General features: G+C 60.8%; 102 protein-coding genes (1 of these 102 running past the window's edge). 43 read left to right on the top strand and 59 right to left on the bottom strand.

Annotated features, from left to right (window positions below):
- From SOP95_RS14955 to SOP95_RS14940, 4 genes are all read left to right on the top strand, one after another.
- Positions 1-2,099, top strand: partial view of a YgiQ family radical SAM protein gene (locus SOP95_RS14955; RefSeq protein ID WP_274076807.1) — the 3' portion only. It extends 205 nt beyond the left edge of the window; only the last 2,099 of its 2,304 coding nucleotides appear in the window; its start codon lies off the left edge, out of view; its stop codon occupies positions 2,097-2,099.
- Between the two features lie 381 nt (positions 2,100-2,480).
- Positions 2,481-5,756 (top strand): transglutaminase family protein, encoded by a 3,276-nt coding sequence (locus tag SOP95_RS14950; RefSeq protein ID WP_323607457.1) that lies wholly within the window; start codon positions 2,481-2,483, stop codon positions 5,754-5,756.
- Positions 5,757-5,844: 88 nt separating this feature from the next.
- Positions 5,845-8,331: a circularly permuted type 2 ATP-grasp protein gene (locus SOP95_RS14945; protein ID WP_323607456.1), complete on the top strand. Its 2,487-nt coding sequence runs from the start codon at positions 5,845-5,847 to the stop codon at positions 8,329-8,331.
- Positions 8,331-9,218: a transglutaminase family protein gene (locus tag SOP95_RS14940; protein ID WP_323607455.1), complete on the top strand. Its 888-nt coding sequence runs from the start codon at positions 8,331-8,333 to the stop codon at positions 9,216-9,218. The genes SOP95_RS14945 and SOP95_RS14940 overlap by 1 nt, the downstream gene beginning before the upstream one ends.
- A 78-nt stretch (positions 9,219-9,296) precedes the next feature.
- Here the strand turns inward: SOP95_RS14940 and SOP95_RS14935 are convergent, their stop codons facing one another.
- Both SOP95_RS14935 and SOP95_RS14930 read right to left on the bottom strand, forming a co-directional pair.
- Entirely contained in the window at positions 9,297-9,476 is a 180-nt protein-coding gene (locus SOP95_RS14935) for a hypothetical protein (RefSeq protein ID WP_046819824.1), read from the bottom strand.
- Between the two features lie 69 nt (positions 9,477-9,545).
- Entirely contained in the window at positions 9,546-10,133 is a 588-nt protein-coding gene (locus SOP95_RS14930; RefSeq protein ID WP_274076811.1) for a TIGR00730 family Rossman fold protein, read from the bottom strand.
- 344 nt (positions 10,134-10,477) lie between these two features.
- On the opposite strand from SOP95_RS14930, the gene azu reads away from it, so the two are divergent.
- Positions 10,478-10,924, top strand: coding sequence for an azurin (gene azu, locus SOP95_RS14925; RefSeq protein WP_274076812.1), 447 nt, complete (start codon positions 10,478-10,480; stop codon positions 10,922-10,924).
- A gap of 151 nt (positions 10,925-11,075) precedes the next feature.
- Here azu and nadE read toward each other — a convergent pair whose 3' ends face one another.
- From nadE to SOP95_RS14910, 3 genes are all read right to left on the bottom strand, one after another.
- Positions 11,076-11,903, bottom strand: a complete 828-nt coding sequence (gene nadE, locus SOP95_RS14920; protein WP_323607454.1) for an ammonia-dependent NAD(+) synthetase — start codon at positions 11,901-11,903, stop codon at positions 11,076-11,078.
- Positions 11,904-11,907: 4 nt separating this feature from the next.
- Positions 11,908-13,122 carry a nicotinate phosphoribosyltransferase gene (pncB, locus tag SOP95_RS14915; protein WP_323607451.1) on the bottom strand — a complete coding sequence of 405 codons (1,215 nt, stop codon included), beginning with the start codon at positions 13,120-13,122 and terminating at the stop codon, positions 11,908-11,910.
- A gap of 193 nt (positions 13,123-13,315) precedes the next feature.
- Positions 13,316-14,218 (bottom strand): LysR family transcriptional regulator, encoded by a 903-nt coding sequence (locus SOP95_RS14910; protein WP_274076815.1) that lies wholly within the window; start codon positions 14,216-14,218, stop codon positions 13,316-13,318.
- 175 nt (positions 14,219-14,393) lie between these two features.
- On the opposite strand from SOP95_RS14910, the gene amaB reads away from it, so the two are divergent.
- The 9 genes from amaB to SOP95_RS14865 all read left to right on the top strand — a co-directional run bounded on the left by amaB (position 14,394) and on the right by SOP95_RS14865 (position 25,539).
- Entirely contained in the window at positions 14,394-15,884 is a 1,491-nt protein-coding gene (gene amaB / locus SOP95_RS14905; RefSeq protein ID WP_274076816.1) for an L-piperidine-6-carboxylate dehydrogenase, read from the top strand.
- A gap of 154 nt (positions 15,885-16,038) precedes the next feature.
- Positions 16,039-17,322, top strand: a complete 1,284-nt coding sequence (gene amaA, locus SOP95_RS14900; RefSeq protein WP_274076817.1) for an L-pipecolate oxidase — start codon at positions 16,039-16,041, stop codon at positions 17,320-17,322.
- 362 nt (positions 17,323-17,684) lie between these two features.
- The gene (locus SOP95_RS14895; protein ID WP_323607449.1) at positions 17,685-18,818 is read left to right on the top strand and encodes a branched-chain amino acid ABC transporter substrate-binding protein; all 1,134 of its coding nucleotides are present in this window, start codon (positions 17,685-17,687) and stop codon (positions 18,816-18,818) included.
- Between the two features lie 255 nt (positions 18,819-19,073).
- Entirely contained in the window at positions 19,074-19,988 is a 915-nt protein-coding gene (locus tag SOP95_RS14890) for an ABC transporter permease subunit (protein ID WP_046819754.1), read from the top strand.
- A gap of 3 nt (positions 19,989-19,991) precedes the next feature.
- The gene (livM, locus tag SOP95_RS14885) at positions 19,992-21,275 is read left to right on the top strand and encodes a high-affinity branched-chain amino acid ABC transporter permease LivM (protein WP_274076819.1); all 1,284 of its coding nucleotides are present in this window, start codon (positions 19,992-19,994) and stop codon (positions 21,273-21,275) included.
- Positions 21,272-22,144 (top strand): ABC transporter ATP-binding protein, encoded by an 873-nt coding sequence (locus tag SOP95_RS14880; RefSeq protein ID WP_323607448.1) that lies wholly within the window; start codon positions 21,272-21,274, stop codon positions 22,142-22,144. The genes livM and SOP95_RS14880 overlap by 4 nt, the downstream gene beginning before the upstream one ends.
- Positions 22,141-22,857 carry an ABC transporter ATP-binding protein gene (locus SOP95_RS14875; RefSeq protein WP_274076821.1) on the top strand — a complete coding sequence of 239 codons (717 nt, stop codon included), beginning with the start codon at positions 22,141-22,143 and terminating at the stop codon, positions 22,855-22,857. The genes SOP95_RS14880 and SOP95_RS14875 overlap by 4 nt, the downstream gene beginning before the upstream one ends.
- Positions 22,858-23,692: 835 nt before the next feature.
- A complete protein-coding gene (locus SOP95_RS14870; protein ID WP_274076822.1) occupies positions 23,693-24,463 on the top strand; it encodes an SDR family oxidoreductase in 771 nt (256 codons plus the stop codon).
- 170 nt (positions 24,464-24,633) lie between these two features.
- Positions 24,634-25,539, top strand: a complete 906-nt coding sequence (locus SOP95_RS14865; RefSeq protein WP_274076823.1) for a cation diffusion facilitator family transporter — start codon at positions 24,634-24,636, stop codon at positions 25,537-25,539.
- A gap of 39 nt (positions 25,540-25,578) precedes the next feature.
- Here SOP95_RS14865 and SOP95_RS14860 read toward each other — a convergent pair whose 3' ends face one another.
- The 7 genes from SOP95_RS14860 to SOP95_RS14830 all read right to left on the bottom strand — a co-directional run bounded on the left by SOP95_RS14860 (position 25,579) and on the right by SOP95_RS14830 (position 30,595).
- Positions 25,579-26,712, bottom strand: a complete 1,134-nt coding sequence (locus SOP95_RS14860) for an AGE family epimerase/isomerase (protein ID WP_323607447.1) — start codon at positions 26,710-26,712, stop codon at positions 25,579-25,581.
- A 101-nt stretch (positions 26,713-26,813) separates the two neighbouring features.
- Entirely contained in the window at positions 26,814-27,386 is a 573-nt protein-coding gene (locus SOP95_RS14855) for a HupE/UreJ family protein (RefSeq protein WP_323607446.1), read from the bottom strand.
- A 29-nt stretch (positions 27,387-27,415) separates the two neighbouring features.
- On the bottom strand, positions 27,416-28,030 hold the full coding sequence (gene ureG / locus SOP95_RS14850; RefSeq protein WP_274076826.1) for an urease accessory protein UreG: 615 nt from the start codon (positions 28,028-28,030) through the stop codon (positions 27,416-27,418).
- 23 nt (positions 28,031-28,053) lie between these two features.
- A complete protein-coding gene (locus SOP95_RS14845; RefSeq protein ID WP_274076827.1) occupies positions 28,054-28,728 on the bottom strand; it encodes an urease accessory protein UreF in 675 nt (224 codons plus the stop codon).
- Complete coding sequence (gene ureE / locus SOP95_RS14840; RefSeq protein ID WP_323607445.1) at positions 28,725-29,225, bottom strand: urease accessory protein UreE; 501 nt, start codon at positions 29,223-29,225, stop codon at positions 28,725-28,727. Before ureE ends, SOP95_RS14845 begins: the two co-directional genes overlap by 4 nt.
- A gap of 187 nt (positions 29,226-29,412) precedes the next feature.
- Entirely contained in the window at positions 29,413-30,045 is a 633-nt protein-coding gene (locus SOP95_RS14835) for a TetR family transcriptional regulator (RefSeq protein ID WP_274076829.1), read from the bottom strand.
- 169 nt (positions 30,046-30,214) lie between these two features.
- Entirely contained in the window at positions 30,215-30,595 is a 381-nt protein-coding gene (locus tag SOP95_RS14830) for a hypothetical protein (RefSeq protein ID WP_274076830.1), read from the bottom strand.
- A gap of 378 nt (positions 30,596-30,973) precedes the next feature.
- Here SOP95_RS14830 and SOP95_RS14825 point away from each other — a divergent pair, with 378 nt between their 5' ends.
- Positions 30,974-33,043, top strand: a complete 2,070-nt coding sequence (locus SOP95_RS14825) for an AsmA family protein (RefSeq protein WP_323607444.1) — start codon at positions 30,974-30,976, stop codon at positions 33,041-33,043.
- Between the two features lie 72 nt (positions 33,044-33,115).
- On the opposite strand, the gene SOP95_RS14820 is transcribed toward SOP95_RS14825, so the two are convergent.
- From SOP95_RS14820 to SOP95_RS14810, 3 genes are all read right to left on the bottom strand, one after another.
- On the bottom strand, positions 33,116-33,796 hold the full coding sequence (locus SOP95_RS14820) for a hypothetical protein (RefSeq protein WP_274076832.1): 681 nt from the start codon (positions 33,794-33,796) through the stop codon (positions 33,116-33,118).
- 70 nt (positions 33,797-33,866) lie between these two features.
- On the bottom strand, positions 33,867-34,628 hold the full coding sequence (locus SOP95_RS14815) for a hypothetical protein (RefSeq protein ID WP_323607443.1): 762 nt from the start codon (positions 34,626-34,628) through the stop codon (positions 33,867-33,869).
- A gap of 216 nt (positions 34,629-34,844) precedes the next feature.
- Complete coding sequence (locus SOP95_RS14810; RefSeq protein ID WP_323607442.1) at positions 34,845-35,792, bottom strand: LysR substrate-binding domain-containing protein; 948 nt, start codon at positions 35,790-35,792, stop codon at positions 34,845-34,847.
- A gap of 119 nt (positions 35,793-35,911) precedes the next feature.
- On the opposite strand from SOP95_RS14810, the gene SOP95_RS14805 reads away from it, so the two are divergent.
- The 3 genes from SOP95_RS14805 to SOP95_RS14795 all read left to right on the top strand — a co-directional run bounded on the left by SOP95_RS14805 (position 35,912) and on the right by SOP95_RS14795 (position 37,854).
- A complete protein-coding gene (locus tag SOP95_RS14805) occupies positions 35,912-36,550 on the top strand; it encodes an FMN-dependent NADH-azoreductase (RefSeq protein WP_323607441.1) in 639 nt (212 codons plus the stop codon).
- A complete protein-coding gene (locus SOP95_RS14800; protein ID WP_046819737.1) occupies positions 36,551-36,856 on the top strand; it encodes a DMT family transporter in 306 nt (101 codons plus the stop codon).
- 107 nt (positions 36,857-36,963) lie between these two features.
- The gene (locus SOP95_RS14795; protein WP_323607440.1) at positions 36,964-37,854 is read left to right on the top strand and encodes an esterase/lipase family protein; all 891 of its coding nucleotides are present in this window, start codon (positions 36,964-36,966) and stop codon (positions 37,852-37,854) included.
- A 77-nt stretch (positions 37,855-37,931) separates the two neighbouring features.
- Here SOP95_RS14795 and SOP95_RS14790 read toward each other — a convergent pair whose 3' ends face one another.
- A complete protein-coding gene (locus SOP95_RS14790) occupies positions 37,932-38,819 on the bottom strand; it encodes a DMT family transporter (RefSeq protein ID WP_323607439.1) in 888 nt (295 codons plus the stop codon).
- 95 nt (positions 38,820-38,914) lie between these two features.
- On the opposite strand from SOP95_RS14790, the gene SOP95_RS14785 reads away from it, so the two are divergent.
- The 3 genes from SOP95_RS14785 to SOP95_RS14775 all read left to right on the top strand — a co-directional run bounded on the left by SOP95_RS14785 (position 38,915) and on the right by SOP95_RS14775 (position 41,247).
- Positions 38,915-39,703: an AraC family transcriptional regulator gene (locus tag SOP95_RS14785; protein WP_274076838.1), complete on the top strand. Its 789-nt coding sequence runs from the start codon at positions 38,915-38,917 to the stop codon at positions 39,701-39,703.
- A gap of 73 nt (positions 39,704-39,776) precedes the next feature.
- Positions 39,777-40,085 (top strand): PsiF family protein, encoded by a 309-nt coding sequence (locus SOP95_RS14780; protein ID WP_323607438.1) that lies wholly within the window; start codon positions 39,777-39,779, stop codon positions 40,083-40,085.
- Positions 40,086-40,233: 148 nt separating this feature from the next.
- On the top strand, positions 40,234-41,247 hold the full coding sequence (locus SOP95_RS14775) for an AI-2E family transporter (protein WP_274076840.1): 1,014 nt from the start codon (positions 40,234-40,236) through the stop codon (positions 41,245-41,247).
- 114 nt (positions 41,248-41,361) lie between these two features.
- Here the strand turns inward: SOP95_RS14775 and SOP95_RS14770 are convergent, their stop codons facing one another.
- On the bottom strand, positions 41,362-42,636 hold the full coding sequence (locus SOP95_RS14770) for an Hsp70 family protein (RefSeq protein ID WP_323607437.1): 1,275 nt from the start codon (positions 42,634-42,636) through the stop codon (positions 41,362-41,364).
- A gap of 296 nt (positions 42,637-42,932) precedes the next feature.
- On the opposite strand from SOP95_RS14770, the gene SOP95_RS14765 reads away from it, so the two are divergent.
- Positions 42,933-43,877: a DnaJ C-terminal domain-containing protein gene (locus SOP95_RS14765; protein ID WP_274076842.1), complete on the top strand. Its 945-nt coding sequence runs from the start codon at positions 42,933-42,935 to the stop codon at positions 43,875-43,877.
- A gap of 23 nt (positions 43,878-43,900) precedes the next feature.
- Entirely contained in the window at positions 43,901-44,206 is a 306-nt protein-coding gene (locus tag SOP95_RS14760; RefSeq protein ID WP_274076843.1) for a chaperone modulator CbpM, read from the top strand.
- Between the two features lie 29 nt (positions 44,207-44,235).
- Here SOP95_RS14760 and SOP95_RS14755 read toward each other — a convergent pair whose 3' ends face one another.
- Both SOP95_RS14755 and SOP95_RS14750 read right to left on the bottom strand, forming a co-directional pair.
- Positions 44,236-45,030, bottom strand: a complete 795-nt coding sequence (locus tag SOP95_RS14755; RefSeq protein WP_274076844.1) for an RHS repeat-associated core domain-containing protein — start codon at positions 45,028-45,030, stop codon at positions 44,236-44,238.
- 197 nt (positions 45,031-45,227) lie between these two features.
- A complete protein-coding gene (locus SOP95_RS14750) occupies positions 45,228-46,358 on the bottom strand; it encodes a sensor histidine kinase (RefSeq protein ID WP_274076845.1) in 1,131 nt (376 codons plus the stop codon).
- Between the two features lie 239 nt (positions 46,359-46,597).
- Between SOP95_RS14750 and SOP95_RS14745 the strand changes: the two genes are divergently transcribed.
- Positions 46,598-51,817, top strand: a complete 5,220-nt coding sequence (locus tag SOP95_RS14745) for an NEL-type E3 ubiquitin ligase domain-containing protein (RefSeq protein ID WP_323607436.1) — start codon at positions 46,598-46,600, stop codon at positions 51,815-51,817.
- Positions 51,818-51,879: 62 nt separating this feature from the next.
- The gene (locus SOP95_RS14740) at positions 51,880-52,242 is read left to right on the top strand and encodes a hypothetical protein (protein WP_323607434.1); all 363 of its coding nucleotides are present in this window, start codon (positions 51,880-51,882) and stop codon (positions 52,240-52,242) included.
- A gap of 81 nt (positions 52,243-52,323) precedes the next feature.
- On the opposite strand, the gene ureC is transcribed toward SOP95_RS14740, so the two are convergent.
- From ureC to SOP95_RS14630, 22 genes are all read right to left on the bottom strand, one after another.
- Positions 52,324-54,024, bottom strand: a complete 1,701-nt coding sequence (gene ureC, locus SOP95_RS14735; RefSeq protein WP_323607433.1) for an urease subunit alpha — start codon at positions 54,022-54,024, stop codon at positions 52,324-52,326.
- Positions 54,025-54,189: 165 nt separating this feature from the next.
- Positions 54,190-54,495, bottom strand: a complete 306-nt coding sequence (locus tag SOP95_RS14730) for an urease subunit beta (protein ID WP_323607432.1) — start codon at positions 54,493-54,495, stop codon at positions 54,190-54,192.
- Positions 54,495-55,028 (bottom strand): GNAT family N-acetyltransferase, encoded by a 534-nt coding sequence (locus tag SOP95_RS14725; protein WP_274077512.1) that lies wholly within the window; start codon positions 55,026-55,028, stop codon positions 54,495-54,497. The genes SOP95_RS14730 and SOP95_RS14725 overlap by 1 nt, the downstream gene beginning before the upstream one ends.
- A 4-nt stretch (positions 55,029-55,032) precedes the next feature.
- Complete coding sequence (locus SOP95_RS14720) at positions 55,033-55,566, bottom strand: GNAT family N-acetyltransferase (RefSeq protein ID WP_274077511.1); 534 nt, start codon at positions 55,564-55,566, stop codon at positions 55,033-55,035.
- A gap of 9 nt (positions 55,567-55,575) precedes the next feature.
- A complete protein-coding gene (gene ureA, locus SOP95_RS14715; protein WP_007907366.1) occupies positions 55,576-55,878 on the bottom strand; it encodes an urease subunit gamma in 303 nt (100 codons plus the stop codon).
- A 137-nt stretch (positions 55,879-56,015) separates the two neighbouring features.
- Complete coding sequence (locus SOP95_RS14710) at positions 56,016-56,855, bottom strand: urease accessory protein UreD (protein ID WP_323607431.1); 840 nt, start codon at positions 56,853-56,855, stop codon at positions 56,016-56,018.
- A 30-nt stretch (positions 56,856-56,885) separates the two neighbouring features.
- The gene (gene urtE, locus SOP95_RS14705) at positions 56,886-57,584 is read right to left on the bottom strand and encodes an urea ABC transporter ATP-binding subunit UrtE (RefSeq protein ID WP_274077509.1); all 699 of its coding nucleotides are present in this window, start codon (positions 57,582-57,584) and stop codon (positions 56,886-56,888) included.
- 113 nt (positions 57,585-57,697) lie between these two features.
- Complete coding sequence (gene urtD, locus SOP95_RS14700; RefSeq protein ID WP_274077508.1) at positions 57,698-58,567, bottom strand: urea ABC transporter ATP-binding protein UrtD; 870 nt, start codon at positions 58,565-58,567, stop codon at positions 57,698-57,700.
- On the bottom strand, positions 58,564-59,643 hold the full coding sequence (urtC, locus tag SOP95_RS14695) for an urea ABC transporter permease subunit UrtC (protein ID WP_274077507.1): 1,080 nt from the start codon (positions 59,641-59,643) through the stop codon (positions 58,564-58,566). Before urtC ends, urtD begins: the two co-directional genes overlap by 4 nt.
- A complete protein-coding gene (urtB, locus tag SOP95_RS14690; RefSeq protein WP_323607430.1) occupies positions 59,643-61,145 on the bottom strand; it encodes an urea ABC transporter permease subunit UrtB in 1,503 nt (500 codons plus the stop codon). Before urtB ends, urtC begins: the two co-directional genes overlap by 1 nt.
- 156 nt (positions 61,146-61,301) lie before the next feature.
- Positions 61,302-62,567 (bottom strand): urea ABC transporter substrate-binding protein, encoded by a 1,266-nt coding sequence (gene urtA, locus SOP95_RS14685; RefSeq protein ID WP_046819717.1) that lies wholly within the window; start codon positions 62,565-62,567, stop codon positions 61,302-61,304.
- A 243-nt stretch (positions 62,568-62,810) separates the two neighbouring features.
- Positions 62,811-64,187 (bottom strand): PepSY-associated TM helix domain-containing protein, encoded by a 1,377-nt coding sequence (locus tag SOP95_RS14680; RefSeq protein WP_274077505.1) that lies wholly within the window; start codon positions 64,185-64,187, stop codon positions 62,811-62,813.
- A 110-nt stretch (positions 64,188-64,297) separates the two neighbouring features.
- Positions 64,298-66,415 (bottom strand): TonB-dependent copper receptor, encoded by a 2,118-nt coding sequence (locus SOP95_RS14675; RefSeq protein ID WP_323607429.1) that lies wholly within the window; start codon positions 66,413-66,415, stop codon positions 64,298-64,300.
- An 84-nt stretch (positions 66,416-66,499) separates the two neighbouring features.
- Positions 66,500-66,946, bottom strand: coding sequence for a DUF2946 domain-containing protein (locus SOP95_RS14670; protein WP_274077503.1), 447 nt, complete (start codon positions 66,944-66,946; stop codon positions 66,500-66,502).
- 21 nt (positions 66,947-66,967) lie between these two features.
- Complete coding sequence (locus SOP95_RS14665) at positions 66,968-67,447, bottom strand: copper chaperone PCu(A)C (RefSeq protein WP_274077502.1); 480 nt, start codon at positions 67,445-67,447, stop codon at positions 66,968-66,970.
- Positions 67,448-67,494: 47 nt separating this feature from the next.
- Complete coding sequence (locus SOP95_RS14660) at positions 67,495-67,893, bottom strand: DUF2946 domain-containing protein (protein ID WP_323607428.1); 399 nt, start codon at positions 67,891-67,893, stop codon at positions 67,495-67,497.
- Between the two features lie 97 nt (positions 67,894-67,990).
- The gene (locus SOP95_RS14655) at positions 67,991-68,281 is read right to left on the bottom strand and encodes an addiction module antidote protein (protein WP_274077500.1); all 291 of its coding nucleotides are present in this window, start codon (positions 68,279-68,281) and stop codon (positions 67,991-67,993) included.
- Positions 68,282-68,284: 3 nt separating this feature from the next.
- Positions 68,285-68,587, bottom strand: a complete 303-nt coding sequence (locus SOP95_RS14650; protein ID WP_274077499.1) for a type II toxin-antitoxin system RelE/ParE family toxin — start codon at positions 68,585-68,587, stop codon at positions 68,285-68,287.
- Positions 68,588-68,776: 189 nt separating this feature from the next.
- The gene (locus SOP95_RS14645; RefSeq protein WP_323607427.1) at positions 68,777-69,505 is read right to left on the bottom strand and encodes a cobalt-precorrin-6A reductase; all 729 of its coding nucleotides are present in this window, start codon (positions 69,503-69,505) and stop codon (positions 68,777-68,779) included.
- On the bottom strand, positions 69,502-70,599 hold the full coding sequence (locus tag SOP95_RS14640; protein ID WP_274077497.1) for a cobalt-precorrin-5B (C(1))-methyltransferase: 1,098 nt from the start codon (positions 70,597-70,599) through the stop codon (positions 69,502-69,504). Before SOP95_RS14640 ends, SOP95_RS14645 begins: the two co-directional genes overlap by 4 nt.
- Entirely contained in the window at positions 70,592-71,803 is a 1,212-nt protein-coding gene (cbiE, locus tag SOP95_RS14635; protein ID WP_323607426.1) for a precorrin-6y C5,15-methyltransferase (decarboxylating) subunit CbiE, read from the bottom strand. Before cbiE ends, SOP95_RS14640 begins: the two co-directional genes overlap by 8 nt.
- A gap of 132 nt (positions 71,804-71,935) precedes the next feature.
- Positions 71,936-72,586 (bottom strand): hypothetical protein, encoded by a 651-nt coding sequence (locus tag SOP95_RS14630; RefSeq protein WP_274077495.1) that lies wholly within the window; start codon positions 72,584-72,586, stop codon positions 71,936-71,938.
- A 191-nt stretch (positions 72,587-72,777) separates the two neighbouring features.
- On the opposite strand from SOP95_RS14630, the gene cobG reads away from it, so the two are divergent.
- The 5 genes from cobG (at position 72,778) to SOP95_RS14605 (ending at position 78,149) form a co-directional block, all read left to right on the top strand.
- Entirely contained in the window at positions 72,778-74,100 is a 1,323-nt protein-coding gene (cobG, locus tag SOP95_RS14625; protein WP_323607425.1) for a precorrin-3B synthase, read from the top strand.
- On the top strand, positions 74,093-74,719 hold the full coding sequence (locus SOP95_RS14620; RefSeq protein WP_274077493.1) for a precorrin-8X methylmutase: 627 nt from the start codon (positions 74,093-74,095) through the stop codon (positions 74,717-74,719). Before cobG ends, SOP95_RS14620 begins: the two co-directional genes overlap by 8 nt.
- Positions 74,719-75,450 (top strand): precorrin-2 C(20)-methyltransferase, encoded by a 732-nt coding sequence (locus tag SOP95_RS14615; RefSeq protein ID WP_274077514.1) that lies wholly within the window; start codon positions 74,719-74,721, stop codon positions 75,448-75,450. Before SOP95_RS14620 ends, SOP95_RS14615 begins: the two co-directional genes overlap by 1 nt.
- Positions 75,450-77,144, top strand: coding sequence for a precorrin-3B C(17)-methyltransferase (gene cobJ / locus SOP95_RS14610; protein ID WP_323607424.1), 1,695 nt, complete (start codon positions 75,450-75,452; stop codon positions 77,142-77,144). The genes SOP95_RS14615 and cobJ overlap by 1 nt, the downstream gene beginning before the upstream one ends.
- Before the next feature lie 180 nt (positions 77,145-77,324).
- On the top strand, positions 77,325-78,149 hold the full coding sequence (locus tag SOP95_RS14605) for a hypothetical protein (protein WP_274077491.1): 825 nt from the start codon (positions 77,325-77,327) through the stop codon (positions 78,147-78,149).
- Positions 78,150-78,193: 44 nt separating this feature from the next.
- Here SOP95_RS14605 and SOP95_RS14600 read toward each other — a convergent pair whose 3' ends face one another.
- The 14 genes from SOP95_RS14600 to SOP95_RS14535 form a co-directional block, all read right to left on the bottom strand.
- A complete protein-coding gene (locus SOP95_RS14600) occupies positions 78,194-78,790 on the bottom strand; it encodes a MarC family protein (protein ID WP_008058841.1) in 597 nt (198 codons plus the stop codon).
- 64 nt (positions 78,791-78,854) lie between these two features.
- Positions 78,855-81,629: a hybrid sensor histidine kinase/response regulator gene (locus tag SOP95_RS14595; protein ID WP_274077490.1), complete on the bottom strand. Its 2,775-nt coding sequence runs from the start codon at positions 81,627-81,629 to the stop codon at positions 78,855-78,857.
- A 97-nt stretch (positions 81,630-81,726) separates the two neighbouring features.
- Positions 81,727-83,019 (bottom strand): phosphoribosylamine--glycine ligase, encoded by a 1,293-nt coding sequence (gene purD, locus SOP95_RS14590; protein WP_274077489.1) that lies wholly within the window; start codon positions 83,017-83,019, stop codon positions 81,727-81,729.
- 153 nt (positions 83,020-83,172) lie between these two features.
- Complete coding sequence (gene purH, locus SOP95_RS14585; protein WP_034149712.1) at positions 83,173-84,780, bottom strand: bifunctional phosphoribosylaminoimidazolecarboxamide formyltransferase/IMP cyclohydrolase; 1,608 nt, start codon at positions 84,778-84,780, stop codon at positions 83,173-83,175.
- An 82-nt stretch (positions 84,781-84,862) separates the two neighbouring features.
- Positions 84,863-85,183, bottom strand: a complete 321-nt coding sequence (gene fis, locus SOP95_RS14580) for a DNA-binding transcriptional regulator Fis (RefSeq protein ID WP_046819701.1) — start codon at positions 85,181-85,183, stop codon at positions 84,863-84,865.
- Positions 85,180-86,190 carry a tRNA dihydrouridine synthase DusB gene (gene dusB, locus SOP95_RS14575; RefSeq protein ID WP_046819700.1) on the bottom strand — a complete coding sequence of 337 codons (1,011 nt, stop codon included), beginning with the start codon at positions 86,188-86,190 and terminating at the stop codon, positions 85,180-85,182. The genes fis and dusB overlap by 4 nt, the downstream gene beginning before the upstream one ends.
- 185 nt (positions 86,191-86,375) lie before the next feature.
- Positions 86,376-87,626 carry a DUF3426 domain-containing protein gene (locus tag SOP95_RS14570; RefSeq protein WP_323607422.1) on the bottom strand — a complete coding sequence of 417 codons (1,251 nt, stop codon included), beginning with the start codon at positions 87,624-87,626 and terminating at the stop codon, positions 86,376-86,378.
- Between the two features lie 30 nt (positions 87,627-87,656).
- Positions 87,657-88,535 carry a 50S ribosomal protein L11 methyltransferase gene (gene prmA, locus SOP95_RS14565; RefSeq protein ID WP_274077486.1) on the bottom strand — a complete coding sequence of 293 codons (879 nt, stop codon included), beginning with the start codon at positions 88,533-88,535 and terminating at the stop codon, positions 87,657-87,659.
- 263 nt (positions 88,536-88,798) lie between these two features.
- Positions 88,799-90,157, bottom strand: coding sequence for an acetyl-CoA carboxylase biotin carboxylase subunit (gene accC, locus SOP95_RS14560; RefSeq protein ID WP_034149716.1), 1,359 nt, complete (start codon positions 90,155-90,157; stop codon positions 88,799-88,801).
- A gap of 17 nt (positions 90,158-90,174) precedes the next feature.
- On the bottom strand, positions 90,175-90,639 hold the full coding sequence (gene accB, locus SOP95_RS14555) for an acetyl-CoA carboxylase biotin carboxyl carrier protein (protein WP_323607421.1): 465 nt from the start codon (positions 90,637-90,639) through the stop codon (positions 90,175-90,177).
- A gap of 48 nt (positions 90,640-90,687) precedes the next feature.
- The gene (gene aroQ, locus SOP95_RS14550) at positions 90,688-91,140 is read right to left on the bottom strand and encodes a type II 3-dehydroquinate dehydratase (protein WP_274077485.1); all 453 of its coding nucleotides are present in this window, start codon (positions 91,138-91,140) and stop codon (positions 90,688-90,690) included.
- Positions 91,141-91,272: 132 nt separating this feature from the next.
- On the bottom strand, positions 91,273-93,015 hold the full coding sequence (locus tag SOP95_RS14545; protein WP_323607420.1) for a protein-disulfide reductase DsbD: 1,743 nt from the start codon (positions 93,013-93,015) through the stop codon (positions 91,273-91,275).
- Positions 93,016-93,208: 193 nt separating this feature from the next.
- Positions 93,209-93,937: a methyl-accepting chemotaxis protein gene (locus tag SOP95_RS32160; RefSeq protein ID WP_406591829.1), complete on the bottom strand. Its 729-nt coding sequence runs from the start codon at positions 93,935-93,937 to the stop codon at positions 93,209-93,211.
- Positions 93,938-95,206: 1,269 nt separating this feature from the next.
- Positions 95,207-96,877, bottom strand: coding sequence for a PleD family two-component system response regulator (locus tag SOP95_RS14535; RefSeq protein WP_323607418.1), 1,671 nt, complete (start codon positions 96,875-96,877; stop codon positions 95,207-95,209).
- A 402-nt stretch (positions 96,878-97,279) separates the two neighbouring features.
- On the opposite strand from SOP95_RS14535, the gene SOP95_RS14530 reads away from it, so the two are divergent.
- The 6 genes from SOP95_RS14530 (at position 97,280) to SOP95_RS14505 (ending at position 104,106) form a co-directional block, all read left to right on the top strand.
- Entirely contained in the window at positions 97,280-98,347 is a 1,068-nt protein-coding gene (locus SOP95_RS14530; protein WP_274077481.1) for a DUF2333 family protein, read from the top strand.
- Positions 98,348-98,350: 3 nt separating this feature from the next.
- Positions 98,351-98,920 carry an NUDIX hydrolase gene (locus SOP95_RS14525; protein WP_323607417.1) on the top strand — a complete coding sequence of 190 codons (570 nt, stop codon included), beginning with the start codon at positions 98,351-98,353 and terminating at the stop codon, positions 98,918-98,920.
- A gap of 333 nt (positions 98,921-99,253) precedes the next feature.
- Positions 99,254-99,625 (top strand): translation initiation factor Sui1, encoded by a 372-nt coding sequence (locus SOP95_RS14520; protein WP_063341676.1) that lies wholly within the window; start codon positions 99,254-99,256, stop codon positions 99,623-99,625.
- A gap of 219 nt (positions 99,626-99,844) precedes the next feature.
- Positions 99,845-101,758 carry an arginine decarboxylase gene (gene speA, locus SOP95_RS14515; protein ID WP_274077479.1) on the top strand — a complete coding sequence of 638 codons (1,914 nt, stop codon included), beginning with the start codon at positions 99,845-99,847 and terminating at the stop codon, positions 101,756-101,758.
- Positions 101,759-101,989: 231 nt separating this feature from the next.
- Positions 101,990-103,312, top strand: a complete 1,323-nt coding sequence (locus SOP95_RS14510) for a contractile injection system protein, VgrG/Pvc8 family (protein WP_323607416.1) — start codon at positions 101,990-101,992, stop codon at positions 103,310-103,312.
- Positions 103,309-104,106, top strand: a complete 798-nt coding sequence (locus tag SOP95_RS14505) for a DUF4123 domain-containing protein (RefSeq protein ID WP_323607415.1) — start codon at positions 103,309-103,311, stop codon at positions 104,104-104,106. Before SOP95_RS14510 ends, SOP95_RS14505 begins: the two co-directional genes overlap by 4 nt.
- A 24-nt stretch (positions 104,107-104,130) precedes the next feature.
- Here SOP95_RS14505 and SOP95_RS14500 read toward each other — a convergent pair whose 3' ends face one another.
- Complete coding sequence (locus tag SOP95_RS14500) at positions 104,131-105,477, bottom strand: MATE family efflux transporter (protein ID WP_323607414.1); 1,347 nt, start codon at positions 105,475-105,477, stop codon at positions 104,131-104,133.
- Positions 105,478-105,543: 66 nt separating this feature from the next.
- Positions 105,544-105,837: a hypothetical protein gene (locus SOP95_RS14495; protein WP_274077475.1), complete on the bottom strand. Its 294-nt coding sequence runs from the start codon at positions 105,835-105,837 to the stop codon at positions 105,544-105,546.
- Positions 105,838-106,001: 164 nt separating this feature from the next.
- Here SOP95_RS14495 and SOP95_RS14490 point away from each other — a divergent pair, with 164 nt between their 5' ends.
- The 5 genes from SOP95_RS14490 to SOP95_RS14470 all read left to right on the top strand — a co-directional run bounded on the left by SOP95_RS14490 (position 106,002) and on the right by SOP95_RS14470 (position 110,486).
- Positions 106,002-106,304 (top strand): MazG-like family protein, encoded by a 303-nt coding sequence (locus SOP95_RS14490; protein WP_030128233.1) that lies wholly within the window; start codon positions 106,002-106,004, stop codon positions 106,302-106,304.
- The gene (locus SOP95_RS14485; RefSeq protein ID WP_274077474.1) at positions 106,304-107,053 is read left to right on the top strand and encodes a methyltransferase domain-containing protein; all 750 of its coding nucleotides are present in this window, start codon (positions 106,304-106,306) and stop codon (positions 107,051-107,053) included. The genes SOP95_RS14490 and SOP95_RS14485 overlap by 1 nt, the downstream gene beginning before the upstream one ends.
- A gap of 12 nt (positions 107,054-107,065) precedes the next feature.
- Positions 107,066-107,683: a DUF4136 domain-containing protein gene (locus SOP95_RS14480; protein WP_274077473.1), complete on the top strand. Its 618-nt coding sequence runs from the start codon at positions 107,066-107,068 to the stop codon at positions 107,681-107,683.
- Positions 107,684-107,738: 55 nt separating this feature from the next.
- Positions 107,739-108,299, top strand: a complete 561-nt coding sequence (locus tag SOP95_RS14475; RefSeq protein ID WP_323607413.1) for a DUF4136 domain-containing protein — start codon at positions 107,739-107,741, stop codon at positions 108,297-108,299.
- 219 nt (positions 108,300-108,518) lie between these two features.
- Positions 108,519-110,486 carry a pilus assembly protein TadG-related protein gene (locus SOP95_RS14470; protein ID WP_323607412.1) on the top strand — a complete coding sequence of 656 codons (1,968 nt, stop codon included), beginning with the start codon at positions 108,519-108,521 and terminating at the stop codon, positions 110,484-110,486.
- On the opposite strand, the gene SOP95_RS14465 is transcribed toward SOP95_RS14470, so the two are convergent.
- Together SOP95_RS14465 and SOP95_RS14460 are read right to left on the bottom strand one after the other, a co-directional pair.
- A complete protein-coding gene (locus SOP95_RS14465; RefSeq protein WP_323607411.1) occupies positions 110,456-113,230 on the bottom strand; it encodes an ATP-binding protein in 2,775 nt (924 codons plus the stop codon). The genes SOP95_RS14470 and SOP95_RS14465 overlap by 31 nt on opposite strands.
- Complete coding sequence (locus tag SOP95_RS14460; RefSeq protein ID WP_274077469.1) at positions 113,227-113,667, bottom strand: TadE/TadG family type IV pilus assembly protein; 441 nt, start codon at positions 113,665-113,667, stop codon at positions 113,227-113,229. The genes SOP95_RS14465 and SOP95_RS14460 overlap by 4 nt, the downstream gene beginning before the upstream one ends.
- A gap of 74 nt (positions 113,668-113,741) precedes the next feature.
- On the opposite strand from SOP95_RS14460, the gene SOP95_RS14455 reads away from it, so the two are divergent.
- Positions 113,742-114,212, top strand: coding sequence for a prepilin peptidase (locus tag SOP95_RS14455; protein ID WP_323607410.1), 471 nt, complete (start codon positions 113,742-113,744; stop codon positions 114,210-114,212).
- A gap of 111 nt (positions 114,213-114,323) precedes the next feature.
- Positions 114,324-115,106 (top strand): response regulator transcription factor, encoded by a 783-nt coding sequence (locus tag SOP95_RS14450; RefSeq protein ID WP_323607409.1) that lies wholly within the window; start codon positions 114,324-114,326, stop codon positions 115,104-115,106.
- Positions 115,107-115,343: the final 237 nt, after the last annotated feature.

The following is a 115,343-nucleotide window of genomic DNA, read 5'->3' as shown; positions in this document are numbered from 1 at the left end:
TCCGCGTCGGCATCATTGCCCAGCCGAACTGGCAGTCCAAAGACGACTTCATGAAGCTCGGCGAGCCGAACCTGTTCTTCGGTGTCGCGGCCGGCAACATGGACTCGATGATCAACCGCTACACCGCCGACAAGAAAATCCGTTCCGATGACGCCTACACCCCGGGCGGCATGGCGGGCAAACGTCCGGACCGCGCGAGCCTGGTGTACAGCCAGCGCTGCAAGGAAGCTTACAAAAACGTGCCGATCGTTCTTGGCGGCATCGAAGCGTCCCTGCGCCGCATCGCCCACTACGATTACTGGCAGGACCGGGTACGCAACTCGATCCTGATCGACGCCTGCGCCGACATCCTGCTCTACGGCAACGCCGAGCGTGCGATCGTCGAAGTCGCCCAGCGCTTGTCCTACGGTCACAAGATCGAAGACATCACCGACGTGCGCGGCACCGCGTTCATCCGTCGTGACACACCAAAAGACTGGTACGAAGTCGACTCCACGCGCATCGACCGTCCGGGCAAGATCGACAAGATCATCAACCCGTACGTCAACACCCAGGACACCCAGGCCTGCGCCATCGAGCAGGAAAAGGGTCCGGTTGAAGACCCGCAGGAAGCCAAGGTCGTGCAGATCCTGGCAAGCCCGAAGATGACCCGCGACAAGACGGTGATCCGCCTGCCTTCGGTAGAAAAGGTCCGCAACGACGCGGTGCTCTACGCCCACGCCAACCGCGTGCTGCACCTGGAAACCAACCCGGGTAACGCCCGTGCCCTGGTCCAGAAGCACGGCGAAGTCGATGTCTGGTTCAACCCGCCACCGATTCCGATGACCACTGAAGAAATGGACTACGTGTTCGGCATGCCTTACGCCCGTATTCCGCACCCGGCGTACGGCAAGGAGAAAATCCCGGCCTACGACATGATCCGTTTCTCGGTGAACATCATGCGTGGCTGCTTCGGTGGCTGCACATTCTGCTCGATCACCGAGCACGAAGGCCGGATCATCCAGAACCGTTCCCACGAATCGATCATTCGCGAGATCGAAGAAATTCGCGACAAGGTCCCCGGTTTTACCGGCGTGATTTCCGACCTGGGTGGCCCTACCGCGAACATGTATCGCATCGCCTGCAAGACCCCGGAAATCGAATCCGCGTGCCGCAAGCCATCGTGCGTGTTCCCTGGCATCTGCCCGAACCTGAACACCGACCACTCTGCCCTGATCAAGCTGTACCGCAGCGCCCGTGAATTGCCGGGTGTGAAGAAGATCCTGATTGCCTCCGGCCTGCGCTATGACCTCGCGGTCGAGTCGCCGGAATACGTTAAAGAGCTGGTGACCCACCACGTCGGTGGTTACCTGAAGATCGCCCCGGAACACACCGAGGAAGGTCCGCTCAACCAGATGATGAAACCGGGCATCGGCAGCTATGACAAGTTCAAGCGCATGTTCGAGAAGTACTCCAAGGAAGCAGGCAAGGAGCAGTACCTGATTCCGTACTTCATCGCTGCCCACCCGGGCACCACCGACGAAGACATGATGAACCTGGCGCTGTGGCTCAAGGGCAACGGTTTCCGTGCCGACCAGGTACAGGCGTTCTACCCGTCGCCGATGGCTACCGCCACCGCGATGTACCACTCGGGCAAGAACCCGCTGCGCAAGGTCACCTACAAGAGTGACGCGGTGACCATCGTCAAGAGCGAAGAGCAGCGCCGTCTGCACAAGGCGTTCCTGCGTTATCACGACCCGAAGGGCTGGCCGATGCTGCGTGAAGCATTGACCCGCATGGGCCGCGCCGACCTGATCGGGCCGGGCAAGAACCAGCTTATCCCGCTGCACCAGCCGTCCACCGACAGCTACCAGAGCGCCCGTCGCAAGAACTCGACGCCGGCCGGCAGCCACAAGGTTGCAGGGGAAAAGACCACCAAGATCCTGACCCAGCACACCGGCCTGCCACCACGCGCCAGCGATGGCGGCAACCCGTGGGACAAGCGTGAGCAAGCCAAGGCGGCGGCATTCGCCCGCAACCAGCAGGCGGCCAAGGAGCGCAAGGAAGCGGCCAAAGGCAAAGGGCCCAAGCCTGCGCGCAAGCCGGTTGTGCCGCGCTAAGCTGCGCTTGAGCTGAACAGAACGCCAACCTTCGGGTTGGCGTTTTGCATTGCGTACTGCACTGATCCCTGAAATGTGTCGGGCGACTGGCCTCTTCGCGAGCAAGCCCGCTCCCACAGGTTCTGTCGCGAACACATAATCGCAGGCAAGCTCAACCACTGTGGGAGCGGGCTTGCTCGCGAAGAGGCCGGTACAGCCAACGCTGAAGCAGGGTGACTACCCCGATCGCCACATTTACGTGCAACTCTCTCAAACCAATTTCCCGCATCGCCCGATTTTGGTGCTGTACTGCCTCCTGTAACGGGAGAAAGCGCCAGCACTGCGCGATGGCATAAGTCTTGCGCGCTTTCCAATACGCTTAGGGCTCGCAGGAGGCACGCCGTGTCGATTCATGTCGCATTGCATCACGTCACACATTATCGCTATGACCGCGCTGTCGAGCTGGGTCCGCAGATTGTTCGCCTGCGTCCGGCCGCCCACAGTCGCACGCGGATACTCTCCTATGCGCTGAAAGTCTCGCCCGAACAGCATTTCATCAACTGGCAGCAGGACCCCCAGGGTAATTACCTGGCGCGGTTGGTGTTCCCTGAGAAAACCGACGAGCTGCGCATCGAAGTCGATCTGCTGGCGGAAATGGCGGTGTTCAATCCGTTCGACTTTTTCCTCGAGCCCTACGCCGAAAAGATCCCATTCGCCTACGCAAGCGACGAGCGCAAGGAATTGGCCCCGTACCTGGAAACCCTGCCCCTGACGCCAAAGTTCCAGGCTTATCTGGACGGCATCGACCGCACACCATTGCCGGCCGTGGATTTCCTCGTCGCGCTCAACCAGCGCCTGAGCGAAGACATCAACTACCTGATCCGCATGGAGCCGGGGGTGCAAACGCCCGAGCACACCCTGGAGCAGGCTTCCGGCTCCTGCCGCGATTCGGCATGGCTGCTGGTACAGCTGCTGCGCAACCTGGGGCTGGCCGCGCGTTTTGTGTCGGGTTACCTCATTCAACTGACCGCTGACCTGAAAAGCCTCGATGGCCCTTCCGGGACCGAAGTGGATTTCACCGACCTGCACGCCTGGTGCGAGGTGTATCTGCCCGGTGCCGGCTGGATCGGCCTGGATGCGACCTCGGGGCTGTTTGCCGGTGAAGGACACATACCATTGGCCTGTAGTCCCGATCCGTCCTCTGCGGCACCGATCAGCGGCTTGGTGGAACCGTGCGAGTGCGAATTCAGCCACGAAATGTCGGTGGAACGGATCTGGGAAGCTCCGCGGGTCACCAAGCCTTACACCGAAGAGCAGTGGCAGGCGATCCAGGCCCTTGGCCGGCAGATCGACGCCGACCTGTTGGCGGGCGATGTGCGCCTGACCATGGGCGGTGAGCCGACGTTCGTGTCCATCGATGACCCGGACGGCGCCGAGTGGAACACCGCGGCACTGGGGCCGACCAAGCGCCAGCTGTCCGCCGAACTGTTCCAGCGCATGCGTAAACGTTATGCCCCGCAAGGCCTGGTGCATTTCGGCCAGGGCAAATGGTACCCCGGCGAGCAACTGCCACGCTGGTCGCTCAATTGCTATTGGCGCCGCGACGGTGTGCCGATCTGGCACAACAGCGCGCTGATCGCCGACGAGCAGCAGGATTACGGCGCCAATGGCGAAGTGGCCGGGCGTTTCCTGGCGAGTGTCGCCGAGCGGTTGAAAATTCCGACACGTTTTGTGTTCCCTGCGTACGAAGACAATTTCTATTACCTCTGGCGCGAAGGCACTTTGCCGCAGAACGTCAGCGCCGAAGACTCGCGACTCGAGGAGCCCCTGGAGCGCGCGCGGTTGCGCAAAGTCTTCAGCCAGGGCCTGGACAAGGTGATTGGCCAGGTCCTGCCGCTCGCGCGCACCGCCAAGGGCGATCAATGGCAAAGCGGGCGCTGGTATCTGCGTGACGAGCACTGCCGCCTGGTGCCGGGCGACTCGCCGCTGGGGTATCGCCTGCCACTGGGCTCACAACCGTGGGTGAAGGCGGCGGAGTATCCGTTCATTCACCCCAACGATCCGAACCAGGATTTCCCGCCGCTGCCTGACACCGGGCAACTGCAGCGCCAGGGCACGGCGGCGCTGATTGAAGATCGGCCACCGAAGATCGATGAGTCCGCCGACTGGCTGACCCGCACCGCGTTCTGCGCCGAAGCGCGGGAAGGCCGGTTGTACCTGTTCCTGCCGCCGCTGGAGCGGGTCGAAGACTATCTGGAACTCGTCGCAGCCATCGAAGCCACCGCCGAGGAGCTGCATTGCCCGGTGTTGCTGGAAGGTTACGAGCCGCCGAGCGATCCGCGCCTGAGCAACTTTCGCATCACCCCTGATCCGGGCGTGATCGAAGTCAACGTGCAGCCTTCGGCGACCTGGGACGAACTGGTTGAACGCACCGAGTTTCTATATGAGGAAGCGCGCCAGACCCGACTCACCACCGAGAAATTCATGATCGACGGCCGGCATACCGGCACCGGTGGGGGCAACCACTTCGTACTGGGTGGCGCGACTCCGGCTGACTCACCGTTTTTGCGGCGTCCGGATTTGCTGCGCAGCCTGATCAGCTACTGGCATAACCATCCGTCGCTGTCCTACCTGTTTTCCGGGCTGTTCATCGGGCCCACCTCCCAGGCCCCGCGTATCGACGAAGCACGCAACGACGCCTTGTATGAACTGGAAATTGCCTTCGCCCAGATGCCCGAGGTGGGCGAGGAGTGCGCGCCCTGGCTGGTGGATCGATTGCTGCGCAACCTGTTGATCGACGTGACCGGCAATACCCATCGCGCCGAGTTCTGCATCGACAAACTTTATTCGCCGGATGGCGCGACCGGTCGCCTGGGCTTGCTGGAGTTGCGGGCCTTTGAAATGCCGCCCCATGCACGCATGAGCCTGGCCCAGCAGCTATTGCTGCGGGCGTTGGTCGCACGGTTCTGGCGCGAGCCTTATGCGCCGCCGAAACTGGCGCGCTGGGGCACGGAGCTGCACGACCGATTCCTGTTGCCGCACTTTATCGAACAGGATTTCGCCGATGTTATCGTCGACCTCAATGCCGCCGGTTATCCGGTGCGGGCAGAGTGGTTTGCGGCGCACCTGCAATTCCGCTTTCCCAAGGTCGGCGACTACGCCGTCAATGGCATCGAGCTGGAACTGCGCCAGGCCCTTGAGCCGTGGCATGTGCTGGGCGAGGAGGGCGCGGTCGGTGGCACGGTGCGTTACGTGGACTCGTCCCTGGAGCGCCTGCAGGTCAAGCTCAGCGGACTGCCGCCGCAACGCTACCTGCTGACCTGCAACGGCATACCTGTGCCGTTGCAGCCCACCGGGCGGGTTGGCGAGTTCGTCGCCGGGGTGCGCTTTCGTGCCTGGCAACCGGCCAACTGTCTGCAGCCGACCATCCCGGTCCATGCGCCGCTGGTGTTCGACCTGCTCGACACCTGGATGGGCCGTTCGCTGGGCGGTTGCCAGTACCACGTCGCCCATCCGGGCGGGCGCAATTACGAGACCTTGCCCGTCAACGCCAATGAAGCCGAGAGTCGGCGAATGGCGCGTTTTTTCCGTATCGGACACACGCCGGGGAAACTTCCGATACCGAATATGGAAATTAACGACGAGCTGCCGATGACACTCGATTTGCGACGTTTCTAATTCGTACGCGACGCCCGGATTTTTCGTCTATCCGGGTGTCATGAGCGTGCGTTAGTCTGACCGTTCATTGCTGTCTGCCGAGCTTTCCATGCCTGACCTGCTAGACCGCTACCCGCTGACGGCGGGCACCTATCACGAATTGCTCGACGACAGCGGGGCCGTACGGCCGCACTGGCGTCGGCTGTTCGACCAGTTGCAGCGCAGCACGCCCGCGCAGTTGGTGCAGCGTCAGGCGCTGCTGGCCCGGCAGATCCAGGAAAACGGCGTCACCTATAATGTCTATGCCGATCCCAAGGGCGCCGATCGACCCTGGGAGCTGGACTTGCTGCCCCATGTGATTGCCGCCGATGAGTGGGAGCAATTGTCCGCCGGCATCGCCCAGCGTGCGCGCCTGCTCAATGCCGTGCTGGCCGATCTCTATGGCCCGCAACGCTTGATCGCCGAGGGTCTGCTGCCGGCCGAGCTGGTCTTTGGCCACAACAATTTCCTCTGGCCCTGTCAGGGCATCCAGCCGCCTGACGGCGCCTTTTTACATCTGTACGCCGTGGATCTGGCGCGTACGCCCGATGGCCGCTGGTGGGTAACGGCGGACCGCACTCAGGCGCCGTCCGGAGCTGGCTACGCCCTGGAAAACCGCACTATCGTGTCCCGGGCCTTCCCCGAGTTGTACCGTGACCTGAAGGTGCAGCACCTGGCCGGATTTTTCCGCACCCTTCAGGAGACCCTGGCCCGCCAGGCGCCCAGCGATGAAGAGGCGCCCCTGGTGGTCCTGCTGACGCCGGGGCGTTTCAACGAAAGCTATTTCGAACACCTGTACCTGGCGCGGCAGCTCGGCTATCCGCTGGTGGAGGGCGGCGACCTGACGGTGCGTGATGCCACGGTCTACCTGAAGACCCTGAGCGGCCTGCGTCGGGTTCACGCGATCATGCGTCGGCTCGACGACGACTTCTGCGACCCGCTGGAATTGCGCACCGACTCCGCCCTGGGCGTACCAGGGCTGCTTGAGGCCGTGCGGCAGGGGCGGGTGCTGGTGGCCAACGCCCTCGGCAGCGGGGTGCTGGAATCGCCGGGCTTGCTGGGTTTCCTGCCGAAGATCAATCAATTCCTGTTTGGCGAAGAGCTGATCCTGCCGTCCATCGCCACCTGGTGGTGCGGTGAAGCGCCTGTGCTGGCCCAGGCCCTGGAAAAACTGCCGGAACTGCTGATAAAGCCAGCATTTCCGTCCCAGAGCTTTGCACCGGTGTTTGGTAGGGATTTGAGTGAATTACAGCGCGATGAGCTCGCCGAGCGCATGCAGGCGCGCCCTTATGCCTATGTTGCGCAAGAACTTGCCCAGCTGTCCCAGGCGCCTGTCTGGCAGGCCGAGGATGGGCAATTGCAACCCCGGGCCATCGGCATGCGTGTGTATGCGGTGGCCAGTCACGAAGGTTATCGGGTGTTGCCAGGTGGTTTAACCCGTGTGGCCGCCGAGGCGGATGCCGAAGTGGTGTCGATGCAGCGGGGCGGTGCAAGCAAAGACACCTGGGTGCTGGGGAATCGCCCACCCAGCGGCGAACAGTGGAAAACCCAACGCAACATCGGCGTGCATGATCTGGTGCGTCGCGATCCGTATCTGCCCTCACGGGTCGTGGAAAACCTGTTCTGGTTCGGCCGCTACTGCGAACGCTGCGATGACAGTGCACGGTTGCTGCGCATCATGCTGGCGCGGTATGTCGACGGCGATGACCCACAGGCCCTGGACGCCGCGGTTGATCTTGGCGAGCGACTGAACCTGCTACCCGATGAAGGTGAACTGCCCGAACGGTTGCTGGCCGCGATACTCGGCGCTGACTGGCCGTTCAGCCTGCGTTCCAACCTGCAGCGTTTGCAATGGGCGGCCTCGCAGGTGCGGGGCAAGCTCTCGCGGGAAAACTGGCAGGCGCTGGTGGAGTTGCAACGCGAAGCGATGGAACTCGAGACCGAGGAGCCGGACTTCGGTGAGCTGCTGGACTTCCTCAACCGGCTGGTGATGTCCCTGGCGGCACTGTCCGGTTTTGCCCTGGACGACATGACCCGGGACGAGGGCTGGCGATTCCTGATGATCGGCCGGCGCATCGAGCGCCTGCAGTTTCTCAGTGGCAGCCTGGCGGCGTTCCTGCGAGGCGCCGGGGCTTTCGATCAGGCGGGGCTGGAATGGTTGCTGGAGCTGGGCAACAGCAGCATCACCTATCGTTCGAGGTACCTCGCGGTGGCGCAATTGATCCCGGTGCTCGACCTGTTGTTGCTCGATGAGCAAAACCCGCATGCGGTACTGTTCCAGTTGAAATTGGTGACCCGCACGCTCAAGCACCTGTGCGACGATTTTGGTACCCCTCGCGAGGCGGGCCTGGCGCAGTTGGTGGAGCGTCTGGCGCGTTTCGACCTGGCCTGCCTGGAGAACCCGTTGTTTGGCGCCACCAGCGTGCGCGCCGCCATCGAAGGGCTGGCCGATCTGCTGCAAGAAATCGCCGATGCCAGCGGGCAGGTTTCGGATCGCCTGGCCTTGCGTCACTTTGCCCACGTTGATGATGTCAGCCAGCGCACGGTGTCCGTCTGATGAGCGCTCGCTACCAGATTTTCCACGATACCCATTATCACTACGACAGCCCGGTGTCCCTGGCCCAGCAGCTGGCGCATCTGTGGCCCAGGCCTTGTGCGTGGCAGCATTGCTCCGATCAGCAACTGCAGATCAGCCCGGACCCGACGTCGCGCCGCGATGAACTGGATGTGTTCGGCAATCCGCTGACCCGCCTGGCGTTCGAACGTCCCCATGATGAACTGCTGGTCAACGCCAGCCTGACGATCGAAGTGCTGCCCCGCCCCGTGGTCGACTTCAATCGGTCTCCAGCGTGGGAAGCCACCCGCAGCGCGCTGACCTACAGCAGCCAGCCGCTTGCGCCCGAAATGCTCGAAGCCTGCCGTTACCGGTTCGAATCCCCTTATGTGCATCTGAAGCGCAACTTCGTCGAGTTTTCCGAGAGCTGCTTTCCGGCAGGAAGGCCGCTGTTGCTCGGCGTCCAGGCCTTGATGGAGAAAATCTTCAGCGAGTTTACTTTCGATGCCGAAGCGACGCAGGTCGCGACACCTTTGGTGGAAGTGCTGGAACGCCGGCGTGGGGTGTGCCAGGACTTCGCGCACCTGATGCTCGCTTGCGTGCGCTCCCGTGGATTGGCCGCGCGTTATATCAGCGGCTACCTGCTGACCCAGCCACCACCCGGCCAACCGCGATTGATCGGTGCCGATGCTTCCCATGCCTGGGTGTCGGTGTATTGCCCGGTGTCGGGATGGGTGGATTTCGATCCGACCAACAATGTACAACCGGCGCTGGAGCACATCACCCTGGCCTGGGGCCGGGATTTCTCCGATGTGTCGCCGTTGCGTGGGGTCATTCTGGGGGGCGGCAACCATGATCCGGAAGTCCGCGTCACAGTGATGCCATTGTAGGAGCGGGGGTCAGCAGCAAAGCTGCCAACCCCGGTCACAGATCCGTGGGCCTGATCAGATCATCCGGCCCGGAGGGACTCAGGCGTCTGGCGCCTGATCTTTCGGTGCGTCAACATCGTCATCTGCCGCAACTTCACCGTCAGGGTTCAGTGCCGCTTCGTCAGCCATTGCTTTCTTGCGCTGAAGTTTTTCCTCTTTCTTCTGTTCCTTGGCCAGGTCTCTCTGACGTTTGGCGAAGGAGTAATTGGGTTTGGCCATGGGCGATCCTCTGGGGTCGAAGGTGAGGTTTGAGCGGCGCGTATTCTGCCCTGTATCGGTGCCAAGTCGTTAGTCGGGTTTTTGCTCGACCCACTTGGGCGGTACAGTCGGCTGCCAGCGATCGAGGGCGTCGAGCAGCGTCTGCGGCGATTCGCTCACCTGCAGCATGTCACGGTGTGCTGCGCGAACGAAGCCTTCGCCGACGATGTGATCGAGAAAACCGGTGAGTTTGCTGTAGAAACCATTCACTTCCAGCAAACCCAGCGGTTTGCCGTGGTAGCCCAATTGGCCCCAGGTCCAGACTTCGAACAATTCTTCCAGGGTGCCCAGGCCGCCGGGCAGAGCGATGAAGGCATCGCTGAGTTCGGCCATCCGCGCCTTGCGCGCATGCATACCGTCGACCACTTCCAGGCGGGTCAGGCCGCTGTGGCCGATTTCCTTGTCCTTGAGACTCTGCGGGATGATGCCGATCACTTCGCCGCCGGCCGCCAATGCCGCGTCGGCAACAATGCCCATCAGCCCCACGGCGCCACCGCCGTAGACCAGGGTCAGCTTGCGTTCGGCCAGTGCCTGGCCGAGGGCCACGGCTGCTTCACGATAAGCCGGGTTGGTGCCAGTGCTGGCGCCGCAGAAAACACAAACGGATGCTAGAGACATGCTTTACTCCAGGGTCGATCAGGGCCACAGAGTAAAGGCAGGCGCGCTGCGCTCCAAGGGCTAAACTTCGCGCCTGGGCGTTTCGCAGGTTCCGCTGGCACCGCAGGCATAGGCGGCGAGCAAGCTGCACAACAGGCTGTTGATGGACATGACAGACGCTCCGAAAAATGAGGACGGTCTGATGATAGGGCCGGGGCAGACGCCTGGCTGGTAGATTGTCTCGATCGGTCTCATAGCCCGAAAGTTGTATACAATTTTTGCTTCAGGTCATAGGAACTTGCGAAGTTTTCAGGCAGTCTTCTGTTCATTCGCATTTTTCATTCACCCTGCCTTGGAGATTCACCATGTTTGCCAAACTTGTTGCGGTATCCCTGCTGACACTGGCCAGCAGCCAATTGATGGCTGCCGAGTGCGAGACCACCATTGATTCCACCGATCAAATGTCCTTCAGCACCAAGGCCATGGAAATCGACAAGAGCTGCAAGACCTTTACCGTCAAGCTGACTCACTCCGGCAACCTGCCGAAGAACGTCATGGGCCATAACTGGGTGTTGAGCAAAGAAGCCGACATGCAGCCGATCGCCACCGACGGCCTGAGCGCGGGCATCGACAAGAACTACCTGAAGGAAGGTGACGCGCGCGTTATCGCCCACACCAAGGTCATCGGCGCCAAGGAAACCGATTCTGTGACCTTCGATGTGTCGAAGCTCGATGCCAATGAAAAATACGGTTTCTTCTGCTCGTTCCCAGGCCACATCTCGATGATGAAAGGTACGGTTACCCTGAAGTAATCGAAATGCGTACAAAAAAAGCGTCCACCTGGGACGCTTTTTTTGTACTTGTAGGAGCTGCCGAAGGCTGCGATCTTTTGATCTTGCTCTTGAACAAAGTCAAAAGATCGCAGCCTCGTTTCACTCGACAGCTCCTACAGGTGTCGGCAGCTTACGGCGCAAACGGCATCACCCGCTTGTGATGGGTCTTGTTGTACGTATTGACGATGATCTTGAACGCTTCCTCACGCACCGGCTCACCGTGCAGGAAGGCGTCAATCTCGGCATAGGTCACGCCATGGGACGCTTCATCTGGTTTGCCCGGTGACAGGTCTTCGAGGTCGGCCGTCGGGATTTTCTCCACCAGCGATTCCGGCGCACCGAAGCTGCGGGCGATGGCGCGGACCTGGTTTTTCACCAGGCCGCTCAAAGGTGCCAGGTCGCAGGCACCGTCACCGAATTTGGTGAAGAAACCCATCACCGCTTCCGCCGCGTGGTCGGTGCCGATCACCAGGCCATGGGCTGCGCCAGCGATGGTGTACTGGGCGACCATGCGCATGCGCGCCTTGGTGTTGCCGAGCACGAAATCCACCGACACCGCGTGCTTGCCTTCGAACGCCGCGACTTCGTTGGCCAGGGATTTGACTGCCGGGCCGATGTTCACCGTGTGGCGCTCGTCCGGTTTGATGAAGTCCACCGAGGCCTGGGCGTCATGTTCATCGAACTGGGTTTCGTACGGCAGGCGCACGGCGATGAACTTGTAACTGTCGTCACCGCTACGCTCGCGCAGTTCACGCATGGCGCGCTGGGCCAACAGGCCGGCGGTCAGGGAGTCGACACCGCCACTGATGCCCAGCACCAGGGTCTTGAGCCCGGAATTGACCAGGCAATCCTGGATGAAGGTAATCCGCCTTGCGACTTCCGCTTCGAGGGCGGCTTCGTCGGCGAACGGCGGTTGTACCTTGAGCTGTTCAGCAATCTCACGCTGTACGGCTTGCATGAATTCACTCCTTGCTAGAGGGGGCAGGAACTTGGAAAACGTGTCGCAAATAGGCGACGAAATTCGGGTCTTTGCAGTGAGTCTTGCCGGGCTCGTCGGAGATTTTTGCCACCGGCGCGCCGTTGCAGGCGGTCATTTTAAGCACGATGCTCATGGGTTCGACACCTGGAATGTCACAGGTCAGGTTGGTGCCGATGCCGAAGCTGACATTGATACGACCCCGCAGCGCGCGGAATATTTCCAGTGCCCTGGGCAGCGTCAGGCTGTCGGAGAAGGTCAGGGTCTTGCTCATCGGGTCGATGCCGAGCCTGTGGTAGTGCGCAATGGCCTTTTCCGCCCAGAGCACCGGATCACCGGAATCGTGGCGCAAACCGTCGAAGAGCTTGGCGAAAAACAGGTCGAAGTCGCCGAGGAAGGCATCGAGGGTAATGCAGTCGGTCAGGGCGATCCCCAGCAGGCCGCGGTATTCGCGGACCCAGCAATCGAGGGCGGCAATCTGGCTGTCGATCAGCCGCGGGCCGAGTTGCTGGTGGGCCATGATCCATTCGTGGGCCATTGTGCCCAGCGGCTTCATGTCCAGCTCCCGGGACAGGTGCACGTTGCTGGTGCCGACGAAACGCCCGGGGAAGTCGTGCTTGAGCACGTTCACAACCTCTTCCTGCACCCGGTACGAAAAGCGCCGGCGCGTGCCGAAGTCGGCTACCTGAAACTCGGACAATTCGTCGCCGCTGGCGTTGGCGGTCAGCCAGTCGAACTTGCGATAGAGCTGCTCGCGGGCCTGCTCCAGGACGATTTCCCGATAGCGATAGCGGTTACGCACTTCGCTGACGATCGCCAATATCGGCACTTCGAAGAGGATCACATGCAACCACGGACCACGCAGGCGGATGAACAGTTCACCGTTTTCGATACCGGTGTGGAGGTAGCGCAGGTTGAAGCGAAACAGCCCGAGAAAACGCAGGAAATCCGGCTTGAGGAAGCTGATGCGCTCCAGAAAACCCAATTGGTCGGCGCTCAGGCTCAGTTCGGCCAGCCGTTCGATCTGGAAACGGATCTCCGCCAGATAGGGGCGCAAATCCTCGCTGTTACGGCAACGAAACTCCCATTCGACTTCTACGTTCGGGTAGTTGTGCAGCACCGCCTGCATCATCGTCAGTTTGTAGAAGTCGGTGTCGAGCAGGTTCTGCACGATGCGATCGGCAAACACACTCTCGCTCATAACGGGGGGTTCTCCACATGGAATAAGGCTAGTGGCGCATAACGATGATAGGGATTGCCAGTAATTTTTTAGTCTGCATCGGATCCCAGTGGGAGCGAGCTTGCTCGCGATAGCGGACTGACAGTCAATTAAAGTGTTGAATGTAATGACGTCATCGCGAGCGAGCTCGCTCCCACAGGGATGGCGTGCAACGCTAAATTTCCGGGCTATCAACCTGCTCCAGCATCCACTTCACGAAATCGCGCACCTTGGGCACTTCCGCCGAGTGTTCCGGGTACGCCAGGTAATAGGCGTCGGTGCTGGGCATTGCATGCTGCCAGGGAATGACCAGTTTGCCGTCGGCCAGTTCCTCTTCCACCAGGAACCTTGGCAGCAGCGCCACCCCGCAGCCGACCTGCGCCGCGCGGATGCACATGTAGAAAGTTTCAAAACGCGGGCCGTGGTAGCTGTGTTCAGTGTGGTAGCCCTGGCTGTCGAACCAGTCGTGCCAGGCCTGGGGGCGGGAGGCGTTTTGCAGCAGGACCAGGTCGGTGAGTTGCGTCGGGTCGGTGAACGGCGTGTCGGGCAGGCTGCCTGGCGCACACACGGGCACCAGCTCTTCGCTGAACAGTTTCAGGCATTCTGTACCGGGGCGTGAACCCTGGCCGAAGTAGAACGCCAGGTCGCTGCGCCCTTGCAGCAGATCGTCGGCTTCCTGTTCGTTGCACAGGTCCAGGTGGATCGACGGATGACGCAGGCGCCAACCCTTGAGGCGAGGCACCAGCCAGCGAGCGCCGAAGGTCGAGGGTGTGGAGACGCGCAGGACTTCGGTTTCACCGCCGTAGGAACGCAGGTAATGGGTCGACATCTCAACCTGGGTGAGGATTTTTCGTACTTCCACCAGGTACAGATCACCGGCTGGCGTCATTTGCAGGCGTCGGCGAACCCGGCGAAACAGCAGGTGCTGCAACAGCTCTTCCAGTTGCGCCACCTGTTTACTGACGGCGCTCTGGGTCAGGTTCAGCTCTTCCGCGGCCCGGGTGAAGCTCAGGTGGCGGGTCACGGCCTCGAAACACTGCAGCGCAGCGATCGAGGGCAAATAGCGTTTGTTCAGCATGGGCGATCCTTTTTGCTTGTCTCTTTATTGCCAGCAATGCACAGCATGAATAAACGGAATGATATCTCTCTTAATGGTCGTTTGTTGAGTAACCTCGGGAGCGCTAAAACTACAGGTCTGATCAGTCGTGATTCGGCGGCTGCACACGTTCCGTTTTTTGCTTGAGGAGTGACCCATGGTTGCCGCATTGCTTGATCGTCTTGGTGTAAATCCGGCCCTGTACCAGAACGGCAAGGTGCCGGTGCATTCACCGATCGATGGCAGCACCCTTGCCACCGTCAACTGGGAAGGTGCCGCTGAAGTCGAGCAGCACATCAGTCGTGCAGATCATGCATTCGAACTGTGGCGCAAGGTGCCGGCACCGCGTCGCGGCGAGCTGGTGCGTCAACTGGGTGACATCCTGCGCGAATACAAGGCCGATCTCGGCGAGCTGGTGTCCTGGGAAGCGGGCAAGATCACCCAGGAAGGCCTGGGTGAAGTTCAGGAAATGATCGACATCTGCGACTTCGCCGTCGGCCTGTCCCGTCAACTGTACGGCTTGACCATCGCCTCCGAGCGTCCTGGCCACCACATGCGTGAAACCTGGCACCCGCTGGGCGTCGTCGGCGTGATCAGCGCCTTCAACTTCCCGGTTGCGGTCTGGGCTTGGAACGCTGCCCTGGCGCTGGTTTGCGGCAACCCGGTGATCTGGAAACCGTCGGAAAAGACTCCGCTGACCGCACTGGCCTGCCAGGCGCTGTTCGACCGCGTGCTGAAGAACTTCAGCGATGCGCCGGCGGGTCTGAGCCAGGTCATCATTGGCGGCCGCGATGCCGGCGAAGCCCTGGTCGATGACCCGCGTGTCGCACTGGTCAGCGCCACCGGCAGCACCCGCATGGGCCGTGAAGTGGCGCCGAAAATCGCTGCGCGTTTCGCTCGCAGCATCCTCGAATTGGGCGGCAACAACGCGATGATCCTCGGCCCAAGCGCCGATCTGGACATGGCCGTACGTGCGATTCTGTTCAGCGCCGTCGGCACTGCCGGCCAGCGCTGCACCACGCTGCGTCGCCTGATCGCTCACGAGTCGGTGAAAGAAGAAATCGTCACCCGCCTCAAGGCCGCCTACTCCAAGGTGCGCATCGGCCATCCGCTGGAAGGCAACCTGATCGGTCCGCTGATCGACAAGCAAAGCTTCGACAACATGCAGGACGCGCTGGAGCAGGCCCTGAGCGAAGGCGGCCGGGTGTTCGGCGGCAAGCGTCAGCTGGAAGACAAATTCCCCAATGCCTACTACGTTTCGCCGGCCATCGTCGAAATGCCGGAGCAGAGCGATGTGGTCTGCCATGAAACCTTCGCACCGATCCTGTACGTGGTCGGCTACAGCGATTTCAACGAAGCCCTTCGCTTGAACAACGCCGTGCCGCAAGGCCTGTCGTCGTGCATCTTCACCACCGACGTGCGTGAAGCCGAGCAGTTCATGTCGGCAGTGGGCAGTGACTGCGGCATCGCCAACGTCAACATCGGCCCGAGCGGGGCGGAAATCGGTGGTGCCTTTGGTGGCGAGAAAGAGACCGGTGGTGGTCGTGAGTCCGGTTCGGATGCATGGCGCGGGTACATGCGCCGTCAGACCAATACCGTGAACTACTCGCTGGAGTTGCCGTTGGCGCAGGGTATTACGTTTGACTGAATCTCGAGTCAAACAATGATCCCCTGTGGGAGCGGGCTTGCTCGCGAATGCAATCTGTCAGTCGACATTATTGGTGGCTGACATACCGCTTTCGCGAGCAAGCCCGCTCCCACACTGATTTGTGTGTTGGTTAGGTTTCTGTTGGAGTCTGGCAATGCCGTTACGCGAAGAGTGTCTGTGGGAAAAATTGACGCCACAAAGGCCCGACAATACGGCGCTCAAGGGTGAAGTGAAAGTCGATGTCTGCGTCATAGGCGCCGGTTTTACCGGGCTGTCGGCGGCGGTGCATCTGCTGGAACAGGGCAAGACAGTGTGTGTGCTCGAAGCCCATCGCGCCGGGCATGGCGGCTCGGGGCGCAACGTCGGGCTGGTCAATGCCGGCATGTGGATTCCACCGGACGAGATCGAAGCCGGGTTTGGCGAGGCGGTGGGCAGCCAGCTCAACCGCATGCTCGGTGCAGCACCGTCCCTGGTGTTCAGCCTTGTGGACAAATACAACATCGATTGCCAATTGCGCCGCGAAGGCACGCTGCACATGGCGCACAACGCCCGTGGCGAAGCTGACTTGCGCAGTCGTGAAGAACAATGGAAACGCCGTGGCGCGCCCGTCGAGCTGCTGACGGGGCAAGCTTGCGAGCAAGCGACGGGCACCAAAAAAATTGCCGCGGCATTGCTCGATCGCCGTGCCGGCACGCTTAACCCAATGGCCTACACAACGGGATTGGCCAAGGCGGCCATCGGCCTGGGCGGTCAGTTGTTCGATCATTCCCCGGTCACCCGCCTCGAACGCCAGGGACAGCGCTGGTCGGTGCAAACCGCGCAGGGTTCCGTCCTGGCCGAACAGGTGGTGATCGCTTCCAACGCCTACACCGAAGGCGACTGGACCGAGTTGCGGCGCAATTTCTTCCCCGGTTATTACTATCAGGTGGCCTCGGTGCCTCTGACCGAAGACGCCGCGCAACAAATCCTGCCCGGTGGCCAGGGGTCCTGGGACACCCGCCAGGTGCTCAGCAGTATCCGCCGGGACAAAGACGGGCGCCTGCTGCTCGGCAGTCTCGGCAATGGCAACCAGAAGCCGGCCTGGTTTCTCAAGGCCTGGGCCGATCGGGTGCAGCAGCATTACTTCCCCTACCTCAAACCGGTGGAATGGGAGTGCACCTGGACCGGTTGCATCGCCTTCACCCCCGATCATCTGATGCGCCTGTTCGAACCGGCGCCCGGTTTAGTGGCAGTCACCGGTTACAACGGCAGGGGTGTGACCACGGGGACGGTGGTCGGCAAGGCCTTTGCCGATTACTTGTGTAACGGAAATCCTCAAGCGCTACCGATTCCCTTCGCGCCCATGCAGCCATTGGCCGGGGTGGGGTTGCGCAGCTGTCTGTACGAGGCGGGATTTTCGCTGTATCACGCGGGCCAGTGCTTGCGGATCGTGATCTGAATGTTGATTTTTGTAGTCGAAAGCGGCGCTTTTTCGATCAGCAGCTAGCCTGTAATGGTGCGGGTTGTAGCAGTCCCGCACCGGTAGTGTGCACTTCGGTGACGCACGTTGTTACAGGCTGGTTGCACGTCGTTTAGTGCCGCGGTTGCAATGATGGCGCAGGCGGGTTGCGCCTCAAAAAAATAATGGTTTTACCTTCCGCGGTTTAGACGGTTGCACGCCCAATGAAAATGGGCCCGAGACAGTCGAAATAATAATAAAGCAGCGACTTTTTTCAGAATAAAAAACCGATGGCACGGCCCTTGCTCTGAGCAGTCAGTGAAGTCGCAGTGCCAATTAAAAAAACCATGGAGCACCACCTCATGTCCCAGACGTTTTACAAGAAAGGTTTTCTGGCCCTCGCAGTGGCAGCTGCGTTGGGTGTTTCTGCGTTTGCTCAGGCCGACATCAAGATCGGCGTAGCGGGACCCATGACGGGCGCCAACGCGGCATTTGGCGAGCAGTACATGAAGGGTGCACAGGCAGCAGCCGATGCGGTGAACGCAGCGGGCGGCGTCAACGGGGAAAAAATCGTACTGGTCAAGGGCGATGACGCCTGCGAACCGAAACAGGCTGTGACGGTCGCCAAAGACCTGACCAACCAGAAAGTCGCCGGCGTGGTCGGTCACTTCTGCTCCTCCTCGACCATCCCGGCTTCCGAGATCTACGACGAAGCAGGCATCATCGCAATCACTCCAGGTTCCACCAACCCACAGGTAACCGAACGCGGCCTGAGCTCCATGTTCCGCATGTGCGGTCGTGACGACCAGCAAGGCATCGTGGCCGGCGACTACATCGTCGACGTGCTCAAGGGCAAGAAGGTTGTCGTGCTGCACGACAAGGACACCTACGGCCAAGGCCTGGCTGATGCCACCAAGGCCCAGCTGGTCAAGCGCGGTGTAACGCCAGTGCTGTACGAAGGCCTGACCCGTGGCGAGAAAGACTTCAGCACCATCGTGACCAAGATCCGCGGTGCCGGCGCCGACGTCGTCTACTTCGGTGGCCTGCACCCGGAAGCCGGTCCTCTGGTTCGCCAACTGCGTGAACAAGGCCTGAAAGACGTCAAGTTCATGTCCGACGACGGCATCGTGACCGACGAGCTGGTGACCACCGCTGGCGGTCCGCAATTCGTCGACGGCGTGCTGATGACCTTCGGTGCCGACCCACGCCTGCTGCCAGACAGCAAGACCGTGGTAGACGCCTTCCGCAAGGCCGGTACCGAGCCTGAAGGCTACACCCTGTACGCCTACGCTTCGGTCCAGACCCTCGCGGCGGCCTTCAACGGCGCCAAGTCCAACAAGGGCGAAGAAGCGGCTGCGTGGCTGAAGAAGAACACGGTCAAGACCGTCATGGGCGATAAGACCTGGGACAGCAAGGGCGACCTGAAAGTCTCCGACTACGTGGTTTACCAGTGGGACAAGGATGGCAAATACCACCAGCTGGAAAAACAGAAGTAAGGGCTGACCCGATCAGCTGAACCCCACTGATCCTTTGTAGGAGCGGGCTTGCCCGCGAATGCGCCCGTTCAGTCGACATCAATGTTGGCTGGAACACCGCTTTCGCTGCGATGCGGCGACCCGACAAGCCAGCTCCTACAGGGGGACGTGGTGTCCAGCCTGATCGTGATTGACATTGCTCCGACGTAAATCTGTATTTTCCTTAGAAGAACCGCACAGCCACATGTGCAGGTTCTCATTGCGTGAGATTGCGTTATGGATGGTATTTTCCTGCAGCAACTGGTCAACGGCCTCACCCTCGGGTCGGTCTATGGCCTGATCGCCATCGGCTACACAATGGTCTATGGCATCATCGGCATGATCAACTTCGCCCACGGCGAGGTTTACATGATTTCCGCTTACCTCGCGGCAATCAGTCTGGCTCTGCTGGCATACTTCGGGATTGAATCCTTCCCTCTGCTGATGCTCGGCACACTGATCTTCACCATCGTCGTCACGGCGGTGTATGGCTGGGTCATCGAGCGCGTCGCCTACAAACCCCTGCGTAACTCCACCCGACTGGCACCGCTGATCAGCGCCATCGGTATCTCGCTGATCCTGCAAAACTATGCGCAGATCGCCCAGGGCGCCAAGCAACAGGGCGTTCCCACGTTGCTCACGGGGGCCTGGCGTGTCGAGGTCGGCACAGGTTTTGTGCAGTTGACCTACACCAAGGTGTTCATTCTGGTCGCCGCGTTTGTCGGGATGGCCGCGCTGACCTACATCATCAAGTACACCAAGCTCGGCCGCATGTGCCGTGCAACCCAGCAAGACCGCAAGATGGCTTCGATCCTGGGGATCAACACCGACCGGGTGATTTCCTATGTGTTCATCATCGGTGCAGCGATGGCGGCCCTGGCCGGCGTGCTGATCACCATGAACTACGGCACGTTCGACTTCTATGCCGGCTTCATCATCGGCATCAAGGCGTTCACCGCCGCGGTGCTCGGCGGCATCGGCTCACTGCCAGGCGCCATGTTGGGCGGGATCATCCTCGGGATTTCCGAGTCGCTGTTCTCGGGCCTGGTGAACTCGGACTACAAAGACGTTTTCAGTTTCTCGCTGCTGGTTCTCGTTCTGGTCTTTCGGCCCCAAGGCCTGCTCGGCCGTCCTCTTGTGTCGAAGGTGTAAGCGATGTCCTCAACCACTAAAAAAACCATTGATCTCAAAAAAAGTCTGGTTGACGCGATTCTTGCCGGCCTGATCGCCCTGATCGTGTTCGGGCCGATTGTCGGGGTTGTCCTCGATGGCTATGGCTTCAATCTGGAAACCAGCCGCGTGGCGTGGATTGTCGCCATCGTCATGGCCGGTCGTTTTGCCTTGAGCATGTTCCTGCAAACCCCCAAGGGCTTGAGCATCCTCGAAGGTTTTGAAAGCACCGGCTCTGGGGTGCATGTACTGGCACCCGACTACAAGTCGCGGTTGCGCTGGATCATCCCGCTGATGATCGTCCTCGCCGTGGTGTTCCCGTTTTTCTCCAACTCCTACCTGCTGGGCGTGGTCATCCTCGGGCTGATCTACGTGCTGCTGGGCCTGGGGCTGAACATCGTAGTCGGCCTGGCCGGCCTGCTCGACCTGGGTTACGTGGCGTTCTACGCCATCGGTGCCTACGGCCTGGCGCTCGGTTATCAGTACCTGGGGTTGGGCTTCTGGACGGTGCTGCCGCTGGCGGCGATCGCCGCCGGGCTGGCTGGTTGCATCCTCGGTTTCCCGGTACTGCGCCTGCACGGTGACTACCTGGCGATCGTGACCCTGGGTTTTGGTGAAATCATCCGGTTGATCCTCAACAACTGGCTGTCCCTGACCGGCGGCCCGAACGGCATGCCGGCACCCCTGCCGACCTTCTTCGGCCTGGAATTCGGCAAGCGCGCGAAGGATGGCGGCGTGCCGTTCCATGAGTTCTTCGGCATCGCCTACAACCCGGACGTGAAGTACTACTTCATCTACGCAGTGTTGTTCCTGGTGGTTCTGGCCGTGCTGTACATCAAGCATCGCCTGGTCAAGATGCCGGTTGGTCGCGCCTGGGAAGCCCTGCGTGAAGACGAAATCGCCTGCCGCTCCATGGGCCTGAACCACGTGCTGGTCAAGCTCTCGGCCTTCACCATCGGCGCATCGACGGCGGGCCTGGCCGGCGTGTTCTTCGCCACCTACCAGGGCTTCGTCAACCCGACCTCGTTCACCTTCTTCGAATCGGCCCTGATCCTCGCCATCGTGGTCCTCGGCGGCATGGGTTCGACCATAGGCGTGGTCATTGCGGCCTTCGTCCTGACCGTGGCTCCGGAACTGCTGCGTGGCTTCGCCGAATACCGCGTGCTGCTGTTCGGCATCCTGATGGTGTTGATGATGATCTGGAGACCGCGTGGCCTGATTCGGATCAGCCGTACCGGTGTGACCCCGCGTAAAGGAGTAGCGCCATGAGCGAAGTCGTACTCTCCGTAGAGAAGCTGATGATGCACTTCGGCGGCATCAAGGCGTTGAATGATGTGAGCCTGAAGGTCAAGCGCAACTCGATCTTCGCCCTGATCGGCCCCAACGGTGCCGGCAAGACCACGGTGTTCAACTGTCTGACCGGGTTCTACAAGGCCTCGGGCGGCAAGATCGAACTCAATGTGCGCGGGCAGCAGACCAACGTCATCAAGTTGCTCGGCGAATCGTTCAAGCCGACCGATTTCGTCTCGCCAAAAAACTTCATCACCCGGCTGCGCTACAAAATGTTCGGCGGCACCCACCTGGTGAACCGGGCGGGCCTGGCGCGGACGTTCCAGAACATTCGCCTGTTCAAGGAAATGTCGGTGCTGGAAAACCTGCTGGTGGCCCAGCACATGTGGGTCAACCGCAACATGCTGGCCGGCATCCTCAATACCAAGGGCTACCGCAAGGCCGAAAGCGATGCGCTGGACCACGCCTTCTACTGGCTGGAAGTGGTAGACCTGGTGGACTGCGCCAACCGCCTGGCCGGTGAACTGTCCTACGGCCAGCAACGCCGCCTGGAAATCGCCCGGGCCATGTGCACCCGTCCGCAGATCATCTGCCTCGACGAACCGGCCGCCGGCCTCAACCCTCAGGAAACCGAAGCGCTGAGCGCGATGATCCGGCTGCTGCGCGACGAGCACGATCTGACCGTGGTGCTGATCGAACACGACATGGGCATGGTAATGAGTATTTCCGACCACATCGTGGTACTGGACCACGGCGTCGTCATCGCCGAGGGCGGCCCCGACGACATCCGCAACGACCCGAAAGTGATTGCCGCCTACCTGGGCGCCGATGAAGAGGAAGTGGTATGAGCCAACCCATCCTCGAACTCAAGGACCTGGATGTGTTCTACGGGCCGATCCAGGCCCTGAAGAACGTTTCGCTGCACATCAACGAAGGGGAAACCGTCAGCCTGATCGGCTCCAACGGTGCCGGCAAGTCGACCCTGCTGATGTCGATCTTCGGTCAGCCGCGGGCGGCGGACGGGCAGATCCTCTACCAGGGCGTGGACATCACCCACAAATCATCGCACTACATCGCCTCCAACGGCATCGCACAGTCGCCGGAAGGGCGGCGGGTGTTCCCCGACATGACCGTCGAGGAAAACCTGCTGATGGGCACCATCCCTATCGGTGACAAGTACGCCAAGGAAGACATGCAGCGCATGTTCCAGCTGTTCCCGCGGCTCGAAGAGCGGCGCACCCAGCGTGCGATGACCATGTCCGGTGGCGAGCAGCAGATGCTGGCCATCGCCCGGGCCCTGATGAGCCGGCCGAAATTGCTCTTGCTCGATGAGCCGAGCCTCGGGCTGGCACCCATCGTGGTCAAGCAGATCTTCGCGACCCTGCGGGAACTGGCCAAGACCGGCATGACCATTTTCCTGGTCGAGCAGAACGCCAACCATGCGCTGCGGCTGTCGGACCGGGCCTATGTGATGGTCAATGGCGAGATTCGCATGACCGGTACCGGCAAGGAGCTGTTGGTCAATGAGGATGTGCGTAACGCGTATCTCGGCGGGCACTAGGCCTTAGCGTCCAATAAAAACGCCCTGACGAAACCAGGGCGTTTTTTTTCGCCCGCGCAAATTCTGTAGGAGCTGTCTCGTGCAACGAGGCTGCGATCTTTTGATCTTGTTTTTAAAGATCAAGATCAAAAGATCGCAGCCTTCGGCAGCTCCTACAAGAGCGGCGGTGTGAGGTAAAGGGAAATTGTGGAAAACAAAATTGAGGACCTCCGAAAGCGCGACATAAAGCCGCTGCAAATAGTTGTTTTGTCACGGTTTTGACTTGTCCCCGTTTGCTGTGGAACTGGCTGTGAATAACGTGGGAGTAGCTGTCTGAACGCCTTTGAATACGTGGCCTGCAGCGCTATGGTTGTTTTTTGACCAGGCATTTTTTCTGGCCTTCAAGGCGGCTTTGTCAACCTTTTTCTTGGTGAGGAAAGTGTGGTCCAATCCAGTGAGCAAGCCTGTGGATAAGTCTGTGGTTAAACTCTGGAAAGACTCGGCTGAGGGCCGTGGTTACTGGCTTGGAGCCACCGCGGGCTTGACCGCCCGGTCGGGAAATTGACCCCTGGCTGCACAGCAGGCCAATGTGGGTCAAGCAAAAAAGTTTCAAATCAGCCCGCAAAGCCTTGTGGATAGCGGCTTTCAGCTTTTCCACTTGCCCCCAGAGACTGTGGACCGGCTTGTGGATAACGTGCGCGCACATGTCTGCAGGCCACGGCCGGCAAGGCGTTGCAAGCTTTGCTCGTTTTTTGTACAGATAGCACGCAGGTTGCCGCTGTGCGCAAGGCCGGGCATGCTGCCTGCTGATTTTCTATTCCAATGGCTGCCGATCAGCCGTAGCAAGGAGAACACCATGTCCAACACCCTGTTTATCACCGGCGCGACTTCCGGTTTTGGTGAAGCCTGTGCCCGACGTTTTGCCGAAGCCGGCTGGAAACTGGTGCTGACGGGGCGTCGTGAAGAGCGCCTCAACGCCCTGTGCGCCGAGTTGTCGAAGCAGACCGAGGTGCATGGCCTGGTGCTCGATGTGCGCGACCGCAAGGCCATGGAGGAAGCCATTGCCAACCTGCCGCCGTCCTTCGCCAAGCTGCGCGGACTTATCAACAACGCAGGCCTGGCCCTGGGTGTCGACCCGGCGCCCAAGTGCGACCTGGACGATTGGGACACCATGGTCGATACCAACATCAAAGGCCTGATGTACAGCACGCGTCTGCTGCTGCCGCGCCTGATCGCCCATGGCCGTGGCGCCGGCATCGTCAACCTGGGATCCATCGCCGGCAACTACCCTTACCCGGGCAGCCATGTGTATGGCGCGAGCAAGGCGTTCGTCAAACAGTTCTCCCTGAACCTGCGCTGCGACCTTCAGGGAACCGGCGTGCGGGTCAGCAACATCGAACCGGGGCTGTGTGAGAGCGAGTTCTCCCTGGTGCGTTTCGCCGGTGACCAGGAGCGTTATAACGCCACCTACGCCGGTGCCGAGCCGATCCAGCCGCAAGACATTGCCGACACCATTTTCTGGGTCCTCAATGCCCCGGCGCATATCAACATCAACAGCCTGGAGCTGATGCCGGTGAGCCAGACCTGGGCCGGGTTTGCGATTGATCGCAGTGGTGGCAAGGCGTAAGACCGCGTTATGGCCAATCGCGAGCAAGCTCGCTCCCACAGGTATTGCGCCTAACCCTGTGGGAGCGGGCTTGCTCGCGAAGGGGGCGGAACAGACAGCGCCGGACATCAGCTAGACTCCTCATCCAACACCCCGCCGCACCCTGCGGCTCAAAGGTTCGAGGAGACCATGTGAGCAACCGAGGCGAGCAGGCGCTGCTCAAGCAATCGACCTTCCTGATGCTGGCCGTGGCGATCGCCGGTATCGTCACCGGCGTTGTCTCAGGCGCCCAATCCATCCTGTTCGATGGCTTCTTCTCGCTGATCGCGACCTTTATCAAGGTGCTGATGCTGATCACCGCAAAATTGATCGCCAAGGAAAGCAACCAGCGTTTCCAGTTTGGTTTCTGGCATCTGGAACCCATGGTGCTGCTGATCGAAGGCAGCTTCCTGTTGCTGATCGCCATCTACGCGTTTCTCAACGGTGTGTTCGGCATCATCAATGGTGGCCGCGAGATTGAGCTTGGGCTGGTGATCGTCTACGCGGCGGTGTTTACCGTCGTTGAGTTCGCCTATTTCTTCTACGTGCGCCATCGCAATCGAAAACTGAAATCAACGCTGCTGCAATTCGACAACATCAGCTGGCTGGTAGACGCGATGCTGTCGGCAGGCTTGCTGGTGAGCTTTCTCGCCGCACTGTTGCTCAAAACCCAGGGTTACGCCGAGTGGGCGGTTTATGTCGATCCGCTGATCCTGATCCTGCTGGCCCTGAGCATGCTCGCGCCGGCTTTCAGGATTCTTGGCCCGGCATTGCGTGATGTGCTGGGAATCGCCCCGGATCAGCTGGACGACAAGGTGAATCAGGTGCTGGCGGAGGCGAAGATCGAGCATGGTTTCGACGACTACGTTTCCTACGTGCAGAAACACGGCCGGGCCTGTTTTATCGAGATTCACATCGTGTTGCCGACGGATTACCGGCTGCACAGCGTGGTGCAGCTGGATGCGCTGCGAGAGGAAATTTCCGCGAAGCTCGGCAAGCCTGATGCGGCGAGGTGGCTGACCATCAGCTTTACCGGGGACAAGAAGTGGATCGCGTAAATCCTGTAGGAGCTGCCGCAGGCTGCGATCTTTTAGCTGTCAGTCGAGATACTCAGCCAACCCACGGTAACAAGTCGCCAAGTGATAAGGCGTAGTCGACGGCATGTCCCGACGGCTCACTTCACCCTGCTCGTCCCGGCATTCATACCAGCCACCCGCGTGCAGCGAGCGCTGTTGCAACGCCTGCAACTGGCGAAGTACCGCAGCCTCGCTGCCCGGCCGCAGGGTCAATGCACGCAGGTACTCGGCCTGGGCCCAGATTCGCTGCGTCGCGTCCCGAGAACAGCCGTCCGGCCCCAGGTCGAGCATGGCCCGCACGGCACCGGTCTGTGGATCGACGCCCAATTGCTCGGTGAAGGCAAAGGCGCGCTCCAGCGAAGCGTGCAAGGGTGAACCGCGCAGCAACTCGGACGACTCCAGCAGGAAATACCACTCGAACTGATGCCCCGGTTCGAACCAGTTATCCACAGCACCCAAGGGTTTTTCCATCAACACGCCGTGCTGCGGATCGATAAAACGCTGCTGCATCCCTGTGCATAAGTCGACAAGCGCCTGCTGCACGGCGAGGTCTTCACGCACTGCCAGCGTGGCGAGGAAGGCTTCAGCCAGGTGCATCAGCGGATTCTGCAGCGGTCCGCTGTTCAGCGATGACCAGTCACGATCCAGGCTCGCTTCGTAGAGGCCGTCGCCGCTGGCGAAACGTTGCGCGATCACTTCCAGGGCGGCGTTGAGCACCGATTCCACCAGCGGCTCGCGGACTTTGTCCCAGTAATGGGCGCAGGCGAACAGAATGAAGGCGTGGGTGTAGAGGTCTTTACGCTGATCCAGCGGCGCGCCCTGGGGGTCGATGCTGTAGAACCAGCCCCCGTGCTCGGCATCGTGGAAGTGCCGCTGCAAGGAACGGAACAGCGCCGCCGCGCGTTCCTGCGCGCCGGGCACCTGGTCGATCAGGCTGGCGAACAGGTACAACTGCCGCGCGCAGGCCATGGCCCGGTAGCGTTGCGGGGGCAGCGGCGTGTGCTCGGCGTCCAGCGCCTCATAGGGCAGCGCCATGTCGGCATTCCAGCCGGGGCCTTGCCAAAGCGGCACGATCACGTCCTGGAAGTGCTGTTGCACCGAGGCAAACAGGGCGGTCAGTTCAGGCTGGGAGGCGGAGCGGGAAACAGGCGGCATTGGCTGGCGTCGTCACGGCAGGGTTGATTGCGCGACATGTTAGCAGGCCTGAGGGATGTGGTGTCTGTCCGGCCGCCTTCGCGAGCACAATCGATAGAGAGCTAGCCGGCCAACAACCAGACTCCGGTCGCCGCCGAAGCCGCACCCGCCAGTCGAACCAGCGGCGCCGCCACCTGAGGCAACACCCGCACCATCACATAACCGGCGGTATGCAGCGCTGCGGTCGCCGCCACAAACCCTGCCGCATACGCCCAAGGACTCGACATGTCCGGCAATTCCAGGCCATGGGCCACGCCATGGAACAATGCGAACAGTGCAGTGGCACCCATCGCCAGACTCAAAGGCGGACGCACCGCCAAGGCAACCGCCAGGCCCAACGCCAGCACAGACGCAGCAATCCCGCCTTCCATTACCGGCAGTTCCAACCCTTCAAACCCCAGCATCCCGCCAATCAGCATGGTGCCAACGAACGTGCACGGCAGCACCCAGCGCGCAGCACCTTGCTGCTGCGCCGCCCACAAGCCAACCGCGAGCATCGCCAACAGATGATCGAGGCCACCGATCGGGTGGCCAATACCGGCGATCAAGCCATTGTCACCGTGCCCCGGGTGGGCCAGCGCAATGGCCGGTGTCAACAGCAGGGCCATGGCGCCCAGAATGCGTTTGAGTGTCATGCAGAAGCTTCCTTGTTGATAAGTCATGGTCAGGCTGCCGTCAGCAGGCCCTGGCGTTCGATGAAGGCGATGATCTCTTCCAGGCCCTGGCCGGTCTTCTGGTTGCTGAACACGAACGGCTTGCCGTTGCGCATGCGCGTGGTGTCGCTGTCCATCAGGGTCAGCGACGCACCCACCAGCGGCGCCAGGTCGATTTTATTGATCACCAGCAGATCGGATTTGCAGATCCCCGGTCCGCCTTTGCGTGGCAGCTTGTCGCCCGCGGAAACGTCAATCACGTAGATGGTCAGGTCGGACAGCTCCGGGCTGAAGGTGGCCGAGAGATTGTCGCCACCGGATTCCACCAGGATCAGGTCGAGCCCCGGGAAGCGGCGGTTCAACTGATCCACGGCTTCGAGGTTGATCGAAGCGTCTTCGCGGATCGCCGTGTGTGGGCAGCCGCCGGTTTCCACGCCGATGATGCGTTCCGGCGCCAACGCTTCGTTGCGCACCAGGAAATCCGCGTCTTCGCGGGTGTAGATGTCGTTGGTCACCACGGCCAGGTTGTAGCGTTCGCGCAGGGCCAGGCACAGGGCCAGGGTCAGGGCGGTTTTGCCGGAACCGACCGGGCCGCCGATGCCGACGCGCAAAGGTTGGGTGTTCATGTGATTCTCCAAAATGAAAGGCCCTAGGAACGGAACAGGCGGCTGTACTGGCGCTCGTGGGCCATACACGCCAGGGACAGGCCAAACGCGGCGCTGCCATAGTGTTCGGGGTTGATTCGGGTAGCGTCCTGCTGGGCTTGTTGCAGCAGCGGCAGCAGTTCACTGGTCAGGCGCTGCGCGGCCTGCTGGCCCAATGGCAGGGTTTTCATCAGTACCGCCAGTTGGTTTTCCAGCCAGCTCCAAAGCCACGCGGCCAGCGCATCCTGCGGGCTGATCTGCCAGGCGCGAGCGGCCAGCGCCCAGCCCAGGGCCAGGTGGGGTTCGGGTCGTTGCTGGAGAAAGGCGCGCGCTGCTGAATCAAGCTCAGGCAGGCCGTTGAGCAACTGCTGCAAGGAGTAGCCCATTTGCCGGCTTTCCTGATGCAGCTCGCGGGTTTCCCGGCTGGCGCGGTGTTCTTCGCAGCGCTGCAGCAGTTCGCTCCAGTTTTCCTCGGCCGCCGCCACGCAATGGGCGAGTAGCAGCGGCGCCTCGAAACGGGCGAGATTGAGCAACAGCTGATCACTGATCCAGCGGCGCGCGCTGTCGGGATCGTGCACACGGCCGTTGTCCACGGCCATTTCCAGGCCCTGGGAATAGCTGTAGCCGCCAATCGGCAACTGCGGACTGGCCAGGCGCAGCAATGCCCATGCAGGGTTCATGGGCGCACGCCGAACTGGTGCAGTTTTGGCGGGTAGTTGAAGTCTTCATCACCGTGACGCGAATGATGATGGCCGCCGCCGTAGGCGCCGTGTTCAGGTTGAAACGCAGCTTCGATGGGCTCGGCCTCGGCGCCGAGTTGTTCGAGCATGGCCTTGAGCACGTAGTCGTCGAGCAGGCGCAACCAGCCGTCGCCCACTTGCAAGGCCACATGGCGATTGCCCAGGTGATAGGCGGCACGGGTCAGTTCGAAGGCATTGGCGCAGGTGACGTGCAGCAATTGCTCGGGACGGGCACAGACACGGACAACGCGGCCATCCTCGGCTTGCAGACATTCGCCGTCATACAAGGGCGATTGACCCCGCTCCAAAAACAACCCGACGTCTTCGCCCTGGGCACTGAAACAGCGCAAACGGCTTTTGCTCCGGGCTTCGAAGGTCAAGTGAAGTTCGGCGGCCCAGTCGGGTTGAGGGTCGATTCTGCGATGAATCACCAGCATCGGAAAGCTTCCAGCAATGGACAATGCTCAGGCTAGAGCAAGGGGCTTGCCAATCCGGGGATGCGTAGGAAATACCTGTAGGAGGCGTAGGAAAAGTTTCTGGGTGTCGAGGGTTTTGGCTGAAATTGGTGCACGGTTTTTTCCATGTGCACCAGGTTGAAGCCAGTCAGGTGTTCTTTCGCGGTGCTTACTCGGTACTGCCGAGCCCCTGCCAATGCTTGAGGCCGATAAAGATGAACCGCAGCTGTTGGGTAATCTTTGCCTGGGGCGTCAAGTGCTCGGGCAGCGCCTCGACCGGCGGATCGATAATGTCCGGCAAGGTGGCGAACACGCTTTTGACGATCAGGTCGGCCATGACGCTCAGGCCGGCCATGTCCAGGTGTTGCAGTTTCGGCATCAGGGACAGGTCGGCGGCCAGGTCCGAACTGATGTTTTCGCGCAGTCGACCGATGGCCAGGCGTACCGGTAACGAGCCACCATACTGTTCCCTGGCCAGGAACAGGAATTGCGAACGGTTGGCTGACACCACATCGAGAAAAATCCGCACGGACGCGTCGATGATGCCGCCCATGACGAACTCGTTGTGGCGCACCAGGCGAATGGTTTCACGGAAGGTCTGGCCGACCTCGCTCACCAGCACCAGGCCGAGCTCATCCATGTCGGTAAAATGCCGGTAGAAACCGGTGGGGACGATTCCGGCGGTTTTCGCCACTTCGCGCAGGCTCAGGCTGCCGAATCCTCGGCCGCCCTCCATCAAATGGCGGGCCGCGTCCATCAAGGCGTTACGGGTTTGTTGTTTCTGTTCGGCGCGGGGCAGCATCGCAAGGGCGTTTTCTGAAAAGGACTGCGGCGCACTCTAGCAAATCGGCTTTGCCGGCGTCGAATGACAGAGGGAATCAGGCGGGGAGGTACGGCTTCGATAAACGGAACAGCCAGAAAGTCAAAAGCCCAATCCGGTGATTGGGCTTTTTTTCGGGGCCGCCATGGGCTCAGCTCATAGCGCTGTTGCGTTCGATGACACGGTCACCACCGCCTTCGGCAACGGTTTGACCTGGGGTACGGTCGGAACCATCAGCGGCAACGGTTTGACCTTGTGGAGTCTGGTCGTAGCCGTCCTCTGCAACAGTTTGACCTTGTGGGGTTTGATCGTAGCCGTCTTCAGTGATCAGGCCTTTTTCTTTCAGGCGATCGTTACCACCTTCGGCAATAGTTTGACCTGGAGTGCGGTCGGAGCCATCAGCGGCGACGGTTTGGCTGAACACCGAGTGAGTGTCTTTGACTTGCGGGGTAGCCTGGTCGGCGGCTGGCAGTGCAAAAGCGGTGCTGGCCAGCATTGAAAGTGTAAGGCTAAGCAGAAGTTGGCGTTTCATGATGGGGTGCTCCGTAGGAGTGCGATAAATTGGGTACGAGGGCAATGCTACTCTCGATAAGTCGATATAAAAGTTCATAAACGCAATGTTAATAATCAACGGAATTGATTGTTCTCTACAGCCCTTGTAAACCGGGCCTTTGCGACGCACTGCGGTGGGTATTTTCGACTCGCCCGCGCCACGCAAAAGTGCGTCGCCGGTAACGTCGGACGGGAGGAGGGGGCCGCGTTGAACACCGTCAATTGCGGCTAAATCGGCTTTTCCATTAAACCTGCGGGCCATTTTCCAGTCGTAGATTGCATGATGGGCCGGTTCTGGCCCTGCGTTTCTCCTGAGCATCGCGATCGTGGCGCTCAGCCGTATCAGGAGCTCTGTGCAATGACGCGCACCCGTAAGATTCTCGCCTGGACCCTGGCCAGCTTCGTTGTGTTGTTGGCCGTGCTGGTGCTGATCATCGTGTTCTTCGACTGGAACCGGATCAAACCGCCCCTCAATGCCAAGGTGTCCGAAGAACTGCACCGCCCCTTCGCCATCAACGGCAATCTGGCGGTAGTCTGGCAGCGCGAGCCCGACGAGGGCGGCTGGCGGGCCTGGGTGCCCTGGCCGCACGTGGTGGCGGAAGACCTGAGCCTGGGCAACCCGGACTGGTCGAAGGCACCGCAGATGGCCAGCCTCAAGCGCGTCGAGCTGCGCATATCGCCCCTGGCCTTGTTGGCGCAGCGCGTGGTGATCCCCCGCATCGACCTCACCGAACCCAATGCCGAGTTGCAACGCCTGGCCGACGGTCGTGCCAACTGGACCTTCAAGTTCGACCCGAAAGACCCGAACGCCGAGCCCTCACCCTGGGTGTTGGATATCGGCGCGATCGGCTTCGACAAGGGACATGTCACCCTCGACGACCAGAGCCTGAAAACCCAACTGGACCTGCTGATCGACCCCCTGGGCAAGCCGATTCCCTTCAGCGAAATCGTCGGCGACAAAGCGGCGAAAACCGTGTCCGAGCAAGGCGCTGCGCCCCAGGATTACGCGTTTGCCCTGAAGGTCAAAGGCCAGTATCACGGCCAGAAACTCACGGGTCAGGGCAAGATCGGCGGCTTGCTGGCGCTGCAGGACGCGGCCCGGCCGTTTCCGCTGCAGGCGCAAGCGAAGATTGCCGATACCAGCGTCGAGCTGGCCGGCACGCTGACCGATCCACTGAATCTGGGCGCCCTGGATCTGCGCCTGAAACTGGCCGGCGCCAGCCTGGGCAACCTCTATCCCCTGACCGGCGTGACCCTGCCGGATACGCCGCCCTATGCCACCGACGGCCATCTGATCGCAAAGCTGCATGAGCCGGGCGGTGCGGTATTTCGTTATGAGGAATTCAACGGCACGATCGGCGCGAGCGACATCCATGGCAGCCTGACCTACGTCGCTGGCAAGCCACGGCCCAAACTCAGCGGTTCGCTGCTATCCAATCAATTGTTGTTTGCCGACCTGGCACCGTTGATCGGCGCCGACTCCAATGCCAAGCAGAAAGCCCGCGGCGGCGAGAGCAAACAGCCGGCGGACAAAGTACTGCCGGTCGAGGAGTTCAAGACGGATCGCTGGCGCGACATGGACGCGGATGTAGAATTCACCGGCAAGCGCATCGTCCATAGCGAAAAGTTGCCATTCAACGACCTCTACACGCACCTGGTGCTCACCGATGGCGTACTCAGTCTGGAACCGCTGCGATTCGGCGTGGCCGGTGGCAAGCTGGATGCGCAGATTCGCCTGAACGGGCACACCGAACCGCTGGAAGGCCAGGCAAAACTGACCGCCCGGGGCTTCAAGCTCAAGCAGTTGTTCCCGACCTTCGAGCCAATGAAAACCAGCTTCGGCGAACTCAATGGCGATGCCGACATTACCGGGCGCGGCAACTCGGTGGCCAAGTTGCTGGGCAGTGCCAATGGCAAGCTGAAAATGCTGATCAATGACGGCGCCATCAGTCGTGAGTTGATGGAGTTGGCCGGGTTGAACGTAGGCAACTATGTGGTTGGCAAGATCTTTGGCGACAAAGAAGTGAAGATCAACTGCGCCGCTGCCGATTTCGATATCAAGAGTGGTCTGGCCACTACGCGGTTGTTCGTCTTCGATACCGAGAACGCGATCATTTACATCGATGGCACGGCGAACATGGCCACCGAGCAGCTGGACTTGACCATCACGCCGGAATCCAAGGGCTGGCGGCTGATCTCACTGCGTTCGCCGCTGTATGTGCGAGGCAAGTTCATCAAGCCCGACGCTGGCGTGAAAGCCGTACCCTTGATGTTGCGTGGGGCCGGGATGGTTGCACTGGGTGTGATTGCCGCGCCGGCGGCGGGGTTGTTGGCGTTGGTTGCACCAAGTGGCGGAGAACCGAATCAGTGCGCGCCGTTGCTGGAGCAGATGAAGGCGGGTAAAGCACCGAAGTCCGTCGAAAGATAGAAGCCTGTTTAGGAGCGCACGCTAATGGTGTCGAGTTTGCCAATAGCGTGCGGGTCGTATGGCACATAAGTGCTAGTTTGACGAGGAGGCAGCATCAAGGTGAAATAGTCTTGTTTTAATTTTGCTGCCGAGCTTTTCAATTACGGTATTTCGAATGTTGGCATAGTTTTCTTCGCCCAGAAAAGTAATCCACTGGTTGATTTTCGGTGTGCCATTTATTTTACTCGATGGCAGTTCTTCGTCGAAAATGGAAACGTCAATGCGGCCACTAGTCTCGAAGCGAATCAGCGATGATATGACCATTCCGCCATCGCAAACAATGGTCAGAAGAGGGCAGATTGTCGTGGTTGTCTGTTTGACGCTGTTATCTGTTGTTTGGAGTCTTTTTTGTATTGCAGACAGGATTTCGGAATCATTTGGTAAGTGTTTTATTTCAGAGAGACATTCGGTCATCTTATCCAGCTGAGTGGCTGATAGATAACGGGATAAAGCAAGTTTTGCAAGGCTTGAGATGCTCGCTGATTGCACTTTGGGGTTTTGAGTGCCGTCGCTTTTAAGTAGCCATGATAGTGATCCCAAGAGTTTTTTGTACGAGTGGAACCAGTCATCTGTAGCAATGCCCTTCGGATTTGAAACCAGATGCGCTAGCAAGCTGGAATTCAAAATGTCACTTTTGAAAGAGTTTGAATGCTCTCCAAAAAACAAAGTGACGTTTCCATCGACAATATAGATGTCCAATGTAGTGTCGGTCATAGAGTTTTTCGCTTTCATTATAATTGAAATAGCTCGTGAGGACTCGCGAGCTACTATTCGAGAATATTTATCAGTCCATGTTCGGAATGTCGGCAAGTGCGTTTTTGGCGGTAGCGCCGATTTTATCAAGAACAGCTTGACGTATCCCCGCATAAACGTCCACGTTGAGGTATACGGCCTGTGCGGCTGTTTTTATTCTTGTTTCCTGGGTTGTTGACTTCCACCAAAGAATACCTCGACTGCTTTCACGTACGTTCAGGGTATTGCAGTTAAGAATCATCATTGGGTAGCCTTCCTTGGTCTCCCAAATCGGTGACATGTCAAATTTTGCGTCAGATCCGACATTGGCTGTACCGTTATAAATATCAACCAGGCCGTCACTTTGTTTGATTTTTGCCAAGCCTTTACCAGCCAGTTCCGCTAGTTTTGAAATGTTAGCGCCTACAAAGCCTTGCATCACATACAGAGCCACGGTGTCCATTGTCAAACCGCTACGTTTAATTGTCTGCTCTTTTAATTGTGAGGCTTGGGTAATCCAGCCGAGCTTTTGCAAAGTGTCGACGTAATACTTGTACCACTGGTATAGCTCTTTTTGCGGGTCGTAAAGTTTAGTGGCTGCATGTTGTACTAATTGCTTGCAGCTATTGACGTCTCTACGATTTTGTTCGCCAGTGCCCGCCATGAATAGGTTGACCATTTCATTTCCAACGGTTCCGCTTGGCTTGTTTGGATCAATCGGAACTTCAGGTGCGAAAGCTCGAATGGTTGGCATGCTGGCTGCGGGCAGAGGAGGCAGAGAGTCCAGAAGTTCAAGTCTTTGTTCGATGTGCATGTCTATAGTCCTTTATAGTTTTTGAACAGAGTGTTTGTCTGTTGGTTCAATATAAAGAACTACGTGTTGATGTCTAGCGAGTCTTTGTAACTCTATGCTGTTAGTTTTTTTATGCGGGTGCAGCAGGTGGTGAAGTAAACTTTGTGGAGGGTTTAAGCAAGCTGTCTAGTTGTTGAAGGTTTTTTAATTTTCGTTGTATTCGGTCTGCAGGTTGCACTACGAGTGTGATATTTTATGTCCAGGGGACTCAAAGTCCAAGTTGCCGCCAGGCAATAGTCCGGACATTCGAGCTTCCTCCCGCAACCACGCAAAAAAATCACGCACCGGTGGATGTCGCTCACGTCCCGGTACACACAGTGCGCTGTAACCGGCACCATCAACCTGGATTTCCCCCCGATAAGCCATCAGCAACCCACTGGCCACGCTTTCTGAAATCAGGATATTACTCGCCAGCACCAGGCCCTGACCGGCAATCGCCGCTTGCAAGGCGTAATGTTCTTCATCGTATTCGCGCACGGTGGGCTGACCCGCCAACCAATCCTCGCCGGACTGTGCGCACCAGGCTTCCCAGCCATGGGCGTAGAGCTTGGAATTGTGCCAGCGCACGCTGATCAGCGTAGGCGTGTGATGGGTAGCCAAGGCCACTTGTTCCGGCGAGCCGTAAACTCCGAAAGACTCGTCGAACAGGCAAAGGCCATACAGGTTCGGATAGTCATCGAGGCTGTAGCGCACCACCAGGTCGACACTGGCGTCCTGATGCAGATCGATCACTTCGCAATGGGTGTCCAGGCGCAGGCTGATGTTGGGGTGTCGAGCATAGAATCGGCCCAGGCGCGGCACCAGCCACAGGGCGGCGAAGGCGGCGGTGGTGGAGATCGTCAGGTTCGTGCCGCTGCGGTGCGGACGCAGGGTGTCGACGCTTTGCGCCACTTCCAGCAAGGCGCCGTGCAGGCTGTGGAACAGCCGTTCGCCACCTTCGGTCAGGCGCACCTGGCGTGGCAAGCGTTCGAATAGCGCCACACCTAGCCAACTCTCGAGCGAGCGGATCTGGTGAGACACCGCCGTCGGTGTCACTGAAAGCTCCTCGGCGGCGGCCTTGAAACTCAGCAGGCGCGAGGCGGATTCGAAAGCGCGCAGGGCGGTCAATGGCAATGAGGCAAACATGATATCTCCATGGATGAAATAGATTCATCCGGACTGACTTTTGTTCAGTTGTAGTGGGCAGCAGTGAGTTACAAGCTGCAAGCCACCCGCAATTTGAGTTTAGTCCCAAGGAGAGTCAGATGAGCACAGTTCTTGCGATTCATGCCAGTCCACGAGGGGATCGTTCGCACTCCCGGCGTTTGGCGGAAGTGTTTCTGTCGGCTTGGCAGGCCCGTCACCCGCAATCGAAGCTGACCCGCCGCGAAGTCGGCCGAGCGTTGATCCCACCGGTCAACGAAGCGTTCGTGGCCGCCGCGTTCTATCCCGAACCCGACGCGCGGCCCCTGTCGATGCAAGCGGATCTGGCATTCAGCGACACGCTGGTCGGCGAGTTGCTCGGACATGACGTGCTGGTGATTTCCACGCCGATGCACAATTTCAGCGTGCCCAGCGGCTTGAAAGCCTGGATCGACCAGATCGTGCGGCTCGGGCTGACCTTCAATCACACCCTGGATAACGGCATCGCGCAGTACGAGCCACTGGTGCAGGGTAAAAAGGCCTTGATCGTGACCAGTCGCGGCGGTTTCGGCTTCGGTCCGGGCGGCGAGCTGGAGGCAATGAACCATGCCGATACGCTGCTGCGCACGGCGCTGGGATTCATCGGCATCACCGATGTCACGGTGGTCGCCGCCGAAGGCGAAGAGTCCGAGGCGCGCACGTTCCAGGTCTCCGCCGCCGAAGCAGAGCAGCGCTTGCTGGCGCTGGCCAGGGAGTTCTAGATGGCCTGGCTGTTTTTGCTGATCGCCGCCGGGTTCGAAGTGACCTTCGCCATGGGCATGAAGTACGCCGAGGGCTTTACCCGGCTCTGGCCCTCGCTGATGACCATCGTGGCCGCGGTGGGCGGGATTTATTTTTTGACCCTGGCCATGCGCGAGTTGCCGGTGAGCATCGCCTACCCGATCTGGACCGCCATCGGTTCCCTGGGCACGGTGTTTCTCGGCTTTGCCTTGCTCGGTGAGAGCCTGACCGCGGTCAAGCTGCTGTCGGTCGGGCTGATCGTGGCAGGTGTGGTGGGACTGAAGTAGGGCAGATGTCCTAGACTGGTCGTCGGTTTGTCATGTTCGCTGGCGAAGCTTGGCGGATGTCTTGCATCCGCTATGCATCACCTCACGATCACAAGGATGTCTCGCCCATGTCGCAAGGTTTGGCCACGCGTTACCCATTGGTGCTGGTCCCGGGAATGCTCGGGTTCATCCGTTTGGTGCTTTATCCGTACTGGTACGGGATCGCCGAGGCATTGCGCCGTGGTGGTGCGGTGGTGTTTGCGGTGCAGGTTTCGCCGCTCAACTCCGATGATGTGCGCGGTGAGCAACTGCTGGCGCGGATCGAGGAGATTCTGCGCGAGACCGGTGCCGGGAAGGTCAACCTGATTGGCCACAGCCAGGGGTCGCTGACCGCCCGCTACGCAGCAGCCAAACGCCCGGACCTGATCGCCTCGGTGACCTCGGTGGCGGGGCCCAATCATGGTTCGGAACTGGCGGACTATCTGCACAAGCACTATCCGCATGACAGTGCCATGGGGCGGCTGGTGAGCTTTTTCATACGGTGCGTCGCGGCGCTGATGTGCCTGCTGGAAACCGGCTATCGCGGACCGAAGTTGCCTGTGGATATCCACGCTTCCCATCATTCGCTCACCACTGAGGGCGTGGCGCTGTTCAATCAACGTTATCCACAGGGGCTGCCTGAAACCTGGGGCGGGCAGGGGCCGGAACAGGTGAACGGCGTGCGTTACTATTCCTGGTCCGGGACCTTGCAGCCGGGCAAGACCGATCGCGGGCGCAACCTGTTGGACGGTACCAACCGCAGTTGTCGTTTGTTTGCCAGAACCTTCGTTCGCGAGGCCGGGCATTGCGACGGGATGGTCGGGCGGTATTCCTCGCACCTGGGGACGGTGATTGGCGACGAGTATCCGTTGGACCATTTCGACATCGTCAATCAGTCGTTGGGGCTGGTGGGGAAGGGGGCGGAGCCGATCCGATTGTTTGTCGAGCATGCGGCTCGGTTAAAGGCTGCCGGTTTATAAGATCAAAATCAAAAGATCGCAGCCTGCGGCAGCTCCTACAGGGGGAATGCGTTCCCGCAGGCTGCGACCTTTTTGGCTCAGGCAACGCTGACCTTGCGGCCCAATACGGTGGTCCAGCGCTCGGAAAGAATCACCCCGCCCAACGTCAACATCCCGCCCACCAGGTGATAAAGCGCCAACTGCTCATGCAGCACCACCGCCGCAATCAGCGCGGTAATCAACGGCAGTAAATTGAAGAACAGCGTGGTCCGGCTCGGCCCCAAACGTACCACGGCCTGCATCCACGCCAGCGGTGCGACCATCGAGGCCAGCAGGCAGGCGTAAAGCACCAAGGGGATGTTCTGCAAGGTCAGGCCGGTTTTCGGTGAGGCGAGAAACAGCGGAAACAACACCACCACCGCGACCAGCACCTGCAAGTACAGCAGCACCAATGGCGGCAAGCGCAGCTGCCATTTTTTCAGCAAGGTGCTGTAGATCGCGTAGGCCAGGGTGGCGATCAGCATCATCGCGTCGCCCAGGTTCACCCCGTGTTCCAGCAGCACGCCCAGGCTACCGGACGAGACCACCACCAATACCCCGGCAAACGACAGCACCGCACCGGCCAATGCGCCGATGGTCAGGCGTTGGCCGAGGCTGATGATCGCCATGGCCAGCGACATCAAAGGCATCAACGACAGGATGATGCCCATGTTGGTGGCGGAGGTCAGGCTCGCGGCGAAGTACGCCAGGCTTTGGTAAACCGCCATGCCGAGCACGCCGAGGACAAAGATCTTGCCCAGGTTCGGGCGAATAGCCGGCCAGTGGGCAATCACCGATTTGAGCATGAAGGGCGTGAACAACAAGCCGGCCAGCAGCCAGCGGTAGAATCCGATCTCGGCGGGGAAGATCGCCCCGGCCGACATTTTGGTGATGACGGTGTTGCCGGCCCAGATGAAAATGGCCAGCAGGGGATAAGCGTATTGCATGGGGAAAACCAGAACGTTGATAAGGGGTAATTATCCCTTGTCTGGTTACAGGCCTATACTTCAATACAGACAACCGACCGCCAATTCCGGACAGCATGACCAGTAAACACATCGACCTGCTGGATTTCAGCGAGTTACCCGCCCCGGTGTACTTCCGCTACGCCGATTTCGATGCCCATCGCTTTGCCTCGGCCCATCGGCACCCGTGGGGCACGCTGGAGTATTCGGCCCATGGCGTACTGCACATGGAAATCGGCGGCAGTCGCTTCATGTCACCACCGCAATACGCCGTGTGGGTGCCCCCCGAGACCGAGCACAGCTTCTACAGCAACCAGCCGATCAATTATCGCGCAGTCTGCCTGGCGCCCACCCTTTGCGCTGATCTGCCACAAGAGGCTTGCACACTGGCCATCAGCGACATCCTCAAGGCAATTCTCAAGGACTTTGCCGCCCGGGACGTGAAGATCCCCAAGCAGGCCGCGGACCAGCGCCTGGCCCAGGTGTTGGTGGATCAACTGCAGCAAGCACCGGTGCATGAGTGTTATCTGCCCTATGCCAGCAGTAGCCGATTGCTTGGAGTCCTTGAGGCACTGCAAGCCGAGCCTGGGGATAACCGGCCCTTGGCAGACTGGGCCGCACAGATTCATGTCAGCGAACGCACGCTGGCGCGGCAGTTTGTCCGCGAGTTGGGCATGAGTTTCGGTGAGTGGCGCCAACGCCTGCGCTTTCTGACGGCGATCGAGGCGCTGGACAGTCACCGCAGCATTCAGGACGTCGCCTTCGACCTGGGCTACAGCACCGGCTCGGCGTTCATCGCCATGTTCCAGCGCCAGGCCGGGTGTACGCCGGAGCAGTATCGACGCAGCCACCTGGAGACAGGATGAAGGTGTTACAGGTGTTGTCTACACTCCAGTGCAAGACCGTTCCCCCTCGGTGCGGTGACAAGGAGAACACTCCATGACGATGTTGCGCGCCCCTTTGCTGCTGATCGGTTTGCTCCTGTGTTCCCAAGGTTTTGCCGCCACTGACCAACAGAACAAGATGACCACCTGCAACGCCGACGCCACGGCCAAAAGCCTCAAGGGCGATGAGCGCAAACTCTTCATGAGCAATTGCCTCAAAGCGACACCGGCGGCCACTGAAGCCGTCCCTGCCTTGACGCCACAGCAGGAGAAAATGAAAACCTGCAATGCCGATGCCACGACCAAGGCCCTCAAAGGCGATGAGCGCAAGGCGTTCATGAGTGATTGCCTGAAGAAAAAATAAACACTGGGCCGGGAATGAGAATGCACCTTCGCGAGCAGCGCATATAACCAATCACCCTCCGACAAAGGTCGACCCACACATTCCCTAGTGCTGCCATCGGATCGCTGGCAGACTGCCAATCCTTTTACGCCGTTCGTTTTGAGGCTGTATGCCAACGTTTTCTCAACGTCATGTGTTGCTGGTCATTAGCTGGGTCATCATCTTTGGCGGGCTGCTGCTGGTGATCCCGCTGCGGTTGTTGCCCAGCCTGCTGGCCGGGTTGCTGGTGTTCGAACTGGTCAACATGCTCACCCCGCAATTGCAGCGGCTGATCGAAGGCCGGCGTGCGCGGTGGCTGGCGGTGGCGTTGCTGGGCACATTGGTGGTCAGCGCGTTGACGCTGATTTTCGCCGGTGCCATCAGCTTTCTGTTGCACGAAGCGGAAAACCCCGGGGCTTCCCTCGACAAGTTCATGGGCGTGGTCGATCGCGCGCGCGGGCAATTGCCGCCGTTCATCGATGCCTATCTGCCCGCCAGTGCAGCGGAGTTTCGCGTGGCGATCGGCGAGTGGGTGAGCAAGCACCTCAGTGACTTGCAGTTGGTGGGCAAGGATGCGGCGCACATGTTCGTGACGTTGCTGATCGGCATGGTGCTCGGGGCGATCATTGCCCTGCAACGCATCCCGGACCTGACCAAACGCAAACCGCTGGCCGCGGCCCTGTTCGACCGCCTGCACCTGCTGGTGCAGGCGTTTCGCAACATCGTGTTCGCGCAGATCAAGATTTCCCTGCTCAACACCTTCTTTACCGGGATTTTCCTCGCGGTGGTGCTGCCGATGTTCGGCATCAAGCTGCCCCTGACCAAGACCCTGATCGTGCTGACCTTCCTGCTCGGCCTGTTGCCGGTGATCGGCAACCTGATGTCCAACACGCTGATCACGATCGTCGGCCTGTCGCTGTCGATCTGGGTGGCGCTGGCCGCGCTGGGCTACCTGATTGTCATCCACAAGCTCGAGTATTTTCTCAACGCGCGGATCGTCGGTGGGCAGATCAGTGCCAAGTCCTGGGAGTTGCTCCTGGCAATGCTGGTGTTCGAAGCCGCGTTCGGCCTGCCGGGGGTGGTGGCAGGGCCGATTTATTATGCGTACCTGAAGAGCGAGTTGAAGCAGGTCGGGATGGTTTGATCCGAGAGATGTAGCGCCTGATCTGACGCCATCGCCAGCAGGCTAGCTCCCACATTGGAATGCATTTCACTGTGGGAGCTAGCCTGCTGGCGATGGGGGCGACTCGGTTTCGGATCAGCCCATCGAACCGTAACGCTTGGCCGCCTCAATCGCCAGGCCACTGCCGATGCTGCCAAAGATATTCCCTTCCACATGCCGTGCATTCGGCAACATCTCCGAGACGCTGTTGCGCAGCGCCGGAATACCACTCGAACCCCCAGTGAAGAACACCGTGTCCACCTGATCGACCCGCACATCGGCGTCGGTCAGCAGCTGGGTGACGCTATTGCGCACGCGTTCGAGCAGGTTATCGATGGCCGATTCGAAAAGGGCACGGCTGAGCTCCACACTCAAGCCGGCTTCGATGCGATCCAGCGGTACGTGGCGGTGGTCTGCATGGGTCAGCTGGATCTTGGTCTCTTCGACTTCCATGGCCAGCCAGTGCCCGGCGCGCTGTTCGATCAGCTTGAACAGGCGGTCGATGCCACCGGTGTCTTCGATGTCGTAGCGCATGCTGCCCAGGGCCAGCTGGGACTTCTGCGAATACACCGAGTTGATGGTGTGCCAGGTCGCCAGGTTCATGTGGTGGCTGGTGGGCATGTAGGCGCCGCTCTTCATCCGGCTGCCGTAGCCGAACAGCGGCATCAGGCCCTGCAGGCTCAATTGCTTGTCGAAATCGGTCCCGCCGATGTGCACGCCGCCGGTGGCGAGGATGTCATCCTGGCGGTTATCCATGCCCCGACGCTGCGGCGACAGACGCACCAGCGAGAAGTCGGAAGTACCACCGCCGATGTCGACGATCAGTACCAGCTCTTCCTTCTCGATGGTCGACTCATAGTCGAACGCGGCGGCAATCGGTTCGTACTGGAAGGAGACTTCCTTGAAGCCGATCTTGCGCGCGACGTCCACCAGGGTGTCTTCGGCCTCTTTGTCGGCCATCGGGTCATCGTCGACAAAAAACACCGGACGGCCCAGCACCACTTCTTCGAATTCCCGACCGGCGGCGGTTTCGGCTCGGCTCTTGAGCTGGCCGATGAACAGGCCGAGCAGGTCCTTGAACGGCATCGCCGTGCCCAGGACGCTGGTGTCGTGCTTGATCAGCTTGGAGCCCAGCAGGCTCTTGAGCGAGCGCATCAACCGCCCTTCATAACCTTCCAGGTACTCGTGCAGCGCCAGCCGGCCGTACACCGGGCGGCGTTCTTCGATGTTGAAGAAGACCACCGAAGGCAGGGTGATCTTGTCGTCCTCCAGCGCGATCAGCGTTTCCATGCCGGGGCGCAGCCAGCCGACGGTGGAGTTTGACGTGCCAAAGTCGATGCCCACGGCACGGGCTGGAGATGCGTTGTTCATGTCTTTGCGGTTCCGGTTAAAAAACGGCCGCGCAGTGTATGTCAGTGCGCGACAGATTCGAAGGCCGACTATCTGCTAATTCCGGGAAACAATGTCTTGAAAGATGGCTCAACACCCCCAAACTACCCTGCATCAAGCTGGTAGCCGCGGAGCACCCGTAAGTCGCACCGCCCGCTGCCGATAAACTTCTTACGCGCCGCCCGGTCACAACCTTGAGATCGGTCTAACCTTGTGCTGCAAACACGTGCATGCTGGGGCAGGTGGCGCGATTTCGATAACGGATGGTGATTCCCGCGATGGACTTCAAAGACTATTACAAGATTCTCGGCGTGGAGCCGACAGCAGACGACAAGGCGATCAAGGCGGCCTATCGCAAGCTGGCGCGTAAATACCACCCCGATGTCAGCAAGGAAAAGGACGCCGAAGCCAAGTTCAAGGACGCCTCTGAAGCCTATGAGGCGTTGAAAAGCGCTGACAAACGCGCCGAATACGATGAATTGCGCCGCTATGGTCAGCATGGTCAACCGTTCCAGGGACCACCGGGCTGGCAGAGCCGTGGCGGTTTTGGCGGCGGTGGCCAGGACACCGGTGACTTCTCGGATTTCTTCAGCTCGATCTTTGGTAATCGTGGCCCTGGCTTCGGCGGGGCGGAATCACGTCGCAGCACCGGACGCCGAGGGCAAGACGTGGAGATGGAACTGGGCGTTTTTCTCGAAGAAACCCTGTCGACCGAGTCGAAGAAGGTCACCTTCCAGGTGCCGCAGTACAACCCGGCCGGCCAGCATGTGAGCAACACCAGCAAAAGCCTGAACGTGAAGATCCCGGCGGGTGTGACCGATGGTGAACGCATTCGCCTCAAGGGCCAGGGCGCTCCGGGAGTCGGCGGTGGTGCCAATGGCGACCTGTACCTGACCATTCGCTTTGCGCCACACCCGAAATTCGACGTCGAAGGCGAGAACCTGATCATCACCTTGCCCTTGGCACCGTGGGAACTGGCGCTGGGCACCGAAGTCGCCGTGCCCACCCTGACCGGCAAGATCAACCTCAAGGTCCCGGCGGGCAGCCAGAACGGCCAACGCATGCGCGCCAAGGGCCACGGTCTGATGAACAAGGCCGGCGAACGCGGTTACCTGTTCATCCAGTTCAAGGCCGTGATGCCCAAGGCCGCAGACGATGACGTCAAGGCGTTGTGGCAGGAACTGGCCAAGAAAGCCGCTTTCAACCCGCGAGAAAACTTCTGAACCCAGCGACGGAGTAGCCCATCATGAGCAGCCCCCTGATCGTTCAACTGGACCTGGCAGAATTCTGTGAGGCGACCGACCTGTCGGACGTCTACGTGATCGAAATCGTCGAACACGGCATCCTCGAACCTCAGGGCGGTCAGCCCAAGGATTGGCGCTTCACCGATTACGAACTGACCCTGGCCAGACGCGCCGCCAAACTGCGGCGCGATCTGGAACTGGAATGGGAAGGGGTTGCGCTGGCGCTGGATTTGCTCGAGGAGGTCCAGCAATTGCGGGCGGAGAACCGGATGTTGAGGCAGCGGTTGGGGCGGTTGGTGGTGGAGTAGTTTGCCTTCGGGGTCTTCGTTGTTTGCTCCTAATTCTGGCTTCTAAAATATTTGCTGAGTTTTTGCAGGCTCACTGGTTGCTGCCGGCGTTTCAAATGCTTACTAAGGTCCGCTAGCTCCACTAGCTCCACACCATCACGACCTATATCAACTCCTTTTTCAATTTGATCTGGAGGAGTAGGAAGAGGGCGGGTGACAGGGTTAAAATACGTGTTTAGTGGTCCTTGATGATCAATTGGAACATTCCGTGTTGCAGGGTTCGTCGGCTTAAGAGATCTATTTAAGGGGGGACCAGGCAAGGCGGGAGGGACTGAGGGCAGCGGCAAGCTAAATTCAGTGAGGACTTGAGGCGATTTACCTATAGGAATCAGCTCGACCGTAGAAGACGTACGTCTTGGAGGTGTTAAAACCAGTCGGTTGGTTGATCCCGCGAAAAAGTTTGTTATATTTCCCCACCACTTCGAGGGGTTAAAATGCCCCGTCGGATCCGACCCCATCACCGGTTCCCCTTCACAATACGTATACGCATTCAACCCACCCGCCCCAAACGGGCTCCAACTGTCCGGGCTATGAAAGCGCATCAACCGAGGGTTATAGACCCGATAACCATTGCCCAGAAAGTACCAACGGGATGCCTCGCGCAATTCACCATTAAACCCCAGGCCCGATACAACCTCATGTTCGGCTGACTGATGCCCATAAGCGGAATACGCCATGGGATTGTTTCTGCCACTGATAATTTCGCTGAGCACCGAGTTTTGCTGATCGGTGGCTAACAGGACGGTACGTTGCTGTTTGGGGGTATCGAGATTTGAGCGGCTCATGAAGAAACCTTCCCTGGTTGCGCTTGAGGGATATTCGTCTTCTTTCTACTCGCTATGACCGGGATGGGGAACTAGCAGATCTGATAGTGCCCCGCTCCCGTAGGAGCTGCCGCAGGCTGCGATCTTTTGATTTTGCCGCTGCATTTTGGCGGCTGATAGAACGTTGAAGATCAAAAGATCGCAGCCTGCGGCAGCTCCTACAGGGGATTGCGTGGCAGCACTACAGTGAATAACGTGCCATCGGCCTCGTTGGAACTGACTTCTATCGTTCCGTGATGCGCATCCACCACTTCCTTGACGATAAATAACCCCAGGCCCAGGCTGGTCGACGGCTGCCCAAGCTCTTCGTCGGCGCTGCGCACCAGTGGATCGAAGATCGTGCCGATGGCGTTCGCGGGAATCGGCGCTCCGTAGTTATGGACCGTTATGCGAACCGCGGCGGGCTCGCCGTTGAGCGTGACCGTCACATCACGTTTGTTCGCACCGTGCTGCAACGCATTGCCAATCAGGTTTTGCAGCAACTGACCCAGCCTCCCGGCATCCCAGACCCCTCGAGTATCTCCCTCTACCCTGACCGTTGGATCGCACTCCGGGTTACCGGCGCAGGCTTCGGCAATCGCCGCGTGTGCGGCATCGGCAAGGTCCATGGGCTTGGGATCGATTGGCAGGCTCTTGCCCAGTCGACTGCGTACCAGCTCCAGTAGATCGCTGACCATCACCGCCATGTGCCGGGCACTGCGCGTAATGTTGTTCGCGCAGGCCAGCGCATCGCCTTCCAGCGATGTTTTACGCATCAGCAATTCAGTGGACATGCTCAGCGCCTGCAACGGCGCGCGCAGGTCGTGGCCGAGTATCGCCAGGAAGATATCCCGCGAGCGGTTCACCTGTTCGGCATAGGCGGCCGTGGATTCGGCGAGTGCTTCATCGATGGCTTCGTTGAAGCGGATCATGTCCTGGAAATAGGTCAGGTCCGGTGATTCCAGGCTGTCGACCCACAGGCGAATCACACAGGCCCGCAGGTGGCGGAATTCGCTGGTCATCTGCACCAGGTCGAAACCCACGGTATGCCGCAGCTCGCCATGGCTGGCACCGGCTTCGTCCAGGCTCGGGGTTTTCTCGGGGCCTTCACCCTTGGCCTTGGCCAGCTGTTCGCTGGCGGTTTGCGCGGTGGTCATGTCACGCGCGGCGGCCAACAGAATCGCCTTGGCATGGTCGCGCAAGGCTGCACTGTCCATGTTTTCGGCCGCCGGCGTGATGGTACTGGCGAACTGTTCCCATTCATCAACGATACGGTCCACGTGTTGCCTGATGAAGTCGGGGAGGCGCATGACCGGTTTCCTGCTGGGAATGTAGGGGGGATCTTAGCCTCTTTACCGCCGGGCAAAAACTACCGCTGAGGGATGGATCAGGTCCGGGGGCGATAGGGTGGTATCTATTTACTTTTCCGGTTCTCGAATTCGATCTTGCCCTGGGTCTTTTCTGGGTTGTTCCAGCAGGATTTTAATCTTTTGTTTTAGAGGCGGTTGAATAAGCTGGGGCACTACTCATCGCATAAGGATTTGCGAAAATGACTGTACTTCATTCGGATTATTTCGCTGAGAAAGTGCCAGCCCTGATAAAAATTGCTTCGGCTTCAAGGTTGGCATCGGTTACGCAACTGACGCCCGGTTTTCCGGACTGGTACATCAAGGCATCGGCGATTGATCGTCAATACTTGCAACAACTCATACAGGAGCGCTGGCGTTTACAAGATGTTGTTTCTGATGCGGTCGGTAATCTGCAAACCGACATCAATGAGTTTGCCAAGCCCTTACTGACCCAAGCCCTCAGCGACGAGCTGAACGTCGAACTGGATGTCAGCACGACTTCATTGCGCCTCTATGTTCCCGCCCCGCTCGGCATTGGCCTCGACACCCAGGCCAGCCGGCTCAGGCAATCGTCGTTGCTGGAAGCCGCCCTGCATAACTTTGAGTCGTCTGAAACCCTCGAAGGCGCCTTTCGCGACGGTTCAGGCATTTTCATCAAAGACTCTGAGGGGGAACTTCAGCGTCATGAGTGCAGTGTCGAAAAGTTCACCGCGTTGTGTCGCAAACTCGATATCGGCGCGCAGTATCAGCAACACATCAAGTCTCTGCTCAAGCCAGCTGTCACTGCCGATCGACAACTACTTGAACAACGGTTCATGGCCCATGAAAGGGCTGCTTTCAGTGAGTCCATGCTCATTGCGCTATTAAAAAACGATATCGACTCCTATACCTTCGGAAAACTGATCGAGCTGCGGGATGACCAGGACAGCATCCTGTACGAGGGCCGTCCATTGCAATGTCACCGGCTCTCATTGATGGGCACGCGGCTGACGGGCATTGTGCTGTTCAGTGCGCTGGCCGATCCCACGCTAATAAAACAGGCTCTCGAGGAGCTGGTTCCGGAGCAGCTGCAACACCTGATCGACTGGTCTCGTCGCCTGAAAATTTTGCCGGGGTATGAATATGACCAGTTCAAGACACTCCAGGCCTTTTTTGCCAATGGCCCGACCGGGGTGGTCGAGGAAATGGTTCGCCGTAACGATATCCATGAACAAAGTCGGCTGGACGGGACATTGATCGCCTACATCCCCGGCGACCCGGATCATCCGCTCAGGCAATACGACTCTTTCACCGACTTCATGAAGGAACTGACGAGCCAGTTGCGCTCGGCTCAGTACCAGGAGTTCTTCAGCCGGTTCGTGCCGCACAAGGACAAAGGGCGCTTCTTTGCACGGGTCAACGAGCGCTTCAGCACCTTTACCTGGACACAGCGCGAGCCGCTGGACATGGGCCCGTGGTGGCGCGAGACCGCCGTCGAGAACCCGGATGCCGAACCCATCACCAACCTGATCGAAGGCGATTTCTGGGGGCATTTCTGTGCCTGGCGCAGAGACAAGGCGATTGCCGATGCGCGACAGATCGCCGTACCCACGGGCGATGAAGACGCCACCGCGCGCTGGAAACGCCTGACCAGTTACCTGGACATCGGTTGGAACCTGTTCAACTTCGGCGCCATGTTGGTGCCGGGATTAGGCGAAGCCGTGTTGGCGGTAATGGTTGGGCAAATGATGCTTGAGACCCTGGAGGGAATCGAAGACTGGAGCAAAGGCGACAAGGACGAGGCCGCGTCTCATCTCACCGCGGTTCTGATCAATTTCGCCCAACTGGCACTCATGGGCGCCGGGCATGTGTTACCAGGCGGCACGCCGGTGGCGGTCAAAGTGTCGCCTTTTATCGACCAACTGAAAAAGGTCGAGCTGCCTGATGGCAAAACCCGTCTGTGGAACCCTGATCTGAGTCCCTACGATCACAAAGTGTCGTTGCCCAACGACTCCAAACCCAACGAACGAGGACTGCATCGACACAACGGCCAGGACATCCTGGCACTGGGTGGCAGGCATCTTGAGGTCAAGGAAGATCCGCAGACCGGTCAACCGCGACTCAGGCACCCGAACCGGCCGACAGCCTATCAGCCAAGAGTGGAACATAACGGTGCCGGTGCCTGGCACACCGAGCTCGATCGCCCGGTCGAGTGGGACAAGACCGAACTGATGCGGCGTCTGGGCCCTTCTGTCGATGCATTTTCCGATCAGACGCTGGAACAGATCCGTATCGCCAGCGGTGTCCAGGAAGATGTGCTGCGCAAGCTGCAAGTAGAGACACAGCCGCCACCGGCGGTGTTGGCCGACACCCTCAAGCGCTTCAAGGCGTATGCCGATGTGCGCACGCTGGTGGATCAAATACGGCTCAATCAGGTCGCGCCGCAATGGGCGGATCACCTGCCACCCTTGATGACAGAATTGCCGCGATGGCCCGAGTACAAAGCCATCGAGCTGTTCCGCGGGCCGGAGTTGTGGGGCGATTCCATCGTGCACGGCAACCAGGAAACTGTGCCTGCACACCGCGTGAAGCTGACTTTTGCGCAATTGAAGGCCGGCGAATTATCTGATCGCGTGCTGGACGCTTTCAGCGAAGAGGAGATCCAGCAGGTACTCGGTCGGGATATCGGCGAAGACCGGCAGGTGCAAATCGATGCCTTGCAGGAACGCCTGGCCATGTACTCAGAGGAGCAGAAAAAGCGACTCTTCGAGTCATTCTACAAGCATGCAGCGGTCGAGACCGACGCTAACGTGGCCTGGCTTCAGGACGCATTCCCGCAACTGCCGACCAGTGTCGCCAGGGAGCTGTTGGCGCAAGCCTCGCCAGAGGAACTGGCGGTGATGGCCGAGCGCAAGCGCGTACCGTTGCATCTCAAACATCAGGCTCGGGCGGCGTTGCTGGAGGTGCGGCTGAACCGCGCTTATGAGGGGCTTTTCCACGATGAACTGCAAAACCCGGACACTGAGCGCCTGGTTCTGCGAACGCTTGAGTCGCTGCCGGGCTGGTCTGCAGACGTGCGTATCGAGGTGCGCAACGGTACCGCGACAGGCGCGCTGGATGACAGTATCGGCGCGGCTGACGCCCCCATCCGCAAGGTGCTGGTCAAGAACGAAGAGGGTCTGTATGAGGCGCGCAATGCAGACGATCATGAGCTTCACGGCCCGGATAACTTCTTTGCCGCTGCCCTGCATGCCTTGCCCGATGCCGAACGCGAAGCGCTGGGCTATCAGATCAATCAATGGGAAACCCTCAAGCAATCCGTTCTGCGTTCTCCACTGAGCCACGACAGGTTCAGGTCGATCCTGGCGGACAATCCTTTGCGAAAACCGAAGTACGATCCCGATACCATGAAGTTGCGGGGGGGTATGCAAGGCTTCTCCCAACAACTTCGTCGAGTCGGCGGCCACCTGACTGCGCAAGAACGGCTCCAGTCGCTTCGCCCCGGCTGGAGCGAAACCGACATTCAAACCTTTCTGGAGCACAGCGACAGCGGGAGCACACCCGAGGAGCGAGTGGGGGCTCTTGAAGCCGAGTTCAATCAACTCAACAGCAGCTTTCGACGCTGGCTGGATTCACCCCTCGACTCGTTCAGCCTGAGCGCGGATGGCGTTTCACAATGGCAGTCGCGCAATAGTGTCTACAGGGCGATCAGAAGCTGCTGGCAACGCAACTGCCCCGTGGAGCTCGACGCCATGGGAAACCCGCGTGGATGGATCCTTGATCTAAGCAACATGCCCATGGGGCGGCATCTGGAAACGATGCCCAGGCTGCAAGCCAGTTTTGAGCATGTCACCCAGCTGAATCTGGCTGACACCGGATTGACCGATGCCCATGCCGGGTTTATCGAGCATTTCCCAAGACTGCGTTCCCTGAACATGAACAACAATGGCCTGACCCGCCTGCCAACTGCAGTAGGTCGCATGCAATCGCTGATCGCGCTGTACCTGGGCCACAATCGGATCGAATTGACGGTAGAGGCCGCGAACGCGCTGCGCGACCTCATCCGGCTCGAATCCATCGACCTGCGAGGCAATCCTCTGGGCCGGGTGCCGGACATCGGTCGTATGCCTTTGCTGCACACGTTGATCCTGGCGGACACCGGGATCAATACCTGGCCCGCGGGTCTGTTTTCCTTGCCGCGTTTGCGGCACTTGTTCGTGAACCTGCAGCGCAATGTCATCAGCGTTGTGCCTGAGGTGGTACCCGGTTCCGGGGAGGCGGAGTTGCTGGCGAGGACGTTGTTGAACCGAGAGCCGGAGTGGCTATCGCCAGAAAACCTGAATCAGCTCAGGGATTACACCCACTCCGTGGGCCTGGACCCTGATCGGCCTTATCCGTCCCGTGGCGTGCGCGACAGTCTCGACTGGGAGGCAGGCATGACGCGAGCGCAATGGGTTGACCGCCAGCCAATATGGAATGAGGTGGAAGATGAGATCGGTTCAGTGCCGTTTTTCGATCACATCAGACTGCTCACCCAATCCAGCCACTTTCAAAATGACCGAGCCTTCAGGGTGGATTTGACGGCCAAGCTCTGGCGAATGCTGGAGGCCATGGAAAAGAACAGCGAACTGCGCAAGCAGATTTTCACTATGGCGCGAGAGCCGATCAACTGTGTCGACGCCGGGGCGGCGCTGTTCAATGCCATGGGCCTTGAAGTGCTGATTCACGAAGCCTACGAGCTGGCCAATCCGAGCCTGGTCGAAGCCGAACTGGTGTCGCTGGCCAGGGGCAAATCCCGTCTGGATGAGCTGAGCCGCATCGCCCATAAGGAAATTGCCCGGCGACTGGAGAGCGGTGACAGCTTCATGCGGCTCGATGCGCAAGGAGTGGTCACCGGGTCCATCGATGAAGTCGAGACTCACCTGGCGTACATGACGGATCTCGCCAGTCGACTGGATTTGCCGTGGCAGTCGCGGGACTTGCAATTCAGAGCCCTGTCGGGTGTCACCCAGGCGATGATCGATGACGCCTGCGCCCGTGTGCTGGCGCTGGAGGAGGGTGATTTGCTACGCGATTCGATTGTCGAACAGCCCTTCTGGGCCTCTTACATCCAGGGTTCCAATCGCGCTGCATTCAAGGCCATCCGGCGTCGACTCGATGCGACAACCGAGTTTTACATGGCGCTGGAGAGACGGGCGACCGAGTCTCTTTCCGTGCAGGAAAAAGCCCGGTTGAAAGAGGAAATCAGGGTGCTTGCGGCAGAACTCGGCAAGCCGGAAAGTGCGATCGCCCCCGGATGCGTCATGACCACCGAGGAGTATGAAACGGAAATGAACCTGCTCAATGCGCAGAGGCTGACGTTGCTCAAGACCCTGACCCAACAGGCGATGGACCGGGCAAAACTGCAACGGGTCGAAATCCCTTTCACCGTGAAACCCTGATGGTTGTTCCGGCATGAAGACTGACGACCTTCGTGCCGGCCCACCAAGTCGTACATAAGGATATGTACCATGCGAAGCAACCACCAAAGCACCCCGGAAACGAGGGCAACGTCACAGCCAGGATGCTGGATGAGGCATACGCCAAGGTCGTGGCGCTGGACGGTTCTGCTGAAGAGTTTCAGTCGCTGGTGGCAAAAGACTTCTGGAAGGACTTCGTGACGAACAAATACCGGCCGCCATTCGAAGCTCAGCGCGAACCTTATCAGGATCGCCTGGCCAATTTGCGAGAAAGCCAGCAGGCTGGGGAATTGTCAGAGGCGCAGTACAAGGCGCAATCCGACGAACTGGACGCTCAGCTCCAGATCGAAGAGGCGTCGCTGATCGAGAAACTCACTCGCGAGGAGTTGACGAGGCACCCGCTCTGATGTTGCAGCCGTAGCCAACCGACGAACAAAGACCTGGATCTACGCAAGCATCCAGGCCTTTTTCTTTGCCCGCTCAACCGATCAGAACAGGAAATAACGCTGGGCCATCGGCAACACATCCGCCGGTTCGCACCACAGCAAAATGCCGTCCGCCTTGACCTGATAAGTCTGCGGATCGACCTCGATCTCTGGCAGGTAATCGTTGTGGATCAGGTCGGTCTTCTGCACCTCGCGGCAACCCTTGACCACGGCGATTTTCTTCTTCAAACCCAGGGCTTCGGCAAGCCCGGCCTCCTGCGCCGCCTGGCTGATAAAGGTCAGGCTGGTGGCGTGCAGCGAGCCGCCATAACTGGCGAACATCGGACGGTAGTGCACAGGTTGCGGCGTTGGAATCGAGGCGTTGGCATCCCCCATCAGGCTGGCCGCGATGGCGCCGCCCTTGAGGATCAGTGTCGGTTTGACCCCGAAGAACGCCGGGCGCCAGAGCACCAGGTCAGCCCATTTACCCACCTCGATCGAGCCCACTTCATGGCTGATGCCATGGGTGATCGCCGGGTTGATGGTGTACTTGGCGATGTAACGTTTGGCGCGGAAGTTGTCGTTGCCTTCACCGTCCTGTGGCAACGGGCCGCGCTGCTTTTTCATCTTGTCGGCGGTTTGCCAGGTGCGGGTGATCACTTCACCGACGCGGCCCATGGCCTGGCTGTCGGAGCTGATCATCGAGAACGCGCCGAGGTCGTGGAGGATGTCTTCGGCGGCGATGGTTTCGCGGCGGATTCGGCTTTCGGCGAAGGCCACGTCCTCGGCAATGCTCGGGTCCAGGTGGTGGCAGACCATCAGCATGTCGAGGTGTTCGTCGATGGTGTTGCGGGTGAACGGCCGGGTCGGGTTGGTCGAACTCGGCAGCACGTTGGCAAAACCGCAGGCCTTGATGATGTCCGGCGCGTGGCCGCCGCCCGCACCTTCGGTGTGGTAGGTGTGGATGGTACGGCCCTTGAAGGCGCCGAGGGTGGTTTCGACGAAGCCCGATTCGTTGAGGGTGTCGGTGTGGATCGCCACCTGCACGTCGTACTGATCGGCGACGCTCAGGCAGTTGTCGATACTGGCCGGGGTGGTGCCCCAGTCTTCGTGGAGCTTGAGGCCAATGGCGCCGGCCTTGACCTGTTCGATCAGCGGCTCGGGCAGGCTGGCGTTGCCCTTGCCGGTCAGGCCGATGTTCATCGGGAAGGCGTCGGCGGCCTGGAGCATGCGCGCCAGGTGCCACGGCCCCGAGGTGCAGGTGGTGGCGTTGGTCCCGGTGGCAGGCCCGGTGCCGCCGCCGATCATGGTGGTGACGCCGCTCATCAGCGCTTCTTCGATCTGCTGCGGGCAGATGAAGTGGATGTGTGTGTCGATGCCGCCGGCGGTGAGGATCATGCCTTCGCCGGCGATCACTTCGGTGCTGGCGCCGATGGCGATGTCGACGTTGGGCTGGATGTCCGGGTTGCCGGCTTTGCCGATGGCGGCGATACGCCCGTCCTTGAGGCCGACGTCCGCCTTGACGATGCCCCAGTGGTCGATGATCAGCGCGTTGGTGATCAGGGTGTCGACCACTTCGGCGGCCAATAGCTGGCTTTGGCCCTGGCCGTCACGGATAACCTTGCCGCCACCGAACTTCACTTCTTCGCCGTAGGTGGTGAAGTCTTTTTCGACTTCGATCCACAGTTCGGTGTCGGCCAGGCGGACCTTGTCACCGACGGTGGGGCCGAACATGTCGGCGTAGGCTTGTCTGGAGATTTTCATGCGCTTGCCTTGGGATTCAATTGATTTCGAGACCGCTCGCGTTGCTCGCTATCGCTGGCAAGCCAGCTCCTACAATTGGCATTCCAACATGGAAATACCAATGAAATACGATCCCTTGTAGGAGCTGGCTTGCCAGCGAAGGGGCCGGTGCGTGCACTACATAATTCAGAGGTCGCCCATGATCCGTCCGGTAAAGCCGAACACCCGGCGATGCCCGGCCAGGTCGACCAGCTCGACTTCGCGGCTTTGCCCCGGCTCGAAACGCACGGCGGTGCCGGCGGGAATGTTCAGGCGCATGCCGCGACTGCTGGCGCGGTCGAAGGTCAGGGCGTCGTTGGTTTCGAAGAAGTGGTAGTGCGAGCCGACCTGGATCGGTCGGTCGCCGCTGTTGGCCACCTTCAAGCTGACCGTGCGGCGGCCGACGTTGAGTTCGATGTCGCCGGGCTGGATCTGGTATTCACCGGGAATCATCAATGGGCTCCCTGGAGAATCTTGTAGTAAAGGGCGGTTGGCTTGTAGAGGCCGCTCGGATCGCAGGCGTAGTCGGGAATTTCGCCGGCGCGGGTGTAACCCAGGGCCTTGTAGAAATCCTCGGCAGGGGAGCCGGCCTCGGTATCGAGGTAGAGCATGCCGCGCTTGTGCTGCAGGGCCGCCTGCTCCAGCGCACTCATCAATTGCTGGCCCAGGCCACGGCGCCTGGCGTGCTCGCGCACCAGCAGTTTCTGCACTTCGGCGCGGTTCAGGCCATTGGCTTTCTGGCACAGGGTCAGCTGTACGCTGGCCTGCACCTGCTCGTCCTTGACCACCACCCACAGCAGGACGTTGCCCTTGTTCAGGTTCTCCTGGACTTCATCGAAATAGGCGCGGGCTTGCGTCGCGTCCAGATTCGCCATGAACCCGACACTGGCGCCATAGCCGACGGCGTCGAGCAGCAAATCGATCAAACCCTGACGATAGTGCGCAAAGCTTTCAATGTTGACGCGTCGCAATTGGGCGGCGTTCATCGCGTTACTCCTTGTTGGCGGGCGGCGGTTCGGCGCCAGGATTGAGCATCAGTTGCATGAAGGTCAGGTCCAGCCAACGACCGAACTTGGTACCGACCTGCGGCATTTGACCTGTGGTTTTGAACCCGACGCGTTCATGCAGGCGAATGGAAGCGGCGTTGCCGCTTTCGATGGCGGCGACCATCACATGTTTGTCGCAAAGCCTGGCGCGCTCGATCAGCACGTCCATCAATTGTGGGCCCAGGCCATTGCCGCGCTGGTCGCTGCGCACGTAGACAGAGTGCTCGACCGTGTGGCGGAAACCATCGAACGGCCGCCAGTCACCAAACGAAGCGTAGCCCAGCACGCTGTTCTCGCCGTCGACGATCACCAGGATCGGATAAGCCTGGGATTGCCGGGCGCTGAACCAGGCCTGGCGGTTGCCGAGGTCCACAGCCTGTTCGTTCCAGATCGCCGTGGTATTGAGCACTGCATCGTTGTAGATATCTCGGATCGCCGGCAGATCGGCATGCACCGCATCGCGGATGTGATAAGTCATGGCGCGTCCTCAGGCGATGGGTTGGTGGACGGTGACCAGTTTGGTGCCGTCGGGGAAGGTGGCTTCCACCTGGATCTCCGGGATCATTTCCGGGATGCCTTCCATCACTTGTTCGCGGCTGAGCAGGGTGGTGCCAAAGTGCATCAGCTCGGCCACGGTCTGGCCGTCACGGGCGCCTTCGAGCAGCGCCGCGGAAATGTAGGCCATGGCCTCCGGATAATTGAGTTTCACGCCGCGGGCCAAACGCCGCTCGGCGACGAGGCCGGCGGTGAAGATCAGCAGCTTGTCTTTTTCACGTGGGGTCAGGTCCATCGTTGGAATCCATCTGGGCAGATAAAAAATCGGATCTGTAAATACATCACCTGTAGGAGCTGGCTTGCCAGCGAAGCTTTTTGGCGTCATTGAGTACGCCTTCGCTGGCAAGCCAGCTCCTACAGGGGGAGCGGTGTTCAGGTGCTCCATATTCTGGGTGGGATGGCTTCTCGGCCGAGCAGTGCAGGGCGCAATAATCGCCACAAATCAATCAGCCAGCCACGGGCCAGCAGGGCTTCATTGGCCAGGCAACGGGCTACGAGCAAACCCGGCAACTGGGTCAAATCCCCGCGCACATCATTGGTCAAAGAACGGCAACGCTCCAGCAAATCACTATCGATTTCCCCGGTCACCAGCAGGGTGGCAAACACCGGTTGCCCATCCAGCCCGATCGGCGAATCGAGCAAACCATCACCACCCACAATGCGCTGGCGTTCGTGCCAGAGCAACTGGCCGTCGCGGCGGATGTCCAGTTGCGCCTGGAAATGCCCGAGATCGAAACGCTCGCCGCTGGCCGGGCGCCCCAACGCCACCACATCCCAATAGAACAGCCGCGCATCACCTTGCAGGTCAATGGAGGTGCTGAGCTCGGCCCGGGCATCGCTGAAGATGATCGTCTCTTGCGGCAACCATTCCAGCGTCGCACCGTGGGCCACTTTCAGGTCGAGTTTCTGATAAGCCGGCCCTGTCGCGCGATACCACTTGGCCGCGCCGGGGCTGGTGATTTGCGCCCACGCCGCGCGGCCGACGCTGGCGCTGATGTCCAGCCGGTCACCACCGGCAATTCCGCCTGGCGGATGCACGATGATGTGCTGGCACACCTCGGGCCCTTCGGCATACAAGTGCTTCTGCACCCGCAGCGGGCCTTTGTGCCGTCGCTGAACCGGGCGCGTGCTGTCGCCGAAGCGGGCGTAGCCCAGCTCCAGTTCGGCATGCCAGCTCGGGGTAAACAGGGCAGTGGGAAGTGGTAGATTCATGGCTTCTAATTATCGTTAGGACGCTACAGATTAGATCGTAACCAGGCCGCGTACACCTTCGGCTTCCATGTTTTCGCCGCGGCCCTGCTGCACGATTTCGCCGCGCGACATCACCAGGTACTGATCGGCCAGTTCGGCAGCGAAGTCGTAGAACTGCTCTACCAGCAGGATTGCCATGTCACCACGGGCGGCGAGCTTTTTGATCACTGCGCCGATTTCCTTGATCACCGACGGCTGGATGCCTTCGGTGGGCTCGTCGAGGATCAGCAGGCGTGGACGGCTGGCCAGGGCCCGGCCAATCGCCAGTTGTTGCTGCTGGCCGCCGGACAAGTCGCCGCCGCGCCGTTGCTTCATCTGCAACAGCACTGGAAACAGCTCATAGATGAACGCCGGGACTTCCTTGGCTTCACTGCCGGGAAAACGCGACAGGCCCATCAGCAGGTTTTCCTCCACGGTCAACCGGCCGAAAATTTCCCGGCCTTGCGGCACATAGGCGATGCCGGCATGCACCCGCTGGTGCGGCTTGAACGTGGTGATCGGCTTGCCCTCCCAACTCACAGCGCCGTCCTTGGCCGGCAGCAGGCCCATCAGGCACTTGAGCAAGGTGGTCTTGCCAACGCCGTTACGGCCCAGCAGGCAGGTGACTTCGCCGACCTTCACGTCAAACGTCAGGCCGCGCAGGATATGGCTACCGCCGTAGTACTGGTGCAGCTTGTCGACTTGCAGCATTCTCAAATCCTCCTCAATCCCTTGTAGGAGCTGGCTTGCCAGCGAAGCTTTTGGCGTCATTCAGTACGCCTTCGCTGGCAAGCCAGCTCCTACAGGTTCGGTGTTCGCAAAACTCAGCGACCGAGATACACGTCGATCACCCGTTCGTTTTCCTGCACCTGTTCCAGCGACCCTTCCGCCAACACGCTGCCCTGGTGCAATACGGTGACGTGGTCGGCGATCGAGCCGACGAAGCCCATGTCGTGTTCCACCACCATCAGCGAATGCTTGCCGGCCAGGGTCTTGAACAGTTCGGCGGTGAATTCGGTTTCGGCGTCGGTCATGCCGGCCACCGGTTCATCGAGCAGCAGCAGTTGCGGGTCTTGCATCAACAGCATGCCGATTTCCAGGAACTGCTTCTGGCCGTGGGACAGCAAGCCGGCGGGACGATTGACCGAAGCGGTCAGGCGAATGGTGTCGAGCACCTCGGCGATACGGTCCTTCTGTTCGCCACTCAAGCGCGCCCGCAGACTGGCCCACACCGACTTGTCGGTTTTCTGCGCCAGCTCCAGGTTCTCGAACACACTCAAGGCCTCGAACACGGTCGGTTTCTGGAACTTGCGACCAATGCCGGCCTGGGCAATCTGCACTTCGCTCATTTGCGTCAGGTCCAGGGTCTCGCCGAACCAAGCCTTACCATGACTGGGGCGGGTCTTGCCGGTGATCACGTCCATCAGCGTGGTCTTGCCCGCGCCGTTGGGCCCGATGATGCAGCGCAATTCACCGACGCCGATGTACAGGTTCAAGTCGTTCAGTGCCTTGAAACCATCGAAGCTGACGCTGATGTCTTCGAGGGTCAGGATGGTGCCGTGGCGGGTGTTCAGGCCCGGACCGGCGCGTTGGCCGAGGCCGATGACATCGCGGCTGGTGCCGGCGTCCTTGTTCGGCTCCACGGGGAAAAACGCCGGTTCGAGCATGAATTCAGCGGTCGCAGTGACTCTCATTGTTCACCTCTTTTCTTCAGCAAGCCGATCACGCCCTTGGGCAGGTACAGGGTCACGACGATGAACAGCGCGCCGAGGAAGAACAGCCAGTATTCCGGGAAGGCCACGGTGAACCAGCTCTTCATGCCATTGACCACGCCGGCGCCAAGCAATGGACCAATCAAGGTGCCACGACCGCCGAGGGCGACCCAGACTGCCGCTTCGATCGAATTGGTCGGTGACATTTCACTCGGGTTGATGATGCCCACTTGCGGCACGTACAACGCACCGGCCAGGCCGCACAGCACCGCGCTCAACACCCACACGAACAGCTTGAATCCCCGCGGGTCGTAGCCGCAGAACATCAGGCGGTTTTCCGCGTCGCGCAGGGCGGTCAGCACTCGGCCAAACTTGCTCTGGGCCAGGCGCCAGCCGATGTACAGGCTGGCCACCAGCAGCAGCACCGTGGCGAAAAACAGCACCGCGCGGGTGCCAGGTTCAGTGATGCCAAAGCCGAGGATGGTGCGGAAGTTGGTGAAGCCGTTGTTGCCGCCAAACCCGGTTTCGTTGCGGAAGAACAGGAGCATGCCGGCGAAGGTCAGGGCCTGGGTCATGATCGAGAAATACACGCCCTTGATCCGCGAGCGGAAGGCGAAGAAGCCGAACACCAGCGCGAGCAATCCTGGCGCCAATACCACCAGACACATGGCCCAGAGAAAGCTGCTGGTGCCGGTCCAGTACCAGGGCAATTCGCTCCACGACAGGAACGTCATGAAGGCCGGCAAGCCATCGCCGGAGGCCTGGCGCATCAGGTACATGCCCATGGCATAACCGCCGAGGGCGAAAAACAGGCCGTGACCCAGGGACAGCAGGCCGGCGTAACCCCAGACCAGGTCCAGCGCCAGGGCCACGATGGCGTAGCACAGGATCTTGCCCACCAGGGTCAGCGTGTAGGCGGAGACGTGCAGCGCACTGTCGGCCGGCAACAGCGAGAGCAGCGGTAACGCCAGCAGTAGAACGAGGATTACCGCGCCAACGGCCATCGTGACTTTCGGGCCGGCTTTTTGTGTCGCGGTAACGAGCAGGGGCTGGTTCATCAGTCGATCACCCGTCCTTTCAGTGCGAAGAGGCCTTGCGGACGTTTCTGGATGAACAGAATGATCAGCGCGAGGATGAGGATCTTGCCGAGCACGGCACCGATTTGCGGTTCGAGAATCTTGTTGGCGATCCCAAGGCCGAACGCGGCCAGCACGCTACCGGCCAGTTGCCCGACACCGCCTAAAACCACCACCAGGAACGAGTCGATGATGTAGCTCTGGCCGAGGTCCGGGCCGACGTTGCCGATCTGGCTGAGCGCCACGCCGCCGAGGCCGGCAATGCCCGAGCCGAGGCCGAAGGCGAGCATGTCGACGCGCCCGGTGGGCACGCCGCAGCAGGCCGCCATGTTGCGATTCTGGGTGACGGCGCGCACGTTCAGGCCCAGGCGCGTCCTGTTCAGCAGCAGCCAGGTCAGCACCACCACGAACAGCGCGAATGCGATGATCACGATGCGGTTGTACGGCAGCACCAGGTTGGGCAGCACCTGAATTCCGCCTGACAACCACGCCGGGTTGGCCACCTCGACGTTCTGCGCGCCGAACACCAGGCGCACCAGCTGGATCAGCATCAGGCTGATGCCCCAGGTGGCGAGCAGGGTTTCCAGCGGACGACCGTAGAGGTGGCGAATCACCGTACGCTCCAACGCCATGCCGATCGCTGCGGTGACGAAAAACGCCACCGGCAACGCAATCAGCGGATAGAACTCGATGGCCTGTGGAGCGAAGCGCTGGAACATCAACTGCACCACGTAGGTCGAGTAGGCGCCGAGCATCAGCATCTCTCCATGGGCCATGTTGATCACGCCGAGCAGGCCGAAGGTGATCGCCAGTCCCAAGGCGGCGAGCAGCAGGATCGAGCCCAGGGACATGCCGCTGAAGGCCTGGCCAAGGAGTTCGCCAACGAGCAATTTGCGTTTGACCTGGGCGAGGCTGGTTTCGGCGGCGGTGCGCACATTCGCGTCGGTTTCAACGCCAGGCTCCAGCAGATTTTCCAGGCGGGTGCGGGCCAGCGGATCGCCGGTTTCGCCGAGTAAACGGATGGCGGCGAGTCGCACGGCCGGATCGGCGTCTACCAGTTGCAGATTGGCCAGGGCCAGGCTGAGGGCGGCATGAACGCTCTCGTCCTTCTCGCCCGCCAATTGCTGGTCGAGGAATTTCAGCTGCGCGGGTTTGGCGCTTTTCTGCAATTGCTGCGCGGCGGCCAGACGGATTTTGGCGTCGGCGGCGAGCAATTGGTGGCTGGCCAATGCGGTATCGATCAGACCTCGCAGGCGGTTGTTCAGGCGCAAGGTTTTCGGTTGGCCGTCGACGGTCAATTCGCCTTGTTGCAGGGCGTTGATCAGCTCGATTCGGGCCGGATCGGGCTGCGCGGCCCAGTTTTCCAATAGTTTGGCTTGCTGCACGGGATTGGCGGCGACGAAGTCTTCGGCGTCATCGGCGTGTGAGGCCATCGGCAGCAAAAGTGCAATGGCAAGGATGAATCGGTAAAGGGCGGTGGGCATATGTATGGCCTTGCGCGGACTAAATGTGGGAGCGGGCTTGCTCGCGAAAACGGTGTGTCAGTCACATTGATGTTGGATGTGCCGCCGTCTTCGCGAGCAAGCCCGCTCCCACAGGGATTTGTGCTGGCCTCAGGTACAGAAGCCAGCATCCAGCGATCAGTTGCTCTTCACCGCATACTCCGGCTTCTTGTCGTTGCCCGGAATGAACGGGCTCCACGGCTGGGCGCGGATCGGCCCTTCGGTCTGCCACACCACGTTGAACTGACCGTCGGCCTGGATTTCGCCGATCATCACCGGCTTGTGCAAGTGGTGGTTGGTCTTGTCCATGGTCAGGGTGTAGCCCGACGGCGCGGCAAAGGTCTGGCCGCCCAGGGCTTCGCGGACCTTGTCGACGTCGGTGGACTTGGCTTTTTCAGCGGCCTGCGCCCACATGTGGATGCCGACGTAAGTGGCTTCCATCGGGTCGTTGGTCACGGCTTTGTCGGCACCCGGCAGGTTGTGTTTCTTCGCGTAGGCTTTCCAGTCGGCGACGAATTTCTTGTTCGCCGGGTTCTCCACCGACTCGAAGTAGTTCCACGCCGCCAGGTTGCCCACCAGTGGCTTGGTGTCGATGCCGCGCAGCTCTTCTTCGCCCACCGAGAACGCCACGACCGGCACGTCGGTGGCTTTCAGGCCCTGGTTCGCCAGTTCCTTGTAGAACGGCACGTTGGAGTCGCCGTTGACGGTCGAGATGACCGCCGTCTTGCCGCCGGCCGAGAACTTCTTGATGTTGGCGACGATGGTCTGGTAATCGCTGTGGCCGAACGGGGTATAGACCTCTTCGATGTCCTTGTCGGCCACGCCTTTGGAGTGCAGGAACGAACGCAGGATCTTGTTGGTGGTGCGCGGGTAGACGTAGTCGGTGCCCAGCAGGAAGTAGCGCTTGGCGCCGCCACCTTCTTCGCTCATCAGGTATTCAACCGCCGGGATCGCCTGCTGGTTTGGCGCGGCACCGGTGTAGAACACGTTCGGCGACATCTCTTCGCCTTCGTACTGCACCGGGTAGAACAGCAGGCCGTTGAGTTCTTCGAACACCGGCAACACCGATTTGCGCGAGACCGAAGTCCAGCATCCGAACACCACGGCGACCTTGTCCTGGGTCAGCAGCTGCCGGCCTTTCTCGGCGAACAACGGCCAGTTCGACGCCGGGTCCACCACCACCGCTTCGAGCATCTTGCCGTTCACACCGCCCTTGGCGTTGATCTCGTCGATGGTCATCAGCGCCATGTCCTTGAGCGACGTCTCGGAGATCGCCATGGTGCCGGACAACGAATGCAGGATACCGACCTTGATGGTCTCGGCTGCCTGGACTGTCCAGGTCATGCCCATCGCGGCAATGCTTGCCGTGAGTGTGAAAGCCTTGATCAAGCTGCGACGCTTCATTGTGCGATCTCCATGAACTTATGAATTTTTTGATTGGCAGATGCGGACTACTGAAGAGGCTTTAGCAAAGGCTGTGCCCGGTCGGAAAAAGGCAGGGAAATGTCGTGTTAGAGCGGTTGTGCGGATATTTTGCGCACCATCAAGGCACGCGGCGGACGTGCTGGTGCGTTGAGATGCGCCAGATTGGGGCGTGATGAGGAGGGAGGACGGGCAAGCACGGTTCGTTGCTTGCCCAGGTATCGCTCAGGCTGCCGAATCGGGTTCAGCTTGCCGGTTGAGGCGTCCCAACAGGAGCTTGTCCAGCACCCACACCACCACCAGTGAAGCTCCCACCAAGGGGAAAGCTACGGCCAAGGCGAACATGATCACCATCGCGGTTTTCCATTTCGGCAGGTCGTGACGCAGCGGCGGGACACCGAACTTGCCTTGCGGACGACGCTTCCACCAGATCACCACGCCGCTGACCGCACTGAGCAAGATCATCAGGCAGATCAGCAGGACGATGATCTGGTTGAGCGTGCCGAACATCTTGCCTTCGTGCAGCATCACGCCGATTTCCGTGGCGCGGGCGACGGCGCCGTAGTGCTCGTAACGTACGTCGGCGAGGACGTTGCCAGTGTATTGATCGACATGCAGGGTGGCGTCGTTGCGTGGGTCATCGGCGAACACGGCGATGGTGAACACGCCGGTGGCCGTGGTCGGGAACGTGATGCTGTAGCCGGGCTCGACCTTGCGTTGCACGGCGATGTTCTGCACGTCCTGCAGGCTGATGGTCGGCGCGGCCGGACCGGATGGCGCTGCACCGTGGGCCATGTGTTCGGCGTGGTCGCCGGACATGGGCATCGGTGTATTTTCCATGGCCCACGGCACGGTCTGGCGGGTGGCGCTGTTTAGACTGCGCGCTTCGACGTCGGACTTGGGCACGTTATCCCACATCGCTGCCGGAAAGACGTTCCAGACGGCGGCGTACTGTTGGCCCCAGAAGCCGGTCCAGGTCATGCCGCTTAGCAGCATTACCAGCAGCAATGAGGCGCCCCAGAAACCGGTGACGGCGTGCAGGTCACGCCACAACACCCTGCCTCGACTGCTCAGGCGTGGCCAGAGAATGCCCGCGGCCTGACCACGTGGCCACCACAGGAATACCCCGGACACCACCAGTACCACCCCCCAACCCGCGGCCAGTTCCACCAGTCGGTCACCGACGGTGCCGATCATCAGCTCGCCATGAATCGCCCGCGCGACCGCCTGCAGGTTCTTCTTGGCGTCTTGTTCGCCGAGGATGTCGCCGTGGTAAGGGTCGACGAACACGTTCAGCTCGGTACCTTCGTTGAGCACGACAAACTGGGCACTGCGCTCGGCGTTGATCGGCGGCAGGTACTGTTTGATCGTGCCTTGTGGATACGCGTCTTTCACCCGCTTGAGCAGGTCGTCGGCTGGAACGGTGTGGTGGCCGGCCGGGACGTTGAGCAGGCTGCTGTACATCAATGAATCGAGCTGCGGCTTGAACAGGTAGATGGTGCCGGTCAGCGCCAGCATCACCATGAATGGCGCAACGAACAATCCGGCATAGAAATGCCAGCGCCAGGCCAGGTTGTAGAAATTCACTTTGGGCTGTTTCATCACGTGTGCTCCGCTTGGCTTGGATCTTTTAGTTGTTTGTTTGCGGTTGCTGCGCAACCGATCGCGAGCAAGCTCGCTCCTACAGGGGAGCGGGCTTGCCTGCGGGGCTCTTAAAAGCTCATATCCACCTTCGTCCAGAGCGTGCGCCCCGGTTCCTTGATGGCTTGCGGGTCATTGGCCGGGTAGCCGAACCCGGCGTTGCCGGCCAGGTTCAAGTGTTCGGCGTAGGCCTTGCCGAACAGGTTGTCGATGCCGCTGCTGACCTTCCAGTGCTGGTTGATCCGATAGGCACCGTTGAGCGAGAACACGCCAAAACCCGGGGTCTTGTCGAAGTCCTTGCCAACCACGTTACCTTTGTTCTGGTCGATACGGTTTTGCGCGGCAACCACTCTCCACAGTGCGCCGGCGCTCCAGTTGTCTTCGCTGTAGGTCAGGCCGAAACGGGCATCCAGCGGCGGCATTTGCGGCAATGCACTGCCATCGCTGCTGTTCTTGCCCCAGGCGTAGGCCAGGGTGGCGTCGGCTTTCCAGTGTTCGGTAAGTTTGTAAGCAGCTCCCAGTTCGCCACCCATGATTCGCGCGTCGATGTTCTCGGCTTGCGAAGTCATCCCCATCATCCCGGGCGTGTAGTTGAACAGGATGTAATCGCGCACCTGGCCGACGTAAGCCGAGGCCCAGGCATCGAGGTCTTCGGTCTTGTACTGCAGGCCGAAGTCGAGCTGGGTGGTTTTCTCCGGCTTGATCGAATCGAAGGCATTCACCGATCCGGCGGGGCCTGAGTTGGGCGAAAACAGCTCCCAGTAATCCGGGAAGCGTTGGGTGTGACCGAGGCCCGCGTACAAAGTAGTCGGGCTGTCGGCGAGGTCGTGTTCGTAGCGAATGAAACCGCTGGGCAGCGTGTCGGCACGTGTGTCGTCAGCGGTTGGATTCGGGCGGGTCATCATCCCCGAACCGAGGGTTTGCCGATAATCCTTGGCCGAAGCGCGGTCCAGTCGTGCGCCGGTGATGAGTCGGTCGCGATCGGCGGCGTACCAGGTCAGTTCGCTGAACACCCCGTAGTTGTGGAAGTCGGCGTCCTTGGTGTACGGCTGGTCCTTGTAGGTGTCGATACCCATGGCGCTGCGTTGGCGGTGTTCGTTGGTCTGCGCATCGATGCCGCTGATCAACTGTACATCGGCCCAGCGCCAGGTGGCCTTGATTCGCGCGCCGAGGGTACGACGGTCGACGTTGGACGCCATGGGGCCGGCCATCATCCCTGTGCCAGACGGCGTGCGCAGGGTGTAGTTGTCCATCACATGGTCGGCGTAGTTGTAATAGACCTGCGCCTCGAGCTTTTCCAGCACGTCGCTGATGTTGGACTTCTCGAAGCGCAGCCCGAGGCTCTCGCGCTTGAACTGCGAACCGTCCATGCCGCGTCCGGCGTAACGCGCCTCGCCATCACCCTTGCCGGCGGTCAGCTCCAGCAAGGTATCGGCGTCCGGGGTCCAGCCAAGCGCGACGTCGCCGTTCCATTTGTCATAACGCGATGCCACGGTGTCGTTGTTGCCATCCTTGTAGTCGTCGGCCTGGGCGGTGTTGCCGATCACCCGCACGTAGCCCGACGGGCCGCCGGCAGCGGCGTCCACCACTTTGTCGAAACGGCCGTTGGAACCGGCCAGCACACTGGCGTTCACCCGCGTGCCGAGTTCGCCGAAACTTTCCGGTTCGCGATCGAAGAGGATGGTACCGGCCGAAGCCCCCGGTCCCCAGAGCACGGTTTGCGGGCCTTTGATGACGGTCAGCTTGTCGTAGGTTTCCGGGGAGATATATGAAGTCGGTGCATCCATCCGCCCAGGACAGGCGCCGAGCATCATGCCGCCGTTGGTGAGGATGTTCAGGCGCGAGCCAAACATGCCGCGCAACACCGGGTCGCCGTTGGTGCCGCCATTGCGCACCTGGGCGAAGCCCGGAATGGTTTTCAGGTAATCGGAACCGTCGCTGGCCGGCACAGGCTGGCGCGGGTCCTTGGGGTTGGTGACGATGGTCAGAGGCGAGCTCGGGGCAATGGCGGTAATGACCGTCGGGCTCAGTTCTTCACTATGACCTGCGTGTTCATCGGCCAGCGCGGAGGGCGCCAGCAAGGCACCGCACAGGAGGGCGGTGGCGTGCCTGAATCGAATGCTGGATTCGTTCAGGGCACGGGAGGCCTGGGCAACGCTCAGGCATGGGACAGCAGAAAACCTGGACATGACAATTTCCATCGAACAGTCGTAAACGACACGGCCGACAACCTGAAGCTGTTCGCTAAACCGTGTGAAATCAGAGGTGATTGTTTACGCGACGACGGGCGGGGCGCGGGTGCGGGCGCCGGGGAAGAAGGTTTGCCGGGCATGGCCCAGGCGCGGGGATGGGGTGGTGAAAGTGTTGGCGGGCGGGGTGTCGAACGCGGTGAACGAGCCGCCACCGGTGAGCGCCGGGCAGTTGAACAGCAGGCTGCAATAGCCGCATTTTTCCCAGAGTGCATGGTGCCCGGACGCAGGCGGGCAATGCTCGGCAGCCGCTGGTGCGCCGTGATCGGCGTGCTCCATCGCCGACATGTCCATGCTCATGTCCATCGACATGTTCATGGAGGTCGAGGCGTGCTGATCCATCGGCATCGACTGAGAAATCAGCGGACCGATAAAGATCATCAACATGGCGAACAGGCTGATCCAGCTGCCGCGCGTCAGGCTCAATGGCTGACGACGGTGGGCGGATGTCCTGGTGCCTGGCGGGCGCATGGGCGGCCTGAGCTCAGTGGGTTACTGAACGTGTGCGTGCTTTTGCGTGGCCTCGGGCGCCTGCTTCTGCACCGCCACTTCGACAGTCACGTCACCGGACTTCTCGAAATGCAGGGTCAGAGGGAAGCGCTTGCCATCGCTGAGCAGGCTGCGGTCTTTCAACCCCAGCAACATGACGTGGTAGGCCATCGGTGCAAAGGTGACGTCGCCGCCGGCGGGGATCTCCACGCTGGGCACCTGCTGCATTTTCATCAGGTCGTTTTGCATCAAGTGCTCATGCAGTTGCGCTTCGCCCGAGATCGGTGAGTCGACACTGAGCAGGCGGTCGGCTGTGTTACCCGCGTTATGGATCACGAAATACGCGGCGACGTTGGGTGCATTGGGCGGCAGCTCCTGCGACCACGGGTGAGCGATTTCCAGTGCGCCGACCTTGTATTCGTGGGCATTGGCAAAGCAGGCAGGCAGCAGCAACGCGGCCAGAACGATGAGTCTGTTCAACATGGCAGTTCTCCAGGTGATTCAAAACGCAGGTCAATTGCGAGAAGTCATCACACCAGAGGGGAGGCGCGGGGGTTGAGGCTGGGCCATTGCTGGCGGGGTGTCGGGGTGTTGAGGGATGGGGGCGGCAGGCTTCGATTTGACTCGAAGTGCGCGAAATACAGCTGCGGCTCATGCCCGGGCAACGCCACCAGTGGCGCGGAGCCAGAGCAGCACCAGCAATGCTGCATGTTGGAATGGTCGTCGCTTTGCGGAGTTTTCTGCTCGATGTCGCCCAGGGAAATCGCCACCATCCTGGTGCCGCTGGACGAGCAGAAACTGCCCCACAACAATTGTTCGGCTGGCGACTTCGCCGTCTGCGCCATCGCTCCGGTCATCGGCATGGCGAGCATGTTGAACAGCACTGCAAAGCAGGCGATCCAGGCAATTGCAAGCCGTTGTCGGGACATGGGACAAATCCGGTGGGTGGGCGATCAGGCGCGGCTATTTAGCCTGATCAGGGCCGATAAGTAAAAAGACTGCGTGCGGTGTGGTGTCGCAGCCCAATCAGACAGCGATGGCATGCAAACGCAGGCCCAAGGCTTTCATAACCTTCATGATAGTCGCGAATTCGGGATTGCCACTGCTGCTCAGCGCTTTGTAAAGGCTCTCGCGTCCAAGGCCGGCATCACGGGCAATTTGTGTCATACCCTTCGCTCGGGCTATATCGTTCAGCGCTGCACGTATCAACACACCGTCGCCAGCATCCTCTTCAAAGCAGGCGTCCAGATAAGCCGCCATTTCTTCCGGTGTTTTGAGAAACTCGGCGGCGTCAAAACGGGTGAATCGTTCGGCCATGATTTACTCCTCACTACCGATGTTTTGTGCCATTTGAATAGCACGTTTGATATCTCGTTTTTGAGTCGATTTGTCGCCCCCGATCAACAGTAAGTAAATCACTTCATCTTTGCGAGTGAAGTACAGCCTGTAGCCAGGGCCGTAATGAACGCGCATTTCATGAACGCCAGCGCCTACGGATTCACAATCACCAAAATTTCCATGCTCGGAGGCTCGAAGTCTGGCGATTATCCGAGCTTTGCCGATGGTGTCCCTCAGTGAGTTGAGCCAATCGGCAAATATTCGGGATCGTTCAAACTCGAACATAGTGGATCGTATTCCTTGGGATACATTGTGGCAAGCAACTCTTTTCTCGAGGCGAAGCCATTCATCCCTGCAAATGGTGGGTGCGCTTGATGGGATCAGGTGGAAAAGGACTATAGGGTTAGAGCCCTGATGTGGAAAGTCAGATCTGTCCGAGAGTTTTGCCGGCAAAATCGCAGGGTTCAGTAGCGCTCAGGAATTGTCTGACGTCGACAGGGCAACCAGCATATCTGGCACCGACCCAAACTCCCGCTCTACCACCGGCAACTCCGGCCGCTTCAATATCAGTACCGGCAAGCCACGCTCGCGCGCCACATCCAGTTTCGGTTCAGTAGCGCTACTGCCGCTGTTTTTGCTGATCAACACGTCGATGTTGCGACGTTCGAACAGCTCGCGTTCATCGTCGATCAGGAACGGTCCGCGTGCGCCGATCACTTCGCAGCGTTCATTGCCGGGATAAACGTCCAGCGCGCGCAGGGTCCAGAATTGCTCCGGTGGAATCTCGTCCAGATGTTGCAACGGCTCGCGGCCCAATGTGAACAGCGGTCGCCGGAAGGGCTTCAGCGCTTCGATCAGTCCGGCCCAATCGCTGACCTCACGCCAGTCATCACCGGCCTGTGGTTGCCAGGCCGGACGGCGTAGCGCCCAGCAGGCGATGGCGCTCAAACGGGCGGCCGTCGCGGCGTTTTGACTGATTTGGGCGGCGTAGGGATGAGTAGCATCGAGCAACAGATCAATCCGTTCATCGCGGACGAACTGAGCCAGGCCTTCGGCGCCGCCATAGCCACCCACGCGCACCTGGCAGTGCAAATCCGTCGGCACCCGACCGATACCGGCCAGGCTATAGATGTGTTGCGGCCCCAGGGTTCGGGCAATCGCCAGGGCCTCGGTCACGCCGCCGAGCAACAGAATGCGTTTCATTGAAAAGCTCCCGCATGGCCGACGATCCCGCCTTGGCGATCGATGGCAAACACTTCGACCTGAACCTGCGCCGGCACCACGCTGCGGGCAAAGTCCAGGGCGTGTTGGCACACGGCATCGCCGAGGGCGATACCTGCGGAGCTGGCCATGGCCAGGGCCTGTTGACTGGTGTTGGCTTCGCGGATGCCTTGCTGCAAGGCGGCATCGGCGCCGATTGCGGCGGCCCATTCGGCCAGTTGTGGCAGATCGATGCTCGAATGCCGACTGTGCAGGTCCATATGCCCCGCCGCCAGTTTGCTGATCTTGCCGAAGCCGCCGCAAATGCTCAGTTTATCCACGGGCACCTTGCGCAGATGCTTGAGCACTGCACCGACGAAATCGCCCATTTCGATCAGGGCGATTTCCGGCAGGTGGTAGACCCGGCGCATGGTGTCTTCGCTGGCGTTGCCGGTACAGGCGGCGATGTGCAGATAGCCGTTGGTCTTGGCGACATCGATGCCCTGGTGGATCGAGGCGATGTAGGCCGCGCAGGAAAACGGCCGGACGATGCCGCTGGTGCCGAGGATAGACAGGCCGCCGAGAATGCCCAGGCGCGGGTTCATGGTTTTCAACGCCAGGGCCTCGCCGTCCTCGACGTTCACCGTGACCTCGAAACCGCCGCTGTAGCCCAGCTCAACGGCGAGCAGCGTCAGGTGATCGCTGATCATCTTGCGCGGGACCGGATTGATTGCCGGCTCGCCGACGCCCAACACCAGTCCCGGGCGGGTGACCGTTCCGACACCTCGCCCGGCACTGAAGCGAACACCTGGCTCGTCCAGTAGACGCACCTGGCTATAGAGCAGTGCACCGTGGGTCACGTCTGGATCGTCCCCGGCATCCTTGATCGTCCCGGCCTCTGCGCCGTCATCGATCAAGCGGCAGAACTCCAGGCGCATCTGCACCTGCTTGCCTTTGGGCAGGACGATTTGCACGGCGTCCGAGCTTCCACCACCGAGCAACAGGCGAGCCGCCGCCAGGCTGGTCGCGGTGGCGCAGCTGCCGGTGGTCAGTCCGCTGCGCAGCGGGGCAGGTTGTTCGGCGGTTTCGTCACGCATCGAAAGGCTTCGTCACATCCAGCAAGGTAATGGGCAACGCCTGGCGCCAGGTATCGAAGTCTCCCAGTGGTTGCGCCTGGGCGATATGGATACGCGTCAGTTCGCCACCGTGTTGTTCGCGCCACGCCATCAGGGTCATTTCACTTTGCAGCGTGACCGCGTTGGCGATCAGCCGGCCGCCGGGTTTGAGCGCTGCCCAGCAAGTGTCGAGCACGCCTTCGCGGGTGACCCCGCCACCGATGAAAATCGCATCCGGGCTTTCGAGGCCCGCCAGTGCTTGCGGCGCACTGCCGCGAATCAGTTGCAGGCCGGGCACGCCCAGAGCGTCTCTGTTGTGCTCGATCAGTTGTTGGCGCCCGGCGTCGGCCTCGATCGCCAGCGCACGGCAACCCGGATGGGTGCGCATCCATTCGATGCCGATCGAACCGCTGCCGGCGCCGACATCCCACAACAATTCACCGGGGACCGGTGCCAGGCGGGCGAGAGTGATGGCGCGTACGTCGCGCTTGGTCAGCTGGCCGTCATGCTTGAATGCCGAGTCGGGCAAGCCGGCCAGGCGTGACAGGCGCGCAGTGGCGGGATCGGCAACGCAGTCGATGGCGATCAGGTTCAAGTCGGCGATCAGCGGGTCGAGCCAGTCGTTGGCGACGCCGTCAATGCGGCGTTCGGCTTCGCCGCCCAGATGCTCGAGGACGGTGATACGACTCGCGCCGAAACCGCGTTCACACAGCAACCTGCAGATTTCGCCCGGGCTGCGGCCATCGTTGCTCAGTACCAGCAGGCGAACACCGCTAGCCCAGTGTGCGTTCAGCGCGGCGGCAGGGCGGGCGACGACAGAAAGCGTGACCACGTTCTGCAGGGCCCAGCCCATCCGCGCGGCGGCCAGCGAGCAAGACGAGGGGGCCGGCAGGATCAGCATCTCATCGACAGGCAGTTGTCGGGCGAAGGTGGCGCCGACGCCAAAGAACATCGGATCGCCACTGGCGAGGACGCAGACAGGCTCGCCGCGTCTGGTCAGTACCGGGTCGAGGGAAAACGGGCTGGGCCATGACTGCCGTTCACCCCGGATGCAAGCCGGCAACAGATCCAGCTGCCGTTGACCGCCAATGATCCGCGAAGCGCCCAATAGAGCATGTCGGGCGTTTTTACCCAGGCCCTTGAAGCCGTCTTCACCGATACCTACCACTGTCAGCCAGGGGGTCATGCTGTTCCTCATTTGCAAAGCGAAGCTGTCATCACCGCGCTCAGGCCTGTGTCGACCTGCACGGGTGCGCATCATAGCGCGGTGTTGATTGCCGTGGCCTGCGGTCAGTCGGTGAAATCGCTGCGCGGGGCGTCATCCTCTATTCCTTCGCAAGTCGAACTTGCTCATGAGGATTTCGCGACGTTTCTTGTCGATGAGTGCTCTTTTAGCGTCGAGTTTGTTTCTGTCCAGTTTCAGGTAAGCCCGTTGTTGAATGATTTTTGAAGCCTGCCCCTCCCAATCGAAGAACAGAAAAGCGCTTTTTTTTGCATAACTCACCAACTCCAGATTGAACACGGCAATTTCCAGGAAACCCTTGGCGTCGTAACGTGCAGGCATGACCTGAAATCGCTTTCCCATCAGGCTTTCCGTATCCAGGGAGTAGAGTGCCGGTTTATCCGGTTTCAATGCGTCGAGCGTGTCGATCATGGCGTTGCCCTGGCGGCTGTCCGGCATGGCCTGGGCGCTTTGTACCAGGAAGTCCGCGACACTATTGGAGACGTCGTGACGAATGCGGGTGGAAATGCTGTCCTCGAAGATCCACCAGCCGAGGAAATTCAGCGTTTTGACATATTCATCGAGCCATTGTGTCGAGTCGGTAAAACGACTGCAGATCATATCGGCGGATCGAGTGGCGATCTGTGTGCAATGGGTCATGTCGTCAAAGTCTTGCAGCGAGAGTTCTCCAATGCACGAAATCAAATTGGGGCCGGTTAACAGGCCCGCTGGGGTTTTATTATCCATATGCAACTCCTGACAAACATCCTTGTTGGTCACTGCAAAGTACAAGAGCCCCGGGCAGTTGAAAATTTCTCGGCGTGTTAATTTGATTCTTTCTGTAAGTACTTGCGTTTCGTCGTCAATCCACTCGGTCTTTTCATCCGGCTGGATAAAGCAGGCATAATGCCGCTCTTCGTCCCGTTACCGGTCATCCCGTGAATTCACCTCAAGCCTCCAGTCCTTTGCGCCCTTCGGCCTGTCCCGGGTTGTTGCGTGTCGTCCAGGCGCTGGATGGCGGAATTTGCCGGATCAAACTCGACGGTGGCTCCCTGCGCGCGGACCAGGCCGTGGCTGTCGCTGACGCTGCCCGGCGGTATGCCGGTGGCGTCATCGAAGCGACCAACCGGGCGAATTTGCAAATCCGCGGGATTGGTCAGCAGACGCCGGCGTTGATCGAGAGCCTGCTGGCCGCTGGACTTGGCCCCACCACTGCCCTTGGCGACGACGTGCGCAATCTGATGCTGAGCCCCAGTGCCGGCATCGATCAGGACATGCTGATCGACACTCGGCCGCTGGCCCGGCAAATTCTAAACAGCTTGCAAACCCATCCGCGCTTCCATGAGTTATCGGCCAAGTTCGCTGTGCTGCTCGATGGCGGTGAAAGTCTGGCGATGCTCGAGCATCCACATGACCTGTGGTTGAGCGCGATTGAGCGCAACGGCGAGGCACTGCTGGTCTTCGGTCTTGCCGGGTGTCCTGTCGACACACCCGTCGGCGCGGTATTGCTGGGCGATGGACATCGCCTGGTGGTGGCCGTGCTGGAGTTGTTTCTGGAACTCGCGCGGCCGGACCAGACCCGAATGCGCCATCTGCTGGCCGAACATTCGCGCCCTTCGTTGCTGCAAACGCTGGCCGGGCGCGTACCCTTGCTCGACATCGGACAATGGCAAGCCCCGGCTCGCCGTTCCGGTCAACCCATCGGCAGTTTTCCACAACGTCAGGAAGGCCTGATGTACGTCGGAGCCATGCCACCGCTGGGGCGGCTCGACCCGACGATGCTCAAGGGGGCGGCCGAGCTCTGCGCAACTCTGGGTGACGCCAGCCTGCGCCTGACGCCGTGGCAAAGCCTGTTGCTGCCCAATATCCGTCACCAGGATGCCGCGCTCGTCATCCAACAGTTGCAGGCGCTGGGTTTCCTGGTCGACCCCCGTGAGCCCCTGTGCTCTGTGGTGGCCTGCACCGGCTCGGCCGGTTGTGGCAAAGGGTTGGCGGATACCAAGGGCGATGCGCGGCAACTGGCGGCACGGCTGCACGATCAGCCGGAGCGGCAGCAGGTGCACTTGTCGGGTTGCCCGCGCTCCTGTGCATGCGCCCATACGGCGCCCGTCACACTGCTGGCGACCGGTACCGGTCACTACGATCTTTATTTTCGCGATGCAGCGTTGCCGGGTTTCGGCGCGCTGCAAGCACGCAATCTCACAATTGAAGCGGCTGGCGCATGGCTTGATGCCCGCCCACGGAGTCCCCTTGATGCTTGATTACATCCGCGACGGTCAGGAGATCTATCGCAACTCTTTCGCGATCATTCGCGCCGAGGCCAACCTGGAGCGAATCCCGGCTGATCTGGAAAAACTCGCGGTCCGGGTGATCCACGCCTGCGGTATGGTCGAGGCGATCGATGGCCTGCAGTTTTCCGCAGGCGCGGGCAAGGCCGGGCGCGATGCGTTAGCCGCGGGGGCGCCGATTCTGTGCGATGCGCGAATGGTCTCCGAGGGCGTGACCCGCGCGCGCTTGCCGGCGAACAACGAAGTGATCTGCACCCTGCGCGATGACAGCGTGCCGGACCTGGCCCGTGAGCTGGGCAACACCCGCTCGGCCGTGGCGCTGGAGCTGTGGCGTCCCTACCTGGAAGGCAGCGTGGTGGTAATCGGCAATGCGCCGACTGCCTTGTTCTACCTGCTGGAAATGCTCGACGCCGGTGCCCCCAAGCCTGCCCTGATCCTCGGTTTCCCGGTGGGATTTGTCGGCGCCGCCGAGTCCAAGGCGATGCTCGCGGCGAACAGTCGCGGCGTGCCCTTTGTGATCATGCAAGGCCGCCTGGGTGGTAGCGCCATGGCTGCCGCCGCCGTCAATGCCCTCGCCACGGAGATCGAATGATGCAGCAACCAGGACGTTTGATCGGCCTTGGCGTCGGCCCCGGTGATCCGGAACTGATTACCGTCAAGGCCCTGCGCCTGCTGCGCGAATCGCCGGTGGTGGCGTATTTCGTTGCCAAAGGCAAAAAGGGCAATGCCTTCGGCATCATCGAAGCGCATCTGCAGGATGCGCAGACACTGCTGCCACTGGTCTACCCGGTCACCACCGAGGCCTTGCCGGCGCCGCTGTCCTACGAGCAGGTGATCAGCGATTTCTACGATACCGCTGGCGAACAACTGGCCGCGCATCTCGATGCCGGTCGTGATGTGGCCGTGATCTGCGAAGGCGATCCGTTCTTCTACGGCTCCTACATGTACCTGCACGACCGCCTGGCCGAGCGCTATGAGGCCGAAGTCGTGCCGGGTGTCTGCTCGATGCTGGGCGGCGCCTCGGTGCTCGGTGCGCCACTGGTGTACCGCAACCAGAGCCTGTCGGTGTTGTCCGGCGTGCTGCCGCACGAAGAGCTCAAGCGCCGGTTGGCCGATGCCGACGCCGCGGTGGTCATGAAGCTGGGGCGCAATTTCCCCAAAGTCCGCCAGGTGCTGGAAGAACTGGGCCTGGCCGGGCGAGCGCTGTACGTCGAGCGCGCGACCATGGCCAACCAGAAGATCGTGCCGCTGGATCAGGTCGATCCGCTGTCTTCGCCGTATTTCTCGCTGATCATCGTTCCCGGTGAAAGGTGGCAAGGCTGATGACTCGTCCCGTCCCGGCGATTGTCATTCTCGGCAATGGCAGCCTCGCTACCGCACGCAAGATCCAGCAGTTGTACCCGGGCGCCCTGATCCACGGCCTGGCCGAACGGGTCGACGGTGCTGACCGCCTCTACCAGGAGTTCGGCGCAACCCTGCGTGAGCTCTATCAACAGGACACGCCGATCATCGCACTGTGCGCGGCCGGCATCGTGATTCGCACCCTGGCGCCGCTGCTGCTGGAAAAGGGCGCGGAGCCGCCGGTCCTGGCGGTTGCCGAAGATGGCAGCGCGGTGGTGCCGCTGTTGGGCGGCCTGGGCGGCGTCAATCTGCTGGCCCGGGAAATTGCCCAAGGGCTGGGCGTGGCGGCGGCGATCACCACCAGTGGCGAGCTGCGCTTCGGCACCTGTTTGCTCAACCCGCCAAGCGGCTATGCATTGGCTGACCTGGAGCTCGGCAAACGTTTTGTGTCCGACCTGCTCGGCGGCGAACCTGTACGGATCGAAGGTGAGGCACCTTGGCTCGCGCAAGCACAGTTGCCCCAGGATCAGCAGGCGAATCTGTCGATTCATGTCAGCACCGCCGAGCGCGAACCTGCGGCCAATGAGTTGCTGATCTATCCAAAAAGCGTCGTAGCGCTGGTGAGCGACGACGTTGCAGACCTGCCCGAGGCCATTCGCCAGGCTTTGCGCCGGGCGAAAATTGCGCAGCAATCCCTGGCGTGCCTGTTGGCCAGCGATCAGATGATGGGTAATCCGACGCTGCATGATGTGGCGCTGGAGTTGGGTGTCGCGCTGCGGTTTACGGCAGCGAACAGCGTCGAGGAGGTGATCGGGCTCCCCGTGGTTCTGCACACCGATAACGGAATTACCCTGGCGGTCGCCGAACAGCCGCTGGACGTCACGCTGATCGGTCGTCCCCGCGGGCGCCTTGCCGTCATCGGCATCGGTCCGGGTGCTGTCGAGTTGATGGTGCCGGCGGTCAAGGCTGAACTGGCGCGTGCCAACGACGTGCTCGGTTATGAAACCTATGTGCGCATGGCGGGCCCTTATCGGCCAGACCAGGTGTTGCACTGCACCGACAACCGTGAAGAAATGCAGCGCGCCCGGCATGCCTTTGAGCTCGCTGTGCAAGGCCGCAGCGTGGTGGTTGTGTCTTCCGGGGATCCCGGCGTATTTGCCATGGCGGCGGCGGTGCTCGAAGCACTGCATGAATCCGGCGACCCGGCCTGGCATCAGGTCGACCTGGAGATCCTGCCGGGTGTCTCGGCTTCACTGGCGACAGCCGCCCAGGCGGGAGCACCGCTGGGGCATGACTTCTGTGTGCTGTCGCTGTCGGACAACCTCAAGCCATGGGAGATCATCGAGAAACGCCTGGACCTGGCGGCGCAGGCTGATCTGGCGATGGCGTTCTATAACCCGATCTCACGGTCACGGCCGTGGCAGTTGGGGCGCGCACTGGAGGTCGTCGCCCGGCACCGTGCAGCCGATACACCGGTGGTGCTGGGGCGCGATATCGCCCGTCCGGGACAGACTTTGCGGGTAACGACCCTCGGTCAATTGACGCCGGATCAGGTCGACATGCGAACCATGGTGTTGATCGGTTCATCCACGACTCGAGTGTTTCCACGCTTGCATGGGTTGTCATGGGTGTACACGCCACGAAGTTATGGTGACAAGTTGATCGACATCAAATAGGCATTTCTGTTTTCAAATTGAATAACATTGGATCGCCCGAGTCGTTGGCTCGGGCGATTTTTTGTCTGGCTTCAAGTTATACACATATGGTCATTAGTGCAGTTTGTAGGCGGCGGTGCAGTGGGTTAGATTCGTTTTGCCCAGGAGGGCGCTAAACGAAACTAATAAGGATTGTTTGATATGTTAAATAATGAAGGTTCTCTGAGTGTAGAAGAAAGTAATGACTTGGTCGGCTGGCGTATTGCGCGGCGCCAGTCCCTGATGCCGAATGTTGCCCGAATGCAAAAGCTGGCCACCGTGGAAGTTTCGAGTCCTACCAAGGAGCTCGATGCTGTTGTCCTTGGGAATACACTTGTCGGTTACGGCGACAATGTGTCACTCGAGAACATGGAGATTATCGAAAACATCATCAAGTTTTCGAAGATGGAGGCGACCCTGGAAGTCCCGGGTGATAAAAAGCCTAAGGAGTGGCATCGTGCATTTCTAAATTGCATGGAAGATCTGGGCTGCTACGTTCCCGACAGCGGTTATGTCGAGCACAGTCGCAGTGCTGTGCAGCTGACGATGGCCAACATCGTCACAGACATTATCAAGTCGGGTATCGATGCGGCAAAAGCGGCCATTCCTGGTGCGACGGTATTGGGCGCGGTCGCGGATTCCACCCTGGATGCGCTGAAGAAGGAGCCCGAAACCATCAAGGTTTTCAACTATGAAGTCACGAAGACCAAAGGTGTCAAACTGGCGATATTGCCCTGCGAGCAACTGAAGAATGGTCTGGTCCTGATCATGTTGTCGTCCATCGACAGCAATGCCGACAAAGACGATGGCAAGGTGGTTTTTTTAGACTGGAAGACATCGGACCTGAATACTTTTCGCGCCGCCTCTTTTGTCACTTTCAACCCGCTTCGTTATTCTCACGTCAAACAAGAAATTGAAGCAGTGCTCGGTCTGCACCAGAGCACGCAGTTGGTAAAACGGTTTCAACGACGTAAACGCACACAATAATCAGCAGGCCCAGAGGTTACTGACCTCTGGGTGTGCTGGAGCATTCAGGGCACCAGGTAACCCTTCACGCCCGTGAATATAATCTGCGCCGCCAGCGCACACACAAACAGCCCCATCAATCGGCTGACTATCTGCAAGCCTTGGTCGCCGAGTATGCGTTCAATACGGTTGGACAGGTACAGCACCACCCCCACGGTAAAGCTGGCCAGGGCAATACTGACGATGGCCGTGAGTTTGTCGTCCCAGTGCGGCTGACTCACGCCCATCACCAGCAAGGCGCCAATGGTGCCGGGGCCGACGGTCAGCGGGATGGTCAGGGGGACGATGGTCACGTCCTGTTGCACGTTGTCGGTCTGCACCGCCGATTTGCCCTGGGCCATGCCCAGCGCCGAGATGAACAGCACACTGCCGGCACCGATGCGGAAGGCGTCCACGGTGATGCCGAACACGCTGAAAATTACCCGCCCGAACAGGTACAGCAAGACGCTGGAGACCAAGGTGGCAATGGCCACTTTCCAGGCCAGTCGACGTTGTTCCTTGCGCGAATAACCGCGGGTCAGGCTGATGAAGCAGGACAACACGAAGAACGGGCTGTAGAGCACCAGCATCTTCAGGTAAACGCTGAACAACACGTGGAGCATGGGGCAGGCTCACTGGCGAGGGAAGTCGAGGGGGAGTCTAACAGGCGCCGTGGAGTCTGTCGGCTCAGGACGTTGGCGTCGTCGTGCGGTTCTGATCGCGCTGGGCAACCCAGTGTTCGATCAATTCGCGCAACTGCGAGAGCTCGACCGGCTTGGCCATGTGTCCGTCCATTCCGGCCTGGCGTGCCCGCTCCTTATGCTCGGCGAGGATGTGTGCGGTCAACGCGACCACCGGGGTGCGGGTCCGCTGATTGCCGACTTCCCAGGCACGCAGCTGCTGGGTCGCCGAAAAGCCGTCGAGGATCGGCATTTCGCAGTCCATCAGCACCAGGTCGTAACGCTGCGCCTTCATCGCCACCAAGGCTTCTTCGCCATTGCTGGCGGTGTCCGGTTGCAGGTTGAGCTTGCCCAGCATGCCGCGGATGACCTTGGTCGAAATGCTGTTGTCTTCGGCCACCAGAATGCGGAAATCGCTGGGCACCTTGATCGGCAACGGCGGGCCGGATGGCGAGTGTTGCGGGACCGCGAGCCCTTTGTTGCGCTGGTTCAGTTCGTCGGCCAGGGTGGTCTTGAGGGTATAGCCGGCCACGGGTTTGGCCAGGATGCGTTTGATCCCCGAGTTGCGCGCGATGATCTTGCTCGGCGCATTGCTGATGCCGGTCAGCATGATGAGCAGGATGTCGTGGTTCAGGCTCGGGTCTTCCTTGATCTTGGCAGCCAGTTGCATGCCGGTCATGCCGGGCATGTTCTGGTCCAGCAGGACCACATCGAAGTAGTCACGCAGGTGCGCCTTGGTGCGCAACAACGCCAACGCTTCCTTGCCCGAGGGTACGGCGCTCACGTTCAAGCCCCAGGCGGTGCACTGCTGCACCAGCACCTTGCGGCAGGTGTCGTTGTCATCCACCACCAGTACCCGTGCACCCTGCAGCGGGCCATCGAGGTCCGAGGTCGGATGCTCCAGGCGGTCAGGGTCCAGCGGCAAGGTCAGCCACAAGGTACTGCCCTGGTTGTTGCCACTCTTGATGCCGAATTCGCCTTGCATCAGGCGAATCAGTTGACGGGCGATCACCAGCCCCAGATTACCGCCCAGGTGGTTGGTCGAGAGGAAATGCTTGCTGTGCAGTTCGGCGTGCATCAGCGCGTCGCGCTCTTCGGCGTCCATCGGTTCGCCGCTGTCTTGTACGGCGATGCGCAGGCGTGGATGGCTGCTGCGTTCGTCGAGGGCGACGACGATCAGGATCTCGCCTTCGTCGGTTTTCTTCAGGGCGTTTTCCAAAAGGCTCAGCAAGGTCTGGCGCAAGCGCGTCGGGTCGCCACTGATCACGCGCGGTACTTGTGGCTGGATGAAGCTGATCAGCTCGACGTTCTGCTGCTCGGCCTTGGCGCGGAAGATGCTCAGGCAGTCTTCGATCAGGGCGTTGAGATCGAACTGCACATCATCCAGTTCGATCTGTCCGGACTCGAGTTTGGAAATGTCGAGAATTTCGTTGATCAATGTCAGCAGTTCGTTGCCGGCACTGTGGATGGTCTGCACATAATCGCGCTGCTTGACCGACAGCGGCGTGCCCAGCAGTAACTCGGTCATGCCCAGCACGCCATTCATCGGCGTGCGGATCTCATGGCTGATCTTTGCCAGGAACTCGGCCTTGGCATTGACCTCGGCGTTGCTGGCCGCCAGGTCGCGACTGATACTGAAACGAGCTTCGGTAATACTGCGTTGGCGTTCGCTCAGGGCAATGCTCATCAACAGGCCACTGATGCAGATGAACACCAGCAGGGTGGTGATCAGGTCATGGGGTTCGATCAGGGTCAGCCCCAGCAAGGCGGGCAGGATGATCAGGGTGCCAAGGTTGAATACCACCATGGCCGCCACGAACAGCCGCGCCGGGCGATAGCCTTTTTGCCAGTGATAGGCGCTGACGAACAACATGCTCAGGCCGGCCAGTGCGACCAGTGCGTAGGTGATGATGTTCAGCGGCAGCGTGTTGACGAACAACAGCAGCAGGCTGCAGATCATGATGAACAGGATGTCGCCCACCAGCAGCTTGTTCAGCGGATGCGGGCCGAGGGGCTTGAAGAAACGATAGGCAAATATCAGGCCGCTGGGGGCCGTCAGCAGCAAGGCGAGGTAGGCACCGGGGGTTTGCACGGCTTGCCAATCCGGGATCCAGGGGCCCGCCAGGTTCAACAACAGCACCAGGCTGAGCATCAACAAGGCTTCGCACACCGCCAGCCAGACACTGCTGGTCGAGCGGGTATAGGCATAGCGGATGAGGTTGTGCAGGATCAGCATGGCAATGCAGCCCAACAGCAGCCCGTAGACCAGCGTCTGGTTCTGATTGGCCGCGGTGATGACCGCCGATTGCAAGGTGATGTAGGGCCTCAACTGGTGTTCGGAAACCAGTCGCAGGTAAACGTCCAGGGTCTTTTCGCTTTGCGGCAACGGCAGCATGAAGTCGCTGCTGGGCAATGGGCGGTCTGCCAGCGGTTGCTCGTTGCCTGTATGGGATTGCTCGATCAGCTTGTCGCCGTCAAACACATACAGGTTGAAGTGCAGCAGATCGGGTGCGAACACCCGCAGCAATTGTTCATGCTTGCCCGGCGCAAGCTTGAAACGCAGCCATAGCGCACCCTCGGGCTCGGCCGCCGTGAGGTGGTCGAGTTCGATGGGGCTGAATTGATTGGTGTAGCGGGCGGAGCGGATATCGCTCAGCTGCAGGTCACCCTGTTCGTCGAGCAATACCGCCCAGCCACTGCCTTGCGCGGCCTGGGCCGGGAGCATGCAGAGCAAGGTCAGCATTGTGACGGTTAGAGTTATGGCAATCCTGAGCCAGCGCACGGCGAAATCCTTTCGTAGGTTAATGCCAGAATATAACTATGCGCGGCGCCGCAATAGCCAGGCAAGGGCTGCAAGCCCCTGCCTGTCGTTATGTTGCTTATTCCTGTTCGCCACGCTCGCGGGCAATGGCGCGGTAGCCAATGTCCTTGCGATAGAAACAGCCTTCCCAATCGATCTTGGCCGCCAGTTTGTAAGCCTGCTGCTGGGCGGCATCGACGCTGGCGCCCATGGCCGTGGCGCAAAGCACGCGGCCGCCGGCGGTCACGACTTGACCGTCCTTGAGCGCGGTACCGGCGTGGAAGACTTTGCCTTCCAGTGCCGCGGCTGCATCCAGGCCATTGATGGCCACACCCTTGGCGTAGTCACCAGGATAGCCGCCTGCCGCCAGGACGATGCCGACGCTCGGACGTGGATCCCATTGCGCTTCGACCTTGTCCAGCGCCTGCGCCAGGGCGGCTTCGACCAGCAAAACCAGGCTCGACTGCAAACGCAGCATGACCGGCTGGGTCTCCGGGTCACCGAAACGGCAGTTGAACTCGATGACTTTCGGGTTGCCCGCCTTGTCGATCATCAGGCCGGCATACAGGAAACCGGTGTAGACATTGCCTTCCTCGGCCATGCCGCGCACGGTCGGCCAGATCACCAGGTCCATGACACGCTGGTGCACTTCGCTGGTCACCACCGGGGCAGGGGAGTAGGCGCCCATGCCGCCAGTGTTCGGGCCGGTGTCGCCGTCGCCGACGCGCTTGTGGTCCTGACTGGTGGCCATCGGCAAGACGTTCTTGCCGTCGACCATGACGATGAAGCTGGCTTCTTCGCCGTCGAGGAACTCTTCGATCACTACGCGCGAACCGGCATCGCCGAACGCATTGCCCGCGAGCATGTCACGCACCGCGTCTTCGGCTTCGGCCAGGGTCATGGCAACGATCACGCCTTTACCGGCGGCCAGGCCGTCGGCCTTGATCACGATCGGCGCGCCTTTTTCACGCAGGTAAGCCAGGGCTGGCTCGATCTCGGTGAAGTTCTGGTAGTCGGCGGTCGGGATCTTGTGGCGAGCCAGGAAGTCCTTGGTGAAGGCTTTCGAGCCTTCCAGCTGGGCAGCACCGGCGGTCGGACCGAAGCAGTCCAGGCCACGGGAGCGGAACAGATCGACTACACCGGCGACCAGCGGCACTTCCGGGCCGACGATGGTCAGGGAAACGTTTTTCTCGGCAAAATCCGCCAGTTGCTCAAGGGCCAGTACGTCGATGGCGACGTTCTCGCACTTGGCTTCGATGGCGGTGCCGGCGTTGCCCGGTGCCACGAACACTTTCTGCACCCGTGGATCCTGGGCTACTTTCCAGGCCAGGGCGTGTTCACGGCCACCGCTGCCAATGATCAAGACATTCATTTCAAAAACCTCGGATGACGCTAATTCTGTTGAGCGCCGCTGGGACGCTTTCCTGTGGTAGCTGGCCTGCCGGCGATGCAGACAACTCGGTTTATCCACTAAACCGAGGGGATGCTATCGCTGGCAGGCCAGCTCCCACAGTGGGTCGTGAGCTTAGTGACGGAAGTGGCGCATGCCAGTAAAGACCATGGCGATGCCGGCTTCGTCTGCTGCCGCAATCACTTCAGCATCACGCATCGAGCCACCTGGCTGGATCACCGCGGTGATGCCTACCTTGGCCGCATTGTCCAGGCCGTCGCGGAACGGGAAGAATGCATCGGAAGCCATCACCGAACCGGCTACCTGCAAACCAGCATGTTCAGCCTTGATCGCAGCAATACGCGCGGAGTTCACGCGGCTCATCTGGCCTGCGCCGACACCGATGGTCTGACGGTTCTTGGCGTAGACGATGGCGTTGGACTTCACGTACTTGGCGACTTTCCAGGCGAAGATCAGGTCGTTGATTTCCTGCTCGGTCGGTGCGCGCTTGGTGACGACCTTGAGGTCATCGGCGCCAATCATGCCGATATCGCGGCTCTGTACCAGCAGGCCACCATTGACGCGCTTGTAGTCCCAGGCAGCGGCGCGATCGGCCGACCACTCGCCACAGGCCAGCAGGCGTACGTTGGCCTTGGCAGCGACAATGGCACGGGCTTCTTCGCTGACGCTCGGGGCGATGATCACTTCGACGAACTGACGCTCGACGATGGCCTTGGCGGTCTCGGCGTCCAGTTCGCGGTTGAAGGCAATGATGCCGCCGAACGCGGATTCGGTGTCAGTGGCATAGGCCAGGTCGTAGGCCTTGCGGATGCCGCCTTCGGCGTCCGGGCTGACGGCCACGCCGCACGGGTTGGCGTGCTTGACGATCACGCAGGCCGGCTTGACGAAGCTCTTCACGCATTCCAGCGCGGCATCGGTGTCGGCCACGTTGTTGTACGACAGTTCCTTGCCTTGCAGCTGGGTCGCGGTGGCAATGCCAACTTCGGCAGGCTTGGCTTCCACGTAGAACGCCGCGCTCTGGTGCGGGTTCTCGCCGTAGCGCATTTCCTGGGCCTTGATGAACTGGCTGTTGAAGGTGCGCGGGAACTCGCTGCGACCTTCCGTGCTGAGGGTGTCAGCGGCCTGGTTCACAGTGCCCATGTAGTTGGCGATCATGCCGTCGTAGGCGGCAGTGTGTTCGAAGGCCTTGAGCATCAGGTCGAAACGCTGGGCGTAGGTCAGGCCGCCGGCTTTCAGGTTTTCCAGGACGCTGGCGTAGTCGCTGGCGTTGACCACGATGGCCACGTCCTTGTGGTTCTTGGCTGCCGAACGAACCATGGTCGGGCCGCCGATGTCGATGTTCTCGATGGCGGTCGGCAGGTCGCAGCCAGGCTTGTTGATGGTGGCTTCAAACGGGTACAGGTTGACCGCTACCAGGTCGATCGGCTTGATGCCGTGTTCGTTCATGATGGCGTCGTCGATACCGCGACGACCGAGGATCCCGCCGTGGATTTTCGGGTGCAGGGTTTTCACCCGACCGTCCATCATTTCGGCGAAGCCGGTGTAATCCGCGACTTCCACTGCGGCAACGCCGTTGTCCTGCAGCAGCTTGAACGTCCCGCCGGTGGAGAGGATCTCGACACCCAGGGCTTCAAGCTCCTTGGCGAATTCGAGGATCCCGGTCTTGTCGGAAACGCTGATCAAGGCGCGGCGGATCGGCAGGCGGGTAGTCTGGTCGGTCATCTCAATTTCCATCAAAAGCAAAGGAAGTCAGCAAAAAAGGCGACCGGTCTTACGCGGGCGCCTTTCTGGTTTGATTGAATGCTTACAGCAAATCGTACTGCTTGAGTTTCTTGCGCAGCGTGCCCCGGTTCAGTCCGAGCATCTCGCTGGCCTTGGTCTGGTTGCCCTTGACGTAGTTCATCACGCACTCGAGCAGGGGAGCCTCGACTTCGGAGAGCACCAGGTTGTACACGTCCGTGACGGCAGCGCCCTCAAGGTGGGCGAAATAATTGTGCAGCGCCTTCTCGACACTCCCGCGAAGGGTCTGGCCTTCTTCGCTTGGCGTATTGAGGTGCTGTTTCAAATTCACGTTGTCGCTCACGGGTGCAGTTCCACTCACTAAAGTCTCGGTCATCATCGTCATGCGGCCACCCCTTTTGCGTCCCCTGTCAGGCTCTTGAACCGTCCGGCAAAGAAGCCCTGGACGTTGGCGCATTGTGCTTCCGTATCTTCCAAACGATTGAAGTGGGCGCGAAACTCCCTGGCGCCCGGCAAGGTTGCGAGATACCAGCCCACATGCTTTCGAGCAATGCGTACGCCCATCACGTCTCCATAGAAGGCGTGCAGCGCAGCCAGATGCTCTAGCAGAATGCGTTCCACCTCGATCAGGTCCAGCGCCGGGAGCTTCTCGCCGGTGCGCAGGAAATGGTCGATCTCGCGAAAAATCCATGGCCGCCCCTGGGCGGCCCGGCCCACCAGCAGGCCGTCGGCACCGGTCGCGTCGAGCACGTACCGGGCCTTCTCTGGCGAATCGATATCGCCGTTGGCGAAGACCGGCATCGACACCGCCTGCTTGATCGCGGCAATGGTGTCGTACTCGGCCTCGCCGGTGTACAGGTCGGCACGGGTGCGGCCATGCACCGCCAGCGCCGTAATACCGGCCTGCTCGGCGATCTTCGCCACCGTCAGGCCGTTCTTGTTGTCCCGGTCCCAGCCGGTACGGATCTTCAGGGTAACCGGCACATCGACTGCAGCCACGACGGCCTGCAGGATCTCGGTGACCAATGCTTCATCCTTCAACAGTGCGGACCCGGCGGCCTTGTTGCAGACCTTCTTGGCCGGGCAGCCCATGTTGATATCAATGATCTGCGCGCCCAGCTCGACGTTGGCCCGGGCCGCATCCGCCAGCATCTGTGCGTCACCACCGGCGATCTGTACCGAGCGTGGCTCGGGATCACCTTCGTGGATCATGCGCATGCGAGACTTGCGGGTGTTCCACAGACTCATGTCGCTGGTGACCATTTCCGAGACTACTAGCCCCGCGCCCAATCGCTTGCACAGCTGACGAAAGGGTTGGTCGGTGACGCCCGCCATCGGGGCGAGAATCAAGCCGTTGTGTAATGTGTATGGACCGATGCGTACCGCCGACATAGGACTTCCCTGTTGTGGGGCCGGATCATGAGAGTTCGAAAAAGGGTTGGCATGATACCCGCTCTCGATGACTGGATAAAGGCTGAATTGAACAAAATCTGAACAGTTATTCTGTTATCGCCAGCGGTTTGGTCCACGCGGGCAAAGTCAGAAAGCCGTCGTCAATCGCCGGCCAGTGAATCGATTCACTCGGGCGAATGGAAGCTCAGGCTGTAATTCACCGCCTTGGCGCCTGGGTCGAGGATGTCCAGAGCGATGTGAATGGGCGTTTGCGGAGGCATTTCCACCCGGCCTTCGAGGTCGCCATTGAGATACTCGCCGGGTTTGAAGCGGCGGCTGGCGATCAGGTGGCCATTGAGGTCGGCAAAACGCAACTCCAGCAACGGGAAGGGCTGAGAGAAGGTGGCACGGTTGTAGATGATCGCATCGACCACCAGGGCGCCACTGAACTCCGGGTGGCTTCGGACCACCAGGTTACTGCTCTTGATTTTCGCGATGTCGACCTTGGAGGGCACCGTGCAGCCGATTTGCGGGCACAGTTGCTGGAACCAGGGGCGGTACTGGTCCTGGCGCGCCAGTTCGTCGAAATGATAGGCGACATACTGGCCGACGAGTGCGCCGGCGCCCAGCAGTACCAACAACAGCCAGAGCAGCCGGCGACCCCAGGGTGAGCGACGTTTTTGCCAGTCCAGTTGCAATGGGTCGTCGGTCAGGTCCTGCAGCACTTCTGCACGAACCCCGGGTTCGCTGCGCTCGCGGCGCTTGCGTGGCGGCTCGATCGACGGCAGGTCGTCGTCGATCGCTTCGGTTGCTGTCAGGCGTGGGTGATGCGCTGGGGTGTCGAGCGGATCGTTCAGGCGCAGCTGCGGGGGCTGCGGTTCATCGTCCAGATCCACTGGTTCCAGTGACAGCGATGGCTCGGTGCGCTCGGTTTTGCTCGGCTCGCTCGGTGGCTCCGGGGTATCCAGTGCGTCGAGCGTCTCGAGGGTATCAAGTGTGTCGGCCGCTTGGGCGCGATCGGCAGCCGATTCGCTGAACAGGCTGTCGGGCCAGGGGGCTTCGTCGTGCTCGGCGCTGTCGCGGCGAGCGCTGAGCGTGTCTTCGCGGTGCCGGCCGAACTCGGTGGTCGGCTGGATTTCCCGCTGTTCAAGCCGGGCGAGTTCCTCGTCCAGGTCGAGGCTGTCCAGGTCCAGCTCGGCGGCGCTCCATTGTTTTTGACTGATGGCGCGCGGCTGTGGCGGTTCGACAGTCTCCCGGGGTGCCGGCGTCGGCACGGGGGTTTCCTTGCCCGCCTGCTCCAGCAGTTGCTTGGCGGCGTTGAACACCTGCAGGCATGAGCCACAGCGAACAACCCCGCGCGCCACGCTCAATTGGGCATGGTTGACGCGGAAGCTGGTTTGGCAATGCGGACACTGGGTGACGAAGCTGTCGGTCATGCGGCAATCCGGTAGATGCAGACGTCCATTCTAGCGCCGACGGCCAGTGATGCGCACCCAGCCATCGCGATTGGCGATCGGGTCCAGATCGAAGTCCTTGGCGTAGGCGGCGGCCACTTCGTCGCCTTGCTCGGCGAGGATGCCCGACAGCGCCAGTCGACCACCCGGCTTGACCAGTCCCGACAGCTGCGGCGCCAGGGAAACCAGCGGGCCGGCGAGAATGTTGGCCACCAGCACATCGGCCTGGACCTGCGGCAAATCTTGCGGCAGATACAGAGGGAACAATTCATCGGCGATGTTATTGCGCCCGGCGTTGTCGCGGGAGGCTTCCAGTGCCTGGACGTCGATGTCGGTACCCACGGCCTCTTTGGCACCCAGCAGCAGGGCGGCAATGGCCAGGATCCCCGAGCCGCAGCCGAAATCCAGCACGTTGCAGCCTTTGAGGTCCTGGCCGTCGAGCCATTCCAGGCACAGTGCGGTGGTCGGGTGGGTGCCGGTGCCGAAGGCCAGGCCCGGATCCAGCAGCAGGTTTACCGCGTCTGGCTCGGGGGCGGCGTGCCAGCTCGGCACGATCCACAGGCGCTGACCGAAACGCATCGGCTGGAAACCGTCCATCCAGCTGCGTTCCCAGTCCTGGTCTTCGATCACTTCGCTGTGATGCTCGGGCAGCGGGCCGCCAGTCAGCAACTCAAGGTGGGCCAGTACCGGGCCAGGCTCGGTACCACCTTCGAACAGCGCCAGCAGGTGGGTGTGGGACCACAACGGCGTGGTGTTGAGTTCAGGCTCGAAGATCGGCTGGTCTTCGGCGTCCATGAAGGTCACCGACACGGCGCCCACTTCAAGGAAAGCGTCTTCGTAGGTTTCGGCTTGTTCTGGGCTGATGGCGAGGCGTACTTGCAGCCAAGGCATGGCGGGCACCTTTGAAAAATATTGATTGCAGCCTAGCGGGCTGCGAGAAGCGCGCAAGTTTACGCGAGCGCGGGGCTTTTGTGGGAGTGGGTTGGTTTGAGCATCAACACATACCCTGTGGGAGCGGGCTTGCTCGCGAAAGCGGTGGGTCAGTCGGCATCCATGTTGGATGTGCTACCGCATTCGCGAGCAAGCCCGCTCCCACAGGGGGGAGAAACAACAAAGCCGCCCGAAGGCGGCTTTGTCAGGTGCAGGATCGAAGCTTAGTGCTTCTCGCCAGCCAGCTTGTGCTCGAGGTAGTGAATGTTCACGCCCCCTTTGCAGAAGCCTTCGTCGCGGGTCAGGTCGCGGTGCAGCGGGATGTTGGTCTTGATCCCGTCGACCACGATCTCGTCCAGCGCATTGCGCATGCGCGCCATGGCTTCGTCACGGGTTGCGCCGTAGGTGATCAGCTTGCCGATCAACGAGTCGTAGTTCGGCGGAACGGCATAACCACTGTACAGGTGCGAATCGACGCGAACGCCGTTGCCGCCTGGAGCGTGGAAGTGCTTGACCGTGCCTGGGCTCGGCATGAAGGTTTTCGGGTCTTCGGCGTTGATCCGGCATTCCAGCGCGTGACCGCGGATGACCACGTCATCCTGGGTGAACGACAGCTTGTTGCCGGCGGCGATGCTGAGCATCTCCTTGACGATGTCGATACCGGTGACCATTTCCGAAACCGGGTGCTCTACCTGGACACGAGTGTTCATCTCGATGAAGTAGAAGCGACCGTTCTCGTACAGGAACTCGAAAGTCCCTGCGCCACGGTAACCGATGTCGATGCACGCCTTGACGCAGCGGGCGAAGACTTCCTGGCGAGCCTTCTCGTCGATGCCCGGTGCCGGCGCTTCTTCGAGAACTTTCTGGTGGCGGCGTTGCAACGAGCAGTCGCGGTCGCCCAGGTGGATGGCGTGGCCCTGGCCATCGGACAGGACCTGGACTTCCACGTGGCGCGGGTTGGTCAGGAATTTTTCCAGATAGACCATCGGGTTGCCGAACGCTGCGCCCGCTTCGGAGCGGGTCAGTTTCGCCGAGGAAATCAGGTCTTCTTCCTTGTGCACGACGCGCATGCCGCGACCACCACCGCCGCCAGCGGCCTTGATGATCACCGGATAACCCACTTCGCGACCGATGCGCAGAGCGGTTTCTTCGTCTTCCGGCAGCGGGCCGTCGGAACCCGGAACGGTTGGAACGCCAGCGGCGATCATCGCGTGCTTGGCCGAAACCTTGTCGCCCATCAGGCGGATGGTTTCAGCTTTCGGGCCGATGAAGGCGAAGCCGGAGTTCTCGACCTGTTCGGCGAAGTCGGCGTTTTCCGCGAGGAAACCGTAGCCTGGGTGAATGGCGGTAGCGCCAGTCACTTCCGCCGCGGCGATGATGGCCGGGATGTGCAGGTAGGAGTGGGCGGCCGATGCCGGACCGATGCAGACGGACTCGTCTGCCAGGCCCAGGTGCATCAGTTCCTTGTCAGCCTTGGAATAAACGGCGACGGTCTTGATGCCCATCTCTTTGCAGGCGCGCAGAATCCGCAGTGCGATCTCACCGCGGTTGGCGATCAGAACTTTTTCCAACTTCGCAGTCATCAAAGGCTCTCCGCGGTTCAAACGATGGTGAACAGCGGTTGGTCGTACTCAACCGGCTGGCCGTCTTCGACGAGGATGGATTCGATCACACCGCTGGTTTCAGCTTCGATGTGGTTCATCATCTTCATGGCTTCAACGATGCACAGGGTGTCGCCTTTCTTCACGGTCTGGCCGACTTCCACGAAGGACGGCGAGGTTGGCGAAGACTTGCGATAGAACGTACCGACCATTGGCGAACGGGCAACGGTGCCGTTCAGCACTGGCGCGGCCGGGGCAGCAGGGGCGGCAGCGGCAGCCGGAGCGGCGGTAGCGACAGGCGCGGCAGCTGGAGCAGGCATTGGAGCCGGTGCGTAGTACTGCTGAGCCGGGGTCTTGCTATGACGGCTGATGCGTACGGACTCTTCGCCTTCCTTGATCTCGAGCTCGTCGATGCCGGACTCTTCCAGCAATTCGATCAGTTTCTTAACTTTACGGATATCCATGAATCATCAACTCCCAAGGGTCGGTCAGGGGCGTTTAACGCTTGTAGTTCAAGCTGTAGCCTGTTTTTCAAGCTGCTCTAGTGCAGCCTCCAGGGCCAGTCGGTAACCGCTGGCGCCAAGGCCGCAGATCACTCCCACCGCTACGTCGGAGAAGTAGGAGTGATGGCGGAAAGGTTCGCGTTTGTGCACGTTAGACAAATGCACTTCGATGAATGGGATGCTCACCGCCAGCAGCGCGTCACGTAATGCGACACTTGTATGCGTAAAAGCTGCTGGGTTGATCAGAATGAAGTCCACGCCTTCGCTGCGGGCGGCATGGATGCGGTCGATCAATTCGTACTCGGCATTGCTTTGCAGGTGCAGCAAATGGTGGCCGGCTTCGCGGGCGCGGCGTTCCAGGTCCTGGTTGATCTGCGCCAGCGTCGTGGCGCCATAGGTGCCCGGTTCGCGGGTGCCGAGCAGGTTCAGGTTGGGTCCGTGCAATACGAGTAGCGTGGCCATCGGCTGTTCCTTGGTTATCCGTGTGCATTTGTCAGAACCCGGCGACTATGCCGCAAAGCCTTTGTGACTGTCCAGTTCTCTGCAATAGCCGGCACGATGACCGATGTTTGCGCGAAATATATGACCGCGTGATTAAATCCGGTCATTCGCCCTGGCGACACGTTCGGCGAAGTCCGCCGCATTGATTTCGCCGATCACTCGCACATCGGCGCGTTCGACACCGTCCTTGCCGAAAAACATCAACGCCGGAGGGCCGAACAGCTTGTAGCGATCCAGCAGGGCGCGTTGTTCGGTGTTGCTGGCGGTGATGTCGAAGCGCACCAGGCGATAGCCCTTGAGGCGTTCGACGACGATCGCGTCGTCAAGCACCTGGCGTTCGATGACTTTGCAGCTGATGCACCAGTCGGCGTACCAGTCGAGCAGCAGCGGGGTCCCGGACGCCTGGGCTTGTGCGAGCACGCGGTCGAGTTCTGCCGGGGTAGTGATGGTTTGCCAGGCGCTGGGCTGTTGCGTGGGCTCGTTGCCAACCACCATGGACGGCTGGGCGATCGGGTTGAACGGGTCGGTCTGACCGCTGAAGGCGCCGTACCAACAGGACAGCGCATAAAACAGCAGGAACATCCCGAGCAACTGCCCCAGGCGCTTTCGCGGCGGTTTATAGACGAACTCCAGTGCGCCCAGGAACAAGCCGACGCCAGCGGCCAGCAGGCCGATGAGCAGCAAGGTGATCTGCCCCGGCAAGACCCGGCTGAGCAAACCGATGGCCAGCCCCAGCAACAGCACGCCAATCGCATTTTTCACGTAGATCAGCCAGGGCCCGCTTTTCGGCAGCCAGGCGGCGCCACCGGTGGCCACCAGCAACAGCGGGGCGCCCATGCCCAGGCCGAGCATGAACAGCTTCAGGCCGCCCCCCAGCGCATCGCCACTGGCGCTGATGTAAAGCAGGGCACCGGCCAGCGGTGCCGAGACGCAAGGCGAAACCAGCAGGCTGGAGACCACGCCCAATACTGCAGCGCCCCACAGCGAACCGCCTTCGGTGCGGCCGGCAATGCGGTCCAGCCGACTGCTGATGGCGTGGGGCAGTTTCAGTTCGAATACGCCGAACATGGCCAGGGCGAACAGCGCAAAAAACATCGCGAACGGCACCAGCACCCAGGCCGATTGCAGGCGCGCCTGCAGGTTTAGCTGGGCGCCGAACAGGCCCATGAGTGCGCCCAGCAAGGCAAAACAGGCGGCCATCGGCAACACATAGGCCAACGACAGATTGAAACCACGCCAGCCACCGACCTGACCACGCAACACCACCCCGGAAAGGATCGGCAGCATGGGCAGCACGCAGGGGGTGAAGGTCAGGCCCAGGCCGGCCAGGAAAAACAGCGCCAGTTCGCGCCAGCTCCAGGCCTGGTTGGTGCTCGGGCCGCTGCCGTCGATGCTCAGGCGTTCGGTTTCGGGGGGATAACACAGGCCTTTGTCGGCGCAGCCCTGGTAGGTCACTACCAGCGTGAAGGCGCGTTGGTCGGTGCGCGGCAGTTCCACATCGAGCACGCCGTGGTAGACCTCGACGTCGCCGAAGTACTCATCGTGTTTCTGTTCGCCCTTGGGCAACTGTGCCGGGCCGAGGCTGACATCGGCCGGGTCGGCGCGGAACTGGAAGCGATGCCGGTAAAGGTAATAACCCTCGGTGGCGACGAAGCGCAATTTGATCGATTGCGGTGTGCTGTCTACCAGGCTCAACTGAAAGGCTTCGCGCACCGGCAGGAAGTCGGCGCTGTTGTTGATCGAGCCCAGGGTCGAACTGGGGCGACTCTCCAGCAAACCGGCGGCGGTGGCCGGCAGGGCGAGCACTAGAAGCAGCAGGCAAAGCAAACGGCGCATGACGATCTCGCGTATCGGAATTGGGGGGATGATAGCGGACAGTGGACGGGTGTGCAGTGCGGGTAATCCTATGGTGCATGTTCCGACGCTATCGCCGGCAGGCCAGCTCCCACAAATATTGATAGTGCCCAAAAGATCTGTGGACGGCCCTTATCCTGTGGGAGCCAGCCAGCCTGCTGGCGATGGCGGCCTGTCAGACGCGGAAAGCCTGGACGGCTGTATGCAATCGCCCACCCAACACCAACAGATTCTCCCCTTGCTCGCGCCCCTGGCCGATACGCAGCAGGTTATCCCCACCCAGTTGGTGAATACGCTCACTGTGATCGCGAATCTCGCTGACGGCACCGCTCTGCTGGGCGGTGACATCGGCGATGCGCACCGCGGTGTCGGAGATGGTCTGGATCGCCCCGACGATCTTATCCAATGCACCGTCCGCCGCCTGGGCCTGGTTGGCGGTGGCTTCGGCGTGTTCGACCTGGGCGCGCATGCCTTCGACCGATTGACGCGCTGCGCTCTGCAGGCCGGCGATCAGGGTCTGGATCTCGGCCGTGGCCCCGGCGGTGCGCTGTGCCAGCGAGCGCACCTCTTCGGCCACCACGGCAAAGCCGCGGCCCATTTCCCCGGCCCGGGCCGCCTCGATGGCGGCGTTCAGGGCCAGCAGGTTGGTCTGGTCGGCAATCGAGCGGATCACCGTCAGCACGCCACCGATGGTCGCGGACTCTTCGGCCAGGTGCTCGATCATCTGCGCATTGCCTTGCACTTCGCCCACCAGCGCATGCAGGCCGGTGAGGCTCAGGCCAATGACTCGCTGGCCGTGTTCGACCGCCTGGCCGGCATGGCGACTGGCATCGGCGGCCTGGCTGGCGTCGCCGGCCACTTGCTGGATGGTCGCTTCCAGTTCGCCCAGGGAGTCGCGGATCATCGCTGTGTCACCGGCCTGGTGTTCGGCGCCGCTGTGCAGGTCATTGCTCAGCTCGGCCAGGGTTCGGCTGCTGCCAGCGACCTGTTCGGCGTTGAGACGAATGGTCCCCACCAGGTCCACCAGATAGGCGCGCAGGCGATTGAGCGAGGCTTCGATGTCATGCAGTTCGCGGTTGGTATTGCCCAGATGAATGTCGCGGCTGAAGTCGCCTTCGGCCCAGGTCGACAGGGCCGGGGAGAGTCTGGTCAGGGTTCGCGCCAGTTTGCGTTGCAGGGTGTCGATCAGCAGGGCGATCAGCAGAATCAGGCCGATCATCACCCCCTGCATCAGCCGCACTTCACTCTGGATCTGCCCGTGCTGGGCGCGCACCACCGGTTCCAGCCCGGCGATGGCCTGTTGCACGGCGGCGATTTTCAAGTGTGTCGCGGCGCTGAGTTCGGCACGTTTGTGGATTTGCTCGCGAGTGCGCGCCAGTTCCGCCGGGTAACGGCTGAGCAGGCTGTTGAGCTCACGCTTGAAGCCGACGCCGGCATCTTCGGCCGCGGCTTTCTCGGTGTTTTCCAGGCCCATCATCGCAGCGAAATCATCGGTGTTCGATTCACCGCTGGCCGCCACGCCCAACAACGGCAGGGCGTCCAGTTGTTCGGCCTGGCTGCGGATGTTGGCGACTTCGCGCTCGACATCGGCGGCCAGTTCGCTGCGACCGCTGCTGACCAGTTTGTCCCGGGCCAGCGACAGCTTGCCCAGGTGCTGGGAGGCCATGAGCAGTGGGGTCAGGTAGCTCGCGTTGCCACTGGCGTACTGGCTGAGTTGATCAAGGCTGGCGCCCAGCTCTCGTTCAGCCTGCAGGAGCAGGGCCTGCGGATCGCCCGCGAGCTTGCCGGCGGCCAGCAGATCGGTTTTGCCGAATTCGTCCAGGTTGGTCAGGCTCGGGCGCAAGGTGTCCGCCAGGGCCGGTGGCAACTCGTCGAGTTCCTTGTGCAGTGTGTCGATGGCCTGGCTGGCGCTGCTCAAGCGCAGCGCATCGCCGCTGGCGAGGTAATCGACAATGTTGCGCGCCACGTCACTCTGGAACTGTTGGGACAACCCCAGGTAGCGCTCCATCAACAGATAGGGGCGTTCGAGGGCCTTTTGCGACCACCAGAGTGTCGCTCCAAGGGCCACGCACACGGCCACCAAAAGAAGGGTGTTGAGATTGGTCAACAGTTTCAGGCGCATCAAGGACTACCAAAGGCGGAATGGTAAGTGCCTGAAGTTATTGCGTTTCTGTTACAGGGTTGTGACCGTATCGGTCTCTTCCGATAAAAAAGTGGCACTTTGCCTTGAAGGCCGGGCGGCGTGCACCCGGTTGCGTCCCGCGCCTTTGGCACGGTACAGCGCCTCGTCCGCCTGGCTGGCCATCAGCAAGCTGTCAGAGTCTTCGCACAGATCCACCACCCCGGCGCTGAACGTGCACCAGAGATCCTGGGGTTGCGCGGGATAATGAATTTCGGCAAAACGCTGACGGATTTCGTCGAGCACTTTGCAGGCCGCTTCGAGGTCGGTGTCGGGCATGACAATAGCGAACTCTTCACCACCGTAGCGGCCGATGAAGTCGGTCTTGCGCAAGCGTTGCTTGAGGAACAGCGCCAGGCTCTTGATCACCCGGTCGCCCATGGGGTGGCCGTGGCTGTCGTTGACGCGCTTGAAGTGGTCGATGTCGAGCATCGCAAAGCTCAGCGGCTTGCCCTCGCGGCGCGCGCGAAAGCTGCAGTCTTCAAGCAATTGCAGGATATGCGTGTGGTTGTACAGGCCGGTGAGGCTGTCGCGTACCATTCGCGCCTTGAGGTTGCGAGCCCGTGCCGCCCGGTTGCGCACGGTGGTGATCAGGTGCCGTGGCTTGATCGGTTTGGTCAGGAAGTCGTCGCCGCCCTCGCTCATGGCGTCGAGTTGCTTGTCGAGATCGTCCTCGGCCGACAGGTAAATGATCGGCACGCTGACATAACGGTCGTTATGGCGAATCACCTTGGCCAGTTCGGTACCGGTGCAGGCCGGCATGTACATGTCGAGGATGATCAGGTCCGGTTGAAAGTCCGCCAGCTCGGCCATGGCCTGGATCGGCTCGATCAGGGTCCGGGTAATGATCCCTGCGCTGTTTAGCAGGCGTTCGGTGTGCAAGGCCTGGGCGCGTGAATCGTCGATGATCAGCACTTTATAGGGCTCGTACTGGGCGACGCAGGTCAGGACTTCGATTTTTTCCAGCAGGCTCGACGCCTCAAGGGTGCCGGTGAGGAACTCCTGGCCGCCGGCGCGCACGGCGGCGAGGCGGGTCGGGGTGTCGGTTTCATGCAGGCTGAAAAACAGCAGCGGCAAACGCTGGTCGAGACCTTCCTGGGCTTCGGCCGCCAGTTTCAGGCCGACGCCGGGGCCGCTGAAGTCGACGTCCATGACGATGGCCGCTGGCAGGCGCTCGACCATCGAGGAGCGGAAGGCCGCCACGCTCTCCAGGGACTGGGCGCTGAGCCCGAAAAATTCCAGCTGCTTGGCCAGTCGCTCGGCACGGTCATGATCCTGCAGCATGACGTAGATCGGTTTGCGCAACGGCGGCAGGAACGTCTGGTCGAGCTGGTCGCCATGACGCAGGCCGGTGCGCGACAGGCGTTGCATCAACCGGTTGAGGTCGCTGATCAGGCCGCTGCTGAGGCGTCCGCGATTGGCGTCGACAGCCTCCAGGGACTGGCCGATGTGGCGCGCCAGCTGGGTGTGTTCCGGTTGTTCGAAGCGTTCGGCGAAACGCAGCAGGCGCAGGTTGGCCTCGCTCAGTTCCGCCAGTTCCTGGGTCGACCATTCAGTGCGCTGCAGGCGCTGCCATATCTCAAGAACCTGACGTGCTTGATGAATTACCCGCTGGGCAAAGTGGTGCTTGAGGCGCTCGCGGCTGGGCTCTTCTGGCTCGGTCATATCCTGACTACTAGTTAGGGGGCAAGCTGAGGTCGACTGGTGGCTCTATGCTAGCATCTCTTTTCCGTTACATGAGTGTCGTACGTTAATAATCTTGGGCATCCATCTATTTAGTTTCTGACTGGTCGGTCGCCAATTGGCTGCTGATACTTGCAAAGGTCCCGTCAGCCATGGGCTTGGCCGGCTTCGAGTTGAGTCCTGAGGTTGTTGGCGCCGGGCTGCGCGGGTCGCGTATCCGTTGCTGGAAGCCAGGCAGTTTTTCGTCTTTTATGGACTAAGGGATTCCCTTAGAAGGCATTGGATAAATTTCGCTGTAAAGCCATCCGCGGGTGCCGGGCAAAGGCACGTTGTTGTATGGTTGTGGTCGAAACGATGAACTCAAGTAATTGAAAGGATATCGCCATGCTGGACTGGAAAAACCGCGCCGGTAGCGCGCCTGAACGTGCCGCTGAACCGAAGTCGGCTACCCGCAGTTATCTGGGTGGCCTGTTTTTCAGCCGGGCGCTGGCCACACTGATTGGTATCTACCTGCTGGTGACGATTGCTCTGGGTTGGTACTGGAGCGCGGAACCTGACCTGTTTCCGGTACAGCAGAATGCGCAACTTGCTGCCGAACGGGACGGCAAGCAGATGGTGGTCGGCTACACCACGGTGGAAACCCTCAAGAGCGTCGCCGGTACCCTGCTGAACAAGCCAGGCGGCTACATTTCCAACGACCGCCTGCCGCCGGGCCTGTGGATGGACAACATGCCGAGCTGGGAATATGGCGTGCTGGTGCAGGTGCGCGACCTGAGCCGTGCGCTGCGTAAAGACTTCGCCCGCTCGCAGTCGCAGTCCACCGAGGACGCCGACCTGGCCAAGGCCGAGCCGCGTTTCAACTTCGACAATAAAAGCTGGGTGCTGCCTTCCAGTGAGTCCGAGTTCCAGGAAGGGATCAACTCCCTGACCCGTTATCAGACTCGCCTGTCCGATCCGAACCAGAAGAGCGCGTTGTTCTTTGCCCGTGCCGACAACCTGAACAACTGGCTGGGTGACGTCGGTACCCGCCTGGGTTCGCTGTCGCAACGGCTGTCGGCCAGCGTTGGTCGGGTCAAGCTCAACACCGCGCTGAAAACCGAGGTTATTACGCCGGGGCAGGTGCCGCAGGTCGACGAAGAAATCGTCGAAACCCCATGGCTGCAGATCGACAACGTGTTCTACGAAGCCCGCGGCCAGGCCTGGGCCTTGTCCCACCTGCTGCGCGCCATCGAAGTCGACTTCGCCGATGTGCTGGCCAAGAAGAACGCCACGGTCAGCGTGCGCCAGATCATTCGTGAGCTGGAAGCGTCGCAGGAAGCGGTCTGGAGCCCGATGATCCTCAATGGCAGCGGCTTCGGCGTGCTGGCCAACCACTCGCTGGTAATGGCCAACTACATTTCCCGGGCCAACGCCGCCGTGATCGATTTGCGTCAATTGCTGAATCAGGGCTGAGCCATGGCCGATAGCTCCATCGATAACGCGCTCGAGGCCGCCCATCGGGCGGCCTCGGATGCCGAGCAGATCGCCTGGGTCGACGAGCAGGACAACCTGCTCGGCGCACTGGTGCGTTCCGACCTGCGCGAGCGGGGGCTGATCGGGCGCGGCACCTACATCATGTTGTTCAACTCCGCCGGTGAGCTCTGCGTGCACCGGCGCACCCTGAGCAAGGCGATCTACCCGGGTTACTGGGACGTGGCGGCGGGCGGCATGGTGCTCGCCAGCGAAACCTACGCGGAGTCGGCCGCTCGGGAGCTTGAAGAAGAGCTGGGCGTGAGCGGGGTGGAGTTAACCGTGCATGACCACTTTTTCTTCGAGGACACCGGCAATCGACTCTGGTGTTCGGCCTTTTCGGCAGTGTGGGACGGCCCGCTGGTCCTGCAACCGGAAGAGGTGCTGGAAGCGTGCTTCATGCCCGTTGAGCAAGTGCTGCGCGATATCGAGCAAAAGCCTTACTGCCCGGACTCTTTGGCCGCCTTGAAGCGCTATCTTCGTGCCCGTGGCGAAGACGTCGCAAAAGAGGCATAAATTGGCGCCGATTGGCTCTTAGCAATCGGCGTTTTTGCCGTTACACTGCGCGACCTTTTCAAACTGAACCGGTATTGCTGGTTGTTGTTGTAGGAGCGAGCTTGCTCGCGAAGAACGCAAGGACGACGCGTATAACCCGATTACCCGCATTATCGTTGACGTCCATCGCGAGCAAGCTCGCTCCTACAGAAGGCGTCATCGTTCGTGAGCAATTGCGTTTCAGCAATGTTGTACCGTTTCAGTAGCGCTGCCCCTGCCTGAGTGGGGCTTCGCGGTCGATGGCACCTGCCCAGGTTGCCGCGACCAGTCTTTGTCCTCCCAAGAGGATTGCCGGTGGCCAAAAAAGCCGCATCCTTCGCCGCCCTTGGTGGCCTGGTATTTTCCACCGACGCAGGTCGTCATTGCCCGGACTGCAGTAAACCGGTGGACGCCTGCATCTGCAAACAGACCGTTATCCCGGCCGGCGACGGCATCGCTCGCGTGCGTCGCGAAAGCAAGGGCCGTGGCGGCAAGACGGTGACCACCATCACCGGCGTGCCGTTGGCGGAAGACGCGCTCAAGGAACTGGCCACGACGTTGAAAAAGCGCTGTGGTACCGGTGGAGCGTTGAAAGACGGGATCATTGAAATCCAGGGCGATCATGTCGAGCTACTCTTGGCTGAACTGATCAAGCACGGTTTCAAGGCGAAGAAGTCCGGCGGCTAGCAGCCTCTGTGAAAACCACCCGCGGCTTGATCCAGACCTGCCCACCTGCAGGCCTGGCGTCGTCACCATGGTTTTCACAGAGCCTGTTCATGACCGGTTTCTAAACTCACTGCGGTCGGCGAGGTCTATCCCTTCGTTGACGAACCGTCATTTTCATTCTTTAGACTGCGCCGGCCTGAATCCAGGCGACGCACTATGACTTCTTTATAGGGGACTTCAATGTCCGTACGACGCACACGCAAAGACGATGGCAGCCAATGGACAGTTGCGGACAGCCGCAGTGTTTACGGGATTCGCCATTGGGGGGCCGGGTATTTCGCGATCAATGACGCCGGTCGCGTCGAAGTTCGTCCCAACGGTCCGAGCAGTTCACCCATCGATCTGTTCGAGCAAGTGGACCAGTTGCGCAAGAGCGGCCTGTCCTTGCCATTGCTGGTCCGTTTCCCGGACATCCTGCAAGACCGCGTGCGTCAGCTGACCGGTGCGTTCGACGCCAACATCGAGCGCCTGGAATACCAGAGCAAGTACACCGCGCTGTACCCGATCAAGGTGAACCAGCAGGAAGCGGTGATCGAGAACATCATCGCCACCCAGAACGTCTCCATCGGCCTGGAAGCCGGCTCCAAGCCTGAGCTGCTGGCGGTGCTGGCGCTGGCGCCGAAGGGCGGCACCATCGTCTGCAACGGCTACAAGGACCGCGAGTTCATCCGTCTGGCACTGATGGGCCAGAAGCTTGGCCACAACGTGTTCATCGTGATCGAGAAAGAATCCGAAGTCGGCCTGGTGATCGAAGAAGCCGCCTCGCTCAAGGTCAAGCCACAGGTCGGCCTGCGGGTGCGCCTGTCGTCCCTGGCGTCGAGCAAGTGGGCCGACACCGGTGGCGAGAAATCCAAGTTCGGCCTGTCGGCGGCGCAACTGCTGTCGGTGGTCGAGCGTTTCCGCGCCGCTGGCCTGGACCAGGGCATTCGCCTGCTGCACTTCCACATGGGTTCGCAGATCGCCAACCTGGCCGACTACCAGCACGGTTTCAAGGAAGCGATCCGTTACTACGGCGAACTGCGCAACCTCGGCCTGCCGGTGGATCACATCGACGTCGGCGGTGGCCTGGGCGTGGACTACGACGGTACGCACTCGCGCAACGCCAGCTCGATCAACTACGACATGGACGATTACGCCGGTGTCGTGGTCGGGATGCTCAAGGAGTTCTGCGACGCGCAGAGCCTGCCGCACCCGAACATCTTCTCCGAAAGCGGCCGCTCCCTGACCGCCCACCACGCCATGTTGGTGATCCAGGTGACCGACGTCGAGAAGCACAACGACGACGTGCCGCAGATCGAGAACAAGGAAGCGCTGCCGGAAACCGTGCAGTGGCTGGTGGACCTGCTGGGCCCGACCGACATCGAGATGGTCACCGAAACCTACTGGCGCGCCACGCACTACATGAGCGACGTGGCTGCCCAGTACGCCGACGGCAAGCTGACCCTGGCCGAAAAAGCCCTGGCCGAGCAATGCTACTTCGCCGTGTGCCGTCGCCTGCACAACTCGTTGAAGGCGCGCCAGCGTTCCCACCGCCAGGTGTTGGACGAACTCAACGACAAGCTGGCCGACAAGTACATCTGCAACTTCTCGGTGTTCCAGAGCCTGCCGGACACCTGGGCCATCGACCAGGTACTGCCGATCATCCCGTTGCACCGCCTCGACGAAGAGCCTCTGCGCCGCGCGGTGCTGCAGGACCTGACCTGCGACTCCGACGGCAAGATCAACCAGTACGTCGACGAGCAGAGCATCGAGACCAGCCTGCCGGTGCACTCGTTGAACGAGGGCGAGGACTACCTGCTGGGCGTGTTCCTGGTCGGCGCCTACCAGGAAATTCTCGGCGACATGCACAACCTGTTCGGTGACACCGACTCGGTGAACATCTACCAGAATGCCGACGGCAGCATCTATCACGCCGGTATCGAGACCCACGACACCATCGAAGACATGCTGCGTTACGTGCACTTGTCGCCGGAAGAACTGATGACCCACTACCGCGACAAGTGCGCCAGTGCCCGCATCAGTGCCAGCGAGCGCACCCAGTTCCTCGATGCGCTGCGCCTGGGCCTGACCCGTTCGTCTTACCTGTCTTCCTGAGGTAAGCACTGCTCTCATCAGGCTGTCTGAAAATTTACCGTTTGCGTCGGAAATTTCAGATGGCCTGGTGCGACATTTCTCTTTTTTCCAGCGAAATGGACCGCGTCTCGGCTATCCAAGCTATTTCGTCCTCTTTTCGCGTAGGCCTTTTCCTAAGTTGTATTTCGCCTCTCTACTCGGCCATGTCTCTCGGCGAGAATCCCCGGCTGTCCCTCCTGTAGAGAAACGCCCATGGTCGATCCAGTCAACGAGCCGTCATTTCGTCTGGACGTAGCAGGTCTGTCCAATGCCTTCGAAGTTCTGTCCTTTGCCGGTAGAGAATCCATCAGCGAACCTTTCGTGTTCGACGTGGACCTGCTGATCGAAGACCCGACGCTCGACCTCGCCGGCTTGCTGTACCGCCCGGCCTCCTTGCTTTTCGGTCCGGCGGGAAACGCCATCCATGGACAGTTGCATGAGCTGGTCCAGCGCGATCACGGCCCGGGGATCAGGCTCTGTCAGGTGCGGCTGGGGCCGAAACTCGCCTGCCTTGCCCAGCGCTTCAGCCAGCGTATTTTCAGCGACCGCTCGGTGCCGCAGATTCTTGATCAGATACTCAGGGAGCACGGCATCGTCGATCAGGATCGGCGCTTTGAACTGGTTGGCGATTACCCGCCCCGGGATTTCTGCACGCAGTACCGGGAATCGGACCTGCAGTTTGTTCAGCGCTTGTGCGCCCAGGAGCGATTGCACTATCACTTCGAACACCGGGCTGACAGGCATTGCGTGGTGTTTGGCGAGGGTTCGGGGGATTTTCAGGTCGCTGAAGCGGCGCTTTTCAGTGTGGAGGGTGGGGAACCGGCAGTGCGTCGTTTTGAGCTCAAGCGCTGCACCGATGCCGCGGTGCAGCGCGTGGCGTGTGGCACTGACCTGTCAACGCTGCGCAGCGGCCAGTACATGCCGCTGTCCGGGCATCCGGTTGCCGAATGGAACCGGCCGTGGCTGGTGACCCATATCGAGCATCAAGGCGCCCAGGGCGCGAGCCAGACCTACAGCAACCAGGTACGGGCGCAGCATCGGATATTGCCCTTTGAATCGCCCCTCAGTGCGGTGAAGCCAAAGATGCACAGCCTGCAACGGGCATGGGTCGTGGAAGTCGACATGCCGCCCCCTGATCCATCCAGGCCAGTGGCGGTGCAGTTTGACTGGCTTTATCAAGGGGAGGGCGCGGCGCCCAGCCATTGCTGGTTGCCATTGGCTGCTGCGAGTGGCGCCCGGTTGGCGCAAGGCACGGAGGTGGTGGTGAGCTTCACGGAAGGTGATCCGGACCAACCGTTGATTACCGGGTTCCTGCAAGGTCCCGCCAGTGTCGAGGCAGTCGAGGAACAGGATACGGTAGCCGCCACCACGGTTGTCGAAGATTGTTCGCTCGACGGCGTGCAGCAGTGGCTGGGTTCGGGCGAGCCGCTGATGCTGCTGTGCCTGCTGCCCGGTGGTGGCAGTTTCAATCATTGCGCGCAGGCGCTGTGCATCTGCCGCACGGCGACACGCCTTGGCCAGAGCGGTGCGGCATGACGGTGGTCCAGGCGCCCGATTCGAGCCCGCAATGGCTATTGCTGGACATGCCCGGCGCGCCGCAGGCCGGTGTGGCCCTGCAAGAGACGTTTGCCGATGCCAGGCGATTGCGCTTGTTCGAAGACACGGAGTGGCAGGCATTGCAGGAGCAGGGGCCGCTACTCATCGATCTGCGGACCTGCCCGGCCCTGGCCGACCTGTACCGCGTCGACGGGCAGCGCTGGCGCGGCTTGCTGATATCCAGCGAAGCGCCGGCGTCGACATTGCTGGCGCATTTAAGGCGCATGCTCACGGTCTCGTTCGACCTGCATCACCGGGCCTTGCTGAGTTATTACAACCCGAACACCGCCAGTTATTTTTTTGATGCCTGCGATGCCGAGGAACTCAGTCGCTGGTTGGGGCCGATCAGCCAATTGCGCTGGTTCGGCGGCACCTGGGCGGATCGCGCGCTTGGCTGTCAGGGCTGGCAGCAGTTGCTCAACCCGGGGCTGGCCGTGCGCCCTCTGGCGGTCGAGGAGGATCTGAGCCCATGGCAGCGGGAAAAACTGCAGACCTGCCTGCTGGAGCAGCATGCCTGGCGCTGGAGTCAATCCACGGGGACTGATTTCATGCGGTTGTGGGGCCATCTGGAAGAGGGCCTGGCATTGGGTTTCAGCGAACGTCCGGTGCTCGATGGCTGGATGTGGCTGCGCTTGCAGTACCCCGATGCCTTGCCGGTGCAGCCATTATCGGGGGCTACCCAGCAAGAGCGCCTCGAAAGCCTGCGCAAGCGATGGCAGAACGATTCACCCTGAGTTGGCACGGTTGACGACTCCGCTTCAGTGAGCGCGGGCGAACCAGCCATCGTTCTGGCGCAGGCGCCAGGCAATCAAGCCGAGCGTCAGGCTGCGCAGCAACATGAACAGCAAAAAGGTTATCCACAAGCCATGGTTGCCATAGCCCTGCAGCGCCCAGGCGAACGGCACCAGCAAGGCCACCGTCAACAGCATGCCGTTGCGCATTTCCCTGGCGCGGGTGGCGCCGATGAACAGCCCGTCGAGCAGGTAGCTCCAGACCGCGATCAGCGGCAGCACGGCAAGGTAGGGCAGGTACAGGAACGCGGTGTCGCGCACGCTGGTGATGTCGGTCTGCATTTCGATGAACAGGTGTCCGGCAAACATGAACAAGCCGGCAAAGCCCAGGCTTGCCAACAACGACCAGCCACAGGCAACCACCAGGGAGCGGCGCAGGGCATCGCGGTCGCGCGCGCCGATGGCGTGTCCGCACAGGGCTTCCACGGCATGGGCCAGGCCGTCGAGCGCGTGGGCGGTCAGCAGCAGGCCGTTGAGCAGCAGGGCATTGGCGGCGACGGTTGCATCACCCAGCCGGGCGCCTTGCACGGTGATCAGGAAAAACACCGATTGCAGCGCCAGGCTGCGGATGAAAATGTCGCGATTGACCGCCAGCAGCGGTCGCCAACTCTGCCAAAGCGCCAAGGCGGCCCAGACGATATGCCCGGGATAGGCGCGCAGGGCGTGGCGGGTCAGCAACAGGCCGATCAGCGCACCGGTCCACTCGGCGATCACCGAAGCCCGGGCCGCACCCACCACCCCCCATTCCAGGCCAAGGACAAACCACAGGTTCAGGGCAATGTTGACCAGGTTGGTCGTCAGCAGAATCACCAGCGGCGCGCGGGCGTTCTGCGTGCCGAGAAACCAGCCGACCAGCGCATAACTGGCCAGTGCCGCCGGCAGGCCGAACAGCCGCGTGTGGAAAAACTCGCGGGTCATCTGGTCCAGTTCCGCCGACGGTTGCATGAAGTGCAGCGCCACCCCGCTCAATGGCACGCCCAGCGCGCCCAAAACCACTGCCAGCCCCATGGCCAGCAACAGACCCTGCAACAGAATCTGCCGTAGCGCCGCGCCATCCCCGCGCCCTGCGGCCTGGGCGGCAAAACCGGTGGAGCCCATGCGCAGAAAACCCATGGCCCAGGCGAGGAAGGTATAGAGGCTGGCCCCGACCGCCACGGCTCCGAGCTGATGGGCATGGGGCAGGTGGCCAATAACGGTGCTGTCGACCAGTGCCACCAGCGGTACGGAAATGTTCGAGAGAATCATCGGCGCAGCCAGCGCCCAGACCCTACGATGGGTTGGGCGGTCGCGCCAGTCGGCGATCAGGTTGGACATGCAGGCTCCTTGGGGAGCGGGCATTGTAGCGACCCCTGCAGAATCTGCAGCGATCCGTTGCCGGGGTCAGTGCATGATCCAGCTAAGCAACCACAACCCCAGCATCAACCAGATGATCCCCATGATGATCGAGGCGTTCATGAACGCGCGGATCGCCGACCACAACAGCACCAACCCGAGGATCAGGGTGACGATGCTGATGATCGAGGTGTCCATGCCCAGCGCCTCGGACAAACCTTCGACAAAATGGCTGCTGGCGCGACTCACCAGTTGGAACAGACCGCTGAGGGCGTCAACGATGAAACGGATGGCTGTGCCCAGGATCTGGCCAAGCCACTCAAAGAAACCTTCTACCTGCATGGAATGAACGTCCTGTCTTCTGTAGGAGCTGGCTTGCCAGCGAATTTTTACAGGCGCCGCCGAAACACGCCATCGACTGATTATGGTGCAAAGACTGTCACCGCTGCCAGGCACTTGCCTTCCCCCGTCATCCCCTTGAAGCTATACGCCTTCAGGAGAGCCCGATGAACCTTGTTGAACTGACCGAACGCCTGCACGCCATCCGTGATCGCAATGACTGGCGGCAATTTCACAGCCCGAAAAACCTGGCCATGGCCGCCAGTGTCGAAATGTCCGAGCTGGTGGAGATTTTCCAGTGGCTGAGCGAAGACCAGTCACGGCAGCTGCCGGCCGACAAGCTGGCCCATGCTGGGCAGGAAATCGGCGATATCGTGCTCTATCTGTTGTTGCTGTGCAGCGAATTGGGCCTGGACATGAATGACGTCGTGCGCAGCAAGCTGGCGGACAGCGAGCGGAGGTTCAGCTGATGAGCGACCGTCATTTCGATCAACTGGCGACGCGCTTCGCCGAAAAAATATACGGCGGCGCCAAAGGCGCGATTCGCCTGGCGGTGCTGCAGGCCGACTTGGCGGAGGCCCTGCCGGATCGGCCGCTGCGGGTGCTGGATATCGGCGCCGGCCTTGGCCACATGTCGTTGTGGCTGGCCGAGCGTGGCCACCAGGTGACCCTGGCCGAACCCGCCGAACCCATGCTCGAAGGCGCCCGCCAGCGCTTTGCCGACGCGGGACAGACTGCCACCTTCATCCAGGCGCCCTGGCAGGAACTGCTCGGTCAGCTCACCGAACCCTACGACCTGGTGCTGTGTCATGCCGTGCTGGAATGGCTGGCCGAACCGCACGCCATCCTGCCGGTGCTGCATCAGCTGACCAAGGCCGACGGCTGGCTGTCCCTGGCCTTCTACAACCGCGACGCGCTGATTTACCGCAACTTGCTCAAGGGCCATTTCCGCAAGATGCGAAAAAACGACATGGCCGGTGAAAAGCAGAGCCTGACCCCGCAACAGCCGCTGGACCCACGGGAGTTGGCGGCGCAACTTGACGGCCTGTGGCAGGTCGAAAGCCAGAGTGGCGTGCGGGTTTTTCACGATTACATGCCGGTGGAGTTCCAGGCCCGCGCCGAACTGGTGGATCTGCTCGAAATGGAGTTGGCCCACCGTCGCCATCCAAGCTTTGCCGGGCTTGGGCGATATTTGCACTGGATCTGTCGGCCGGTCTGATCGGAGCTCGAAATGAAAAGTCGTTCAGGGTTGCTGTTGATCTGCCTGGGCCTGGCTGCCTGCCAGGGCAGCAATCCGTACGTGGCAAGTTCCAGGCCCTTGCCGCCTGCCCCGCCTCAAGCGGCCACTACCTTCGATCGCAGCGCCTACCCGGCGCCACCGCGAGACTACGGGCGGTATCGCAGCTGGGCCTGGCTCAACGGGCAGCTGCCGCCGGGCACTACCTGGGCGGATTCGGCGCAGGTCGCCGAAGCGGTCAGCAACGCCCTGGACCAACGCGGCCTGCGGCCCCTGCATGACAATCGGCCGGCGGACCTGTTCGTCAGCGCTGACCTGCGCCTGGAAACCCGCTTGCGTCAGGTCCAGGACGATTACGGCTACTACGGCGGTTACGGCGGCTACAATCGATATGGTTATGGGCCGGGTTACGGCATGTACGGCAGCATGCCAATTGTGCGCACTTACGAGGAACAGGTCGTGGTGGTTCATGTCGATCTGTTCGACGCGCAAGACGGTCAATCGGTCTGGAGTTCCAGTGCGGAAACCAGCAACCGGGGGAGCCAGGGCGAGCGGGTCGACGCCATACGGGAGGCTGTAGAAAAGGCAATGTCGGCGTATCCTCCCAGTTAGCTTCCTGTGGTCAAGAAGCATTTCGCAGGTTCATGTCTTCTACCGGAGAATCATCATGTTCCGCCGTCTCGCTTTACTGGCAGTGGCCGTATTGCTCAGTGCCTGCGCCGCCAACCAGGTCAATCATGACTTCGACGCCAGCCGCGATTTTGCCGCGTATCACAGCTGGAGCTGGAAAGAACCCGCGCTGCAATACCGTCCCGATGACCCCAGGATCAAGAGCGACCTGACCGAACAGCGCGTGCGCGAATCGGTAGTCGACCAGCTCGACCAACGTGGCCTGCGCCAGGCAGGCGCTGGCGCCAAGGGCGACTTGAGTGTGCAGACCTACCTGGTAGTCGAGGAACGCCAGCAACAGGTGACGACCAACTACGGCGGCGGTTGGGGTAACCCCTGGTACGGCTACTATGGCGCGCCGATGTACAACGAAACCCGCCTGGTGTCCTACAAGGTCGCGACCATCCAGATCGACCTGCTCGACGGCAAGGACGGCAAGCTGGTGTGGCGCGGCAGTGACGAGCAAATCCTCAGCCGCACCCCCAACCCGACGGACCGCAGCACTGCGATACACGAAACGGTCACGCGGATTTTGGCGAACTATCCCCCGCACCGATAAAACACCCTGTAAACATCCCCTGTAGGAGCTGGCTTGCCAGCGAAGAGGCCCTCAAGTTCTACGGTGTTCTGAAGGCCCTCATCGCTGGCAAGCCAGCTCCTACAGGGGATTTGTTGTTGCTGGGGGTGGCGAGTTGCCAGCAGTCGCGCCATCCCTTGTCTACACTGCCTTACACCCACGGAGGTCACGTTCGGCAGTGCGCCGGCAAAGGAGTGCGTGATGTCGCCCCGCATGCAGTTTCGCGGCCCGGCCCGGCAAAGGGGGGCGATTGGCTTGATGGCGGCGGTGACGCTGGCGCTGGCCCTGGCGTTCACGCTGCTGGTCATTGACAGCGGGCGGCTGTACCTGGAAAAACGCAACCTGCAGCGCATCGCCGACATGGCCGCCCTCGAAGCCGCCACACGGGGCGGTGATTGTTCCACCGGCGCAACCGCCACCAGCTACGCCACTGCCAGCGCCCAGCGCAACGGCTTCACCCTGCCCGGCGACGGGCGTGCACTGGCGGTCAGCTGCGGCGCGCTGTCCCTGGATGCCGACGGCCTTCGGGTGTTTGCCGTCGACCCTGCTAAAAGCGAAGCGATCCAGGTCATCGCCAGCCATGTCGTGCCGCAAAGTCTTGTCGGCGGCATCGGCGCACTGTTTGGTGGTGCCGCTGCGGGCTCGACCCTGACCCTGAAGGCGACAGCTGTCGCCGCGCTGCCGCCGCCTTTGGCCGCATTGACCATCCGCAGCACCGCCCTGGCATTCGATACCAGCAAGGCAGCCATCACCAGCTTGCTGTTCGGGGGGTTGCTGGGCGGCAACGTGACGATCAATGCCGCCGGCTGGAATGGCCTGGTCAATAGCAACATCAGCCTGCTCGGCTACCTCAATCGCCTGAAAATCGACCTCGGCCTGACCGCCGCAGGTTATGACCAGGTGCTGGCCAACAGCATCAACGTCAGCCAGTTGATCCAGGCCGCCATCAATGTCCTGGACCCCAACGGAACTCTGGCGGCGAGTGCCACGATCGTCAGCCTGAAGGCGCTGAAGGTGGCGGCCGGTACCACCAGCGTGGTGCTGGGCGATTTGCTGCACGTCGAAAGCGGCAGTGATATCTCGGCCCTGGCAGTGAACCTCAAAGCCTTCGACCTGATTGAAGGCGTCGTGCAGTTGGCCAACAAGCAAAACGGCCTGGTGGCGACCCTGCCGATCAACCTCGCGGGCCTGGCGCAGATCACCGCGCGGGTGCAGGTCATGCAGCCGTCGCAACTGTCGGCCGTGGGCAATCCGAAAAGCGCCGCGCTGGCGCCCTTGGGGCCCAACCGCATCCATGTTCGAACGGCCCAGGTGAAGACGTTGTTGTCGATCAACCTGCCGGTGCTGGACGCCATCACGCCCCTGGTCAATGCCGTACTGGACCTTGCGACGTCGCTGACCAGCTTCCTCCAGGACCTGTTGGGACTGCGTGTGGACAAGTTGCTGACCTGCGGCTTGGGCGCGCCGTGTGACACGCCGGAAACCAAGCTCCTGCCACCGCCGATACGGCTCGATGTCGCCCTGGAGGCGGGCGGTGCCTGGAGTTATGTCACGGCCTACAGCTGCATCAGCGCGACCAACAAAAGCCTGACGACCAACACCACGACCACGCTGATCGGATTGAAAGTCGGGCAGATCGACCCGGCCGATGTGTTTGGCTCCGCTTTGGTCCCGCCGACCAATGACGTGAACCCGCTACAGCTCATCTATGTCGGCGTGCAGACCTGCCAGCGGCTGCTGTTTTTACCAGCGGTCTGCTACAACCACCGGCCCACCGGCGGCATCGGCATCCGGGTCAACACCTCGGTGGCGCAAAACCCCAACATGCTCCACGTGTATTCCGCGCCAGCCGCCGCCAACCTGCCGGAAATCAACCAGCCGCCGTTTTTCTTCGCCTATACCACCAACAACATCGTCAACAGCCTGAGCACCACCGTCAGCGACCTCGGGGTGAGCATGTATGGGCCGTCGGGCAGCATCATCGGTGGCCTGGGCAGCCTTTTGAACGACGTCACCACCGCGCTGGGCAATGCGATCAACAGCGTGCTCAGCCCGCTGCTCGATACCCTCATCAACACCTTGCTGGCGAGCCTGGGCATCGACTTGAACAAGGTCGAAGTCGGCGCCAACCTCAGCTGTCACGCCGGTCGAGCGTCGCTGGTGATCTGATCGTCGGGCACGATCGGCAGCTCGATGCAAAACCGCGCGCCCTCGGTCGAGTTGCTGACGCTGAGCGTTCCGCCCATGTTCTGCACGATGCCGTAGCTCACCGACAACCCCAGGCCGGTGCCAACGCCCACCGGCTTGGTGGTGAAGAAGGGTTCGAAGATCCGCTCCAGCAGACGCGGATCGATGCCGCCGCCGTTGTCTTCAACCCACAGGCGCACCGCGTGTTGATCGCGCTCGGCGTACAGCGCGATCCACGGCTTGAACTGCTGGTCGCTCTCACACTTGCCGAGCAGCGCGTCGCGGGCGTTGACCATCAGGTTGATCAACACCTGTTCAAGTTGATCGACATGCCCGCGCACCTGCACCGAAAAACCGCTTTCGCTGACCCGCAGTTCCACCCCTTTACCGCGCATTCCTTCGGCCAATAACGACAACGTGCCTTCGATGGCCTGGGCCGGGTTGAACGGGTGCTGCTCGATCTCCGAGCGCCGGCCGAACACGCGCATATGGTCCACCACCCGCGCCGCGCGCTGGACCTGAGTGTCGATGCGGTTGAGTTTGTCGGTCAGGTAATCGATCTGCAGATTGCCATTGTCCAGGCGCTTGAGCACATTGACGATCGCCATGCGCATCACGTTCAGCGGCTGGTTGATTTCATGGGCCAGGCCGGTGGCCATCTCGCCCAGCGTGGCCATCTTCGCGCTTTGGGTCAGTTGTTGCTGGGCGCGTCGAACCTCGGTGTTGTCGCGGCCCACGGCCTGGATTTCCAGCAGGCGACCTTCTTCGTCGAACACCCCGCGATCCGACCAGACCCACCAGGCGTGTTCGCGGCCGGGCAACTGCAGGTTGATTTCCGCCGTGCTCACCGGGAACTCCGGACTCAATAGGCTCAGGCGCTGGAGGAAGGACTCGCGCTGCTGCGCCGACATCCAGCTGCCCAGGTTCACTCCCGGCAAGCCCTCGGGCGAACATTCCAGATAGGTCGCCAGCGGCCGGTTGCCGAAGGTCAGGGTCAGGTCCGGGCGGTAGCGGCAGATCATCGCCGGCGAGTCCTCTACCAACATCCGGTAACGCTCCTCGCTCTGTTTGACGTGCTCGGCTGCCAGCGTCGCTTCGGTGACGTCCAGCCACAGGCCGACGGCCTCCACCGGCAGACCCAGGTCATCGCGCAGCAACCGGGCTTCGTCGAGCAACCAGTGGTAATCGCCACGACTGTCGCGCAGGCGATAGCGTGCCCGTGCCGAACCTTCGCGCAGCAGCAGGCGGGTGCGTTCGAAATAGCGCTCACGATCCTCGGGGTGCACGCGCTCGATCAACGCCGCACCGGCACACTCGGCGAGCGTCCAGCCCAGCAACGGTTGCAGGCTGTCGCTGAAGAAGGTCGGTTGCAGCGCGCCTTCGACATAACGCTGCACATAAATTACCGCGGGCGAACTGGCGATCAGATTGTCCAGTCGCGCATGGGCGGCGGCGGCCAGTTGCTCCTGGTTCTTGATGTCGCTGATGTCGAGCATGAATCCTACCAGGCGCTGCTGGCTGCCCACGCCCACGCCCAGGGCCTGGCCCTGCAAGCGGTACCAGGTCGCCGGGGCGTTGCCGTCGGCGCGGTACAGGCGTACGCACAACAGCAGTGGCGTGCTTTCGTGCTGCAAATCCTGCAGGCGGCTGCGCAACTCTTCGCGGTCGGCGGGGTGCACTTGCGCGAGCCAGTCCTGCAGCGGCAAACGCTCTTGCTGAAGATTCAGGGCGCGGGTCAGCGAGGGAGCCAATTGCACCTCGGCGCTGTCGCTGAAGACTTCCCACCAGCCGGTGCCGAGCAAGGCCTGCAACGCCTCCAGGCGCTCCAACTGCAGATGGTGGCGATGTTCGCGCAAGCGTTCCAGCAAGGGGCCGGCGAGGGCGGCGGCGAACTGCAACCAGTCACGCTCGCTGACATCCGGGGCCTGCTGCTGGACCGGGTAACAGCCGCAAAGCAACCAGGCCACCACGCCTTGGGCATCGTAATAGGGCACGGCGAACCCCTCCGTGCTGGCAAAGATGCCTTGCAGGCGCGGATGTTCGCCCAGGTTCAGGTGATGCGGCGTGGAGCCGTTCAAGCTATCGAGACCGGTGCCCAGGCGCTGACCGGTGCGCCACAGGCTGGGCGTATCGAAGCCGGCGTAGTGCCGGTGAATCTGCCAGCCCTGCTCTTGCTCATCGAGCAACGCCAGGGCGATACAGGGAATGTGAAAGCGTTGGGCCAGTGCCTGTAATTGGTCGATCAATACCTCGGGCAGGCGCATCAGGCTACACAGGCGCAACTGCTCGCCGATCTGTGCCGCGAGCAACTGGCACTGCTCGCGCAGGCGCGCTTGCCGGCGTTCCAGCAGCAAGTCGCCGATGTCCAGCAACTGCAGCAGCCAGGCGTCCGCCATCGGCTGCACCCAGCCACGCAGGTGCAGGGGCGGGCCGTTGAGGCTGTAGAAATCCAGGTCCAGGAGCTGGCCCTGCCAATCGGCGGGAGCGCCCTCGATGGCGAGGCTGCAATGGGGCAAGAGAAAATCCAGCAGGTGCGGCAGCTGTGCCGTGGGGACCTGCTGGGCTAGCTGATGCCGCAACGGGCCGGTCAGTAGCAGCACGCGTCCTTGGGCATTGAGCTGCATTTGCAGACCGACGCCGAGCACACTCAAGGGCTCCGGGATTTCCTGGGGCGCGGGCGGATGGCGATTGAGCAGACGCCCGAAGAGTTTGTCCCCGGCACTCAAAACTGCAGACTCGAACTGGCGGTGAGCGTCACCGGTAAACTCGGCACGGAGCCAATCCCCGGCAGGCTCAGAAACGGAATCACCGCGTTCAACTTTTGCGAGGGATAGTGGATGACGACCTTCAACACGCCACCTGTGTAAGTGGTGGTCGTGTCAGTGGCGACATCGAAATTCAGCCCGGCGGGAATCCAGGCCAACTGACGGGTCAGTTCCAGCTTGACGACGTTTTTCAGCGCAGCCTCGTAACCGGGCGTGTTCGGGTCCAGCGCCACGCTACGACGCACGGCTTCGGCCGTCGACTGGTTGAACGACTGCATCAGCAGCAGCGGCAGGCTGTAAGCGACGATGGCGTAGAACACCGCGAAAAAAATCACGAACACTAAGGCAAATTCAATCGCGACGGCACCTTTTTGCTTACGTGGGAGGCTGCTTTTCATGAGTGCGTCTACCCTGACAACTCGAGGTAATGTCAGCATAGAATCATTCAGCCAAAACGGACGTTTTTTACCGGATGCAGAGCTTTGTACTACTGATCTGGCTGACGCTATGCGCAGCGCAGGATGCCCGGGAACGGCACATCGCCAATCGCCTGACCCTGGGCGTCGGGGCGCTGGCTTTGGCGTATCTGTTATGGAGCGGCACCACCTGGATCGGCGCGCCGGTCGAGCAGGGCGGCTGGGCTGCGCTGCTGGCATTGGCGTTTACTTTGCCCGGCTATGGGATGCGCCGACTGGGCGCCGGGGACGTCAAACTCATGACCGCCCTGGGGCTGGCGACCGATGGTCGGCATGTGTTGGGGGTATTGATCGGCGCGGGTCTCGCCAGTGTGTGTTGGTGGCTGCTGGCGCCAAGAGTCTGGCTTCATATCGGTCAAGGGCTTAGAGGTCACCTGGTTTACCTGGAGCCTGGTCTGTCAAAGAAACAACCCTTTGCCCCCTTCCTCCTGGTGGGTCTGATGCTGACATTGGCCTGGTTCGGCTAGTCATCCGTTTTTGTACAGCGGCCAAAGAGCGACTACTTTCATTCAGAGGTTGTACAGCCTCAGGCTGTCGATAAAGGGACGGTCAGTCCTTGGCCTTGCAGGGAGTTGCACGTGAACAAGCGTACTTCGGCAGTAAAAGTCCTTGTGGTCGACGATCAGCCCCAGATCGTTGCAGAACTTTGCGAATTTCTTGAGAACAGCGGCTACCGTTGCGTTGCCTGCGAATCCAGCCATCAGGCGATCGAACGTTTCAACCAGGACACGGAAATCGGCCTGGTGCTCTGCGATTTGCATATGCCTGGCCTGGACGGCATCCAGATGGTCCAGGAGCTGCAACAGCTGTCCGGCAAACACCGGGCTTTCGAGGCGATCATGCTCACCGGGCAGGCGGGCAAGCAGGATGTGATCAAGGCACTGCGCGCCGGCTTTGCCGATTACTACCAGAAGCCGATTGATCTGAATGAATTGCTCGAAGGCGTGCAACGCCAGGAAGTGGTACTGCAGGAGCGGCACAAGGCGTTGCAGTTGGGGCATCTGAATCAGAAGCTGCAATACCTGTCCGAGTCGCTGGATGATTTGTACCAGGACCTCGACCGGGTCAGGCGCACACCGTCTGCACCGGGTACTCATGATGGCGCTGTCAGCGATGCCGGACGGGCCGAGATTCCGGCGATTTTCAATCAACTGTCGCCACGTCAGTTGGATGTGGCGCGCCTGGTGGGCAAGGGGCAGACCAACTACCAGATTGCCTGCGAATTGGGCATTACCGAGAACACGGTGAAGTTGTACGTGTCGCAGGTGCTGCGGTTGACCCATATGCACAACCGCACGCAACTGGCGTTGGCGTTGACGCCGAGTAACTCGGGCGGGCGCCATCGGTTGACTGCGAACTGATCACCGCACCTGAATCTGTCGGATGTACTCGCCCTACTGTATGAGCCGGCTTGCTGGCGATGGCGTCGGTGAGGTCGGCGCTCGGCTTGAGGGCCAATCGCTGGCAAGCCAGCTCCTACAGGTTTGGCGGTGATCTCGATTTTTTGTAGGAGCCGGCTTGCTGGCGATGGCGTCGGTGAGGTCGGTGCAGGGCTTTAGGGCCGGTCGCTGGCAAGCCAGCTCCTACAGGTTTGGCGG

The organism is Pseudomonas sp. YuFO8 (genome assembly GCF_035065025.1).
Classification (GTDB): Bacteria; Pseudomonadota; Gammaproteobacteria; order Pseudomonadales; family Pseudomonadaceae; genus Aquipseudomonas; species Aquipseudomonas putida_AE.
Note: the sequence above shows the minus strand (reverse complement) of the source record. Positions and strands in the feature narration are given on the sequence as shown.

Excerpts from the sequence above, each read along its gene's own strand:
- SOP95_RS14945 (WP_323607456.1), top strand. The coding sequence starts at position 5,845 with ATGCCTGACCTGCTAGACCGCTACCCGCTGACGGCGGGCACCTATCAC.
- SOP95_RS14940 (WP_323607455.1), top strand. The coding sequence starts at position 8,331 with ATGAGCGCTCGCTACCAGATTTTCCACGATACCCATTATCACTACGAC.
- SOP95_RS14935 (WP_046819824.1), bottom strand. The coding sequence starts at position 9,476 with ATGGCCAAACCCAATTACTCCTTCGCCAAACGTCAGAGAGACCTGGCC.
- SOP95_RS14930 (WP_274076811.1), bottom strand. The coding sequence starts at position 10,133 with ATGTCTCTAGCATCCGTTTGTGTTTTCTGCGGCGCCAGCACTGGCACC.
- azu (WP_274076812.1), top strand. The coding sequence starts at position 10,478 with ATGTTTGCCAAACTTGTTGCGGTATCCCTGCTGACACTGGCCAGCAGC.
- nadE (WP_323607454.1), bottom strand. The coding sequence starts at position 11,903 with ATGCAAGCCGTACAGCGTGAGATTGCTGAACAGCTCAAGGTACAACCG.
- pncB (WP_323607451.1), bottom strand. The coding sequence starts at position 13,122 with ATGAGCGAGAGTGTGTTTGCCGATCGCATCGTGCAGAACCTGCTCGAC.
- SOP95_RS14910 (WP_274076815.1), bottom strand. The coding sequence starts at position 14,218 with ATGCTGAACAAACGCTATTTGCCCTCGATCGCTGCGCTGCAGTGTTTC.
- amaB (WP_274076816.1), top strand. The coding sequence starts at position 14,394 with ATGGTTGCCGCATTGCTTGATCGTCTTGGTGTAAATCCGGCCCTGTAC.
- amaA (WP_274076817.1), top strand. The coding sequence starts at position 16,039 with ATGCCGTTACGCGAAGAGTGTCTGTGGGAAAAATTGACGCCACAAAGG.
- SOP95_RS14895 (WP_323607449.1), top strand. The coding sequence starts at position 17,685 with ATGTCCCAGACGTTTTACAAGAAAGGTTTTCTGGCCCTCGCAGTGGCA.
- SOP95_RS14890 (WP_046819754.1), top strand. The coding sequence starts at position 19,074 with ATGGATGGTATTTTCCTGCAGCAACTGGTCAACGGCCTCACCCTCGGG.
- livM (WP_274076819.1), top strand. The coding sequence starts at position 19,992 with ATGTCCTCAACCACTAAAAAAACCATTGATCTCAAAAAAAGTCTGGTT.
- SOP95_RS14880 (WP_323607448.1), top strand. The coding sequence starts at position 21,272 with ATGAGCGAAGTCGTACTCTCCGTAGAGAAGCTGATGATGCACTTCGGC.
- SOP95_RS14875 (WP_274076821.1), top strand. The coding sequence starts at position 22,141 with ATGAGCCAACCCATCCTCGAACTCAAGGACCTGGATGTGTTCTACGGG.
- SOP95_RS14870 (WP_274076822.1), top strand. The coding sequence starts at position 23,693 with ATGTCCAACACCCTGTTTATCACCGGCGCGACTTCCGGTTTTGGTGAA.
- SOP95_RS14860 (WP_323607447.1), bottom strand. The coding sequence starts at position 26,712 with ATGCCGCCTGTTTCCCGCTCCGCCTCCCAGCCTGAACTGACCGCCCTG.
- SOP95_RS14855 (WP_323607446.1), bottom strand. The coding sequence starts at position 27,386 with ATGACACTCAAACGCATTCTGGGCGCCATGGCCCTGCTGTTGACACCG.
- ureG (WP_274076826.1), bottom strand. The coding sequence starts at position 28,030 with ATGAACACCCAACCTTTGCGCGTCGGCATCGGCGGCCCGGTCGGTTCC.
- SOP95_RS14845 (WP_274076827.1), bottom strand. The coding sequence starts at position 28,728 with ATGAACCCTGCATGGGCATTGCTGCGCCTGGCCAGTCCGCAGTTGCCG.
- ureE (WP_323607445.1), bottom strand. The coding sequence starts at position 29,225 with ATGCTGGTGATTCATCGCAGAATCGACCCTCAACCCGACTGGGCCGCC.
- SOP95_RS14835 (WP_274076829.1), bottom strand. The coding sequence starts at position 30,045 with ATGCTGCCCCGCGCCGAACAGAAACAACAAACCCGTAACGCCTTGATG.
- SOP95_RS14830 (WP_274076830.1), bottom strand. The coding sequence starts at position 30,595 with ATGAAACGCCAACTTCTGCTTAGCCTTACACTTTCAATGCTGGCCAGC.
- SOP95_RS14825 (WP_323607444.1), top strand. The coding sequence starts at position 30,974 with ATGACGCGCACCCGTAAGATTCTCGCCTGGACCCTGGCCAGCTTCGTT.
- SOP95_RS14820 (WP_274076832.1), bottom strand. The coding sequence starts at position 33,796 with ATGACCGACACTACATTGGACATCTATATTGTCGATGGAAACGTCACT.
- SOP95_RS14815 (WP_323607443.1), bottom strand. The coding sequence starts at position 34,628 with ATGCACATCGAACAAAGACTTGAACTTCTGGACTCTCTGCCTCCTCTG.
- SOP95_RS14810 (WP_323607442.1), bottom strand. The coding sequence starts at position 35,792 with ATGTTTGCCTCATTGCCATTGACCGCCCTGCGCGCTTTCGAATCCGCC.
- SOP95_RS14805 (WP_323607441.1), top strand. The coding sequence starts at position 35,912 with ATGAGCACAGTTCTTGCGATTCATGCCAGTCCACGAGGGGATCGTTCG.
- SOP95_RS14800 (WP_046819737.1), top strand. The coding sequence starts at position 36,551 with ATGGCCTGGCTGTTTTTGCTGATCGCCGCCGGGTTCGAAGTGACCTTC.
- SOP95_RS14795 (WP_323607440.1), top strand. The coding sequence starts at position 36,964 with ATGTCGCAAGGTTTGGCCACGCGTTACCCATTGGTGCTGGTCCCGGGA.
- SOP95_RS14790 (WP_323607439.1), bottom strand. The coding sequence starts at position 38,819 with ATGCAATACGCTTATCCCCTGCTGGCCATTTTCATCTGGGCCGGCAAC.
- SOP95_RS14785 (WP_274076838.1), top strand. The coding sequence starts at position 38,915 with ATGACCAGTAAACACATCGACCTGCTGGATTTCAGCGAGTTACCCGCC.
- SOP95_RS14780 (WP_323607438.1), top strand. The coding sequence starts at position 39,777 with ATGACGATGTTGCGCGCCCCTTTGCTGCTGATCGGTTTGCTCCTGTGT.
- SOP95_RS14775 (WP_274076840.1), top strand. The coding sequence starts at position 40,234 with ATGCCAACGTTTTCTCAACGTCATGTGTTGCTGGTCATTAGCTGGGTC.
- SOP95_RS14770 (WP_323607437.1), bottom strand. The coding sequence starts at position 42,636 with ATGAACAACGCATCTCCAGCCCGTGCCGTGGGCATCGACTTTGGCACG.
- SOP95_RS14765 (WP_274076842.1), top strand. The coding sequence starts at position 42,933 with ATGGACTTCAAAGACTATTACAAGATTCTCGGCGTGGAGCCGACAGCA.
- SOP95_RS14760 (WP_274076843.1), top strand. The coding sequence starts at position 43,901 with ATGAGCAGCCCCCTGATCGTTCAACTGGACCTGGCAGAATTCTGTGAG.
- SOP95_RS14755 (WP_274076844.1), bottom strand. The coding sequence starts at position 45,030 with ATGAGCCGCTCAAATCTCGATACCCCCAAACAGCAACGTACCGTCCTG.
- SOP95_RS14750 (WP_274076845.1), bottom strand. The coding sequence starts at position 46,358 with ATGCGCCTCCCCGACTTCATCAGGCAACACGTGGACCGTATCGTTGAT.
- SOP95_RS14745 (WP_323607436.1), top strand. The coding sequence starts at position 46,598 with ATGACTGTACTTCATTCGGATTATTTCGCTGAGAAAGTGCCAGCCCTG.
- SOP95_RS14740 (WP_323607434.1), top strand. The coding sequence starts at position 51,880 with ATGTACCATGCGAAGCAACCACCAAAGCACCCCGGAAACGAGGGCAAC.
- ureC (WP_323607433.1), bottom strand. The coding sequence starts at position 54,024 with ATGAAAATCTCCAGACAAGCCTACGCCGACATGTTCGGCCCCACCGTC.
- SOP95_RS14730 (WP_323607432.1), bottom strand. The coding sequence starts at position 54,495 with ATGATTCCCGGTGAATACCAGATCCAGCCCGGCGACATCGAACTCAAC.
- SOP95_RS14725 (WP_274077512.1), bottom strand. The coding sequence starts at position 55,028 with ATGAACGCCGCCCAATTGCGACGCGTCAACATTGAAAGCTTTGCGCAC.
- SOP95_RS14720 (WP_274077511.1), bottom strand. The coding sequence starts at position 55,566 with ATGACTTATCACATCCGCGATGCGGTGCATGCCGATCTGCCGGCGATC.
- ureA (WP_007907366.1), bottom strand. The coding sequence starts at position 55,878 with ATGGACCTGACCCCACGTGAAAAAGACAAGCTGCTGATCTTCACCGCC.
- SOP95_RS14710 (WP_323607431.1), bottom strand. The coding sequence starts at position 56,855 with ATGAATCTACCACTTCCCACTGCCCTGTTTACCCCGAGCTGGCATGCC.
- urtE (WP_274077509.1), bottom strand. The coding sequence starts at position 57,584 with ATGCTGCAAGTCGACAAGCTGCACCAGTACTACGGCGGTAGCCATATC.
- urtD (WP_274077508.1), bottom strand. The coding sequence starts at position 58,567 with ATGAGAGTCACTGCGACCGCTGAATTCATGCTCGAACCGGCGTTTTTC.
- urtC (WP_274077507.1), bottom strand. The coding sequence starts at position 59,643 with ATGAACCAGCCCCTGCTCGTTACCGCGACACAAAAAGCCGGCCCGAAA.
- urtB (WP_323607430.1), bottom strand. The coding sequence starts at position 61,145 with ATGCCCACCGCCCTTTACCGATTCATCCTTGCCATTGCACTTTTGCTG.
- urtA (WP_046819717.1), bottom strand. The coding sequence starts at position 62,567 with ATGAAGCGTCGCAGCTTGATCAAGGCTTTCACACTCACGGCAAGCATT.
- SOP95_RS14680 (WP_274077505.1), bottom strand. The coding sequence starts at position 64,187 with ATGAAACAGCCCAAAGTGAATTTCTACAACCTGGCCTGGCGCTGGCAT.
- SOP95_RS14675 (WP_323607429.1), bottom strand. The coding sequence starts at position 66,415 with ATGTCCAGGTTTTCTGCTGTCCCATGCCTGAGCGTTGCCCAGGCCTCC.
- SOP95_RS14670 (WP_274077503.1), bottom strand. The coding sequence starts at position 66,946 with ATGCGCCCGCCAGGCACCAGGACATCCGCCCACCGTCGTCAGCCATTG.
- SOP95_RS14665 (WP_274077502.1), bottom strand. The coding sequence starts at position 67,447 with ATGTTGAACAGACTCATCGTTCTGGCCGCGTTGCTGCTGCCTGCCTGC.
- SOP95_RS14660 (WP_323607428.1), bottom strand. The coding sequence starts at position 67,893 with ATGTCCCGACAACGGCTTGCAATTGCCTGGATCGCCTGCTTTGCAGTG.
- SOP95_RS14655 (WP_274077500.1), bottom strand. The coding sequence starts at position 68,281 with ATGGCCGAACGATTCACCCGTTTTGACGCCGCCGAGTTTCTCAAAACA.
- SOP95_RS14650 (WP_274077499.1), bottom strand. The coding sequence starts at position 68,587 with ATGTTCGAGTTTGAACGATCCCGAATATTTGCCGATTGGCTCAACTCA.
- SOP95_RS14645 (WP_323607427.1), bottom strand. The coding sequence starts at position 69,505 with ATGAAACGCATTCTGTTGCTCGGCGGCGTGACCGAGGCCCTGGCGATT.
- SOP95_RS14640 (WP_274077497.1), bottom strand. The coding sequence starts at position 70,599 with ATGCGTGACGAAACCGCCGAACAACCTGCCCCGCTGCGCAGCGGACTG.
- cbiE (WP_323607426.1), bottom strand. The coding sequence starts at position 71,803 with ATGACCCCCTGGCTGACAGTGGTAGGTATCGGTGAAGACGGCTTCAAG.
- SOP95_RS14630 (WP_274077495.1), bottom strand. The coding sequence starts at position 72,586 with ATGGATAATAAAACCCCAGCGGGCCTGTTAACCGGCCCCAATTTGATT.
- SOP95_RS14620 (WP_274077493.1), top strand. The coding sequence starts at position 74,093 with ATGCTTGATTACATCCGCGACGGTCAGGAGATCTATCGCAACTCTTTC.
- SOP95_RS14615 (WP_274077514.1), top strand. The coding sequence starts at position 74,719 with ATGCAGCAACCAGGACGTTTGATCGGCCTTGGCGTCGGCCCCGGTGAT.
- cobJ (WP_323607424.1), top strand. The coding sequence starts at position 75,450 with ATGACTCGTCCCGTCCCGGCGATTGTCATTCTCGGCAATGGCAGCCTC.
- SOP95_RS14605 (WP_274077491.1), top strand. The coding sequence starts at position 77,325 with ATGTTAAATAATGAAGGTTCTCTGAGTGTAGAAGAAAGTAATGACTTG.
- SOP95_RS14600 (WP_008058841.1), bottom strand. The coding sequence starts at position 78,790 with ATGCTCCACGTGTTGTTCAGCGTTTACCTGAAGATGCTGGTGCTCTAC.
- purD (WP_274077489.1), bottom strand. The coding sequence starts at position 83,019 with ATGAATGTCTTGATCATTGGCAGCGGTGGCCGTGAACACGCCCTGGCC.
- purH (WP_034149712.1), bottom strand. The coding sequence starts at position 84,780 with ATGACCGACCAGACTACCCGCCTGCCGATCCGCCGCGCCTTGATCAGC.
- fis (WP_046819701.1), bottom strand. The coding sequence starts at position 85,183 with ATGACGATGATGACCGAGACTTTAGTGAGTGGAACTGCACCCGTGAGC.
- dusB (WP_046819700.1), bottom strand. The coding sequence starts at position 86,190 with ATGTCGGCGGTACGCATCGGTCCATACACATTACACAACGGCTTGATT.
- SOP95_RS14570 (WP_323607422.1), bottom strand. The coding sequence starts at position 87,626 with ATGACCGACAGCTTCGTCACCCAGTGTCCGCATTGCCAAACCAGCTTC.
- prmA (WP_274077486.1), bottom strand. The coding sequence starts at position 88,535 with ATGCCTTGGCTGCAAGTACGCCTCGCCATCAGCCCAGAACAAGCCGAA.
- accC (WP_034149716.1), bottom strand. The coding sequence starts at position 90,157 with ATGACTGCGAAGTTGGAAAAAGTTCTGATCGCCAACCGCGGTGAGATC.
- accB (WP_323607421.1), bottom strand. The coding sequence starts at position 90,639 with ATGGATATCCGTAAAGTTAAGAAACTGATCGAATTGCTGGAAGAGTCC.
- aroQ (WP_274077485.1), bottom strand. The coding sequence starts at position 91,140 with ATGGCCACGCTACTCGTATTGCACGGACCCAACCTGAACCTGCTCGGC.
- SOP95_RS14545 (WP_323607420.1), bottom strand. The coding sequence starts at position 93,015 with ATGCGCCGTTTGCTTTGCCTGCTGCTTCTAGTGCTCGCCCTGCCGGCC.
- SOP95_RS32160 (WP_406591829.1), bottom strand. The coding sequence starts at position 93,937 with ATGATCCGCGACTCCCTGGGCGAACTGGAAGCGACCATCCAGCAAGTG.
- SOP95_RS14535 (WP_323607418.1), bottom strand. The coding sequence starts at position 96,877 with ATGACCGAGCCAGAAGAGCCCAGCCGCGAGCGCCTCAAGCACCACTTT.
- SOP95_RS14530 (WP_274077481.1), top strand. The coding sequence starts at position 97,280 with ATGCTGGACTGGAAAAACCGCGCCGGTAGCGCGCCTGAACGTGCCGCT.
- SOP95_RS14525 (WP_323607417.1), top strand. The coding sequence starts at position 98,351 with ATGGCCGATAGCTCCATCGATAACGCGCTCGAGGCCGCCCATCGGGCG.
- speA (WP_274077479.1), top strand. The coding sequence starts at position 99,845 with ATGTCCGTACGACGCACACGCAAAGACGATGGCAGCCAATGGACAGTT.
- SOP95_RS14510 (WP_323607416.1), top strand. The coding sequence starts at position 101,990 with ATGGTCGATCCAGTCAACGAGCCGTCATTTCGTCTGGACGTAGCAGGT.
- SOP95_RS14505 (WP_323607415.1), top strand. The coding sequence starts at position 103,309 with ATGACGGTGGTCCAGGCGCCCGATTCGAGCCCGCAATGGCTATTGCTG.
- SOP95_RS14500 (WP_323607414.1), bottom strand. The coding sequence starts at position 105,477 with ATGTCCAACCTGATCGCCGACTGGCGCGACCGCCCAACCCATCGTAGG.
- SOP95_RS14495 (WP_274077475.1), bottom strand. The coding sequence starts at position 105,837 with ATGCAGGTAGAAGGTTTCTTTGAGTGGCTTGGCCAGATCCTGGGCACA.
- SOP95_RS14490 (WP_030128233.1), top strand. The coding sequence starts at position 106,002 with ATGAACCTTGTTGAACTGACCGAACGCCTGCACGCCATCCGTGATCGC.
- SOP95_RS14485 (WP_274077474.1), top strand. The coding sequence starts at position 106,304 with ATGAGCGACCGTCATTTCGATCAACTGGCGACGCGCTTCGCCGAAAAA.
- SOP95_RS14480 (WP_274077473.1), top strand. The coding sequence starts at position 107,066 with ATGAAAAGTCGTTCAGGGTTGCTGTTGATCTGCCTGGGCCTGGCTGCC.
- SOP95_RS14475 (WP_323607413.1), top strand. The coding sequence starts at position 107,739 with ATGTTCCGCCGTCTCGCTTTACTGGCAGTGGCCGTATTGCTCAGTGCC.
- SOP95_RS14470 (WP_323607412.1), top strand. The coding sequence starts at position 108,519 with ATGTCGCCCCGCATGCAGTTTCGCGGCCCGGCCCGGCAAAGGGGGGCG.
- SOP95_RS14460 (WP_274077469.1), bottom strand. The coding sequence starts at position 113,667 with ATGAAAAGCAGCCTCCCACGTAAGCAAAAAGGTGCCGTCGCGATTGAA.
- SOP95_RS14455 (WP_323607410.1), top strand. The coding sequence starts at position 113,742 with ATGCAGAGCTTTGTACTACTGATCTGGCTGACGCTATGCGCAGCGCAG.